Source organism: Actibacterium sp. D185-2 (assembly GCF_054954595.1).
Genome location: NZ_JBPWNX010000010.1, coordinates 1 through 108,790 on the forward strand (window position 1 = coordinate 1; position 108,790 = coordinate 108,790).

The 108,790-nt window shown below is 64.1% G+C and carries 103 protein-coding genes, 1 tRNA gene and 4 pseudogenes; 64 read left to right on the top strand and 44 right to left on the bottom strand.

Annotation, left to right across the window (positions count from 1 at the left end):
- Positions 1–364: 364 nt before the first annotated feature.
- Complete coding sequence (locus ACSR1C_RS14685; protein WP_460260131.1) at positions 365–2,134, bottom strand: sugar phosphorylase; 1,770 nt, start codon at positions 2,132–2,134, stop codon at positions 365–367.
- 327 nt (positions 2,135–2,461) lie between these two features.
- Here ACSR1C_RS14685 and xylB point away from each other — a divergent pair, with 327 nt between their 5' ends.
- The 4 genes from xylB to ACSR1C_RS14705 are packed head-to-tail and all read left to right on the top strand — an operon-like array spanning position 2,462 to position 7,538.
- Complete coding sequence (gene xylB, locus ACSR1C_RS14690; protein ID WP_460260132.1) at positions 2,462–3,913, top strand: xylulokinase; 1,452 nt, start codon at positions 2,462–2,464, stop codon at positions 3,911–3,913.
- A complete protein-coding gene (xylA, locus tag ACSR1C_RS14695) occupies positions 3,910–5,223 on the top strand; it encodes a xylose isomerase (RefSeq protein WP_460260133.1) in 1,314 nt (437 codons plus the stop codon). Before xylB ends, xylA begins: the two co-directional genes overlap by 4 nt.
- A 3-nt stretch (positions 5,224–5,226) precedes the next feature.
- Positions 5,227–6,222, top strand: a complete 996-nt coding sequence (locus ACSR1C_RS14700; protein WP_460260134.1) for an aldose epimerase family protein — start codon at positions 5,227–5,229, stop codon at positions 6,220–6,222.
- Complete coding sequence (locus ACSR1C_RS14705; RefSeq protein WP_460260135.1) at positions 6,219–7,538, top strand: cytochrome-c peroxidase; 1,320 nt, start codon at positions 6,219–6,221, stop codon at positions 7,536–7,538. The genes ACSR1C_RS14700 and ACSR1C_RS14705 overlap by 4 nt, the downstream gene beginning before the upstream one ends.
- Here ACSR1C_RS14705 and ACSR1C_RS14710 read toward each other — a convergent pair.
- Both ACSR1C_RS14710 and ACSR1C_RS14715 read right to left on the bottom strand, forming a co-directional pair.
- Positions 7,535–9,094, bottom strand: coding sequence for an ASPIC/UnbV domain-containing protein (locus ACSR1C_RS14710; RefSeq protein WP_460260136.1), 1,560 nt, complete (start codon positions 9,092–9,094; stop codon positions 7,535–7,537). The genes ACSR1C_RS14705 and ACSR1C_RS14710 overlap by 4 nt on opposite strands.
- Positions 9,084–10,286 (bottom strand): ROK family protein, encoded by a 1,203-nt coding sequence (locus tag ACSR1C_RS14715; protein WP_460260137.1) that lies wholly within the window; start codon positions 10,284–10,286, stop codon positions 9,084–9,086. The genes ACSR1C_RS14710 and ACSR1C_RS14715 overlap by 11 nt, the downstream gene beginning before the upstream one ends.
- A 228-nt stretch (positions 10,287–10,514) precedes the next feature.
- Between ACSR1C_RS14715 and xylF the strand changes: the two genes are divergently transcribed.
- From xylF to ACSR1C_RS14730, 3 genes are all read left to right on the top strand, one after another.
- On the top strand, positions 10,515–11,546 hold the full coding sequence (xylF, locus tag ACSR1C_RS14720) for a D-xylose ABC transporter substrate-binding protein (RefSeq protein ID WP_460260138.1): 1,032 nt from the start codon (positions 10,515–10,517) through the stop codon (positions 11,544–11,546).
- Between the two features lie 85 nt (positions 11,547–11,631).
- Positions 11,632–12,891, top strand: coding sequence for a sugar ABC transporter permease (locus ACSR1C_RS14725; RefSeq protein WP_460260139.1), 1,260 nt, complete (start codon positions 11,632–11,634; stop codon positions 12,889–12,891).
- 14 nt (positions 12,892–12,905) lie between these two features.
- Positions 12,906–13,673: an ATP-binding cassette domain-containing protein gene (locus tag ACSR1C_RS14730; protein WP_460260140.1), complete on the top strand. Its 768-nt coding sequence runs from the start codon at positions 12,906–12,908 to the stop codon at positions 13,671–13,673.
- On the opposite strand, the gene ACSR1C_RS14735 is transcribed toward ACSR1C_RS14730, so the two are convergent.
- The gene (locus tag ACSR1C_RS14735) at positions 13,670–14,974 is read right to left on the bottom strand and encodes a glycerate kinase type-2 family protein (protein WP_460260141.1); all 1,305 of its coding nucleotides are present in this window, start codon (positions 14,972–14,974) and stop codon (positions 13,670–13,672) included. The two genes, ACSR1C_RS14730 and ACSR1C_RS14735, sit on opposite strands and share 4 nt — an antisense overlap.
- Before the next feature lie 87 nt (positions 14,975–15,061).
- Positions 15,062–15,496 carry an RrF2 family transcriptional regulator gene (locus tag ACSR1C_RS14740; protein ID WP_460260142.1) on the bottom strand — a complete coding sequence of 145 codons (435 nt, stop codon included), beginning with the start codon at positions 15,494–15,496 and terminating at the stop codon, positions 15,062–15,064.
- Between the two features lie 145 nt (positions 15,497–15,641).
- Here ACSR1C_RS14740 and cydD point away from each other — a divergent pair, with 145 nt between their 5' ends.
- The 8 genes from cydD to ACSR1C_RS14780 all read left to right on the top strand — a co-directional run bounded on the left by cydD (position 15,642) and on the right by ACSR1C_RS14780 (position 24,854).
- A complete protein-coding gene (gene cydD / locus ACSR1C_RS14745) occupies positions 15,642–17,336 on the top strand; it encodes a thiol reductant ABC exporter subunit CydD (RefSeq protein ID WP_460260143.1) in 1,695 nt (564 codons plus the stop codon).
- On the top strand, positions 17,333–19,003 hold the full coding sequence (locus ACSR1C_RS14750) for an amino acid ABC transporter ATP-binding/permease protein (RefSeq protein ID WP_460260144.1): 1,671 nt from the start codon (positions 17,333–17,335) through the stop codon (positions 19,001–19,003). Before cydD ends, ACSR1C_RS14750 begins: the two co-directional genes overlap by 4 nt.
- 112 nt (positions 19,004–19,115) lie before the next feature.
- Positions 19,116–20,717 (top strand): cytochrome ubiquinol oxidase subunit I, encoded by a 1,602-nt coding sequence (locus ACSR1C_RS14755; RefSeq protein ID WP_460260145.1) that lies wholly within the window; start codon positions 19,116–19,118, stop codon positions 20,715–20,717.
- 5 nt (positions 20,718–20,722) lie between these two features.
- The gene (cydB, locus tag ACSR1C_RS14760) at positions 20,723–21,874 is read left to right on the top strand and encodes a cytochrome d ubiquinol oxidase subunit II (protein ID WP_460260146.1); all 1,152 of its coding nucleotides are present in this window, start codon (positions 20,723–20,725) and stop codon (positions 21,872–21,874) included.
- A gap of 13 nt (positions 21,875–21,887) precedes the next feature.
- On the top strand, positions 21,888–22,007 hold the full coding sequence (gene cydX / locus ACSR1C_RS14765) for a cytochrome bd-I oxidase subunit CydX (protein ID WP_460260147.1): 120 nt from the start codon (positions 21,888–21,890) through the stop codon (positions 22,005–22,007).
- Positions 22,008–22,166: 159 nt separating this feature from the next.
- Positions 22,167–23,483, top strand: coding sequence for an NAD(P)/FAD-dependent oxidoreductase (locus ACSR1C_RS14770; RefSeq protein WP_460260148.1), 1,317 nt, complete (start codon positions 22,167–22,169; stop codon positions 23,481–23,483).
- Between the two features lie 15 nt (positions 23,484–23,498).
- Entirely contained in the window at positions 23,499–23,864 is a 366-nt protein-coding gene (locus ACSR1C_RS14775; RefSeq protein WP_460260149.1) for a DUF5368 domain-containing protein, read from the top strand.
- 9 nt (positions 23,865–23,873) lie between these two features.
- Positions 23,874–24,854: an SLAC1 anion channel family protein gene (locus tag ACSR1C_RS14780; RefSeq protein WP_460260150.1), complete on the top strand. Its 981-nt coding sequence runs from the start codon at positions 23,874–23,876 to the stop codon at positions 24,852–24,854.
- Between the two features lie 10 nt (positions 24,855–24,864).
- Here ACSR1C_RS14780 and ACSR1C_RS14785 read toward each other — a convergent pair whose 3' ends face one another.
- From ACSR1C_RS14785 to ACSR1C_RS14795, 3 genes are read right to left on the bottom strand one after another with little or no spacing between them, the layout of a single operon-like run.
- On the bottom strand, positions 24,865–25,650 hold the full coding sequence (locus ACSR1C_RS14785; RefSeq protein WP_460260151.1) for an iron chelate uptake ABC transporter family permease subunit: 786 nt from the start codon (positions 25,648–25,650) through the stop codon (positions 24,865–24,867).
- Entirely contained in the window at positions 25,640–26,392 is a 753-nt protein-coding gene (locus ACSR1C_RS14790) for a metal ABC transporter ATP-binding protein (protein WP_460260152.1), read from the bottom strand. The genes ACSR1C_RS14785 and ACSR1C_RS14790 overlap by 11 nt, the downstream gene beginning before the upstream one ends.
- Entirely contained in the window at positions 26,389–26,877 is a 489-nt protein-coding gene (locus tag ACSR1C_RS14795) for a Fur family transcriptional regulator (protein ID WP_460260153.1), read from the bottom strand. Before ACSR1C_RS14795 ends, ACSR1C_RS14790 begins: the two co-directional genes overlap by 4 nt.
- Before the next feature lie 75 nt (positions 26,878–26,952).
- Between ACSR1C_RS14795 and ACSR1C_RS14800 the strand changes: the two genes are divergently transcribed.
- Positions 26,953–27,906, top strand: coding sequence for a zinc ABC transporter substrate-binding protein (locus tag ACSR1C_RS14800; protein WP_460260154.1), 954 nt, complete (start codon positions 26,953–26,955; stop codon positions 27,904–27,906).
- Between the two features lie 57 nt (positions 27,907–27,963).
- Complete coding sequence (locus ACSR1C_RS14805; protein WP_460260155.1) at positions 27,964–28,785, top strand: 2-dehydro-3-deoxygalactonokinase; 822 nt, start codon at positions 27,964–27,966, stop codon at positions 28,783–28,785.
- Here the strand turns inward: ACSR1C_RS14805 and ACSR1C_RS14810 are convergent.
- Positions 28,782–30,026, bottom strand: coding sequence for a urate hydroxylase PuuD (locus ACSR1C_RS14810; protein ID WP_460260156.1), 1,245 nt, complete (start codon positions 30,024–30,026; stop codon positions 28,782–28,784). The two genes, ACSR1C_RS14805 and ACSR1C_RS14810, sit on opposite strands and share 4 nt — an antisense overlap.
- Positions 30,027–30,128: 102 nt before the next feature.
- Here ACSR1C_RS14810 and ACSR1C_RS14815 point away from each other — a divergent pair, with 102 nt between their 5' ends.
- Entirely contained in the window at positions 30,129–31,055 is a 927-nt protein-coding gene (locus ACSR1C_RS14815) for a LysR family transcriptional regulator (protein WP_460260157.1), read from the top strand.
- Here the strand turns inward: ACSR1C_RS14815 and uraH are convergent.
- Positions 31,040–31,405: a hydroxyisourate hydrolase gene (uraH, locus tag ACSR1C_RS14820; RefSeq protein WP_460260158.1), complete on the bottom strand. Its 366-nt coding sequence runs from the start codon at positions 31,403–31,405 to the stop codon at positions 31,040–31,042. The two genes, ACSR1C_RS14815 and uraH, sit on opposite strands and share 16 nt — an antisense overlap.
- A gap of 160 nt (positions 31,406–31,565) precedes the next feature.
- Between uraH and puuE the strand changes: the two genes are divergently transcribed.
- The 4 genes from puuE (at position 31,566) to ACSR1C_RS14840 (ending at position 36,022) form a co-directional block, all read left to right on the top strand.
- A complete protein-coding gene (puuE, locus tag ACSR1C_RS14825; protein ID WP_460260159.1) occupies positions 31,566–32,984 on the top strand; it encodes an allantoinase PuuE in 1,419 nt (472 codons plus the stop codon).
- A gap of 14 nt (positions 32,985–32,998) precedes the next feature.
- Positions 32,999–34,012, top strand: coding sequence for an allantoicase (gene alc, locus ACSR1C_RS14830; protein ID WP_460260160.1), 1,014 nt, complete (start codon positions 32,999–33,001; stop codon positions 34,010–34,012).
- Positions 34,009–34,497 (top strand): ureidoglycolate lyase, encoded by a 489-nt coding sequence (locus tag ACSR1C_RS14835; protein WP_460260161.1) that lies wholly within the window; start codon positions 34,009–34,011, stop codon positions 34,495–34,497. The genes alc and ACSR1C_RS14835 overlap by 4 nt, the downstream gene beginning before the upstream one ends.
- Before the next feature lie 67 nt (positions 34,498–34,564).
- The gene (locus tag ACSR1C_RS14840; protein WP_460260162.1) at positions 34,565–36,022 is read left to right on the top strand and encodes a uracil-xanthine permease family protein; all 1,458 of its coding nucleotides are present in this window, start codon (positions 34,565–34,567) and stop codon (positions 36,020–36,022) included.
- Positions 36,023–36,209: 187 nt separating this feature from the next.
- Here the strand turns inward: ACSR1C_RS14840 and ACSR1C_RS14845 are convergent, their stop codons facing one another.
- The gene (locus ACSR1C_RS14845; RefSeq protein WP_460260163.1) at positions 36,210–39,806 is read right to left on the bottom strand and encodes a hydantoinase B/oxoprolinase family protein; all 3,597 of its coding nucleotides are present in this window, start codon (positions 39,804–39,806) and stop codon (positions 36,210–36,212) included.
- Between the two features lie 173 nt (positions 39,807–39,979).
- Between ACSR1C_RS14845 and ACSR1C_RS14850 the strand changes: the two genes are divergently transcribed.
- The 9 genes from ACSR1C_RS14850 (at position 39,980) to ACSR1C_RS14890 (ending at position 48,104) form a co-directional block, all read left to right on the top strand.
- Complete coding sequence (locus ACSR1C_RS14850; RefSeq protein ID WP_460260164.1) at positions 39,980–40,540, top strand: NifU family protein; 561 nt, start codon at positions 39,980–39,982, stop codon at positions 40,538–40,540.
- Positions 40,530–41,150 carry a tRNA (adenosine(37)-N6)-threonylcarbamoyltransferase complex dimerization subunit type 1 TsaB gene (gene tsaB / locus ACSR1C_RS14855; protein WP_460260165.1) on the top strand — a complete coding sequence of 207 codons (621 nt, stop codon included), beginning with the start codon at positions 40,530–40,532 and terminating at the stop codon, positions 41,148–41,150. Before ACSR1C_RS14850 ends, tsaB begins: the two co-directional genes overlap by 11 nt.
- Positions 41,147–41,566, top strand: a complete 420-nt coding sequence (locus tag ACSR1C_RS14860; RefSeq protein ID WP_460260166.1) for a GNAT family N-acetyltransferase — start codon at positions 41,147–41,149, stop codon at positions 41,564–41,566. Before tsaB ends, ACSR1C_RS14860 begins: the two co-directional genes overlap by 4 nt.
- Positions 41,567–41,725: 159 nt before the next feature.
- Positions 41,726–42,715, top strand: coding sequence for a BMP family lipoprotein (locus ACSR1C_RS14865; RefSeq protein ID WP_460260167.1), 990 nt, complete (start codon positions 41,726–41,728; stop codon positions 42,713–42,715).
- Positions 42,716–42,726: 11 nt separating this feature from the next.
- Positions 42,727–44,292, top strand: a complete 1,566-nt coding sequence (locus ACSR1C_RS14870) for an ABC transporter ATP-binding protein (protein ID WP_460260168.1) — start codon at positions 42,727–42,729, stop codon at positions 44,290–44,292.
- Positions 44,293–44,295: 3 nt separating this feature from the next.
- On the top strand, positions 44,296–45,390 hold the full coding sequence (locus tag ACSR1C_RS14875) for an ABC transporter permease (protein WP_460260169.1): 1,095 nt from the start codon (positions 44,296–44,298) through the stop codon (positions 45,388–45,390).
- Positions 45,390–46,355 (top strand): ABC transporter permease, encoded by a 966-nt coding sequence (locus ACSR1C_RS14880; RefSeq protein ID WP_460260170.1) that lies wholly within the window; start codon positions 45,390–45,392, stop codon positions 46,353–46,355. The genes ACSR1C_RS14875 and ACSR1C_RS14880 overlap by 1 nt, the downstream gene beginning before the upstream one ends.
- 64 nt (positions 46,356–46,419) lie before the next feature.
- The gene (locus ACSR1C_RS14885) at positions 46,420–47,331 is read left to right on the top strand and encodes a sulfite exporter TauE/SafE family protein (RefSeq protein ID WP_460260171.1); all 912 of its coding nucleotides are present in this window, start codon (positions 46,420–46,422) and stop codon (positions 47,329–47,331) included.
- The gene (locus tag ACSR1C_RS14890; RefSeq protein WP_460260172.1) at positions 47,331–48,104 is read left to right on the top strand and encodes a TIGR02186 family protein; all 774 of its coding nucleotides are present in this window, start codon (positions 47,331–47,333) and stop codon (positions 48,102–48,104) included. Before ACSR1C_RS14885 ends, ACSR1C_RS14890 begins: the two co-directional genes overlap by 1 nt.
- On the opposite strand, the gene ACSR1C_RS14895 is transcribed toward ACSR1C_RS14890, so the two are convergent.
- The 3 genes from ACSR1C_RS14895 to ccrA all read right to left on the bottom strand — a co-directional run bounded on the left by ACSR1C_RS14895 (position 48,101) and on the right by ccrA (position 51,334).
- Positions 48,101–49,648 carry an ATP-dependent DNA helicase gene (locus ACSR1C_RS14895; protein WP_460260173.1) on the bottom strand — a complete coding sequence of 516 codons (1,548 nt, stop codon included), beginning with the start codon at positions 49,646–49,648 and terminating at the stop codon, positions 48,101–48,103. The two genes, ACSR1C_RS14890 and ACSR1C_RS14895, sit on opposite strands and share 4 nt — an antisense overlap.
- 41 nt (positions 49,649–49,689) lie before the next feature.
- A complete protein-coding gene (locus tag ACSR1C_RS14900; protein ID WP_460260174.1) occupies positions 49,690–49,887 on the bottom strand; it encodes a hypothetical protein in 198 nt (65 codons plus the stop codon).
- Between the two features lie 157 nt (positions 49,888–50,044).
- Complete coding sequence (ccrA, locus tag ACSR1C_RS14905) at positions 50,045–51,334, bottom strand: crotonyl-CoA carboxylase/reductase (protein WP_460260175.1); 1,290 nt, start codon at positions 51,332–51,334, stop codon at positions 50,045–50,047.
- Between the two features lie 265 nt (positions 51,335–51,599).
- Between ccrA and ACSR1C_RS14910 the strand changes: the two genes are divergently transcribed.
- The 4 genes from ACSR1C_RS14910 to ACSR1C_RS14925 all read left to right on the top strand — a co-directional run bounded on the left by ACSR1C_RS14910 (position 51,600) and on the right by ACSR1C_RS14925 (position 56,533).
- Positions 51,600–53,597 carry a methylmalonyl-CoA mutase family protein gene (locus ACSR1C_RS14910; protein ID WP_460260176.1) on the top strand — a complete coding sequence of 666 codons (1,998 nt, stop codon included), beginning with the start codon at positions 51,600–51,602 and terminating at the stop codon, positions 53,595–53,597.
- Positions 53,598–53,675: 78 nt separating this feature from the next.
- Positions 53,676–53,999, top strand: a complete 324-nt coding sequence (locus tag ACSR1C_RS14915; protein WP_460260177.1) for an H-NS histone family protein — start codon at positions 53,676–53,678, stop codon at positions 53,997–53,999.
- A 9-nt stretch (positions 54,000–54,008) separates the two neighbouring features.
- Complete coding sequence (gene deoD / locus ACSR1C_RS14920; RefSeq protein ID WP_460260178.1) at positions 54,009–54,713, top strand: purine-nucleoside phosphorylase; 705 nt, start codon at positions 54,009–54,011, stop codon at positions 54,711–54,713.
- A gap of 596 nt (positions 54,714–55,309) precedes the next feature.
- A complete protein-coding gene (locus tag ACSR1C_RS14925) occupies positions 55,310–56,533 on the top strand; it encodes a hypothetical protein (protein ID WP_460260179.1) in 1,224 nt (407 codons plus the stop codon).
- 137 nt (positions 56,534–56,670) lie between these two features.
- Here the strand turns inward: ACSR1C_RS14925 and ACSR1C_RS14930 are convergent, their stop codons facing one another.
- From ACSR1C_RS14930 to ACSR1C_RS14970, 9 genes are all read right to left on the bottom strand, one after another.
- Positions 56,671–57,450, bottom strand: a complete 780-nt coding sequence (locus ACSR1C_RS14930) for a succinate dehydrogenase iron-sulfur subunit (protein WP_460260180.1) — start codon at positions 57,448–57,450, stop codon at positions 56,671–56,673.
- A gap of 9 nt (positions 57,451–57,459) precedes the next feature.
- The gene (locus ACSR1C_RS14935) at positions 57,460–57,780 is read right to left on the bottom strand and encodes a succinate dehydrogenase (protein WP_460260181.1); all 321 of its coding nucleotides are present in this window, start codon (positions 57,778–57,780) and stop codon (positions 57,460–57,462) included.
- 1 nt (position 57,781) lies between these two features.
- Complete coding sequence (sdhA, locus tag ACSR1C_RS14940) at positions 57,782–59,587, bottom strand: succinate dehydrogenase flavoprotein subunit (RefSeq protein ID WP_460260182.1); 1,806 nt, start codon at positions 59,585–59,587, stop codon at positions 57,782–57,784.
- 12 nt (positions 59,588–59,599) lie between these two features.
- Positions 59,600–59,971 carry a succinate dehydrogenase, hydrophobic membrane anchor protein gene (sdhD, locus tag ACSR1C_RS14945; protein ID WP_460260183.1) on the bottom strand — a complete coding sequence of 124 codons (372 nt, stop codon included), beginning with the start codon at positions 59,969–59,971 and terminating at the stop codon, positions 59,600–59,602.
- 12 nt (positions 59,972–59,983) lie between these two features.
- The gene (gene sdhC / locus ACSR1C_RS14950; protein ID WP_460260184.1) at positions 59,984–60,373 is read right to left on the bottom strand and encodes a succinate dehydrogenase, cytochrome b556 subunit; all 390 of its coding nucleotides are present in this window, start codon (positions 60,371–60,373) and stop codon (positions 59,984–59,986) included.
- Between the two features lie 173 nt (positions 60,374–60,546).
- Positions 60,547–61,578, bottom strand: coding sequence for a MaoC family dehydratase (locus ACSR1C_RS14955; RefSeq protein ID WP_460260185.1), 1,032 nt, complete (start codon positions 61,576–61,578; stop codon positions 60,547–60,549).
- A complete protein-coding gene (locus ACSR1C_RS14960) occupies positions 61,579–61,782 on the bottom strand; it encodes a DUF1737 domain-containing protein (RefSeq protein ID WP_460260186.1) in 204 nt (67 codons plus the stop codon).
- Positions 61,783–61,786: 4 nt separating this feature from the next.
- Positions 61,787–62,335 carry an NnrU family protein gene (locus ACSR1C_RS14965; protein ID WP_460260187.1) on the bottom strand — a complete coding sequence of 183 codons (549 nt, stop codon included), beginning with the start codon at positions 62,333–62,335 and terminating at the stop codon, positions 61,787–61,789.
- Positions 62,332–63,192, bottom strand: a complete 861-nt coding sequence (locus tag ACSR1C_RS14970) for an HpcH/HpaI aldolase/citrate lyase family protein (RefSeq protein WP_460260188.1) — start codon at positions 63,190–63,192, stop codon at positions 62,332–62,334. The genes ACSR1C_RS14965 and ACSR1C_RS14970 overlap by 4 nt, the downstream gene beginning before the upstream one ends.
- A gap of 188 nt (positions 63,193–63,380) precedes the next feature.
- On the opposite strand from ACSR1C_RS14970, the gene ACSR1C_RS14975 reads away from it, so the two are divergent.
- Positions 63,381–63,608, top strand: coding sequence for a hypothetical protein (locus ACSR1C_RS14975; RefSeq protein WP_460260189.1), 228 nt, complete (start codon positions 63,381–63,383; stop codon positions 63,606–63,608).
- Between the two features lie 77 nt (positions 63,609–63,685).
- On the opposite strand, the gene ACSR1C_RS14980 is transcribed toward ACSR1C_RS14975, so the two are convergent.
- Positions 63,686–64,441 (bottom strand): sulfite exporter TauE/SafE family protein, encoded by a 756-nt coding sequence (locus ACSR1C_RS14980; RefSeq protein ID WP_460260190.1) that lies wholly within the window; start codon positions 64,439–64,441, stop codon positions 63,686–63,688.
- A gap of 159 nt (positions 64,442–64,600) precedes the next feature.
- Between ACSR1C_RS14980 and mdh the strand changes: the two genes are divergently transcribed.
- The gene (mdh, locus tag ACSR1C_RS14985) at positions 64,601–65,563 is read left to right on the top strand and encodes a malate dehydrogenase (RefSeq protein WP_460260191.1); all 963 of its coding nucleotides are present in this window, start codon (positions 64,601–64,603) and stop codon (positions 65,561–65,563) included.
- A 146-nt stretch (positions 65,564–65,709) separates the two neighbouring features.
- Here mdh and ACSR1C_RS14990 read toward each other — a convergent pair whose 3' ends face one another.
- Entirely contained in the window at positions 65,710–66,312 is a 603-nt protein-coding gene (locus ACSR1C_RS14990) for a sulfotransferase family 2 domain-containing protein (RefSeq protein WP_460260192.1), read from the bottom strand.
- 282 nt (positions 66,313–66,594) lie between these two features.
- Between ACSR1C_RS14990 and sucC the strand changes: the two genes are divergently transcribed.
- From sucC to lpdA, 6 genes are all read left to right on the top strand, one after another.
- Positions 66,595–67,788 carry an ADP-forming succinate--CoA ligase subunit beta gene (gene sucC, locus ACSR1C_RS14995; protein WP_460260193.1) on the top strand — a complete coding sequence of 398 codons (1,194 nt, stop codon included), beginning with the start codon at positions 66,595–66,597 and terminating at the stop codon, positions 67,786–67,788.
- Between the two features lie 4 nt (positions 67,789–67,792).
- The gene (gene sucD, locus ACSR1C_RS15000) at positions 67,793–68,674 is read left to right on the top strand and encodes a succinate--CoA ligase subunit alpha (RefSeq protein ID WP_460260194.1); all 882 of its coding nucleotides are present in this window, start codon (positions 67,793–67,795) and stop codon (positions 68,672–68,674) included.
- 59 nt (positions 68,675–68,733) lie between these two features.
- Positions 68,734–71,694 carry a 2-oxoglutarate dehydrogenase E1 component gene (locus ACSR1C_RS15005; protein WP_460260195.1) on the top strand — a complete coding sequence of 987 codons (2,961 nt, stop codon included), beginning with the start codon at positions 68,734–68,736 and terminating at the stop codon, positions 71,692–71,694.
- A gap of 6 nt (positions 71,695–71,700) precedes the next feature.
- Positions 71,701–73,191, top strand: coding sequence for a 2-oxoglutarate dehydrogenase complex dihydrolipoyllysine-residue succinyltransferase (gene odhB, locus ACSR1C_RS15010; protein WP_460260196.1), 1,491 nt, complete (start codon positions 71,701–71,703; stop codon positions 73,189–73,191).
- Between the two features lie 71 nt (positions 73,192–73,262).
- Positions 73,263–73,652, top strand: coding sequence for an MAPEG family protein (locus ACSR1C_RS15015; protein WP_460260197.1), 390 nt, complete (start codon positions 73,263–73,265; stop codon positions 73,650–73,652).
- 100 nt (positions 73,653–73,752) lie between these two features.
- On the top strand, positions 73,753–75,141 hold the full coding sequence (gene lpdA, locus ACSR1C_RS15020; protein WP_460260198.1) for a dihydrolipoyl dehydrogenase: 1,389 nt from the start codon (positions 73,753–73,755) through the stop codon (positions 75,139–75,141).
- A 42-nt stretch (positions 75,142–75,183) separates the two neighbouring features.
- Here lpdA and ACSR1C_RS15025 read toward each other — a convergent pair whose 3' ends face one another.
- From ACSR1C_RS15025 to ACSR1C_RS15035, 3 genes are all read right to left on the bottom strand, one after another.
- On the bottom strand, positions 75,184–76,221 hold the full coding sequence (locus ACSR1C_RS15025) for a sterol desaturase family protein (protein WP_460260199.1): 1,038 nt from the start codon (positions 76,219–76,221) through the stop codon (positions 75,184–75,186).
- A 114-nt stretch (positions 76,222–76,335) separates the two neighbouring features.
- Positions 76,336–76,986 carry a GntR family transcriptional regulator gene (locus ACSR1C_RS15030; RefSeq protein WP_460260200.1) on the bottom strand — a complete coding sequence of 217 codons (651 nt, stop codon included), beginning with the start codon at positions 76,984–76,986 and terminating at the stop codon, positions 76,336–76,338.
- 31 nt (positions 76,987–77,017) lie between these two features.
- Positions 77,018–77,725, bottom strand: a complete 708-nt coding sequence (locus ACSR1C_RS15035) for a M48 family metallopeptidase (RefSeq protein ID WP_460260201.1) — start codon at positions 77,723–77,725, stop codon at positions 77,018–77,020.
- A 148-nt stretch (positions 77,726–77,873) separates the two neighbouring features.
- On the opposite strand from ACSR1C_RS15035, the gene ACSR1C_RS15040 reads away from it, so the two are divergent.
- Complete coding sequence (locus ACSR1C_RS15040; RefSeq protein ID WP_460260202.1) at positions 77,874–78,206, top strand: TIGR02300 family protein; 333 nt, start codon at positions 77,874–77,876, stop codon at positions 78,204–78,206.
- An 87-nt stretch (positions 78,207–78,293) separates the two neighbouring features.
- Positions 78,294–78,369, top strand: a tRNA-Ala gene (locus ACSR1C_RS15045).
- A gap of 384 nt (positions 78,370–78,753) precedes the next feature.
- Here the strand turns inward: ACSR1C_RS15045 and ACSR1C_RS15050 are convergent.
- From ACSR1C_RS15050 to ettA, 3 genes and pseudogenes are all read right to left on the bottom strand, one after another.
- Positions 78,754–79,491, bottom strand: coding sequence for a hypothetical protein (locus ACSR1C_RS15050; RefSeq protein ID WP_460260203.1), 738 nt, complete (start codon positions 79,489–79,491; stop codon positions 78,754–78,756).
- A 548-nt stretch (positions 79,492–80,039) separates the two neighbouring features.
- Positions 80,040–80,210, bottom strand: a pseudogene (locus ACSR1C_RS15055) (IS1595 family transposase); the annotation flags it as partial.
- 190 nt (positions 80,211–80,400) lie between these two features.
- Entirely contained in the window at positions 80,401–82,056 is a 1,656-nt protein-coding gene (gene ettA / locus ACSR1C_RS15060) for an energy-dependent translational throttle protein EttA (protein ID WP_460260204.1), read from the bottom strand.
- 177 nt (positions 82,057–82,233) lie between these two features.
- Between ettA and mgrA the strand changes: the two genes are divergently transcribed.
- From mgrA to dacB, 3 genes are all read left to right on the top strand, one after another.
- Positions 82,234–83,265 carry an L-glyceraldehyde 3-phosphate reductase gene (mgrA, locus tag ACSR1C_RS15065; protein ID WP_460260205.1) on the top strand — a complete coding sequence of 344 codons (1,032 nt, stop codon included), beginning with the start codon at positions 82,234–82,236 and terminating at the stop codon, positions 83,263–83,265.
- Between the two features lie 2 nt (positions 83,266–83,267).
- Positions 83,268–83,870, top strand: coding sequence for a nicotinate-nucleotide adenylyltransferase (locus ACSR1C_RS15070; protein WP_460260231.1), 603 nt, complete (start codon positions 83,268–83,270; stop codon positions 83,868–83,870).
- 69 nt (positions 83,871–83,939) lie between these two features.
- Complete coding sequence (gene dacB / locus ACSR1C_RS15075) at positions 83,940–85,439, top strand: D-alanyl-D-alanine carboxypeptidase/D-alanyl-D-alanine endopeptidase (RefSeq protein WP_460260206.1); 1,500 nt, start codon at positions 83,940–83,942, stop codon at positions 85,437–85,439.
- A gap of 99 nt (positions 85,440–85,538) precedes the next feature.
- On the opposite strand, the gene ACSR1C_RS15080 is transcribed toward dacB, so the two are convergent.
- On the bottom strand, positions 85,539–85,910 hold the full coding sequence (locus tag ACSR1C_RS15080; RefSeq protein ID WP_460260232.1) for a tellurite resistance TerB family protein: 372 nt from the start codon (positions 85,908–85,910) through the stop codon (positions 85,539–85,541).
- 171 nt (positions 85,911–86,081) lie between these two features.
- Between ACSR1C_RS15080 and ACSR1C_RS15085 the strand changes: the two genes are divergently transcribed.
- The gene (locus ACSR1C_RS15085) at positions 86,082–87,662 is read left to right on the top strand and encodes a lysine--tRNA ligase (protein ID WP_460260207.1); all 1,581 of its coding nucleotides are present in this window, start codon (positions 86,082–86,084) and stop codon (positions 87,660–87,662) included.
- On the opposite strand, the gene ACSR1C_RS15090 is transcribed toward ACSR1C_RS15085, so the two are convergent.
- A complete protein-coding gene (locus tag ACSR1C_RS15090) occupies positions 87,659–88,543 on the bottom strand; it encodes a CHAD domain-containing protein (protein WP_460260208.1) in 885 nt (294 codons plus the stop codon). The two genes, ACSR1C_RS15085 and ACSR1C_RS15090, sit on opposite strands and share 4 nt — an antisense overlap.
- A gap of 304 nt (positions 88,544–88,847) precedes the next feature.
- Here ACSR1C_RS15090 and ACSR1C_RS15095 point away from each other — a divergent pair, with 304 nt between their 5' ends.
- Complete coding sequence (locus ACSR1C_RS15095) at positions 88,848–91,136, top strand: glycosyl hydrolase family 28-related protein (RefSeq protein ID WP_460260209.1); 2,289 nt, start codon at positions 88,848–88,850, stop codon at positions 91,134–91,136.
- 44 nt (positions 91,137–91,180) lie between these two features.
- Here ACSR1C_RS15095 and ACSR1C_RS15100 read toward each other — a convergent pair whose 3' ends face one another.
- Positions 91,181–91,672, bottom strand: coding sequence for a HugZ family pyridoxamine 5'-phosphate oxidase (locus ACSR1C_RS15100; protein WP_460260210.1), 492 nt, complete (start codon positions 91,670–91,672; stop codon positions 91,181–91,183).
- A gap of 54 nt (positions 91,673–91,726) precedes the next feature.
- Between ACSR1C_RS15100 and ACSR1C_RS15105 the strand changes: the two genes are divergently transcribed.
- Together ACSR1C_RS15105 and ACSR1C_RS15110 are read left to right on the top strand one after the other, a co-directional pair.
- Complete coding sequence (locus ACSR1C_RS15105; RefSeq protein ID WP_460260211.1) at positions 91,727–92,323, top strand: rhodanese-like domain-containing protein; 597 nt, start codon at positions 91,727–91,729, stop codon at positions 92,321–92,323.
- 89 nt (positions 92,324–92,412) lie between these two features.
- Entirely contained in the window at positions 92,413–92,820 is a 408-nt protein-coding gene (locus tag ACSR1C_RS15110; protein WP_460260212.1) for a universal stress protein, read from the top strand.
- Positions 92,821–92,893: 73 nt separating this feature from the next.
- Here the strand turns inward: ACSR1C_RS15110 and ACSR1C_RS15115 are convergent, their stop codons facing one another.
- The 3 genes from ACSR1C_RS15115 to trpA all read right to left on the bottom strand — a co-directional run bounded on the left by ACSR1C_RS15115 (position 92,894) and on the right by trpA (position 96,389).
- Positions 92,894–93,217 (bottom strand): DnaJ family domain-containing protein, encoded by a 324-nt coding sequence (locus ACSR1C_RS15115; RefSeq protein WP_460260213.1) that lies wholly within the window; start codon positions 93,215–93,217, stop codon positions 92,894–92,896.
- 94 nt (positions 93,218–93,311) lie between these two features.
- Positions 93,312–95,507: an excinuclease ABC subunit UvrB gene (uvrB, locus tag ACSR1C_RS15120; RefSeq protein WP_460260214.1), complete on the bottom strand. Its 2,196-nt coding sequence runs from the start codon at positions 95,505–95,507 to the stop codon at positions 93,312–93,314.
- Positions 95,508–95,597: 90 nt separating this feature from the next.
- Positions 95,598–96,389, bottom strand: a complete 792-nt coding sequence (trpA, locus tag ACSR1C_RS15125; protein WP_460260215.1) for a tryptophan synthase subunit alpha — start codon at positions 96,387–96,389, stop codon at positions 95,598–95,600.
- Positions 96,390–96,510: 121 nt separating this feature from the next.
- On the opposite strand from trpA, the gene ychF reads away from it, so the two are divergent.
- Positions 96,511–97,608 carry a redox-regulated ATPase YchF gene (gene ychF / locus ACSR1C_RS15130; protein ID WP_460260216.1) on the top strand — a complete coding sequence of 366 codons (1,098 nt, stop codon included), beginning with the start codon at positions 96,511–96,513 and terminating at the stop codon, positions 97,606–97,608.
- A 94-nt stretch (positions 97,609–97,702) separates the two neighbouring features.
- On the opposite strand, the gene ACSR1C_RS15135 is transcribed toward ychF, so the two are convergent.
- The 4 genes and pseudogenes from ACSR1C_RS15135 to ACSR1C_RS15150 all read right to left on the bottom strand — a co-directional run.
- Positions 97,703–98,638, bottom strand: a complete 936-nt coding sequence (locus ACSR1C_RS15135; RefSeq protein WP_460260217.1) for an ABC transporter permease — start codon at positions 98,636–98,638, stop codon at positions 97,703–97,705.
- A gap of 190 nt (positions 98,639–98,828) precedes the next feature.
- Positions 98,829–99,095, bottom strand: a complete 267-nt coding sequence (locus tag ACSR1C_RS15140; RefSeq protein ID WP_460260218.1) for a hypothetical protein — start codon at positions 99,093–99,095, stop codon at positions 98,829–98,831.
- Positions 99,096–100,190: an ABC transporter permease gene (locus ACSR1C_RS15145; protein WP_460260233.1), complete on the bottom strand. Its 1,095-nt coding sequence runs from the start codon at positions 100,188–100,190 to the stop codon at positions 99,096–99,098. It abuts the gene before it with no gap.
- Between the two features lie 6 nt (positions 100,191–100,196).
- A pseudogene (locus ACSR1C_RS15150) lies at positions 100,197–100,424 on the bottom strand (acyl-CoA transferase); the annotation flags it as partial.
- A gap of 159 nt (positions 100,425–100,583) precedes the next feature.
- Here ACSR1C_RS15150 and ACSR1C_RS15155 point away from each other — a divergent pair.
- From ACSR1C_RS15155 to ACSR1C_RS15195, 9 genes are all read left to right on the top strand, one after another.
- The gene (locus ACSR1C_RS15155) at positions 100,584–101,471 is read left to right on the top strand and encodes a LysR family transcriptional regulator (RefSeq protein ID WP_460260219.1); all 888 of its coding nucleotides are present in this window, start codon (positions 100,584–100,586) and stop codon (positions 101,469–101,471) included.
- A 107-nt stretch (positions 101,472–101,578) separates the two neighbouring features.
- The gene (gene wrbA / locus ACSR1C_RS15160) at positions 101,579–102,202 is read left to right on the top strand and encodes an NAD(P)H:quinone oxidoreductase (protein WP_460260220.1); all 624 of its coding nucleotides are present in this window, start codon (positions 101,579–101,581) and stop codon (positions 102,200–102,202) included.
- Positions 102,202–102,840 (top strand): DsbA family oxidoreductase, encoded by a 639-nt coding sequence (locus tag ACSR1C_RS15165; RefSeq protein WP_460260221.1) that lies wholly within the window; start codon positions 102,202–102,204, stop codon positions 102,838–102,840. Before wrbA ends, ACSR1C_RS15165 begins: the two co-directional genes overlap by 1 nt.
- 11 nt (positions 102,841–102,851) lie before the next feature.
- Positions 102,852–103,001 (top strand): hypothetical protein, encoded by a 150-nt coding sequence (locus ACSR1C_RS15170; protein WP_460260222.1) that lies wholly within the window; start codon positions 102,852–102,854, stop codon positions 102,999–103,001.
- Positions 103,002–103,023: 22 nt separating this feature from the next.
- On the top strand, positions 103,024–103,521 hold the full coding sequence (locus ACSR1C_RS15175; RefSeq protein WP_460260223.1) for an AAA family ATPase: 498 nt from the start codon (positions 103,024–103,026) through the stop codon (positions 103,519–103,521).
- 74 nt (positions 103,522–103,595) lie between these two features.
- Positions 103,596–104,495, top strand: a complete 900-nt coding sequence (locus ACSR1C_RS15180) for an EamA family transporter (RefSeq protein WP_460260224.1) — start codon at positions 103,596–103,598, stop codon at positions 104,493–104,495.
- Positions 104,496–104,521: 26 nt separating this feature from the next.
- Positions 104,522–105,199 carry a DUF4386 domain-containing protein gene (locus tag ACSR1C_RS15185; RefSeq protein WP_460260225.1) on the top strand — a complete coding sequence of 226 codons (678 nt, stop codon included), beginning with the start codon at positions 104,522–104,524 and terminating at the stop codon, positions 105,197–105,199.
- Positions 105,200–105,293: 94 nt separating this feature from the next.
- Complete coding sequence (locus ACSR1C_RS15190; protein ID WP_460260226.1) at positions 105,294–105,488, top strand: hypothetical protein; 195 nt, start codon at positions 105,294–105,296, stop codon at positions 105,486–105,488.
- Positions 105,485–105,868 (top strand): hypothetical protein, encoded by a 384-nt coding sequence (locus ACSR1C_RS15195; protein ID WP_460260227.1) that lies wholly within the window; start codon positions 105,485–105,487, stop codon positions 105,866–105,868. The genes ACSR1C_RS15190 and ACSR1C_RS15195 overlap by 4 nt, the downstream gene beginning before the upstream one ends.
- A gap of 3 nt (positions 105,869–105,871) precedes the next feature.
- On the opposite strand, the gene ACSR1C_RS15200 is transcribed toward ACSR1C_RS15195, so the two are convergent.
- Positions 105,872–106,708 carry a protein NO VEIN domain-containing protein gene (locus ACSR1C_RS15200; protein ID WP_460260228.1) on the bottom strand — a complete coding sequence of 279 codons (837 nt, stop codon included), beginning with the start codon at positions 106,706–106,708 and terminating at the stop codon, positions 105,872–105,874.
- A 149-nt stretch (positions 106,709–106,857) separates the two neighbouring features.
- On the opposite strand from ACSR1C_RS15200, the pseudogene ACSR1C_RS15205 reads away from it, so the two are divergent.
- Positions 106,858–106,992, top strand: a pseudogene (locus ACSR1C_RS15205) (DUF6441 family protein); the annotation flags it as partial.
- Between the two features lie 13 nt (positions 106,993–107,005).
- On the opposite strand, the gene ACSR1C_RS15210 reads toward ACSR1C_RS15205, so the two are convergent.
- Both ACSR1C_RS15210 and ACSR1C_RS15215 read right to left on the bottom strand, forming a co-directional pair.
- The gene (locus ACSR1C_RS15210) at positions 107,006–107,311 is read right to left on the bottom strand and encodes a hypothetical protein (RefSeq protein WP_460260229.1); all 306 of its coding nucleotides are present in this window, start codon (positions 107,309–107,311) and stop codon (positions 107,006–107,008) included.
- 1 nt (position 107,312) lies between these two features.
- Positions 107,313–108,371 (bottom strand): RNase A-like domain-containing protein, encoded by a 1,059-nt coding sequence (locus tag ACSR1C_RS15215; protein WP_460260230.1) that lies wholly within the window; start codon positions 108,369–108,371, stop codon positions 107,313–107,315.
- Between the two features lie 118 nt (positions 108,372–108,489).
- On the opposite strand from ACSR1C_RS15215, the pseudogene ACSR1C_RS15220 reads away from it, so the two are divergent.
- Positions 108,490–108,669: pseudogene (locus ACSR1C_RS15220) on the top strand (acyl-CoA transferase); the annotation flags it as partial.
- Positions 108,670–108,790 lie beyond the last annotated feature (121 nt).

Here is a 108,790-nt window from a genome sequence, read left to right on the forward strand (position 1 = left end):
CGAGTGGAAGCGCGCCGTGCGCGAATGGCACGCTGTCAGAAGTCAACTTGCCATCATGTTCGAAGACCGCTTCCCCATGGCGTAAGAAAGCGCGTCAGGGCACAAAATTTCACACAGTCTCGAAAGACACGACCAGAACTCCCTACCGGAAATGTCGATTGGCCAATTCAACAATACCGATTTGCTCTTCGTAGCTTCAAGAATAGGTCAAGATTTCGCAGCTACATTTCAGAAGCATTCGAAAGCACAAGCGACATTCAGAAGTGGCGATGTCGCAGCCGACGAGACCGAGACGCCGTTTTCACTCAATGGGCAAAAAGCTCCGGCTGATATTCACTCGGGACTCAAACCGGCCCCCCTCCTCCTAAACCGCATCCCCCACCCCGCCCACGACGCGGTTGGTGATCCAGCGGCATTGATAGGGGCGCAGCGGGATATCCGTGCCCGAGGCCGAGATCGTCTCGCCGCTCAGCAGATCCACCCACTGTTCGCCGCCGATCAGGTTGATCGAGAATGGCGAGACCGACAATTCGTCCTTGCTGACATTATGCAGCGCAAAGATCGACTGGTCGCGGTCCAGGCTCTGACGCCAGGTGCCGAAGATGCGGTCATCCATATGCAGCGTGAACTGCGTGGCGTTGGGGTGAAAGCCCGGCTGCCGGCAGCGGATTTCCACCCGGCGCTTCAGCCCGCGCAGCACCCGCGAATGGATGCTGGTGTCATTGGCCAGCACTTCGCGCAGGCGCGGGTAATCCCAGCGGTGCCGGTTGATCGCGCGGGCGATGCCGGTCTTTTCGACGCCTTCGTGATCGTTCGGCGTGGCCAGAAGCGAATGGATATAGAAGGCCGGGATCCCTTCCAGCGCCATGGCGATGGTCTGGCTGCACAGGAACCGCTCGACCTGCCATTCATCCTCGCCCTCGAACGTGCCCTTCATCGCGTCGAAATAGGTGATGTTCAGCTCATAGGGCGACTCGCCCCCGCCCGACAACGCCCGCATCGAGACCCGCCCGCCGAAGGATTTGACCGCGTTGATCACTTTCGCGGTGTCCTCGGGCGGCAGGATTCCCTCGGCCGGGCGCATCCCGATCCCGTCATGGCTGGCGGTGAAGTTGAGATAGGCGCAGCCCAGCTGGGCCGGCGGCATCGACACCTGCCAGCGTTTCAGATGCTCGGCCGTGCCGCTCAGCAGCGCGTGCAGCAACAGGGGCGGCAGCGAGAAGTTGTAGATCGCGTGCGCCTCGTTACGGTTGCCGAGATAGGACAGGTTTTCCACGTTGGGCACGTTGGTTTCGGTCAACAGGATCAGCGGCTCGACCGCGAAATCGCACAGCACGCGCATCAGTTGGACGATGGCATGGGTTTGCGGCAGGTGGATGCAGGAGGTGCCGATTTCCTTCCAGATAAAGGCCACCGCATCCAGCCGGATGATCCGCACCCCGTGCTCGATATGCAGCCGCATGATGCGCAGGAATTCCAGCAGCACCTCGGGGTTGCGGAAATCGACATCCACCTGATCGTGGCTGAAGGTGCACCAGACATGCTTGGTGCCGTTGGCGGTTTCTACCTCGCGCAGCAAGGGGCTGGTGCGCGGGCGGACCACCGACGACAGATCGTCGTCGGGCGATGCCTCGAAAAAGAACTTGTCATAGGGCGCGTGGCCCTGGCGGTATTCGTTGAACCAGGTGCCCTGGCTGGACACATGGTTCAGCACCAGATCCGACATCAGCGTAAATTCGTCCGCGATCCGCCGGATATCGGCCCAGTCGCCCAGATGGCTGTTGACCGCCCGGTAATCGGTCACCGCGAACCCGTCATCCGACGTGAACGGAAAGAACGGCAGGATATGCACCGAGTTGACGCTGCCCTTCAGATAGCGGTTCAGGAAATCGTTCAGCAAATCAAGCGGCTTGTGCACGCCGTCGACCAGCGAGTTGCCATAGGTGATCACCATCGCGTCGCGCGACGACCACAGCCGGTTTCCCGGCATCCGGGCGCGTTTGCGGCGGCTGGCGCCTTCGGGCCAGAAGGCCTCTATCACCTGCGAGGTCAGGATATCGCGGTCGAATTCGGGATAGATGCGGCCGATCAGATCGGCCAGCTTGACGCTGAGGGTCGGTGGGGTGTGGGTCATGACTCGTTGCTTTGCAGAATTTAGCCCAGACTTTCGAAAAATCCTCGTGGAGACAAGCAATTAACGCCCGTTGTTTCACCGGCGGCCAGGGCGCCGGGCCGGGCCGGGCCGCGGTCACCCGGATAATGCACATATTATTTGCAGTTTAATAAAAGTTTTGGGCTTTGGCGATCCCAAGACCCCACGTTAATTTATTTTTTCGAAATTAAAGCCGGAATTGAGGCGTGAATGCGGGCGGAAATCTAGATCACCCACCAATACCGCGCCAATTTATTTTGACAAATAAATTTATAACTGGCAAGCTGCTTTCACTACAGGGGAGGTATCATGTTTCTCGGTCTTGATCTGGGAACGTCCGGTTTGCGCGCCAGCCTGATGGCCGCGAACGGCGCAATCGTCGCATCGGCCGAGGCGGCCTATCCCGTCGCCCACCCCCATCCGGGCTGGAGCGAGCAGGACCCGCAGGACTGGATCCGCGCCAGCGAAACCGCCCTGACAGCCCTGCGCCGCGACCACCCGGACGCCTTGGGCGCGCTGCGCGGGATCGGCCTGTCGGGCCAGATGCACGGCGCGACCCTGCTGGGTGCCGATGACCGCGTGCTGCGGCCCTGCATCCTGTGGAACGACACCCGCGCGCACGCCGAGGCCGCGCTGCTGGATGCCACCCCCGGCATCCGTGAAATTTCCGGCAATATCGTCTTTCCCGGTTTCACCGCGCCGAAGCTGCTGTGGGTGAAGGCGCATGAGCCCGCGATCTTCGCCGCCACCGCGAAAGTGCTGCTGCCGAAGGATTACCTGCGGCTCTGGCTGACCGGCACCCATGCCACCGACATGTCCGATGCCGCGGGCACCGCCTGGCTGGACGTGGGCGCGCGGGACTGGTCCGACGACCTGCTGGCGGCGGGCGGCATGACCCGGGCCCAGATGCCCGATCTGGTCGAAGGCTGCGCGCCCACGGGGCAGTTGCGCGCCGATCTGGCCACGGCCTGGGGCGTGCCGAAAGGCGTGATCGTGGTCGGCGGCGGTGGCGACAACGCGGCCGCGGCCTGCGGCGCGGGGACGCTGAATGAGGGTCAGGGGTTTGTCTCGCTCGGCACGTCGGGTGTGCTGCTGGCGGCGAAGAATCGCTTCGCCCCGGCCCCCGAAACCGCCGTGCACACGTTCTGCCACGCAATCCCGGACACCTGGTATCAGATGGGCGTGATGCTGGCCGCCACCGACAGCCTGAATTGGCTGTCGCGCCTGACCGGCCAGCCCGCCGCCGCCCTGTCGGCCGAGGTGGGCACGCGCATCGCCGGGCCGGGCACGGTGCGCTTTCTGCCCTATCTGTCGGGCGAACGGACACCGCATAATGACAGCACGATCCGTGGCGCCTTTGCCGGGCTGGACATCGCCAGCGATCGCGCCGCCCTGACCCGGGCGGTGATGGAGGGGGTGGCCTATGGGCTGCGCGACAGCCTTGAGGCGCTGAAATCCACCGGCACGCGGCTGAGCCGCCTGCTGGCCATCGGCGGCGGCGCGCGGTCCCCCTATTGGGTCGAGCTGCTGGCGACGCTGTTCGACATGCCCATCGACCTGCCCGAGCAGGGCGATTTCGGCGCGGCCCTTGGCGCGGCGCGGCTGGCCATGATCGGCGTCACCGGCGGCGCCCCGGCCGAGGTGATGACGCCGCCGCCGATCGCCCGCACGGTGCAGCCGCGCCACGATCTGACCCAACCCTACGCCGAAGGCTATGCCGCCTTCCGGCAATTCTATCCCGCAATGAAGGTAATCCAATGAGCACCGGCTTCTTCAACGACATCGCGCGCATCCCCTTCGAAGGGGCGGACAGCACCAATCCGCTGGCCTTTCGGCACTACAACCCCGACGAGGTGGTGCTGGGCAAGCGGCTGGAGGATCACCTGCGCTTTGCCGTCTGCTACTGGCACAATTTCGTCTGGCCGGGCAACGACCCGTTCGGTGGCCAGACGTTCGAGCGGCCCTGGTTCCCCGCCGACACGATGGCGCAGGCCAGACAGAAGGCCGACGTGGCGTTCGACATGTTCACCACGCTGGGGGTGCCCTATTTCTGTTTCCATGACGCGGATGCCCGCCCCGAGGGCGACAGCTTTGCCGAAAACACCCGCAATCTGGAAGAGATCACCGATTACTTCGCAGCCAAGATGGAGGCCACCGGCGTCAAGCTGCTGTGGGGCACCGCCAACCTGTTTTCGCACCGCCGCTATATGGCTGGCGCGGCCACCAACCCCGACCCGGACGTGTTCGCCTTTGCCGCCGCCACGGTCAAGACCTGCATGGATGCCACCAAACGGCTGAACGGCGAAAATTACGTGATGTGGGGCGGGCGCGAGGGCTATGAAACGCTGCTCAACACCGACCTGGGGCGCGAGGATGCCCAGCTGGGCCGGTTCCTGAACATGGTGGTGGAGTACAAGCACAAGATCGGTCTGGACGGCCCGATCCTGATCGAGCCCAAACCCCAGGAACCCACCAAGCATCAGTATGATTATGACGTGGCTACGGTTTACGGCTTTCTCAAACGCCACGGGCTGGAACAGGAGGTGAAAGTGAATATCGAGCAGGGCCACGCCATTCTGGCCGGTCACAGCTTCGAGCATGAAATCGCGCTGGCCCGGGCGCTGGGGATTTTCGGCTCGATCGACATGAACCGGAACGACTATCAGTCCGGCTGGGACACCGATCAGTTCCCCAATAACGTCCCCGAGGCCGCGCTGGCCTATTACCACATCCTGCAAGGCGGCGGGTTTGCCACCGGCGGCACCAATTTCGACGCCAAGCTGCGGCGCCAATCGCTGGACCCGCAGGATTTGCTGATCGCCCATATCGGCGGAATGGATGTCTGCGCGCGCGGGCTGAAGGCCGCCGCCGCGATGATCGGGGACGGCACCCTGCCGGCCTTCGTCGAGGACCGCTATGCCGGCTGGCAAGGGACCGAGCCACAGAAGATGCTGGCAGGCGAGTATGGGCTGGAGCATATCGCAGCCTATGTGGAAGCGGACGAAGTGAATCCTGAACCTCGTTCAGGGAAACAGGAATATCTTGAGAACCTCGTCAACCGCTTCGTCTGATCGATGATCCGCGCGCTGCCGCAACTGGGGCGGATCGACGGGCGCGCGGTGCATCAGGCGCGGCTTGTGGAGGGCGATGTCGCCGTCACGCTGCTCAGCCTTGGCTGCATCACCCAAGATTGGCGCGCCGGCAATGTGCCGGTGGTGCTGGGCTATGCCGACCCGGCGGCCTATCTGCACAACCCCACCTATTTCGGGGTGATCGCGGGGCGTGTGGCGAACCGCACGGCCCATGGTCGGTTCACCCTGAATGGTCGGCCCGTACGCTTGAGCAAGAATGAGGGCGCCAACCACCTGCATGGCGGCACGCGCGGCCTGGGCGCGCGCAACTGGGCGATGGAGGGCGACGGTGCGAACGCCGTGCGCCTGACCTACCGCGCCCCCGATGGCGAGGAAGGCTATCCCGGCGCGGTGGATTTCAGCGTCACCGTCCGCCTGTCGGGGCATCGCCTGAGCTATGCGATGGACGGGCGGCCTGACCGCCCCACCCCGATCAATCTGGCGCAGCACAGCTATTACAATCTGGCGGGCGGCGGGCCGGTCTGGGATCACCGGCTGCACCTGCCCGCCACCGGGTTTACACCAACCGATGCACAGGGCATCCCCACCGGCGCGGTCGCGCCTGTGACCGGCACACGCTATGGTTTCAACGCCCCCCGCCTGCTGGGGGACGCCGATCCGGGGCATCTGGGCAGCGATGTGAACCTTGTTCTGGCCGCCCCCGGCGGCCCCGCAGCCACACTCACTTGCGCAAACATGCGCCTGCGGCTATGGACCGATCAGCCGGGGATGCAGCTTTACAACGCCATGCACCTGACCCGCACACCGGGCGGCCATGACAGGCGGGTCTATGACCGGTTCCATGGCCTGTGTCTGGAGCCGCAGCATTTCCCCGACAGCTTGAACCAGCCGCGGTTTCCGCCGATCATCTGCACACCCGACCGCCCTTATCGCCAACGGCTGACGGTCGAAATCGCACCGGGAAAGGACACCGGATGAAACCCGCGCTGATCGGCGCAGTTCTGACCCTGCTGGCCGCAGCCCCCGCGCTGGCGGATGGCCCCGCCCTGCCGCGTGCCGAACCGGTCTTCCCCATGCCCGACATGGCGCAAGTCACGCTGGGGCGGCTGCTGTTCTATGATCCGATCCTGTCGGGCAACCGCAGCGTCGCCTGCGCCACCTGCCACCATCCGCGGTTCGGCACCTCGGACGGGCTGTCGCTGGGCATGGGCGATGGCGGCCACGGCCTTGGCCCAGACCGGCGGCCCGACCCCGCCAACCTGCCAGAACAGCGCATCCCCCGGAACGCCCCCGCACTGTTCAACCTCGGCGCCGCCGAATTCACCCGCTTTTTCCACGACGGACGACTGGAAGACGACCCCACCCGCGCCACAGGCATCCGCAGCCCGCTGGAGGATGACATGGTCGCCGGGTTCGACAACGCGCTGTCGGCCCAGGCGATGTTTCCGGTGCTGTCGCCCGATGAAATGGCCGGGCATTACGCCGAGAACGACATCTCGAAATCCGTGCGCCTTGGCCTGCTGGCGCAACCGGGCGGCGCGTGGGACAGGATCGCCGCGCGGGTGGCCGCGATCCCGGCCTATCGCCAGGGCTTCGACACCGTGCTGGGCACGGACCGACCGATCCTGTTCACCGACATCGCCAATGCCATCGCCGCGTTCATCGCGTTCGAGTGGCGCGCCGATGACAGCCCGTTCGACCGCCACCTGCGCGGCACCGCCACCTTGCCGCAAAACGCGCAGGCCGGAATGGCGCTGTTCTATGGCAAGGCGCGGTGTTCGGCCTGCCATTCGGGCCGATTTCAGACCGATCATGCCTTTCACGCCATTGCCATGCCGCAGATCGGCCCCGGCAAGGGCGAGCGGTTCGAGACAACCGTGCGCGATACCGGGCGGATGCGCGTGACCGGGCGGGACGCGGATGCCTATCGGTTCCGCACCCCCAGCCTGCGCAACGTGACCCTGACCGCGCCTTACGGTCATGACGGCGCCTATGCCACGCTTGGGGCTGTGCTGCGCCATCATCTGAACCCGGTGGCGGCGCTGATCGCCTATGACCCGGCGCAGGCAGTGCTTGTTGCGATCGAGGATGCGATGGATTTTCCGGTTCTGTCCGACGCGCGGGAACTGGACGCCATCGCCCGCGCCAATGAACTGCCGCCGCAAGAGCTGTCAGAGGCCGAGATCGCGCAGCTGCTGGCCTTTCTGGCGGCCCTGACCGACCCGATCAGCACAGAAGACGGGCGGCTGGGCGTGCCCGATACGGTGCCCAGCGGCCTGCCGGTGGATCGCTAGTGCCCTGCCACGATCAGCGCGGCCCCGTTGCGGGTGACGGTCGCGATCTGGTCCGCCACGATCTGCACCCAATCGCTGGCCACCCCGTCCGGCCAGATTACCCGCAGCCGGACCTGTCGCACCGCGCCCAACCCGAAATGCTGAAATCCGGCCGCGCCGCTGGCATGGCCGCCGCCCACGGTAACCTCGCGCGCCTGAACCGCGCCGCCGGTGTCGACCTCGATCCAGGCCCCGACCGCGTTCACATTCGGCGCGGGCTGGTGCAGCGCGATCTGCAGCCAATGGCCCGCGCCTTCGGTCACGTTCTGGTACACCTCCATCGGGGCGCGGCGGTTGACCACGGCCAGATCCAGCAACCCGTCAAGATTCATATCGACCAGCGCCGCGCCCCGGCTGCGCGCCATGCTGGCAATGCCCGCCTCCGCGCCCGCCTCGGCAAACCGGCCATCAGGCTGTTGCAGCAGCAGGTTGTTGGGATCCTTCATCGCGCTGCCGGGCATTTGTTCGACATTGCCCTTGGCGATGAAAATATCATCGCGCCCGTCATTGCCGGTATCGCCGAAGGCCACATGCCACCCGGTCGAGGGACGCCCGTCATCGCCGATATAGGGCCTGTGCGCGGTGGTGCCCCGCGCATAGGTTGCATCGCGATAATCCGGCCCGGTGGCGCCCGGCGCCAGCATCTGCAATTTCTGATCGCCCATCGAGCTGAGATAAACCTCGGGCAGCCCATCGCCGTTGATATCGCGGCTGGCGATGCCCATGCCCCACAGCATGTAGCGTTGCCAGCCATCGCCCGCATCATACAGGCGCGGGGCGGACGCCATCGCCCACATCTGTTCCTGCCCGCCGCGGATATAGTAATGCCGGTCGTTGCTGACACGCAGATCGGCGTGCCCGGTCCGGCCCCAATCGGAAAACAGCATCGACAGCGCGCAATAGCCCGGCGCCAGCGTCACAGGCGGGCCATAGCGTGCCCCGTCGGGACGGTAGAGCAGGTTTACATCGCAGGTGCCGAACGGTCCCTCGGGGTTGTCGCGGTCGACATAGTTGCCGATGGCCAGCGTCGGCAGGGTCTGCCCCGCCTCCCATGTGGCGGAAAAGGCCGTGCTCCAACGATTTTCCGTGGTGAACCCCAGATCGTCGGGGAACGGGGCAAAGGCACAGTCCGGCCCGCCCTTCAGCAGCCGGCTTTCCCCGACCCGCAGCACGAACAGATCTAGCCGGCCGTCGCTGTCGACATCCAGCGGATAGGCCCCGATCACCCCGGTCAGGGCCAGCGCATCGGGGGTGTCGGCGGTGAAATCCAGCGTGGCCCCGCGCGGCGCCGTCCGGTTGCGCAACAGGGCGGCGGGGGCGCTGCCGCCCGCGGCGTAAAGCTCGGGCAGCAGATCGCCGTCGCAGTCGAACGCGGCGACACCGCCGCCCACGAAATGCTCCCACCCGCCGGTATAGCGATGATCCAGCCCCAGCGCGGCGGCCCGATCCAGAAACGCCGGATCGGCATGGGCCGCGCCCGCCAGGGCCAGGACCAGAAGCGCCAGTTCAGGCCGCATTGCCCGCAATGCCCTGCAACGCGATCTCGGCCACGCCGTCGATGGCATAGGCCGCGGCCCCCTTGGCCCACATCAGATCGCCCCATTTGTGGATCCGCACCTCGGGCGCGGGCATGTCGATCTGCACAATGGATTTGCGGATACTTTCCAGCACCTGCTCGGCATAGAGATAGTCGAACTGCATCCGCTCACCCGACAGGATGATCAGCTGCGGGTCGAAAATATTGACGATATTGGCCAGCCCCATCGCGAACATCCGCCCGGCCCGCTCAAAGATCGATTGCGCGGTCTCGTCCCCCGCCCGCGCGGCGTCGACCAATGCCTGAAGCTGCTGCTGCGACGTCCGCAGATCGGCAAAACTGGTTGTCGTGGCAGCCTCGCGCAGCAGGGCGTAATCGGCGACATAGGCCTCCAGGCAGCCACGCTGGCCACAGCGGCACAGCGCCCCGTCGAGTTGCACCTTGGTATGGCCGAACTCGGCCCCGCAGCCGCGCGCGCCGCGGTAGATGTCATTGTTGATGACGATCCCCATGCCCACACCGCTTTCGATGGTCAGCACGATGAAATCGCTTACCCCGCGCCCGTAGCCGAAATAAAGCTCGGCCATCGCCACCAGATTGGCGTCATTGTCGACAAAGACCGGCAGGCCCAGATCAGCGGTCATCATGTCGCGCAGGGGGACGTTGCGGTCCGACATCGCGGGCGACCAATAGATCACCCCCTGTTCCGCATCCACCGTGCCCGCAACGCCGATGCCGACCCCGGACAGATCGTTCAGCGCCAGCTGCGCGCCCTCTACCGCCATTTCCAGCGCGCGGCGGAACAACGGGACCAGCGCGGCCGCGCTGTGGCGGCTGCGGTCGAGCGCCAGCTTGCTTTCGCCGATCTGGCCGCCCTCGAAATCGATCAGCGCCACCGTGATCGCGCTGTGCGACAATTTCATGCCGGCCACGATCCGCGCGGCGCCGCGCACCTTGAGATCGACGCGTGGCCGCCCCCGGCGCAGATCGACATCCAGGCTGGGGCCGGTTTCCTCGATCAAGCCTTGCCGGATCAGTTCCGCGGTGATCGAGGTCACGGTGGCAGGGCTGATCCCGGTCCCGCGCGCCAGATCGACCCGGGCAATACGCCCGGCCTTGCGAATGGCCGAAAATACCAGCCTGCGCCCCGCATCCCTTTGATCCGTTACCATGTAACCCTCCCGTCGATCCGGCGTTTATACGCAAGAAACAATATTTCATCAAAAAAATCAAATTGGCAAAATAATCGTGAAATATGGCAGTATCATTTACACAATGCCAAATATTCTGGCATAACCGCCTTAATAAATTAGACCTTAAAATTATTACATGTTATCGTCACCATTAATCTTCCCGAATCCGCTCTGCAGTCCGGGGAGTGACGATAAAGGGAGGAAATCATGAAGAAAATCACCGCCGCAGCTGCGGTTGCGTTGAGTTTTGCCACATCCACGGCCGCCGTTGCGGCTGATCTGATCGTTGGCGTCAGTTGGTCCAATTTCCAGGAAGAACGCTGGAAAACCGACGAAGCCGCGATCAAGGCCGCCCTTGATGCCGCCGGCGCCGAATACATCTCGGCCGATGCGCAAAGCTCTTCGGCCAAGCAGCTTTCCGATATCGAAAGCCTGATCGCGCGCGGCGCCGATGCGCTGATCATCCTGGCGCAGGACGCCTCGGCCGTGGGTCCGGCGATGGACGCCGCCACCGACGAAGGTATCCCTGTCGTCGCCTATGACCGCCTGATCGAGGATTCCCGCGCCTATTACCTGACCTTCGACAATGTCGAAGTGGGCCGGATGCAGGCCCGCGCGGTGCTGGCCGCGCAGCCCAAGGGCAATTACGTGATGATCAAGGGGTCGCCCACCGATCCGAACGCGGATTTCCTGCGCGGGGGCCAACAGGAAGTGCTCCAAGCCGCGATCGACGCGGGCGACATTACCATCGTCGGCGAGGCCTATACCGACGCCTGGCTGCCCGCCAACGCCCAACGCAACATGGAACAGATCCTGACCAGCAACGACAACAACGTCGATGCGGTCGTGGCCTCCAATGACGGCACCGCCGGGGGCGCCGTGGCCGCGCTGACGGCGCAGGGCATGGAAGGGATCCCGGTTTCCGGTCAGGACGGCGACCATGCCGCGCTGAACCGCATCGCGCAGGGCACGCAAACCGTGTCGGTCTGGAAGGACAGCCGCGAACTGGGCCGGAACGCCGCCGAAATCGCCGTGGCGATGGCCGCGGGCACCGCAATGGGCGATGTGGACGGGACCGTATCCTGGACCTCGCCCGCGGGCACCGCGATGAACGCCAGGTTTCTGGCGCCGGTGCCGGTTTCGCGCGACAATCTGAACCTTGTGGTCGATGCCGGCTGGATCGGCAAGGACGTGCTGTGCCAGGGCGTGCCTTCGGGTGCCGTGGCGGTCTGCGACTAAGGCCGGTCGCCGCCGCCCAGGTCATCCCGGGGCGGCGGCACATCTTTCCCATGACCCAACAAACAAAAAAACGAGAGGCGTGGCGATGCGTCAGCTGAAATCCATCCTGTCGACACTGGAAATCGACCTCAGGCTGATCGGCATGATCGCGGCGCTGGCGGTGATCTGGGCGGTGTTCGACGTGGTCACGGGCGGGCTTTATGTCACCCCGCGCAATATCTTCAACCTGACGGTACAGACCGCCTCGGTCGCGGTGATGGCGACCGGCATGGTGTTTGTCATCGTTACCCGCCACATCGATCTGTCGGTCGGCGCCCTGCTGGGCTTCATCGGTATGGCGATGGGCGTGATCCAGGCCAAGATTCTGCCGGAACTCCTGGGCTTCGGTCATCCGATGATCTGGGCCATCACCGTGTTCGCGGGCCTTGTGATGGGCGCGGCGATCGGTGCGTTTCAGGGTTGGCTGGTGGGCTATCTGACGATCCCCGCCTTCATCGTGACGCTGGGCGGGCTGATGGCCTGGCGCGGCGCCGCGTGGTGGGTGACCCAGGGCCAGACCGTCGCCCCGCTGGACGAGACATTCAAGATACTGGGCGGTGCCGGCGGCACGCTGGGCATCACCTGGAGCTGGGTCGTGGCCGTGCTGACCAGCCTTGCCGCGGTGTTTCTGGTGTTCCAGTCGCGCCAGCGCAAGCTGGCACACGGCTTCCATGCCAAACCGCTTTGGGCCGAAATCGTTCTGGCGCTGATCTATGTCGGCGTGATCTGCACCTTCGTCGCGGTTCTGAATGCCTATGAGGTGCCCACCCGCCGGGTCGAGCGCCTGTTCGAAGCGCGGGGCGAGGTGATGCCCGAAGGGCTGGTGCTGGGCTATGGGCTGCCGATCTCGGTGCTGATGGTGCTGGCGGTGACGCTGGCCATGACCGTTGTCGCCAAACGCACCCGTCTGGGGCGCTATATCTTCGCCACCGGCGGCAACCCGGATGCGGCCGAGCTGTCGGGGATCGACACCAAATTCCTGACCGTCAAGGTCTTTGCCATCATGGGCGCGCTGGTCGCGCTGGGGGCGGTGATCGCCTCGGCCCGGCTGGGATCGGCGGCCAATGACCTGGGCACGCTGGACGAGCTGCGGGTGATCGCCGCCGCCGTGATCGGGGGCACCGCGCTGTCGGGCGGGGTCGGCACGATCTATGGCGCGGTACTGGGCGCGCTGATCATGCAGTCGCTGCAATCGGGCATGGCCATGGTCGGGGTCGACGCGCCGCTGCAATCCATCGTCGTCGGCGTGGTTCTGGTCTTCGCCGTCTGGATCGACATCATCTATCGCCGCCGGACCGGCAACTGAGCAGGAGCAAGGACATGACACAGCAGCCCCCCCTTGTTGAAATGCGCAACATGCACATCGCCTTCGGCGGCAACCACGCGGTGAACGACGTCACCCTGGATCTGCAACCGGGCGAGGTCGTGGGCCTGCTGGGCCATAACGGCGCCGGCAAGTCCACCCTGATCAAGATGCTGTCGGGCGCCTATCAGGCCGATAGCGGCGACATCCTGATCAACGGCGAAAGGGCGGTCATCAAGACCCCGCGCGACGCACGGCGCTATAACATCGAGACGATCTATCAGACGCTGGCGCTGGCCGATAACCTGGACGCCGCCGCGAACCTGTTTCTGGGCCGCGAACTGGTCACCGGCGCGGGCTTTCTGGATGACGACGCAATGGAGGCCGAGACGCGCAGGATCATGGCGCGGCTGAACCCCAATTTCAAAAACTTCTCGGCGCCGGTGTCGTCGCTTTCGGGCGGTCAGCGGCAATCGGTGGCGATCGCGCGGGCGGTGTATTTCAACGCGAAAATTCTGATCATGGACGAGCCCACCGCCGCCCTTGGCCCGCATGAAACACAGATGGTCGCCGATCTGATCCATCAGCTGAAGGCCGAAGGGCTGGGAATTTTCCTGATCGACCATGACGTGCATCAGGTGATGAACCTGTGCGACCGCGCCGCCGTCATGAAGAACGGCAAGCTGGTCGGCATCGTCAACATCAAGGACGTCACCGATGACGACCTGCTGGGCATGATCATCCTGGGGAAACATCCGCATACCGGACAGGTAATGACGGATTAAGAGCCGCCACTCGCGGGGGCGATCAGGATGGCCCGGAAATCGTTGACATTGGTCAGCGTCGGACCGGGGACCACCTGATCGCCCAATTTTTCGAAAAAACCGTGGCTGTGGTTGCGCGCCAGTTCGGCCCGCGCATCCAGCCCCAGCGCCGCCGCCCGCGCCAGCGTGTCGGGGGTGACCACCGCGCCCGCCACTTCGGCCCCGCCATCGACGCCGTCAGTGTCGCAGGCAATCGCGTGAATGCCCGGTGCGCCGTTCAGCGCCACCGCCAGCGACAGGCAGAATTCGGCATTCGGGCCGCCGATCCCGTCGCCCCGCCGCGTCACCGTGCATTCGCCCCCCGACAGCAGCAGCACCGGCGCATCGCCCGGTTTCATGCCGTCGGCGATCCGTAACGCCTGTTCGGCCTGGCTGGCACCCAGCGCGCGCGCCTCACCTTCCAGCGCGTCGCCCAGCAGCACGACCCGACAGCCTGCGGCCTCGGCCATCTGTTGCGCAGCCGCCAGGGACTGCGCCGGGGCGGCAATAATGCGGTTTTCGACCTTCAACAGCTCGGGCGCACCGGGCGGCAGAACGCCGGTCGGTCCGGTCAGCACGTCGCGCACCGATTGCGGCACCTCGATCCGCCAGTGATCCAGGATCGCCGTCGCATCGGCGGGCATGGTCGCGTCGCCCACGGTGGGGCCAGAGGCGATGAAGGCCGGATCGTCGCCCGGCACATCGGAAATCATCAGCGCCAGCATCCGCGCGGGCCAGGCTGCCGCCGCCAGTTGCCCGCCCTTGACCCGGCTCAGATGCTTGCGCACCGTGTTCATCGCCGAAATCGGCGCGCCCGAGGCCAGCAGCGCCGCATTCACCTGCTGCTTTTCTTCCAGCGTGATCGCGCCCGCAGGCTGCACCAGCAGCGCAGAGCCGCCGCCCGAAATCAGCGCCAGAACGAAATCCTCCGGCCCCAGTCCGCGCAGCATTTCCAGCATCCGCGCGGTGGCGTCGCGCCCGGCCGCGTCGGGCACCGGATGCGCGGCCTCTATGATTTCGATGGATTGCGTGGGCCGGGCATAGCCGTAGCGGGTGATGATCAGCCCCGCGACCGGGCCCCAGGCGCTTTCGACCGCTTCGGCCATCCGCGCCGACGCCTTGCCCGCACCGATCACCAGAACCCGGCCTTCGGGGCGGGGCGGCAGGGCGGCGGGCACACACAGCATCGGATCGGCGGCGGCCACCGCGCGCCCGTAAAGCGCACGCAAAAACGCATCGGGCCGATCCGGCCCGGACGCACCGGTATTTTGCGTAAGTTCCATGCCGCTCACCCCCGCCTCGTCACCGTATGGTTCTGTCTTACTGCGGCATCGGCGCGATGAGAAGGCCAAGCGCGCGCCGGCATAGGATCAGCGCAGGATCAGCGCCTCTTCAAGCGGCACGTTATCCTTGACCAGATCGGCCAGGGTAACCTTGTCGAGCGCCTTGTAGAACTCGGCCAACGCCCCCGACAACGCGCCGCGCAGCTTGCAGCAATCGGCGATCGGGCAGGTGTTCGCCTCCTCCGCAAAGCATTCGGCGAAAGGCACGCCCGATTCCAGCATCCGGAACACGATGCCAACCGAGATCTGCGCCGGGTCCTTATCAAGCATCACACCGCCATGGCGCCCGCGTGTCGTTTTCACCAGCCCGTAATGGCTGAGCGTGTTGATCACCTGCGCCATATGGTTTTCAGAGGTGTTGCAGGCCCCCGCGATATCGGACTTGCGGACGATCCGCCCGGCATTCACGGCACAATACATCAACGCGCGCATGGCGATGTTGGTGCGTGTCGTCAGTCGCATGATAATGTCCCCAGCCTGCGGTACGGCCCGAATTGGCCCATCTGTAATATAGCAATACAATACGCTGTAACTTGATCGAGATCAGACAAGATGGAAACGTGATGCTTTAAACGCATATCTGATCCACAGGTTTTGGAACGCAGGCTTGAACACCACCCCCACCCCACCGAATCCGGGCGCTGTACGCCTGCGGGCGATGGTCGCCCCCGCCCGCCCGGCCATGGCGCGGGCCGGGTTGGCGGGCACGGCGTCGGGCCTGTTGTGGCTGGTACAGGCGGCGGCGGTGGCGCTGGTGATCGCCGGGCTGCTGGAACCCGACAAGACGCGCGGGCCGGTGGCCCTGTTCGCGCTGGGGTTCATCGCTGTCGGCGCCCTGCGGGCCGCCCTCGACAGTCTGGCCGGGCATCTGGCGTTTGATGCCGCCGATACCGTGCTGCGGGCCGAGCGCGCCCGGCTGATCGCCCGCGAAAGCCGCCGCAGCGCTCAGGATCCGGCGCGCGCGCCGGCGGCGCAGATCGCCACGCTGGCGGCCGAAAAGCTGTCGGCGATGACACCTTACCTGACCCGCTACGCCCCGGCGCGGATCAAGGTGATGGTGCTGCCGCTGATCATTCTGGCGGTATCGGCCTGGCTGTCCTGGGCGGTGGCGCTGGTTCTGTTGGTCGCCGGGCCGCTGATCCCGCTGTTCATGGCGCTGGTCGGCATGGCCGCGCAGGACGCCAGCGAGCGGCAGATGGACGAGCTGTCGGATATGAACGTTCTGCTGCTGGAACGGCTGTCGGCGCTGGTGGATATCCGGCTGCTGGATGCGGGCGCCCGCACCACCGCGCAGTTCCATAGCGCCGCCGACCGGCTGCGCGCCCGCACAATGGAGGTGCTGCGCATCGCCTTTCTGTCCTCGACGGTGCTGGAGCTGTTCGCGGCGATCGGCGTGGCGATGGTGGCGGTCTATGTCGGCCTGTCGCTGCTGGGCGAACTGGGTTTCGGCGCCTATGCCACGCCGCTGACCCCGGCCGAAGGCATCTTTCTGCTGTTGCTGGCGCCCGATTATTTCCAGCCGCTGCGCGATCTGGCCGCCGCCTGGCATGACAAGGCCGACGCCACCGCCGTGGCCCGCGACCTCGCGACACTGGAAGAGGCCGCCGAGACCACCTTTCCCGGCCACGGCGCCCCGGCCCGGCCCGCGCTGCGCGGCACCTTGCGCACCGAAGGGCTGGGCCTGCGCCTGCCCGATGGCCGCCTGATCCGGTTTCCCGATATTGCGCTGGCGCCGGGTCAGACTCTTGCCGTCACCGGCCCCAGCGGCGTGGGCAAGACCAGCCTGCTGCGACTGCTGGCCGGGCTGGGCCTGGCCGATACCGGCCGTATCCTGATCGGGGATGCGGAACTGAGCGCCGACACTGCCGATGCCTGGCGTGCCGGGCTGGGCTGGATGCCGCAGACCCCGCATTTCATCGCCGGCAGCCTGCGCCGCAACCTGATGCTGGCGGGCGGCGACGATCCGCGCCCGCTGACCGCCGCGCTGGATCTGGCGGCGGCGGCGGATGTGGTGGCAACCCTGCCGCGCGGGCTGAACACACGGCTGGGCGAAAGCGGCACCGGCGTATCGGGCGGCGAGGCGCGGCGGCTGATCCTGGCCCGCGCGGCACGGGCACGCCCCGGCCTGCTGCTGGCCGATGAACCCACCGCCGATCTGGACGCCGAAACCGCCGCCCAGGTCACCGCCGGGCTGATGGCATTGGCGCATGACGGCTGCGCGCTGATCGTTGCCACCCATGACCCGGTTCTGGCCGGTCGCATGGACCACCAGATCGTTCTGGCACCGGGGGCGGGCGCATGAAACCGCTGCTGCATATTCTGCGGCTGATCTGGGCCGGGCAGCGCTGGTCGCTGGCGCGCGGCACGGCGCTGGCCGTCGTGGTGCTGGCGGCGGGGGTCGCGCTGCTGGGCCTGTCGGGCTGGTTCATCACCGCCGCGGGCGCCGCGGGGCTGGCCGGCATCGGCATCGCGTTCAACCTGTTTCAGCCCAGCGCCTCGGTTCGCGGGCTGGCGCTGGGCCGCACCGCCGCGCGCTACGGCGAACGGGTGCTGACCCATGACGCCACGTTGCGCAGCCTGGCGGCGATCCGGGTGCGTCTGTTGACCGGTGTGCTGGCCCTGCCCTATCCGCGCCTGTCGCGGCTGCGCGGGGCGGAAACGCTGAACCGGCTGGTGGCCGATGTGAATGCGCTGGACGGGGTCGCGCTGCGGCTGTTCATCCCGGCCCTGTCGGCGCTTCTGGTGCTGGGCGGCAGCCTGCTGATACTGGCCTGGCTGACCGACCCCAAGCTGGCGCTGTGGATTACCGGCAGCTTTACGCTGGGCAGTTCGGTGGCGCTGATCGGGGTGGCGCGCGCGGCCAGGGCGCCCTCGCGCCGGGCCGAGACCGCGCTGCAGGCTTTTCGTATCCGGCTGATCGACCTGCTGCGCGCCCGCGACGATCTGGTGGTCTATGGGCGGCTGGCCGATCAGACCGATGCGGTGCGGGCCGCCGAAGACCGGATGCGCGACAATCTGCGCCGCACCGACCGAATCGAGCGACGCGCCGGCGTGATCCTGTCGCTGACTGCCAGTGTGGCCGCAGGCGGGGCGCTGTGGCTGGGCGCGGCGCTGGTCCAGTCGGGGGCGATCGCGCCTGCGATGGCGGCGCTGGGGTTCTTCGCGGCGCTGGCGCTGGCGGAAACCACCGGGCCGCTGCGGCGCGGGCTGGCCGATCTGGGCCGGATGCAGGTTGCGGCGCGCAACGTGGTCCGGCTGCTGCCCGCCACCGCCGTGCCGTCCCCGCCCCTGCCGCATCCCGCCGCCCTGATCGGCACGGCCCCGGCGCTGGCGCTGGATCGCGTGACATATCGCCATCCCGGCGCGGCGCAGCCGGTGCTGGAGCGGTTCAGCCTGAGCGTGGCCGCCGGGGAAACCGTGGCGCTGACCGGTCCCAGCGGCGGCGGCAAGAGCACTATTCTGGCGCTGACCGCCGGGCTGATCGCGCCGGACGCGGGCGAGATCAGCCTGTTCGGCCAACCGATCGCCACCCTGCCCGAACCCGCCTTGCGCCGCGAAGTGGCATTTCTGCCCCAGCGCAGCGCCATCCTGGGCACCAGTTTCATGGATGTGCTGGCGCTGGCCGACCCGGATCTGACCGAAACCGACGCCCAATCCGTGCTTCAGGCCGTCGCGCTGTGGGGCACCGTCCAACAGCGCGGCGGGCTGCACGCCCCGCTGCGCGAAAACGGCACCGGACTGTCCGGGGGCGAGCAACGCCGCCTGACCCTGGCCCGCACCCTGCTGCGCCGCCCCCGCCTGTTGCTGCTGGACGAACCGACCGAGGGGCTGGACCATGCCACCGCCGCGACCGTGCTGCGCGGCATTCGCCGGATGCTGCCCGAGACCGCGATCCTGACCGCCTCGCACCGGCGGGTCGAACAGGATTGGGCGGACCGCCTGGCGCCTCTTGGTGGAAACCACGCCTGAAATTCATGATTTTGACATAGGTCAAGGCAACTATCCTACCCGAGCAGCTATCCACACCCATAATATGCATCTTCCATGCATGTTTGAGGGAATCGCAATCGGAGATCCGACCATGGAACTCGGCATCGTAGAGTTGTCGCGGCTACAGTTCGCCACGACAGCCATGTATCACTTCCTCTTTGTTCCGCTCACCCTGGGTCTGTCGATCCTCGTGGCGATCATGGAGACCGTCTATGTCATGACCGGCCGCCCGATCTGGCGGCAGATGACCAAATTCTGGGGCACGCTGTTCGGCATCAACTTCGTGCTGGGCGTGGCCACCGGCATCACGATGGAATTCCAGTTCGGGATGAACTGGAGCTATTACAGCCATTACGTGGGCGACATCTTCGGCGCGCCGCTGGCGATCGAGGGGCTGATGGCCTTTTTCCTGGAGGCCACGTTCGTCGGGCTGTTCTTCTTCGGCTGGGACAAGCTGAGCAAGCGGGGACACCTGATGGTCACATGGCTGGTCGCCATTGGCTCCAACTTTTCGGCGCTGTGGATCCTGATCGCCAATGGCTGGATGCAGAACCCGGTCGGCGCCGAATTCAATCCGATGTCGATGCGCATGGAGATGACCAGCTTCTTCGAGGTCATGTTCAACGAGGTGGCGCAGGCCAAGTTCGTGCATACCGTGTCCGCCGGCTATGTGACGGCTGCGGTGTTCGTGCTGGGCGTGTCGGCCTGGTATCTGCTGAAGGGGCGGCATGTGGAGCTTGCCCGCCGCTCGATCGCGGTGGCGGCCAGTTTCGGCCTTGCCTCGGCCCTGTCGGTCGTCGTGCTGGGCGACGAGTCGGGCTATTCCGCGACCCATACGCAAAAGATGAAACTCGCCTCGATCGAGGCGATGTGGCACACCGAACCGGCCCCGGCCTCGTTCACGCTGGTGGGCATTCCCGACCGCGAAGCGCGCGAAACCCACTATGCCATCCACATTCCCTATGTGATGGGGCTGATCGGTACCCGCTCGCTGAACACGGTCATGCCCGGCATCAACGATCTGGTGGCCGAGGCACAGGACCGTATCCGCAACGGTATCATCGCCTATGACGCGCTGATGGACATTCGCGCCGCCGGGCCCGATATGACGCCAGAAATGTCCGCCCGGTTCGAAGCGCATTCCGAAGATCTGGGCTTTGCGATGCTGCTGAAACGCTATGTGGACGATCCGCGCATGGCCACCGACGCGCAGATCGCCATGGCCGCCGACGATACCGTGCCGGGCGTGTTCCCGCTGTTCTGGGCGTTCCGCATCATGGTCGCGCTTGGCTTCAGCTTTATCGCGGTGATGGCCTATTTCTTCTTCATGGCCTCGTTCCGGGGCATGCGGTTCCCGCGCTGGGCACTGCGGCTGGGGGTTGTGATCATCCCGACGCCGTGGATCGCGGCCGAGCTGGGCTGGTTCGTGGCCGAATTCGGCCGCCAGCCCTGGACGGTGGACGGCGTTTTGCCCACCGCATTGTCGGTCAGCCATCTGTCCGCCGGGCAGCTGGCCTTCACCCTGGCCGGGTTCGCGCTGTTCTATTCGGTGCTGTTCGTCATCGAGATGGGGCTGATGCTGAAATACATCCGCAAGGGCCCCTATATGGACGTCGCTGAAACCGACGCCTGGATGGCGCGGCATGAAACCCAGTTGAAAAGCGGCAGCACCGCTGCCCAACCTGCGGAGTAAAAGCAATGATCCTGCATGAATTCATGAGTTTCGAGGTCCTGCGCGTGATCTGGTGGCTGCTGCTTGGCGTCCTGCTGATCGGCTTTGCCGTAACCGACGGGTTCGATCTGGGCGTGGGGACGCTGCTGCCGTTCGTCGCGAAAACCGATACCGAACGGCGGATCGTGATCAACACGATCGGGCCGATCTGGGAAGGCAACCAGGTGTGGTTCATCCTGGGCGGCGGCGCGATCTTTGCCGCCTGGCCGCCGCTGTACGCGGTCAGCTTTTCAGGTTTCTACATCGCGATGTTCCTGATCCTGGCGGCGCTGATCCTGCGCCCGGTGGGCTTCAAATACCGTTCCAAGCGTGAAAGCCCGGTCTGGCGCGCGACCTGGGACTGGGCGCTGTTCGTCGGCGGCTTCGTTCCGGCGCTGGTGTTCGGCGTGGCGATGGGCAATGTGCTGCAAGGCGTGCCCTTCCGCCTGTCCGACGATCTGATGACCACCTACGAGGGCGGCTTTTTCGGCCTGCTCAACCCGTTCGCGCTGTTGGCCGGGCTGGTGTCGGTGGCGATGCTGATCATGCATGGCGGCGCTTGGCTGACACTGAAGACCGAAGGCCCGGTACAGGCCCGCGCCCGGCGCTTCGGCTCGGTCGCCGCGCTGGCAACCGCCGCGCTTTATGTCCTGGCCGGGCTGTGGCTGGCGGTGGGGGTGGATGCCTATGCCTTCACCGACGCCGTGGTCCATGACGGCCCGTCGAACCCGTTGATGAGCGAGGTTGCAAAGGGCGGATCGTGGCTGGCGGCCTATGGGACGCGGCCCTGGATCGTGATCGCGCCGGCCCTGGGCATCGGCGGCGCGCTGTTGGCCTATTGGCAGATCGCCAAGAGCCGCGAGGTCGGCACACTGCTGGCGTCGGGTCTGTCGATCGTCGGTATCATCGCCAGCGTCGGCCTGACCATGTTCCCGTTCATCCTGCCCTCCAGCATCGCGCCGGCCGCGTCGCTGACGGTGTGGGACAGCTCGTCCTCGCATCTGACGCTGTTCGTGATGCTGGTGTCGGCGGCGATCTTCGTGCCGCTGATCCTGGTCTACACCGCCTGGGTCTACAAAGTGCTGTGGGGCAAGGTGACCGAGGACGATGTCACCGCCAACAGCGATTCCGTTTACTGAGAGGAGCGAGCAGATGTGGTATTTCGCCTGGATTCTCGGCCTTCCGCTGGCCGCAATTCTGGCCGTCGTGAACGCGATGTGGCTGGAACTGAACGAAGACAACAAGGCGCTGGAAAGCACCGATACAGACTAAGGCGGCACGCCGCCGTGGGGATGGCCGGGGCGTCACGACGCGCCCCGGCTGCATCCATCCCGATCGCGCCCCCCGTCACGCAAGGCGGGTTTTGACCTGGGTCAAAGCTGACGGCGCGAAAAACATGCACACGATGGAATACTTTTCAGGAGGAGTCGCATGACCCATCTCACGGACATTCCCACGTCCCGCCGCGCCTTCATGGGGCTGGCCGCGGGCGGCCTGGCCCTTGCCGCATCCGGAACCGCAGCGCACGCCGCCAAGGTCAAGACCTCGGCGAAGATCGTGATCCTGGGGGCCGGGGCGGCAGGTACCGCGCTGGCCAACCGCCTGGTGACCCGGCTGGACGGTGCCGCGATCACCATCATCGACGGACGCAAGCAGCACCTCTATCAGCCCGGCTTTACCCTGATCGCCGCTGGCCTGAAACCGGCCGATTATTCGGTGTCGGGCACCGGCGGCTGGTTGCCCCGCGGCGTGACCTGGGTCGAAGAGGCCGCCGCCGAGATCGACCCCGACGCCAAGGTGGTGACCACCGCCTCGGGGACGAAGGTGGCCTATGACTACCTCGTCGTCGCGACCGGGCTGAAGCTCGATTACGACCAGATCGAGGGCATGTCGCTGGATCTGGTCGGCCGCGAAGGGATCGGCTCGGTCTATGCCGGGCCCGACTATGCCGCCAAGACCTGGGCCTTGATGGACAGGTTCACCGACGAGGGCGGTATCGGCCTGTTCACCCGCCCGGCGACGGAAATGAAATGCGCCGGCGCGCCGCTGAAATACACCTTCCTGACCGATGATTACGCCCGCAGAAAGGGCACCCGCGGCAAGGTGGAAATCAACTATGCCGCGCATGGCGGCAGCCTGTTCTCGGTTCCGATCGTGAATGAAAAGGTGCGGATGCTGTACGAGGATCGCGGCTTCAACACGATCTACAACCATGTGATGAAGGCAATCGATCCGGGCAAGAAGATCGCCACCTTCGCCACCCCCGAGGGCGATGTCGAAATGCCCTATGATTTCACCAACGTCATCCCGCCGATGCGCGCGCCCGATGTGGTGCTGAATTCGCCGCTGCCCTGGGCCGACAAATGGGTGGGTCAGGGCTGGGTCGAGGTCGATCCGTATAACCTGCGCCACAACCGTTATCCGAATATCTTCGCCGTGGGCGACGTGGCCGGTGTGCCGAAGGGCAAGACGGCGGCGTCGGTCAAGTGGCAGGTGCCGGTGGTCGAGGATCATCTTGTGGCACAGATCGAGGGCAAGGACGGGACCGAGCTGTATAACGGCTATACCTCCTGCCCGCTGATCACCCGCATCGGCCGGGCGATGCTGGTCGAATTCGACTATAACAACAACCTGACCCCCTCGTTCCCCGGCATCATCGCGCCGCTGGAAGAGCTGTGGATTTCCTGGCTGATGAAGGAGGTGGCGCTGAAGGCCACCTATAACGCCATGCTGCGCGGCAAGGCCTGAGAGGAGAGCGGGACAATGAAAGACCTGACGTTTCAAACCCTGATTGCGGTGTTCGAAGAGATCTTCGGCTTCTGGCTGTTCTGGGGCATGGTCGCCGCCGCCGTGATCATCACGCTGGCCTATTTCTATGTGCTGATCCGCGACCGGTCGATGTCGATGCGCAAATTTTTCCTTGCGCAACTGTCGATGCCCATCGGCGCGGTGGCGGCGGTCTGGTTCGTGATGGTCATGACCCATTCCCATATCAGCGACATCGGTGGACCGATCGATGTGATCGTCTTCCTTGGCGTTGCCGTTCTGGGCGCGATCGGCTGCGCGATTCTGGTCTATACCCTGCAATCGCTGATGCGCGGCAAAGGTGATACAAGCTCTGATCTCTAGGAGACTCTCATGAGCAGTTCAGACATTCCCGGCAGCACGGCGCATAACCGGCTGGCGCATTTCCCGATCTCCTTCTTCGCCACCGTCATGGGGATGATGGGTCTGACCCTGGCCCTGCACGCGGCCGAGCAGGCCTTCGGTCGGGGCGGCGCGCTGTCGCATGGCGTGCTGGCCGTTTCGGCGCTGCTGTTCGCGGTACTGCTGGCGCTTTACGGCCTGAAGCTGCTGCGCCATCCGGACCATGTGATCGCCGAATGGCACCATCCCATCCGGCTGGCATTCTTTCCCACGGTATCGATCTCGCTGCTGCTGCTGTCGGTCGCCACGCTGGGCGACTGGCCCATGCTGGCGCGGGGGCTGTGGGTCACGGGTGCCGCATTGCAGGGGGTGCTGACCCTGTCGGTCATGTCCGGCTGGATCGGGCATCGCAGCTTTCAGCATGTGCATCTGTCGCCCGCCTGGTTCATCCCGGCGGTCGGCAATGTGATCGTGCCGGTGGCCGGGGTGCAGCTTGGCTATACCGAGTTGAGCTGGCTGTTCTTTTCCGGCGGGATCGTGTTCTGGATCGTGCTGCTGACGCTGGTGTTCAACCGGCTGACCTTTCACGATCCGCTGCCGGGGCGACTGCAACCGACGCTGGTGATCCTGATCGCGCCGCCCGCCGTGGCCTTCATCGCCTGGGTGCGAATGACCGGCGGCGTGGACGCCTTTGCGCATATCCTGCTGAACACCGGCTATGTCTTCGCGCTGATCGTGGCCACGCAGGCGCCGCGCATCCTGCGGCTGCCCTTCGCGCTGCCGTTCTGGGCGTTGTCGTTCCCGCTGGCGGCGCTGAGCATCGCCAGCTTCCTTTATGCCGACAAGGCCGGATCTGCAGCGCATAAGGCGGTCGGCACCGGGGTGCTGGCGCTGCTGGTGGTGGTGATCGCCGCGCTGCTGTACCGCACCGCCGTGGCGATCCGCCGGGGCGAGATTTGCCAGCCGGAATAGGCGGCGCCCGTCAGGCCCGGCGCGGCAGCGCCAGCATCGCGGCAAAGATCAGCGCCGCCACCGCCACGATGCTGGGCCCCGCGGGGGTATCCAGCCGCAGCGACGCCCAAAGCCCGCCCAGTGCTGCCGCTGCACCGACCAGCACCGCGAACACCGCCATCGCCTCGGGCGTGCGGGCCGGGCCACGGGCGGCCGCCGCCGGGATGATCAGCATCGCCACGATCAGCAGCGCCCCCACCACCTTGATCGCCACCGCCACCACCAGCGCCAGTGCCACCACCAGCACCATCCGTTCGCGCCCCGGATCAATGCCCGACGCCTGGGCCAGTTCTTCGTTCAGGGTGGCGGTCAGCAGCGCCGGCCAGCGCCATATCAACAGCGCCAGAACCGCCGCCGCCCCGCCCCAGATAAAGCCCAGATCGGCCCGGCTGACCGCCAGGATATCGCCGAACAGATAGGCAGTCAGATCGACCCGCACCCCTTGCAGGAACGACACGCCGACCAGCCCGAAGGCCAGCGCCGCATGGGCCAGTACCCCCAGCGTGGTGTCCATCGCCAGCCCCCGCCCCGCCAGCGCGCTGACCGCCAGCGCCATGGCCAGCGCCACCGCCAGGGTACCGACAAAGATGTTGACCGAAAACGCCAACGCCAGCGCCACGCCCAAGATCGCCGCATGCGATGTGGCCTCGCCGAAATAGGCCATCCGGCGCCAGACCACGAAACAGCCCAAGGGCCCTGCCGCCAGCGCCACGCCCAGACCGGCCAGCGCCGCGCGGATCAGGAAATCATCCAGCATGGCTGTGCTCCGTGTGCGGATCGTGGTCGCAATTGTCGTGATCGTGATCATGTTCATGCTGATAAAGCGCCAGCGCGCCGCCGGTGCCCTGGCCGAACAGCGCCCGGTATTCCGGCGCGTTCGACACCACATGCGGCGTGCCCTGGCAACAGACGTGATGGTTCAGGCACAGAACCCTGTCGGACGCGCTCATGACCACATGCAGATCATGGCTGACCATCAGGATGGCGCAGCCGGTCGCCTGCCGGACCTCTTCGATCAGTTGATAGAAGGCGGCGGTGCCGGGCTGATCCAGCCCTTGGGTGGGTTCGTCCATGATCAGGATCTGCGGCTGGCTCAGCAAGGCGCGGGCCAGCAGAACCCGCTGGAACTGACCGCCCGACAGCGTGTCCATCTGCTGATCTTCGACCCCCGGCACCCCCACCCGCGCCAGCGCATCGGCGCAGGCGGCGGGGCTGTGCCGCTTGGGCAGCGACAGGAACCGGCGCACCGTCATCGGCATTCGCCCGTCAAGCGCCAGCCGCTGCGGCATATAGCCGATCACCAGCCCCTTTTGCCGCATCACCCGCCCGCCCGACGGGGCGATCACGCCCAAAAGCGCGCGCATCAGCGTGGACTTGCCGGACCCGTTGGGCCCCACCACCGTGACGATCTCGCCCGGTTCAATGGCGAAATCCACATGCGACAACGCCGCTGCCCCGCCATAGTGAACAGACAGATCTTTGGCGGTGATCAGGCTCATGCGGCCTCCTGGCAGACGGGGCACAGGCCGACCGCCTCGATGCTCAGCCGCTCGACCCGGAAGCCTACCGTCCGGGCGGCCTCGGCCATGGCCTGGGCCACGCCGGTGCCGGGGGCCTCTGCCACCTGATGGCAGCCGGTGCAGATGAAAAATGCTGGGCGGTGCGGCTCACCCGGATGCATGCAGGCGGCGAAGGCGTTCAGGCGGCGGATGCGGTGTGCCAGCCCGTTCTCGACCAGAAATTCCAGCGCGCGGTACGCCACCGGGGGCTGCTTGCCAAAGCCGTCCTCGGCCAGCCGCTCCAGCACGTCATAGGCACCCAGCGCCTGATGGCTTTCCAGCAAAATCTCCAGCGTGCGGCGCCGCACGGGGGTCAACCGCAACCCGTTGGCGCGGGCCAGCGCGTCGGCCCGGGCCAGCACATCACCGCAGCACGCGGCGTGGTCATGCTCGGCAAAGGCGAGCGGTCTGTCCGGCGGCGTCATGATTTCCCCCTTGACTCGTTATGGTATAACATAACAATAAGTGTTTCCTGAATGCAACCACCCATGAGGCATCCGATGCGCCTACCCCTTACCCTGTCTGCCGCCCTGATGACGAGCCCCCTTTGGGCCGATGTGCCGGCAGTTGTTACCGACATTCCCGCCATCCATTCGCTTGCCGCGCAGGTGATGGGTGATCTGGGCCAGCCTGCGGTCCTGCTGGATAAGGGGGCGGATCCGCATCACTTTCAGCTCCGGCCCTCGCAGGCCCGGGCACTGTCGCAAGCCGACCTGCTGTTCTGGATCGGCCCCGAACTGACCCCGTGGCTGGACCGCGCGATCGGCGGGGTCGGCCTGCGCGGCGACGCGGTGGAGCTGCTGGAGGCCGAAGGTACCGTGATCCGCGCCTTCGGCGAAGATCACGAAGACCACGAAGTTCACGAAGATGAGCATGAAGAAGACCATGACACGGACCATGCCGACGCGGACGGGCATGACCACGCCCATGACGGGCTGGACCCCCACGCCTGGCTCGACCCGCAAAACGCCCGTGTCTGGATCGGGGTAATGGCCCGGCATCTGGCGCAGGCCGATCCCGAACATACCGACCGCTATGCCGCGAATGCCACCCAGGCCGTCGCGACAGTCGATGCGGCCGAGGCCCGCGCCCGCGCCATTCTGGCCCCGGTCGGGGCCACGCCGGTCATGGTGTTCCACGATGCCTATGGCTATTTCGCCGCCGCGCTGGGGGTGAACGTGGCGGGCAGCATCGCGTTGGGCGATGCGGCCAGCCCCGGGGCCGGGCGGCTGGCCGCGATCCGCGCCGAGCTGGCGCATGAAGGCGCGGTCTGCATCTTCCCCGAGGCGCAGCATGACCCGGCCTATATCGAGGCTGTGGTCACCGGCACCGGCGTACGTGTCGGCGCGCCGCTGGATCCGTCGGGCACCGCGCTGGCCTATGGTCCCGCACTTTACGGCGATCTTCTGACCGGACTGGCGCAAACCATCGCCGATTGCGTCACCGCGCCCTAGGCCGGTTCCTTTGCGCCGCCGGATCGCCTATCTGGGACGCAAGGAAAGGGGGCTGCCATGCCGGACGACATCACCGCAGACTGGATCGCCGCCGCACAGGATGGGGCAGACCTGCGCCTGTGGGCGATGCACGGCGCGCGCGCCGTGGCGCAGACGCGCTGCAGCCCCGACGATCTGCGCCGGGCTGTCGCCGCGCTGACCGGCGCCCTGCCCCCGGTCACCGTCTGCGGCCTGCCACAGGCCAGGCTGCGCAAGGTGCCCTGCGCCGCGCTGCCCGACACCTTGCCCACACTTGCCGTGGGCGGCCTGACCGTCCGGGCGGTGCCCGGGCTACGGCAGGACAGCCCAGCCCATGTAATGCAAGGCGCCGAAACCGCGATTGCCGGATTTCTGGCGCTGAATCCGACATTCGACGGGGTGCTGTGCCTACCCGGCGAGGTGACCGCCTGGGCCCATATCAGCGCCGAAGAGGTGGTCAGCTTTCAAACCTTCCTGACCGTCGGCATGGCCCGCCTGTTGGAGGATCGACTTGGCCTGTCCGGTACCGGCTGGGCCGATGACGGCTTTGCCGATGCGCTGTCCGAGATGATGGCCCGGCCCGAACGGCTGGCCGGGCGGCTGGCCTCGTTGCACGCGCAGGGGCGGCTTGGCACCCCGCCTGCCGATGCGGCACGGGCGCGGCTTTGGGGCGCGCTGATCGGGACGGAACTGGCCGCCGCGCGGCCCTATTGGCTGGGCCAGCAGGTGGCGGTGATCGGCGGCGGCGAAATCGCCCGCGCCTATGCCACGGCCATCACCGCCCAGGGCCTGCCGCCGGTCGAGGCCGGGGACGAGGCGATGCTGCTGAACGGGCTGGCGGCGGCCAAAGCGCGGACTTAGCCCTCGCCACCCTCGACCGCGGCGCGATACCAGGCGACGATCGCGGCGCGCTCGACCGGGTCCATGTAGGACACGTTCGCCGGCGGCATCGCGTGGCTGGCCCCGGCCTGAAGGAAAATCTGTTTGGCGTGGCGGGCGACCTCTGCCTCGGTTTCCAGCACCACGCCCTTGGGCGCATGACGGATCCCGTCCCAGCCGGGCTGTTGCGCGTGGCACATCGAGCAGCGCCCCAGCACGGTGTAATAGACATCCTCGAACCCGTCGGCGCTGGCGAATTTCTGCTCGAACGCGGTCAGGGCGGCCTCTTCCTCCTCCGCCGCCGCGCCGCCATACATCGGCGCCAGCGACAGCGCCATCACCGCCAGGAACAGCGCGACCGTCGCCGCCCACGTCCAGCGCGGGTTGCCTTTGCGGGCATGAACCGTGTTGAAATAATGCCGGATCGTGACCCCCATCAGGAACACAAGGCTGGCGATGATCCAGTTGTACTGCGTCGCGAAGGCCAGCGGATAGTGGTTCGACAGCATCAAGAACAGCACCGGCAGGGTCAGATAGTTGTTATGGGTCGACCGCTGCTTGGCAATCTTGCCATATTTCGCATCGGGCGTGCGCCCGGCCTTCAGGTCGGCCACGACGATTTTCTGGTTCGGGATGATCACGAAGAACACGTTGGCCGACATGATCGTGCCCGTAAGCGCGCCCAGATGCAGCAGCGCCGCCCGCCCCGAAAAGATATGCGTGAACGCATAGGCCAGCACCACCAACACCACATAAAGAAACAGCATCAGCCGGGTATTATCGTCGCCGAATTTCGATTTGCACAGGGAATCATAGGCGATCCAGCCAACGCTGAGCGACAGAAGCGAAATCACGATCCCGGCCCAGACCGGAATATCCAGCACCGTCGGATCGACCAGATACAGATCCGCGCCCAGATAATAGACCAGGATCAGCATCCCGAACCCCGACAGCCAGGTAACGTAGCTGTCCCATTTGAACCAGACCAGATGCTCGGGCATCTGCGCGGGGGCGACCAGATATTTCTGGACATGGTAGAAGCCGCCGCCATGCACCTGCCATTCCTCGCCATCGGCGCCGCTGGCCAGGTTGCGGTCGCGGTAAAGCCCCAGATCGAGCGCGATGAAATAGAAGGACGACCCGATCCAGCCGATCCCGGCGATCAGATGCAGCCAGCGCACGGCGAATTGCGCCCATTCCTCGATAAAGGTCAGTTCCAGCATCCCGCGTCCCCTTTGTTGCGTCCTGCAACGCTATACCGCGCGCCAGCTTTTTGTTAATTCAGCAAATACTACAGCAGTTTCAAACAAAGCCGAAAAATCCCCATGGCCTATGTGAACAACATCAAAATGTTCCTGCGTGTCTATGAATTAGGCAGCATGAGCGCCGCCGCGCGTGATCAGCGCGCCTCGCCCGCCGTGGCCTCGTCGCGCATCGCCGAGCTGGAAAAGCATCTGGGCGTGCGGCTGTTCAACCGCACCACGCGGGCCCTGAACCCGACCGAAAACGGGCGGCTGTTCTATGACGGCGCACGCCGGATACTGGAAACGATCGACGAGGCCGAGGCCCAGGTGGCGGATACGACCCAAGGCGCGCGCGGCACGGTCTTTGTTGCCGCGCCCCTGGGCATCGGGCGGCGGTTCATCGCGCCGCATGTGCCCGCGTTCAAGGACGCCTATCCGCAGATCGACGTGCGGCTGCGGGTTTCGGACCGCGCGATCGACGTGACTGGCGAAGGGCTGGATGTGGCGTTTCATCTGGGCCCGTTGGGGGACAGCGACCTGAAGGTGCGCGCCATCGCCGAATGCCCGCGCGTCCTGTGCGCCGCGCCCGCCTATATCGCGCGGCGTGGGCATCCCAGGAATGGGGCCGATCTGGTGGATCAGGGGCATGATTGCCTGAACCTGCGCTTTCCCGGCGCGCGCGAATTCCGCTGGCCGCTGATAACCCCCGAAGGCCCGCAGCATTTCGCCATTTCCGGGCCGCTGGAATCCGACGACGGCGATGTGCTGACCGCGTGGGCGCTGGCCGGGCGCGGCGTGATCCTGAAGCCCCTGTTCGAGGTGGCGCCGCATCTGGCCTCGGGCGCGCTGGTGCCGGTGGCCACACAAACCCCGCCGGTGCCGACCCAGCTGGCCTGCCTTTACCCCACGCGCCGCTTCAAGGATGCCAAGGTCCGGCTGTTCGTCGATTTCATGGTGGCGCGCTGCAAGGAAGAGCTGGCCGCGCGGATGGCTCAGCTGCCGCGATAGGTGGAATAGCCAAATGGCGACAGCAGCAGCGGCACATGGTAATGTGCGCCCGCGTCGCTGATGCCGAACCGCAGCGGGATCGCATCCAGAAAACGCGGGCTTTCCGGCGGGGTGCCGCTGGCATCCAGATAGGCCCCGGCGTGGAAGATCAGCTCGTACACACCGGGCGCGAATTCGTCCGCCGGCAGGATCGGCGCGTCGGTGCGCCCGTCCGAATTCGTCACCATATGCCGCAGATGGGCGCGCGTATCACCTTCGATCCGGTACAGATCAACCGTAAGCCCCGCCGCGGGCACACCCCTGCCCGTGTCCAGAACATGTGTCGTCAGATAACCGCCCGTTTCAGCCATGCCTATTTCCTTTGCCCTTTGCCCGTTTCATACTCTTCGTGCCACGGCATGACCGCTCAGAGGGCGCGTCCGGGGCTTCTGAAAGTCTTTCAAAATTTTCTTGAAAAACCGCTTTCCGTAACTGTCATAGACATGCGGAATTCGTACAGGAGAGACAAGCGTGACGCGATACCTTCGTGACATGCACGGCTACGGCGCCGTGCCGCCCGATCCGAAATGGCCCGGCGGGGCCCGCATCGCGGTGCAATTCGTCATCAACTACGAAGAGGGCGGCGAAAACTGCATCCTGCACGGCGATGCCGCGTCCGAGGCGTTCCTGTCGGAAATCGTCGGCGCTGCGCAATGGCCGGGGCAACGCCACTGGAACATGGAATCGATCTATGAATATGGCGCGCGTGCCGGGTTCTGGCGGCTGCACCGGCTGTTCACCGATGAACATGTGCCGGTCACCGTTTACGGCGTGGCCACCGCGCTGGCGCGGTCCCCCGCGCAAGTCGAGGCGATGCAGGATGCAGGCTGGGAGATCGCCAGCCACGGGCTGAAATGGGTCGAATACAAGGATGCCGCGCCCGAAGACGAACGCACCGATATGGCCGAAGCCATCCGCCTGCATACCGAGGTCACCGGCGAGCGGCCGCGCGGCTGGTATACCGGGCGCTGTTCGGTCAACACCGTCGATCTGGCAAGCGAAGAGGGCGGGTTCGATTACGTCGCCGACATCTATTCCGACGATCTGCCCTATTGGCGCCGCCACAAGGGGCGCGATCAGCTTTTGGTGCCCTATACGCTGGACGCCAACGACATGCGCTTTGCCACACCGCAGGGGTTCAATTCCGGCGATCAGTTCTATGCCTACCTCAAGGACAGCTTCGACGCGCTGTATGCCGAGGGCAGCCAGGGCCAGGCCAAGATGCTGTCGATCGGGCTGCACTGCCGCCTTGTCGGCCGGCCCGGCCGGGTGCAGGCGCTGAAACGCTTCATCGAATATGCCAAGCGCCACGCCGGCGTCTGGTTCGCCCGGCGCATCGACATTGCCGAGCATTGGGCCACCCACTTTCCGCCGCCCGAGTTCGACCGCCCCTCTGAAATGACGCGCGAGGCGTTCATCGCGGCGTTTGGCGGGGTGTTCGAACATTCGCCCTGGATCGCCGACCGCGCCTTCGATCTGGAACTGGGTCCGGCCCACGATACCGCCGTGGGTGTGCATTCGGCGCTTTGCCGCATCTTCCGCGCGGCCAGCGCGGCGGAACGGCTAGCGGTTCTGACCGCCCACCCGGACCTGGCCGGCAAACTGGCGACCGCCAGACGCCTGACCGCCGACAGCGCCACCGAGCAGGCCGCCGCCGGGCTGGACGCGCTGACCGATGCGGAACGCGCCGAATTTACCCGCCTGAACGGCGCCTATACCGCAAAATTCGGCTTTCCCTTCATCATCGCCGCGCGCGATCATGACAAAGCCGGTATTCTGGCGGCGTTCGGCACCCGCCTGAACAATGACCGCGACGCCGAATTCGCCACCGCCTGCAAACAGGTCGAGCGGATCGCGCGGCTGCGGCTGAACGACATGCTTTCACATTAACAAGAAGAAGCAACATGCCCTCGATCGAGTCTTTGAACCCCGATGTTCCCCTTTACGCCCGCACCGGCATCAACCTGGCCTCGGCCGGGCTGGGCGCGAAGGCAATCGCCGCCACCAACGAATTCTTCGCCCCGCTGGAGCGGATGCTCGATGACAGCGAACCCGTTTTCGTCGAGGGCAAGTTCGACGATCACGGCAAATGGATGGACGGCTGGGAAACCCAGCGCCGACGCGGTGGCGGGCACGACCACGCCACGATCAAGCTGGCAGCCCCCGGCCGCATTCTGGGCTTCGACGTGGATACCGCGCATTTCACCGGAAACTATGCCCCCGCCTGCCGGATCGAGGCCTGCAGCACCACCGACGACAAGCTGGAGGATGCGAACTGGGTGCAGATCCTGCCCAACCGCCCGCTGGGCGCCAGCGCGCATCACTTCTTCAAATGCGACAGCTATGAAAGCTGGACCCATCTGCGGCTGCATATCTATCCCGATGGCGGCGTAGCCCGGCTGCGCGTCTTCGGGGTGCCGGAACTTGACCCGATCAGCGACGGGCAGGAAATCGACCTTGTCGCCGCGCTGAACGGCGGCCGCATCCTGGCCTTTTCGGATGCCCATTACGGCAGCTACAACCGGCTGCTGGCACCGGGGCGCGGAATCAACATGGGCGACGGCTGGGAAACCCGGCGCCGGCGCGAGCCCGGCTATGACTGGATGGTGCTGGCCCTGGGCGCACGCGGACGGATCGAACGGGTGCTGGTGGACACCGCCCATTTCAAGGGCAACTTCCCCGACCGTTGCTCGATCCAGGCGGCCGATCTACAGCATTTCGGCGACGGGTTGACCGATGCGCTGGTCACGGATTCGATGTTCTGGCGCACCCTGCTGCCCGAACAGAAACTGAGCGCGGATTCGATCCATGAATACCGTGATGCGCTGGCGGAACTGGGGCCGGTCACCCATGTGCGCTTCAACATCCATCCCGATGGCGGGATCAGCCGGCTGCGGCTGTTCGGGCGGCCCGAGTGAGCGATGTCATCCCGATCCGCCCCCTGACGGCAGAGGCGTTCGCCCCCTTCGGCGACCTCCTCGACACGGCCGGAGCGCCGGACAGGATCATCAATCAGGGATTGTGTGGGCGCTATCATGACCGGGCGCGGCTGGATTTCGGGCCGGACGGGCGCGCGGGCATCAGCCTGTTCAACGCCCAGCCGCGCGCCCTGCCCCTGACCCTGGACATGGTCGAGCGTCACCCCGAGGGCAGTCAGGCCTTCATCCCGATGACCCATCAGCCGTTTCTGATGATCATCGCCCCCGACGACGGCGGCACGCCGGGGCGCCCGCTGGCCTTCGTCACGCAGCCGGGTCAGGGCGTCAATTACCACCGCGGCACATGGCACGGGGTGCTGACCCCGCTGCACGCGCCGGGCCTGTTTGCCGTGGTCGACCGCATCGGAAACACCGAAAATCTAGAGGAACATTGGTTCAAAACCCATTTTGTGGTTCAATTTTAAAGGTTTTGTAACGCCGCGAACAACAAGCGGCGACAAGCCGAAACATAATCCCGACAGGAGACGGTAGATGACGGATAATTCACTGGGTACGCCAGACCAGCTGCGCGACCCGAATTACACCCCCCCGCTGGCCAAGGCGATCCCGCTGGGCATTCAGCACGTTCTGGCGATGTTCGTGTCGAACGTGACACCGGCGATCATCGTCGCCGGGGCGGCCGGGTTCGGCTTCGGCTCCAACTCGCCCGATTTTCCCGAGCTGCTGTACATGATCCAGATGTCGATGCTGTTCGCCGGGATCGCCACGCTGTTTCAGACCATCGGCTTCGGCCCGGTCGGCGCGCGGCTGCCGATCGTGCAGGGCACCAGCTTTGCCTTCATCCCGATCGCCATTCCGCTGGTCGCGGGCAAGGGTGTGGACGCGCTGGCGGCGCTGTTCACCGGGGTGCTGATCGGCGGGCTGTTCCATGCCTTCATCGGCACATTCATCAAGAAGATCCGCTTTGCCCTGCCGCCGCTTGTGACCGGGCTGGTGATCACCATGATCGGCCTGGCGCTGGTCAAGGTCGGCATCGAATACGCTGCGGGCGGTGTGCCCGCCAAGGCCAGCGGGGCCGCCAGCTATGGCGGGTTGCTTAGCTGGTCGGCGGCGCTGATCGTGGTGTTCGTCACCCTGGGGGTCAAATTCTATACCCGTGGCATGACATCGGTCTCGGCGGTGCTGATCGGCATTCTGGTAGGCTATGCTTATGCCGTGGCGGTTGGCATGCTGCCGGTGGCCAGGATCACCGGAAGCTGGTCGGGGGCCGCCGCCTTCGCCCTGCCGCAGCCGTTCAAATACGGGTTCGAACTGTCGGCCGCCGCGATCATCGGTTTTTGCCTGATGGCCTTCGTGTCGGCGGTGGAAACCGTGGGCGACGTGTCGGGCATCACCAAAGGCGGCGCCGGACGCGAGGCGACGGATAGCGAAATCCAGGGCGCGACCTATGCCGACGGCCTGGGCACCGCCATCGCCGGCGTGTTCGGCGCACTGCCCAATACCTCGTTCAGCCAGAATGTGGGCCTGATCGCCATGACCGGCATCATGAGCCGCCAGGTGGTGACCTTCGGCGCGATTTTTCTGATCCTGTGCGGTCTGGTGCCCAAGGTCGGCGGCGTGATCCGCACCATCCCGATCGAGGTGCTGGGCGGCGGGGTGATCGTGATGTTCGGTATGGTCGTGGCCTCGGGCATCTCGATGCTGTCCGATGTGAAATGGGACCGGCGTAACATGGTGATCTTCGCGGTGGCGCTGTCGGTCGGGCTGGGCCTGCAGCTGGAGGTAATGAACGTACCGCCGGGGGCGCCGAACGCGCTGCAACACCTGCCCGACGCGTTGCGCATTCTGGGCGCCTCGGGGATCCTGCCGGCCGCGCTGATCGCGATCGTGCTGAACCTGATCCTGCCCGAAACGCTGTCGGGCGACTCGACCGAGGAAGTCTCGGGCGGTTTATCCGGCCTCGGACAGGGCTCCCTTCCTGGCGAATAATTCAGCCACAACGCCATCGCCCCCCCGCCACCAGCGGGGGGTTTTCTTTGGAAAGGGTCGCAAACCGCGTTGGTCCGTGCTGCGGGCGAAGCGGAGAGGTGACTGCCGCGCACCGCGCTCTCACCTGGTCACGGGCCCGCCCTTCCACCAAACCACCACAGTCTGCCGGCGCGCCCTTTTCCGTCCCTCAGCCAGCCCGACCCCAGCCGCCGCCGCCGGGTGTCAGTATCTCGAACAGCCCGCCTGCGGGCAGGTCGATCTCGTCATTGCCGCCCAGCGCAATCCGGCGCCCGTCGGGCAGTTCAGCGGCATTCCCCCCTACCGCCCCCGGCGCACCGCCATCCACGCCGAACGGCGGCACAAGGCGATGCGAACACAGCGTCGTCACCGTCACCGACACCAGAAACCGCAACCGCCGGATCGCGCCATCCCCGCCATGCCAGCGCCCCGCCCCGCCCGAGCCATGGCGGATCGCAAAGACCTCCAACCGCACGGGAAAGCGTTTTTCCAGCACCTCGGGGTCGGTCATGCGGGTGTTGGTCATATGGCTTTGCACCGCATCACAGCCATCAAAGCCCGGCCCGGCACCGGTGCCGCCGGCGATGGTTTCATAATTCTGGAAATCGTCATTGCCCCAGATGAAATTGTTCATCGTGGCCTGGCTGCCCGCGATCACCCCCAACGCACCATAAAGCGCGTTGCAGGCGGCCTGGCTGACCTCGGTATTTCCGGCGATCACCGCCGCCGGATAGCGCGGGTTCAGCATCGTGCCTTCGGGGGCGATGATGCGCAGCGGCTTCAGGCAGCCCTCGTTCAGCGGAATATCGGCCCCCACCAACGTGCGGAATACATAAAGCACCACCGCCCGGCAGATCGAAAACGGCGCATTATAGTTGCCGCTGTGCTGCGCGCTGCTGCCGGTGAAGTCGATCACCGCCTCGCGCGCGGCGCGGTCCACCCGCACGGCCACCTCGATCCGCGCGCCATGATCCATCGGATAGCTGAACGCGCCATCCGACAGGTGGTCAACCACCCGGCGCACGCTTTCCTCGGCATTGTCCTGAACGTGGCCCATATAGGCGGTGACGCCCTGCGGCCCATAGGCGGCCACGACCTTCAGCAACTCGCGCCGTCCGGTTTCATTGGCGGCAACCTGCGCCTTCAGGTCGGCCATGTTCTGGGCGATGTTGCGGCACGGATAGGGCCCCGCGCCCAGCAACGCCGCGGCCTCGCCCTCCCGGAACCGACCCTGATCGACCAGCCGGAAATTGTCGATCAGCACGCCCTCTTGCGCGATATGGGTGCTGTCGGGCGGGCCCGATCCCGGCGTGCGCCCGCCGATATCAGCATGATGCCCGCGCGAGCCGAGCCAGAACAGAACCGCGTCGCCCACAAAAACCGGCGTGACCACCGTAACATCGGGCAGATGGGTGCCGCCGTTATAGGGCGAATTCAACATGAACGCATCACCGGGCCGGATCGCCCCCGCATTCTGGCGCATCACCGTCTTGATGCTGTCGGACATCGACCCCAAATGCACCGGCACATGCGGCGCATTGGCCACCAGATCGCCCTGCGCGTCGAAGATCGCGCAGGAGAAATCCAGCCGTTCCTTGATGTTCACCGACCACGAGGTGTTGGCCAGCGTCGCCCCCATCTGATCGGCCACCGACATGAACAGGTTGTTGAACACCTCCAGCAGGACCGGATCGGCCCGCGTGCCCGCCGCATGGGCGCGGGGCTTGGTGGCCACGCGGTCAAGGATCAGGTTACCCGCCGCGTCCACCCGCGCGGCCCAGCCCGGTTCGACCACGTTGGTGCCGGTGGGTTCGGTGATGATCGCGGGCCCCTCGATCGCCGCGCCCGCGCCCAGCCGCCCGCGGTCGTAAAGCGGCACCTCGCGGCGCGCGCCGTCCAGATGCAGCGGCACATGCGCCAGCGGCGCGCCGTCCCCTTGCGGGACCTGCCCGGCGGGGGCTTCGCCGGTTTCGCCGATCGCCTCGACGCTGAGCATATCGAAGAACAGCGCCCGCTCGGGCGAGGTAAAGCCGAACCGCGCCTGATGCGCGGCCTCGAACGCGGCCTGCATGTCCGATACCGGGCCGAACGGCACCTCCAGCATCTGGTGCGAGCCGTCATAGCGCAAATGCGCGCGCATCTCGTGGCGGATGGCGTCGGGGGCCACGCCCTGCCCGGCCACCTCGGTCCCGGCCTGTTCGCGCAGTGCATCCAGCGCCGCGCGGGCCTGTGCGATATCCGTCAGCGGCGCGTCGAACTGGCGCTCGTGCATCGCGCGGATTTCTGCCAGGCCCATGCCATAGGCCGACAGAACCCCCGCGAAAGGGTGCAAAAACACCCGTTTCATACCCAGCGCATCGGCCACCAGGCAGGCGTGCTGTCCGCCCGCGCCGCCGAAACATTGCAGCGTGTATTGGGTCACGTCATGACCGCGCTGCACGCTGATCTTCTTGATCGCGTTGGCCATGTTGTCGACCGCGATGCGCAGGAATCCTTCGGCCACGGCTTCGGGCGGGGCGGGCGGTTGGCCGGTCGCGGCGGCGATCTGTTGCGCCAGCGCGATGAATCTGGCGCGCACCACATCGGCGTCCAGCGGCTGATCGCCATCGGGGCCGAAGACGGGCGGAAAATGCGCCGGGGTCAGCTTGCCCAGCATGACGTTGCAATCGGTCACGGTCAGCGGCCCGCCCCGCCGATAGCAGGCGGGCCCCGGATCGGCGCCCGCGCTTTCGGGGCCGACCTGATAGCGCCCGTCGCGGAAGCTGCAGACCGACCCGCCCCCGGCGGCCACCGTGTGGATATCCATCATCGGCGCGCGCATCCGCACACCGGCCACTTCGGTCTCGAACGACCGCTCGTAATCGCCCGCGTAATGGCTGACATCGGTCGAGGTGCCGCCCATGTCGAAGCCGATCAGCCGATCCAGCCCCGCCGCCTGCGCCGTCCGAACCATGCCGACGATGCCGCCTGCCGGCCCCGACAGGATCGCATCCTTGCCCTGAAACAGCGCCGCATCGGTCAACCCGCCATTGGATTGCATGAAAAGCAGCCGCTCGCAGGCGCGGCCCATGTCCAGCGCGCCCGCCACCTGATCGACATAGCGCCGCAGGATCGGCGACAGATACGCATCCACAACCGTGGTATCGCCGCGCCCGACCAGTTTCATCAGGCGCGAAACGCGGTGGCTGGGCGAGATTTGGGTGAACCCGATTTCGGCGGCAATCCCGGCCACGCGGGCCTCGTGTACCGGGTTGAGATAGGCATGCAGGCAGGCAATCGCCACCGCACGGATGCCCATGTCATAGGCGGCCTGCAGCGCGGCGCGGGCGGCGCCTTCGTCCAGCGGGCGCAACACCTGTCCGTCGGCATCCAGCCGCTCGGGCAGTTCGGCCACCTGTTCATACAGCAGATCGGGGCGCCTGATTTCCAGATCGAACAGATGCGGCCGGGTCTGATAGCCGATCCGCAGCAGATCGCCGAAGCCTTCGGTGATCAGCAGCAGCGTGCGCTCGCCCTTGCGTTCCAGCAGCGCGTTGGTGGCCACGGTCGTGCCCATCTTCACCGCGCGGATGGTGCCGGGGGGGATCGGATCGCCCGGCGCCAGCCCCAGCGCGTCACGGATGCCCTGAACGGCGGCGTCGCGGTAGCGTTCGGGATTTTCGGATAACAGTTTGCGGGTGCTCAGCCGCCCGTCGGGGTGCCGGGCCACGACATCGGTAAAGGTGCCCCCGCGATCAATCCAGAATTCCCAGGCCCCACGCTGCATCCGCTTCCCCTTTTTCAGCCCCTTGTCCGGCTTCCTGGACGGGGGGCTGAATGTCAATCGTCTTTGCCGTACAGGACATATCTGCGCCGGGCGCGAATAGTTTAGAATAACTCTAAACCTTGACTTGAGCCGGGCGAGGACGCATATCCCCGGGAACAGACGGAGACACGCGCATGTTCATCCAGACAGAATCCACACCGAACCCCGCAACGCTGAAATTCCTGCCCGGCCGGTCCGTGCTTGAGGCGGGAACCGCCGATTTTCCCAGCTCGGAAACCGCCGGCCAGTCGCCCCTGGCCGAGCGGATCTTTGCCGCAGACGGCGTATCGGCCGTGTTCTTCGGCACCGATTTCGTGACCGTGACCAAGGACGACGCCGTGGCGTGGGACCATATCAAGCCCGCGATCCTGGGCGCGATCATGGAATTCTATCAATCCGGCCAACCCGTCATGGTCGGCGAGAACGAGGCCGCCGGCCATGCCACGCATGACGGTCCGGATTCCGAGATCGTCGAGCAGATCAAGCAACTGCTGGATACCCGCGTGCGCCCGGCCGTGGCGCAGGATGGTGGCGATATCACCTTTCACGGGTTCGAGCGCGGCGTGGTTTACCTGCATATGCAGGGTGCCTGCGCCGGCTGCCCCTCGTCCACGCTGACGCTGAAGATGGGGATCGAGAACCTGTTGCGCCACTATATCCCCGAAGTGATCGAGGTGCGCCCCGTTGCCGCCTGACCCCCTGATCCTGGGCTTCGACACATCGGCCGCGCATTGCGCGGCCGCTTTGCTGTCTGGTGATCGGGTTCTGGCCTGCCGCGCCGAAGAGATGGGCAAGGGTCAGGCCGAACGCCTGATGCCGCTGCTGCAAGACCTGCTGGCCGAAGGCGGCGCAACCTGGCGCGATCTGGCCGTCCTCGGCGTGGGCGTCGGCCCCGGCAATTTCACCGGCATCCGCATCGCCGTATCCGCCGCGCGCGGGCTGGCGCTGTCGCTTGGGGTGCCCGCCGTGGGGGTCAGCACGTTCGAGGCACAGGCCTTTGGCCTGCCGCGCCCGGTAACCGCCCTTGTCGATGCGCGCCGCGGGATGGTCTATGTGCAGCATTTCGATGAAACCGGCGGCACCGCCCCGCAACTGTTGCCCTGTGATCAGGCCATGGGCGACAGCCGTGCGGCGGGTATCCCGGTGGCCGGTGCCCTGTTGCCCGGCGCGCTTGCCGTCAATATCGCCCATCTGGCGGCACGGCGGCTGGCGGCGGGCACGGATATTCCCCGCCCTGCGCCGCTGTATATCCGCGCCGCCGATGCCGCCCCAGCCTCGGACCCGCCGCCGGTGATCCTGCCGTGACGCCCGACGCACTGGCCGATCTGCACGCTGCCTGCTTCACCACACCCCGGCCCTGGGGTGCGGACGAATTCCGCGCCTTGCTGGACAGCCCCGGCGCCTTTCTGGTGGGCGATGCGCAGGGCTTTGCCCTTGGCCGGGTGCTGGCCGGCGAGGCCGAGCTGCTGACCCTGGCCGTACATCCGCGGGCCCGGCGCCAGGGGCTGGGGCGGCACTGGCTGTACGCGTTCGAGTCCGAAGCCCGCGCACGCGATGCCGACACCGCCTTTCTGGAGGTCGCCGCAGACAATACCGCAGCGCGCGCGCTGTACCGCCTTGCCGGCTATGCCGAGGCCGGGCGCAGGCCGGGCTATTACCGCCCGCCCGAAGGACCGCGCATCGACGCCCTTGTGCTGCGCAAGGTCCTGATCACGCACTGACCCAACGTCACGCAATTCCCTGAGCGTAAAGTCAAAAAGCTGTTGACCCTCTTTCATCGCTGCGGCCTTAATTGCGGATGATAGATTTACAGGGGGCGTTCAAGGCATGGCACCAATGTCAGGCCAGCCGCCCCCGGGTACCCAACTCGGAGTGACTTGATGACGACGATGCAAAAAATTCTTGGCGCTGCCGCCACGCTGGCCCTGAGTGCCGGTGCCGCGCTGGCGGACCCCGCCCTGATCTTCGATCTGGGCGGCAAGTTCGACAAATCCTTCAACGAGGCTGCCTTTGCCGGTGCCGAAAAGTGGAAGGCCGAAACCGGCGGCAACTTCAATGAGATCGAACTGCAATCCGAAGCCCAGCGCGAACAGGCGCTGCGCCGCTTCGCCGAGGCAGGCAACAACCCGATCGTCATGACCGGCTTTGCCTTCGGGTCCGTTCTGGGCGAGGTTGCGCCGGATTACCCGGACACCAAATTCGCGATCATCGACATGGTGGTGGACGCGCCGAACGTGCGCTCGGTCGTGTTCAATGAACATGAAGGCTCGTATCTGGTCGGCATGATGGCGGCGATGGCATCGAAGACCGGCACCGTGGGCTTCATCGGCGGCATGGACATTCCGCTGATCCGCAAATTCGCCTGCGGCTATGTCCAGGGCGTCAAGGCGGCCAATCCCGATGCGACCGTGATCCAGAACATGACCGGCACCACGCCGGCGGCCTGGAACGATCCGGTCAAGGGCGGCGAGTTGACCAAGGCGCAGATCAGCCAGGGCGCGGATGTGGTCTATGCCGCCGCCGGGGGCACCGGCGTGGGTGTGCTGCAGGCCGCCGCGGATGAGGGCATCCTGTCGGTCGGTGTGGACAGCAACCAGAACTACCTGCACCCGGGTCAAATCCTGACCTCGATGATGAAACGGGTGGATGTCGCCGTCTATGACGCCTTCATGGGCGGCATGGATCTGGAACCCGGCATCAACGTTCTGGGCCTTGCCGACAATGGCGTGGGCTATGCGATGGACGAGTTCAACGCCGATCTGGTGACCGAAGACATGATCGCCGCCGTGGAAGCCGCGAAAGCCAAGATCGTGGCGGGCGAGATCACCGTGCACGACTATATGTCCGACAACACCTGCCCGGTGAAATAAGGACCGCGCCGGTGAGCAGCGATACACAGAAGGGACGGCGGGAAACTGCCGTCCCGGCCATTGAACTCAGAGGCATTTCCAAGGCGTTCGGGCCGGTTCAGGCGAACAAGGATATTTCGATCCGCGTCATGCCGGGCACGATCCACGGCATCATCGGCGAAAACGGCGCCGGGAAATCCACGCTGATGTCGATCCTCTATGGCTTTTACAAGGCCGATGCGGGCGAGATTTTCATGAATGGCGCAAAAACCACCATTCCCGACAGCCAGGCCGCGATCCGCGCCGGGATCGGGATGGTGTTCCAGCATTTCAAGCTGGTGCAGAATTTCACGGTTCTGGAAAACGTGATCCTCGGGGCCGAGGATGGCGCGTTTCTGAAACCGTCCCTGTCCAAGGCGCGCGGCATCCTCAGGGGGCTGGCCGAGGATTATGAACTGAGCGTGGACCCCGAAGCCCTGATCGAGGATCTGTCGGTGGGCCACAAGCAGCGGGTCGAGATCCTGAAGGCGCTGTATCGCCAGGCCGATATCCTGATCCTGGACGAGCCCACCGGGGTTTTGACCCCGGCCGAGGCCGACCACCTGTTCCGCATCCTCGAAAACCTGCGCGCCGAGGGCAAGACAATCATCCTGATCACCCACAAGCTGCGCGAGATCATGCACATCACCGATACGGTCAGCGTGATGCGGCGCGGCCAGATGACGGCGACGGTCAACACCGCCGACACCAGCCCCGAACAGCTGGCCGAGCTGATGGTGGGCCGCAAGGTCCTGTTGCAGGTCGACAAAGCACCCGCAACCCCCGGCGCCAGCGTGCTGGAGGTCGAGGATCTGAACGTCGTCGACGAAGACGGCGTTCAGCGCCTGAAAAATGTGTCCCTGACCGTGCGCGCGGGCGAGATTCTGGGCATTGCCGGGGTCGCGGGCAACGGCCAGTCGCACTTGCTCGAAGTGTTGGGCGGCATTTGCACGGCCACCGGCGCGGTGCGGATCAACGGCCAGCCGATCGACCTGACCGGCAGGCATTCCGATGCCCAGTCGCGCCGGGCGCGCGGCATCGCCCATGTGCCCGAAGACCGCCAGAGCGAAGGCCTGATCATGGATTTCATGGCCTGGGAAAACATGGTTTTCGGCTATCACAACGATCCGGCCTATCAGAAGAACGGGATGCTGATGGACAATTCCGGCATCCGCACCGAAACCGAAGCCAAGATGGGCCGGTTCGACGTGCGCCCGCCGAACCCCGACCTGCCCGCCAAAAGCTTTTCCGGCGGCAACCAGCAGAAAATCGTGCTGGCGCGCGAGATCGAGCGCAACCCCGACCTGCTGCTGATCGGCCAGCCCACCCGCGGCGTGGATATCGGCGCGATCGAATTCATCCACCAGCGCATCATCGAGCTGCGCGACGCGGGCAAGGCCATTCTGCTGGTCAGTGTCGAGCTGGAGGAGATCCTGTCGATGTCCGACCGGATCGCGGTGATGTTCGACGGCCGGATCATGGGCGAGCGCCTGCCGCATGAAACCGACGAGACGGAACTGGGCCTGCTGATGGCCGGCGTGAACGGGAAGGCCGCGTAAGCCATGGAAAAGATGCCCAAATGGGCCGATGTGGTCCTTGTTCCGCTGATCAGCCTGTTGCTGGCCTTCATCCTGTCGGCGCTGGTGATCGTGGCAATCGGCGAAGACCCGGTGGCCGCCGTCAAGATGATGGTCAAAGGCGCGGTCGGGTCGACCTATGGCTGGGGCTATACGCTGTATTACGCCACCAATTTCATCTTCACCGGCCTGTGCGTGGCGGTCGCCTTTCACGCCTCGATGTTCAATATCGGCGGCGAAGGGCAGGCCACCCTGGGCGGCCTTGGCGTGGCGCTGGTCTGTCTGGCCTTTCCGTGGCCGCATTGGGCGCTGGCCCTGCCGGTGGCGGTGCTGGGGGCGGCGCTGTTTGGCGCGGCCTGGGCGGCGATCCCGGCATATCTGGCGGCCAGACGCGGCAGCCATATCGTGATCACCACGATCATGTTCAACTTTATCGGTGCGGCGGTGCTGAACTATCTTCTGGTCAATGTGATGCGGCCCGTGGGGTCGATGGACCCCGCCACCGCGAAATTCCCGCCCGGCACCCACCTGCCCACGCTGCATGACATTCTGGCGGTGGTCGGCATCCCGTTTTCCAAGGCGGCACCGGCGAATATCAGCTTTCTTATCGCGATTGCGGCCTGTGTTCTGGTCTGGGTTCTGATCTGGCGCACCCGGCTGGGCTATGCGATCCGCGCCTACGGAAAATCCGAATCCGCCGCCGTCTATGCGGGCATTTCGCCCACGCGGATCATCATGATCTCGATGCTGATCTCGGGCGCATTGGCGGGCATGATGGCGATCAACAACGTGATGGGCGAGGCCGAGCGGCTGGTGCTGAACTCGGTCGAGGGGGCGGGCTTTATCGGTATCGCCGTGGCCCTGATGGGCCGCAGCCACCCGTTCGGGGTGTTTCTGGCGGCACTGCTGTTCGGGTTTCTGTATCAGGGCGGGGCCGAGCTGGCGCTGTGGACCAAGATTCCGCGCGAGTTGATCGTGGTCATTCAGGCGCTGGTGATCCTGTTCACCGGCGCGCTGGACAACATGGTGCGGATGCCGATCGAGAAACTGTTCATGTCCCTGCAAAAGGACAAAGCGTGATGGATTTCGCAACCGTCCTTCAGGTCTCCGACTCGACCATCCGGCTGGCGACACCGCTGCTGCTGGCCTGTCTGGCGGGGTTGTTTTCGGAACGCGCGGGCATTTTCGACATCGGGCTGGAAGGCAAGATGCTGGCCGCGGCCTTCTTTTCCGGCGCCATCGCCGCGGTTACCGGCAATGTCTGGCTGGGGCTTCTGGCGGGGATCGGCGCGTCGATGGTGCTGTCGGCGATCCACGGGCTGGCCGCGATCACCTTTCGGGGCAATCAGCTGATTTCCGGCGTGGCGATCAACTTTCTAGCGGCCGGGCTGACCGTGGTGATCGCGCAGGACTGGTTCCATCAGGGCGGGCGCACGCCGTCGCTGATCGGCGGGGCGCGGTTTGCCCCGGTCAAGCTGCCCTTCGCCGATGCGCTGCGCGAGGTGCCGGGGCTGGGCCCGGTCTATTACGAACTGCTGTCGGGCCACATGATCCTTGTCTATGCCGCCTTCGCCTGTGTGCCGCTGACCTGGTGGCTGCTGTTTCGCACCCGGTTCGGCCTGCGCCTGCGGGCGGTGGGGGAAAACCCCGCGGCGGTGGATACGGCGGGCGTGTCCGTGATCGGCATCCGCTTTGCCGCCGTGGCGATCTGCGGCATCCTGTGTGGCATCGCCGGAACCTATCTGGCCACTGCGTTGCAGGCCGGATTCGTCAAGGACATGACCGCCGGACGCGGCTATATCGCGCTGGCGGCGCTGATCTTTGCCAAGTGGCGGCCCTGGTACGCGCTGAGCGCCACGCTTTTGTTCGGGTTCCTGCAGGCGATTGCGCTGCGCTATCAGAATATCGACCTGGGCGGAATCGTGGTGCCGGTGCAGGTGATGGATGCGCTGCCCTATATCCTGACCGTCATCATCCTGGCCGGTTTCGTGGGCAAGGCGATCCCGCCGCGGGCGGGCGGCGAACCTTATGTGAAAGAACGCTGACAATACGCCCCCGCCGATACGCGGAGGCTTGCCGCAGGCGGCCCCGCCGGATTAGGGATGGGACATGCAGATATACCTTCCCATCGCCGAGGTTTCGGTCAACCTGTTCCTGCTTTTGGGGTTGGGCGGCATGGTGGGTATCCTGTCGGGGATGTTCGGGGTTGGTGGCGGGTTTCTGATCACGCCGCTCTTGTTCTTCATCGGGGTGCCGCCGGCGGTTGCGGTGGCCACCGGGGCCAATCAGATCGTGGCCTCGTCGGTGTCGGGTGTATTGGCGCATCTGCAGCGCAAGACGGTGGATCTGCGGATGGGCAGTGTGCTGTTGGCCGGGGGGCTGATGGGATCGGGCCTGGGGATCTGGATCTTCAATCAACTGGCCAAGCTGGGACAGGTCGATCTGCTGGTAACGCTGTGTTATGTCGTATTTTTGGGCGTGGTCGGCACGCTGATGCTGTTTGAAAGCCTGCGCGCCCTGCGCCGCAGCAAGACCGGCCCCAAACCCAAGCGCCGCCACCGGGGCTGGGTCGACACCCTGCCGCTGAAGGTCAAATTCCGCACATCGGGGCTTTATATCTCGGTCCTGCCGCCGCTGGCGGTCGGGGGCTTCGTCGGCGTGCTGGCCGCGATCATGGGCGTGGGCGGCGGGTTCATCATGGTGCCCGCGATGATCTATATCCTGAACATGCCGACCAAGGTCGTGGTCGGCACATCGCTGTTCCAGATCATTTTCGTCACCGCCTTCACCACCTTGATGCATGCTGTCACCAACCACACGGTGGATATGTTTCTGGCGGTTCTGCTGCTGATCGGCGGCGTGTTCGGCGCGCAGTTCGGCACCCAGCTGGGGCTGAAACTGAAGGCCGAGCAGTTGCGCATCCTGCTGGCCCTGCTGGTCATGGCGGTCTGCGGCAAGCTGGCGCTGGATCTGCTGATCGAGCCCTCCGAGCTCTATTCGATCGCCAGGGGGTCCAGGTGATGCGCGCGCGCCTTGTCGCCCTGTTTCTGGTCCTGCTGCTGCCCCTGCCCGCGCTGGCCCAGCCCGAAGAGGTCGTGGCCGGGCTGTCCCAGGCGCGGGTCGCCATCACCGCCGATTTCGCGGGCTCGGAAATCCTGATCTTCGGTGCGGTCAAGCGCAGCGCGCCGGCGCCGCTGGACCCGCCGCTGGAGGTTGTCGTCACCGTGGCCGGCCCGCTGGAACCCGTGACCGTGCGCCGCAAAAGCCGCCGCTTCGGCATCTGGATCAACACCGATGCCGTCGCGGTGAATGCGGCGCCCAGCTTTTACGCCATCGCCGCCACCGCGCCCCTGACCGAGGCGCTGTCGAACACCGAGGATCTGCGCCACAAGGTGTCGATCCCGCGGATGATCCGCTCTGTCGGGATCCGCGAGATCGTGCCCGATGCCGAACAGTTCATCGACGCCCTGATCCGCATCCGACAGGACGAGGGGCGCTACAGCACCGACGAAAACGGGGTGACCCTATCAGAAGAGACGCTATTCCGCAGCGCCGTCGCCCTGCCCGCCAACCTGACCGAGGGCGTCTATACCACCCGCATCTTCCTGACCCGCGGCGGCATGGTGATCGACAGCTACGAGACCGCGATCAATGTCACCATGGTGGGGATCGAGCGGCTGACCTTCAATCTGGCGACTACGCAGCCGCTGATCTATGGCCTTCTGTCGATCGCGATCGCGATCGCGGCGGGTTGGGGCGCGTCGGCGCTGTTTCGCTATATCCGGGGCGGCTAAAGCAGCCCACCCTCGCCGGTTTCCATCTTCAGTTCCAGCGGCGCTGCGGGGGCGGCGCGCAGATCGTCGACCGTCAGCGGGCCACTGGGCCGGGCCAGCCGGTTGCGCACGACCCAGAACAGCCGCTTTTCGGCCCGGGTGATCGCGACATAGGCCAGCCGTTTCCAAAGCGGCTGCCCCGCCTCGACCCGACCCATCCGCGCGGCGGCGTAAAGATCGGGGGCAAAGACCTGTACGTTTTCCCACTGGCTGCCCTGCGCCTTGTGGATCGTTACCGCCGCCCCGTGCAGGAACGCCGCCCCCATCGTCGCGGCGAAAGGGATGAAGGGCTCTTCCTCGTCCGGCAATTCGATCTTGATGATCGACGCCGCCGACACCTGCGGATCCTCGGCCCCCATCACATGCAGCCGCGAAAATCCCGGCTTGCGGCCCGGCCCCAGATAGATCACCTGCGCGCCCTTGATCAGGCCGCGCGCCTCAAGGTCGAGCCGTTTCTTACGGTGTTTCAGGGGCAGTTCGATCCCGTCACAAATCAGCGGCTCACCCGGCAGCAGCGCGTCGGCAGGCGCGCCGAACGCGGCGCGGAAGGCGTGGATCAGCCGGATCCGGGTGGCATTGCGCCAGACCAGAACCGGCGAGCGCGCCATCAGGTCGGCCTCGACCCGGCCGGCCATCACCACGCGCTCGTCGCGGGCGGCGATTTCCTCTACCCGGCGCTCGAACTCTTCGAAGTTTACCTCCGGGTCGCCCAGCGCATGGGCCAGATCGAGGATCGGGTTGTCCTGCGTCTGCCGGTGGATGCGGTGCAGGATCAGCTTTCCGGTCTCGGGCAGCGTATCGAACACCATCTGGCCGGACTGGTTGACCGGGGCCAACTGGGCCGGGTCGCCGAACAAAACCAGTGTGGGAAAGATTTCCTGCAAATCCTCCATCTGGCGGGCGTCGAGCATCGACGCCTCGTCGACAAAGCCGATATCAAGCGGATCCTCGCGCCGTTTCCAGCCCAGAATGAAATCGCTGCCGCGCAGCCCCGCCGCCGCCAGCGCGCCGGGGATCGACTTGTTCGACTGATAGAATGCAAAGGCCCGGTCCAGCGCGGTATCGGTCAGCCCCTCGACCTCTGGCCGGTCGCCGTTTCCGGCCAGCCATTCGGCGATCTTTTCATATTCGGGATCATAGACCGGGGTATACAGGATGCGGTGGATCGTGGTCGCCGGCACGCCCCGCCCGCGCAGCACGCTGGCCGCCTTGTTGGTGGGGGCCAGAATGGCCAGGGTGCGGCGATCCTTGCGGCGGCGGCCTTCGTAATCGCCCGAGACGATATCGACCCCCGCTTCCTCCAGCGCCTCATAGAGCTTGGCCAGCAGCATCGTCTTGCCCGACCCCGCCTTGCCGATCACGGCCAGAACGCGGCCGTCCTGCCCTTCGCCGTGCGGCGTCAGGTGGCCTTCGTCGATATCCACGCCGACGCCGCGCAGCACGTCGGTGACGCGGTCGAAGGCTTCGGCCTGATCTTCGGAAAATGTCAGTGCGGGCATGGGCATGGCGCGACCCTATCTGCCCGCCCAACCGTGCGCCAGCCCGATCAGAGCCGTTTGGCCCCTTTCGATTTCGGCGCCTCGGCATCCGCAATCCCGCGCTTGGCCTGTGCCACCCGATGCCCCAGTTCGTGGAACGCCACGGCGATCGTCTGATCCAGCTCGCAGGCCAGTGCCGGCAGCCCGTTCATCCGCGCAAAGCTGCGCAGGTCGTCCAGAACTTCAATTATCCACTCATCTGCCATGGCCGCCCATCTGTTAGCTGATTGTTTCGCCCCCAAATACAACCATAGCGCGAAACTTCGATCTGCCTAGTCCCTTTGGCCGTTTCACCCAAAGTGAAATGCAAACGCCCCGCCCTGCATCGCAGCGGCGGGGCGTTCAAATCAGGACGGGCAAAGATCAGGCCTTGCTGACCTCAAGCGCGTCTTCCAGGGTGCGCAGCCCGGTGCGCGGCGCCTGCACCAGCACCGCCATATTGCCCGGCTTGTGCTCGTTGCGCAGCATCTTCAGATGCGCCATCGGGATTTCGTCCCACGGGAACACCTCTGACATCGACGGATCGATCCGGCGCTCGACCATCAGGCGGTTGGCGGCGGCGGCCTGTTTGAGATGCGCGAAATGGCTGCCCTGCACCCGCTTCTGGTGCATCCACAGATAGCGCGCGTCCAGCGTCAGGTTGAACCCCGTGGTGCCGGCGCAGATCACCACCATACCGCCCTTTTTCACCACGAAGACAGAGACCGGGAATGTCGCCTCGCCGGGGTGTTCGAACACCATGTCGACGTTCACGCCCTTGCCGGTGATGTCCCAGATCGCCTTGCCGAACTTGCGGACCTCGGCGAACCAGGCCTTGTATTCGGCGCTGTTGACCTTGGGCATCTGGCCCCAGCAGTTGAAATCCTTGCGGTTGATCACGCCCTTGGCGCCCAGCCCCATGACAAACTCGCGCTTGTCCTCGTCCGAGATCACGCCGATCGCGTTGGCGCCCGCCGTGTTGATCAGTTGAATGGCGAACGAGCCCAAACCGCCCGACGCACCCCAGACCAGCACGTTCTGACCCGGCTTCAGCTCATGCGGGTGATGGCCGAACAGCATCCGGTACGCGGTGGCCAGCGTCAGCGTGTAGCAGGCGCTTTCTTCCCATGTCAGGTGCTTGGGCCGCGGCAGAAGCTGCTGCGCCTGCACATTGGTGAACTGGGCGAACGACCCATCGGGTGTCTCATAGCCCCAGATCCGCTGACTGGGCGAGAACATCGGATCGCCGCCGTTGCACTCCTCGTCGTCGCCATCGTCCTGGTTGCAGTGGATCACGACCTCGTCGCCCACTTTCCAGGCTTTCACCTTGTCGCCCACGGCCCAGACGATGCCCGAAGCATCCGAACCGGCGATGTGATAGGGCTGTTTATGCACATCGAAGGGGCTGATCGGCACGCCCAGCCCGGCCCAGATGCCGTTATAGTTGACGCCCGCCGCCATCACCAGAACCAGCACCTCGTGGCTGTCCAGGACAGGCACGTCCACGACCTCTACCTGAAAGGATTTGTCGGGCTCGCCGTGACGTTCGCGGCGAATGGCCCAAGCATACATCTGCTTGGGGACATAGCCCATCGGGGGCATTTCACCCACCTCGTACAGATCCTTTTCGGGCGCTTCATACGACAGAATGCCGGTGTCGGTGTCGAGTGCCATCAAAGCCTCCTTGCAGTCCTAAACATGTGCCGCATCGCAGAATCGATGCAACATTCGAATGGGGGATTAAAGATCGCACAGCAACAATGCAACCTATTTGTGCCAAATTTTGTAATTTTATGTCCCTCTCGATTTCAGGACATACAAACCGCCCTGACGAAAAGACCCGTCCATGGACTGAATTATAGCATCATCCCCGGCGCCGCGTCGCAGCGAATTGACACCAGCATAATATTCCAAGTAATACCGCCATGGCGAAACAAAATTGCCGACACGCCGATTCACGAGGCCCACGATGACCGAGACGCAAAAAGACCGCCCCTGGCTGTTCCGCACCTATGCGGGTCATTCCACGGCCAAAGCCTCGAACGAACTTTATCGTGGCAATCTGGCCAAGGGTCAGACCGGCCTTTCGGTGGCCTTCGACCTGCCCACCCAAACCGGGTATGACAGCGATCATGAACTCGCGCGTGGCGAGGTTGGCAAGGTCGGCGTTCCGGTCAGCCATCTGGGCGACATGCGCGCGCTGTTCGCCGATATCCCGCTGGAACAGATGAACACCTCAATGACGATCAACGCGACCGCGCCCTGGCTGCTGTCGCTTTACATCGCCGTGGCCGAGGAACAGGGCGCCGATGTCTCCAGGCTTCAGGGCACCGTGCAGAACGACATCATCAAGGAATACCTGTCGCGCGGCACCTATATCTGCCCGCCCAGGCCCAGTCTGCGGATGATCACCGACGTGGCCGCCTATACCCGCGAACACCTGCCGAAATGGAACCCGATGAACGTGTGTTCCTATCATCTGCAGGAGGCCGGCGCCACGCCCGAGCAGGAACTGGCCTTTGCCCTGGCCACCGCCACCGCCGTGCTGGACGACCTGAAAGGCAAGGTCGCACCCGAGGCGTTTCCGGAAATGGTGGGCCGCATTTCGTTTTTCGTGAACGCGGGCATCCGCTTTGTCACTGAGATGTGCAAGATGCGCGCCTTTGTCGAGCTGTGGGATGAAATCACCGCCACGCGCTATGGCGTCGACGACCCGAAATTCCGCCGTTTCCGATATGGGGTGCAGGTCAACAGCCTGGGCCTGACCGAGCAGCAGCCGGAAAATAACGTCTACCGCATCCTGATCGAAATGCTGGCCGTTACCCTGTCGAAAAACGCCCGCGCCCGCGCCGTGCAACTGCCCGCCTGGAACGAGGCGCTTGGCCTGCCGCGCCCCTGGGATCAGCAATGGTCACTGCGGATGCAACAGATTCTTGCTTATGAATCGGATTTGCTGGAATATGAGGATCTGTTCGACGGCAACCCCGCTGTCACCCGGAAAGTCGAGGCGCTGAAGGACGGCGCGCGGGCCGAACTGGCCCAGATCGACAGTATGGGCGGCGCGGTGGCCGCGATCGACTATATGAAGTCGCGGCTTGTCGACAGCAATGCCGAACGGATCGCCCGGATCGAGGGGGGCGAGACCACCGTGGTCGGCGTGAATCGCTGGACGGAAGGGGAACCCTCGCCGCTGACCGCGGGCGAGGAGGCGATCATGGTCGCCGACCCGCAGGCCGAGGCCGATCAACTGGCCCGCCTGATCGCCTGGCGCGAGAGCCGCGACGAAGGGGAGGTCGTCGCGGCTCTCGACAATCTGCGGGCGGCGGCGGCCAGCGGTGCGAATATCATGCCCGCCTCGATTGCCGCCGCAAAGGCGGGGGCGACCACCGGCGAATGGGGCGACATGGTGCGCGCGGCGTTCGGCCAGTATCGCGGCCCCACCGGCGTCTCGAAAAACCCGTCGAACCGTACCGAGGGGCTGGAGGAGATTCGCGAACAGGTCAGCGCTGTTTCCGACAGGCTGGGCCGGCGGCTGAAGTTTCTGGTCGGCAAGCCGGGGCTCGATGGCCATTCCAACGGCGCCGAACAGATCGCCGCCCGCGCGCGCGATTGCGGCATGGATATTTCCTATGAAGGCATCCGCCTGACGCCCGAGGAAATCGTGGCCGCCGCGCTGGCCGAAGACGCGCATGTGGTCGGCCTGTCGATCCTGTCGGGCAGCCACATCCCGCTGATCGGGGATCTGATGACCCGGATGCAGGCGGCGGGTCTGTCGCATATCCCGGTGGTGGTTGGCGGGATCATCCCCGACGACGACGCCGCGCGCCTGGCGGCGATGGGCGTGGCCAAGATCTATACGCCCAAGGATTTCGAGCTGAACCGGATCATGTTCGATATCGTCGGCTTGGTCGACCCGGGTGCCGTCGCGGCCGAGTAAGTATCAGCCCAGCCACGGATTTTCGTTGCGAAGCCGCCATATTTCCTGTCTCTTGTGGAACAAACTGGAGGGATCGCAATGGACACCGACCTGAACACGATGACACGCGAAGAACTTCTGACGCTACGCGCCCGGATTGACACGGCACTGGAGCGGCTGGCCAAAGAAGAAAAGAAGAAGGCGCTTGAGGCCGTCAAACAAGCCGCCAAGACGCATGGCTTCACGCTGGCCGAGCTGATACCGCTTGTGGACGGCGACAAACCCGCCAGGAAGGCCAAGCAGCCGGCAAAGTACCGCAATCCCGACAACCCCAACCAGACCTGGAGCGGCCATGGGCGCCCGCCCGGCTGGATGAAGGCCGCGCTTGAGACCGGAATATCGCTGAGCGATCTGGCAATCTGAGGTTCCGCGATGACCATCCACATTGGCGCGAAACCGGGCGAGATTGCCGAAACCGTCCTGCTGCCCGGCGATCCCTATCGTGCCAAATGGGCGGCCGAGACGTTTCTGGACAGCCCGCGACTGATCAACGAAGTGCGCGGGATGCTGGGTTATACCGGCACGTGGAAGGGCAACCGCGTCACCATCCACGGCACCGGCATGGGAATGCCCTCGCTTTCGATCTATGTGAACGAGATGATCCGCGATTACGGCGCGCAGACCTTGATCCGCATCGGATCGTGCGGCGCGATGCAGAACGATGTGGCCCTGCGCGATGTGGTTCTGGCGATGAGCGCCTCCAGCCTTTCGACCCCGTCACGCGGGATTTTCAAGGAACTGAACTTTGCCCCCTGCGCCGACTGGTCGCTGCTGCGCGCCGCGGCGGGGGCGGCTGAGGCAAAGGGCGTGACGACCCATGTCGGCGGGATCTATTCGGCGGATGTGTTCTATGACGAACGCCCCGACCTGAATGAGCAGATGACCCGCCACGGCATTCTGGCGGTCGAAATGGAGGCCGCCGAGCTGTATAATCTCGCCGCCCGGCACGGGCGCCGCGCGCTGGCGGTGCTGACCGTATCCGACCACCTGCTGCGCCACGAGGCGATGGAATCCGGGCACCGCGAAAAAAGCTTTGGCGACATGGTCGAGATCGCGCTGGAGGCGGCGTTCGCCTGACACCCCCCCCCGGGGTGTGCAGAAGAAGAGTTTTCTTGCCTCCGGCGGGGATATTTACGCGAAAAAGAAGCCTGCGGATCCGAGCCTGTGGCGGTGTGGATCGACATTGCTTGCACGGCGGTACAGAGCGTCCCGCGCCCCCGCCGCAGATGTATAGCCCGGCGCAGGGCGCCGGTGCACAAGAGGATGGAGTTCCGATCAGACCGGCAAGATGCTTCAGGCGGGCAAGGGGCGGAATCGATTCCCGATCGGACCACCCCGGGTCACAGCGTAATGTTGAGCAGTGTTCATGCGCAACTTTTGCCATGATTCTCCCTCTCGTATTGAAATATTTACTTTATTTAAAATTAATCTGACTATTCTCAGAGTGAGATTCCGGGTGTAATCCATTCATATCTAAGTATGTTTCCTGCGTCCTGGGCACCCCGGATTTGGGCGTGCCGCGCATCACACGCCCGCGTTGATGCAAATCATGTCACTGTAAACTGACATTTCCTATTGTGCATTCGGGTCGGGCTTCGAGGCTTTGATCTGCGTGATGCAGCCTGCATGCCTCGATGCTTCCCGCCCATGAGATAATGTGTGGAGGAACGATCATGGCTTATTCGAAATCACGTCTTGTTTTGCTCGGAACCGTTGCCGTGATGTTGGCAGCCGCGCCGGTTACTTTCGATGGCTTCGACATGTCGGGTGCCGTTGCGCAAGCTGCCGGCAGTGGTAATTCCGGCGGGGGCGGTGGAAACTCCGGCGGCGGGGGCGGCAACTCCGACGGCGGCAGCGGTGGCGGCGGCAATGACAACGCCGGCAGCGGATCGGGGGCAGGCAAGGGTGCTGCCAGCAGTGGCGGGTCCGGGGCTGCGGCCAGCGGTGGCGGATCGGAACAAAGCGGCGGATCGCAAGGCGGGTCTGCCGGTGAGGGCGGCCAGAAGGGTGAGAGCGCCGGTGGCCAGGGGGCCAAGGGCAAGCCCGTCGAGCAAGCCGTCAAGGGCGGCGGCAAAGGCGACGTTTACGGTGACCTGTATGTCGTCCTGCGCGATGAAAACGGTGTGCCGATCCTGACGCCCGAGGGCTTTGTTCAGCCCCTTGATGCCTATGGCAATCTGATCCCGCTGGATGAAGAAGGCCACCCGATCGATGAATCGCTTGTTGTCGAAGTGGAACTGGGGCGCCTGAATGTGGGCCGTGCGCCGAGGAGCGTGCTGATCAACCGTGGCGAAGAGGTCATTTCGCTGCTTGAAAGTGCGACGGCGTTGAGCACGGACGCCGCAGGGCGTCTGGTGCTGACCGTCGACGGCGTAGAACAGACCATCGACTCGCCGCTGGAAAACCTGGCGATCTATGTCGCGCTGATGCAGGTGGGCACGATCCCGGGGATCAGCGATCTGCCCGGCACCGAGTTCGACTTCATGGTGGACGGGGTCTATACGGTCGAAGATCTGATCGCCTCGGCCTCGTTCCTTGCGGCGGCGACCGACAAGACTGGTGAATTCTCGACCGACGAGATCGCCTATATCAACGCCTTCCTTGGCGTGAATACCGTGACGGTCGGAACTGTGACCTATTCCGAGGTGGACTTCGCCGATTTCAGCTATGATCGGTCCGATGTCTATGAAGGGGTCACCGCCGAAGTTCTGGTTCAGCAGCCGGACGGCACGTGGATCTCAACCGAGGTGGACGTGTATGATGCGGTGTTTGGCGGGGTCGATGCCGCCGATGCGGGGTCGCTTGAGGCCTATACCCTGGCGGCGGATGATGCCCGGCAGGTTGTGGATTTCCTGCATGAATATGAAATCCCGGCCACCGATAGCGGCAACCTCTGAACCGACGCACCTTTGAAGCAGGAAAGCGGGCCCATGTGGCCCGCTTTTCACGTCTTGGGCACAGGCCACCCGCCGCAAAAACGGAAACGGGCACCCGACCGCGCCGGATGCCCGTCTAAAACTGGGGTCGTGATCGTTCAGACAGTCCGTTCGATCATCATCTTCTTGATCTCTGCAATGGCTTTCGCCGGGTTCAGACCTTTCGGGCAGGTCTTGGTGCAGTTCATGATCGTGTGGCAGCGATAGAGTTTGAACGGATCTTCCAGCTCGTCCAGACGCTCGCCCGTGGCCTCGTCACGGCTGTCGATGATCCAGCGATAGGCGTGCAGCAGCGCGGCCGGGCCAAGATAGCGGTCACCGTTCCACCAATAGCTGGGGCAGGAGGTCGAGCAGGAGGCGCACATCACGCATTCATAAAGACCGTCCAGTTTCTTGCGGTCCTCGATCGTCTGGCGCCACTCTTTTTGCGGGCGGTTGGTCTTGGTTTCCAGCCAGGGCATGATGCTGGCGTGCTGGGCATAGAAATGCGTCAGATCCGGGATCAGGTCCTTGACCACCGGCATATGCGGCAGCGGATAGATCTTCACGTCGCCCTTGATCTCGTCCATCCCATAGATGCAGGCCAGCGTGTTGATCCCGTCGATATTCATCGCGCAGGACCCACAGATACCTTCGCGGCACGAGCGGCGGAAGGTCAGGGTCGGGTCGATCTCGTTCTTGATCTTGATCAGCGCGTCCAGAACCATCGGACCGCAGGCATCCATATCCAGGAAATAGGTATCGACCTGCGGGTTCTTGCCGTCATCGGGGTTCCAGCGATAGATCTGAAACTTGCGGACATTGGTCGCGCCCTCGGGCTTGGGCCAGGTCTTTCCGGTCTTGATCTTGGAGTTTTTGGGGAGCGTGAATTGAACCATGGTTCCCTCCTATCCGAGAAGCGGGGCAAGCCCGTCTTCCGCAATGCATTTAATCGTGCCAGGCTTGGCGGCGATGTCCAGCACGACATCAACCGTTGCTTCGTCCACCCCGGTCACCGCTGCACCGGCCAGATCGAGGATCTGGCTGGTCGAGGCGTGGTCCAGAATGCAGTCGGTATAGGCCTCGACATTCGCGCCGGGGATAGTGTCGGCCACGACGGTATTGACCACGGCCTTGGCCGCAGACCTGCTGCCGGCCTGGGCGACGTCCCCGGTTGTCAGGCACCCGGGCAGGGCGACCGCCGCCGCCAAGGCAAATGCGGCGCGCACCTCAGTACACCCGCGCCTTGGGCGCGATTTTCTTCAGATCAATGCCACCCTCTTCGGCCGTGGACAGCGGATCAAGATGCACCGGGCGATAGTCAAGCGTCACCTGCGTGCCGTCGACATGGGCCAGCGTGTGCTTGCGCCAGTTCACATCGTCGCGATCCGGGTAATCCTCGTGGGCGTGGGCGCCGCGGCTTTCCTTGCGCGCCTCGGCGCCGGTGATCGTGGCCAGCGCGTTGGGCATCAGGTTGGTCAGCTCCAACCCTTCCATCAGATCGCTGTTCCAGACCATGCTGCGGTCGGTGATCTGGATATCGGCCATCTTGGCGGCGACCGCGCCCATTTTCTCGACCCCTTCGGCCAGGGTCTTGTCGGTGCGGAACACGGCGGCGTCGGCCTGCATCGTCTTTTGCATCTCAAGCCGCAACTCGGCGGTCGGGATGGTGCCATTGGCGTTGCGCAGGGTGTCGAAGCGGTCCAGCGCCTTGTCGATCGAGGCCTGGTTCAGTTCGGGGTTCTCTGCCTCGGGGTCGACGACCTTGGCGGCGCGGATCGCGGCGGCACGACCGAACACCACAAGGTCGATCAGCGAGTTCGAGCCAAGACGGTTGGCCCCGTGCACCGAAGCGCAGCCCGCCTCGCCCACGGCCATCAGGCCCGGCGCGATCGCATCGGGGTTGTCGGCGGTCGGGTTCAGCACCTCGCCCCAATAGTTGGTGGGGATGCCGCCCATGTTGTAATGCACGGTCGGCAGGATCGGGATCGGTTCCTTGGTCACATCCACACCGGCGAAAATCCTGGCGCTTTCCGAAATGCCCGGCAGGCGTTCGGCCAGCGCTGCGGGCGGCAGGTGGTCAAGGTGCAGGAACATGTGGTCCTTTTCGGGCCCCACACCGCGGCCTTCGCGGATTTCGATGGTGATGCAGCGACTGACCACATCGCGCGACGCCAGATCCTTGTAGGTCGGCGCATAGCGTTCCATGAACCGCTCGCCTTCGGAGTTGGTCAGATAACCGCCTTCGCCCCGCGCGCCTTCGGTGATCAGACACCCCGAACCGTAGATGCCGGTCGGGTGGAACTGCACGAATTCCATGTCCTGCAGCGGCAGACCGGCCCGCGCGGCCATCCCGCCGCCGTCGCCGGTGCAGGTATGGGCCGAGGTGGCGCTGAAATAGGCGCGGCCATAGCCGCCGGTGGCCAGCACGACCATCTTGGCGTTGAACACATGGATCGTGCCGTCGTCCAGCTTCCAGCACACGACGCCCTGACACACGCCATCGTCGGACATGATCAGGTCGATGGCGAAATATTCGATATAGAACTCGGCGTTGTTCTTCAGCGACTGGCCGTAAAGCGTGTGCAGAATGGCGTGGCCGGTGCGATCGGCCGCCGCACAGGTGCGTTGCACCGGGGGGCCTTCGCCGAATTCGGTGGTGTGACCACCGAACGGGCGCTGATAGATCTTGCCCTCTTCGGTGCGCGAAAACGGCACGCCGTAATGTTCCAGCTCATAGACCGCCTTGGGCGCCTCGCGCGCCAGGTATTCCATCGCGTCGGTATCGCCCAGCCAGTCCGATCCCTTGACGGTGTCGTACATGTGCCACTGCCAGCTGTCCGGGCCCATATTGCCCAGGCTGGCGGCAATGCCGCCCTGCGCCGCAACCGTATGCGACCGGGTCGGGAAAACCTTGGTGACGCAGGCGGTGCGCAGGCCCTGTTCGGCCATACCCAGCGTTGCGCGCAGGCCAGAGCCACCGGCACCCACCACAACCACATCATAGTTGTGGGTCTCGTATTCGTAAGCTGCCATCTGGGTTGCTCCTTAAAGCGCGATCTTCGCGATGGCGAACACGCCGATCGCCATCAGCGCATAGCTGACGCATGTCATTACCATGATCAGGGTCTTGCGGGCCGCGCCGCCGACGTAATCCTCGATCACGACCTGAATACCGTTGCGGAAGTGGTAAAAGCCCACGACCATCGTCAGTATCGCCACGATCGCCGGGAACGGCTGACCGAAATAGGCCACGACCTCGTCATGGGATTTTCCCAGCATCGGGCCGAAGGTGAACACGAACAGCGGGACCAGAACCGCCATCGCCATCGCGGTGATCTGCATCGTCCACATGTGATGCGGGCCCTGCTTGGCCGCCCCCATCCCCACCGCGCGTTTGCGATCCGTCAGAAATGCCATATGCCCGATCCCTCAGATTATAATTGCGGCGATGACCGACAGGATCACCGATCCGACGATCACGCCCTTGCCAAGCATCTCTGCGGTCTTCATCTCAAGCCCGCGACCGCTGTCCCAGTAAAGGTGCTTCAGACCGCCCAGCAGGTGATAGCAAACCGCCCAGAGCGACGCGAACATCACCACATCCCCGACCCAGGAGGTGATCAGCCAATTGACCGTGTCGAAATACTCCGCCGAGGTCGCCGCGGCCAGGAACCACCACACGATCAGGAACGCGGACCCAAGCATCGCGATGCCGGTCAGACGGTGGACGATCGAGGTCATGGAAGTCAGCTGTGCCCGGTAATATTGTCCGAGCATGAAAGGAGAGAGTGGCCGTTCGCCGCGGTTTGCATCGGGCATGTTCGGATCCTTTTCGCTGGCGCAGAGGGCGCGTTGCTTTAGGGCGTTGATAACAATTTTTCGACCCGAGTCACTATTTGCGAACGCTAACAGCCGGGATTTTTTCCTCGCAGATGCAGAAAAAAGCGCAATGTGATCACACAATCACCGCGCGTGATCACATAATTCGCCACTTATTGCGGCATCAACGCCCAGAAATCGAGGTCCAGCAACACATCGGGCAAATACTTGCCATCCTCGCCTTTCAGCGCGAACGGGTCGCCGCCCTTGACCGCCACCAGCCGCAGCCGGATCGCGCCGACACCCGGCGCAGGCGTGTCGGCCTTGTCCAGCACCTCGGACCAGGCCTTGACGGTGTCGCCGCTGAAACAGGGGTTCGCGTGGGCGCCGCCGTTCAGGCCCACGATCATCTGCGCATTGGCCAGCCCGTTGAACGACAACGCCCGCGCCATGGAAATCACATGCCCGCCATAGATCAGCCGCTGCCCGTCCGGGCGGTTGGTGGCGTCGAAATGCACCTTGGCGGTGTTCTGCCACAGGCGGGTGGCGATCATGTGCTCGGCCTCTTCGATGGTCACGCCATCGACGTGGTCGATCACCTCGCCCACCGCATAATCGCCCCAGCGGTGCGGCTCGCCCGCCAGGGTGAGGTCGTAATTGGTGAAATCCAGCCCTTCGGGGATCGTCAGATCGGCAGGCTCCACCACCGATGACAGTGTGGGGATCACGGTTTCGGGCGCGGGCGCGTCCAGATCATTTTTGCGCACCATGACCCAGCGCACATAGTTCAGCACGACCTCGCCCCGCTGGTTCAACCCGCGTGTGCGAACATAGACCACGCCGGATTTGCCGTTGGAGTTCTGCTTGAGCCCGATCACCTCGCTCTCGGACCGCAGCGTGTCGCCGGGCCAGACGGGTTTCAGGAACCGGCCCTCGGCATAGCCCAGATTGGCCACCGCGTTCAGCGACACGTCCGGCACGGTCTTGCCGAACACGGTGTGAAAGGCGATCAGATCGTCCATCGGCGCCGCCGGCAAACCGCAAGCCCGCGCGAATTCGTCGGAGGAGTAAAGCGCATGGCGCGCCGGGTAAAGCGCGTGGTACAGCGCCCGCTCGCCCCCCGACACGGTGCGCGGCACGGCATGCCGGATGACCTGCCCCACACTGTAATCCTCGAAAAAACGGCCCGGATTGGTCTTTGCCATTTAAAGCGCCCCCAGTTTCATGTCGGGCGCATATGTGCCCTCGACCTCTTTCACCACCGCCTGCGCACAGCGCATCTTGCCGGTAGCCGCGTCAAAGGCATAGGCCGGGTCGCCATACAGCGTCCAGCCTTTTGCCAGCGCCTCCGTCACCTTGTGACAAAAGGCGGATGTGTCTTCCTCGGTCAGCAAACGATATGCTTTCATCGCGTCAGCCGAACGGGTTGTAGCCAAGCCACGCATGGATCAGCGCGACCGCCGCAAACACCACCACCGCGCCGACGATCGCCATGATCTCTTTCGACAGCGGGACAGGCGCGGGCCGCACCCATTCGGGTTGGGCCCGGTTGATCACGATCACTTCGACCACGCCCCAGGCCAGCAGGCCGCCGAACAGGATGAAGGACGGCACATCGCCGTTCACCAGCAAATGCGCCAACGCCCAGGTCTTGACCGCCGTCAGCTGCGGGTGGCGGATCTTGCGGGTGATCCCCGTTTTCATGCCGCTTGCAGCAAACAGATAGAAGGCCAGAAGGACCAGCAGGTTGTTGATCCCCGTCAGCGCCGGGCTGGGCCCCCAGAACACCGCGCCATCCGCCATCCGGTAACCGATGACCATCAGCACCACGCTGACCAGAAGGGCCAGTGCTACGGCCCCCTTGCCCTTTTCGGCGCCAAGCTGCGCGCGCGCGCCGGGGGCTATGCGCTTGAACAAATGCGCGGCCCACCACAGGGCCACCCCGAGAATTAGCCAGATCATGATATGCTCTCCAACTCTGCGATTGCGGCCGCCTTGGCCAGCGTTTCCTTCGCGGTCATAATATGCAGGTTTTCAACGATCCGGCCATCCACGACGGCCACGCCCTCGCCCTCTTTCGCGGCGGCCGCGAACGCCGCGATCTGACGGCGGGCCAGGTCGATCTCTTCTGCGGTGGGGGCGAACGCGGTGTTGGCGATGGCCACCTGCGCCGGGTGGATCAGCGTCTTGCCGTCAAAGCCCATGTCGCGGCCCTGTTCGCATTCGGCGGTCAGCCCCGCGTCGTCCTTGAACGCATTATAGACGCCGTCAACCGCCACGATCCCTTCGGCCCGCGCCGCCAGCAGGCACAGTTGCAGGCTGGCCAGCATCGGCATCCGGTCGGCCCGGAACCGGCATTTCAGCTCTTTCGCCAGATCGTTTGTGCCCATCACGAACCCCGCCATGCGCGGATGCGCGGCGATCTCGGCGGCGTTCAGCATACCTTGCGGGGTTTCCATCATTGCCCACAGGGCCACATCGGGGATCAGATCGGCCACCGCCTGCACATCCGCCGCCGAACCCACCTTGGGGATCAGGATCGCGTCGATATCGGCCCCCACGAAAGCCGCGATATCGGCGCGGCCCCAGTCGCTGTCCAGCCCGTTGATCCGCACGATCCTGGCGCGCGGGCCATAGCCGCCAGCCTTCAGCGTTTCGGCCAGCAGGGCGCGGGCATTGGGCTTTTCCTCGGCCGCGACCGCGTCTTCCAGATCGAAAATGATCGCGTCCACCGCCATACCGCGGGCCTTGTCCAGTGCCCGCTCTTTCGAGCCGGGAATGTACAGGACCGACCGATAGGGGCGCGCTTGGATTTCCATGATTCTCTTCTCCCGAAATTTTGTTGCGGAAATCACCACATTACAGCAGCATCGGGCAACCCCTGATCTGCCGCATCGCAGAATGATGCCTTTGCCCGGCCGTTAACCGGATATTGTCACCCTGCCCGCACCCTTGACGTATCAGGGCGCGACGGGGGCCGCGCACCGCAGGCGAAAGGATGCGCGATATGAAAGAGTTTCTGGCCCTCACCGGCTTTTTCCTTCTGATGATCTGCAACAGTGCCCAGGCGCAGTACGCCGCCAACTGCGCGCCGCGCGACCGGGGGCTGGCCCACCTGACGAACGGCTATGACACGACAGGTTGGCCCGTGGGGCCAAGCCGCGGCATCGCGGCGGGCGGGTTCGTCGCCGGCACCGGCACCCCGACGGTCACGATCCCCTGCCCGGCGGCATGACCCACCGTGCGTCCGACAGGGATACATGCATGCAACGATACATGCATGCAACGGATTGCGGCCCAGCCCAGCCCGGTCTAACTCAGCGCGTCCCAGATCAGCTTGCTGCCGGTCAGCGTCAGCATCACATAGGTGATCGCAAAGAACAGGCGTTCGGGCACCACGCGGTGCGCCTTCACCCCCAGCCAGGCCCCCAGAAACGCGAAGGGCGCCAGCAACAGATCGGCCTTCAACGTCGCGGGCGTGAAGATGCCCAAGCTCGCATAGGGTATGAATTTCAGCAGGTTAATCGCCCAGAACACCAGAACCGTGGTCGCCTGAAAGGTGGTTTTCCCCAAACCTTCGGCCAGCAGGTACACCGCCACCGGCGGGCCGCCCGCATGGCTGATGAAACTGGTGAACCCGGCCACCACGCCGGCCACCACGCCGCCCGCCGGCGGAAACGGCCGCCCGCGATGGCGAAACAGCCGCAACCGCACCGCCAGCCGGAACCCCACGAACGCCAGCGCCACTGCCCCGATCAGCAGCCGGAACAGATCCGGATCCGCGGCCCGGAACAGCAGCGCGCCCAGCGCCACGCCGGGAACCGCGCCCAGCAAAAGACGCTTCGCGCCCGGCCAGTGCCATTTGCGCCAATAGGGCCGCAGCGTCGAGATATCCATCAACATCAGCAGCGGCAGCATCAGGCCCACGGCGGCCGCTGGCGGCAGGATCAGCGCCAGAATCGGCGTCGCGGCAAAGGCCGCGCCCGAGCCGAACCCGCCCTTGGACACCCCTGCAAAAAGCACCGCCGGGATCGCCAGCGCAAAAAACGTCAGATCGAGGGGTGGCATGGCTTCTCCCGTAAAATCTGGTCGTTTTTCCCACTTTAACCTGCGGCAGTACACCGGAAAAAGCAGCCTTCAGGGGATGCCGCAACGCGGCGGCCTTGCGCGAAGCGCCACGAAGGACTAGGCATTCGCCCAATTTCAACCAGATCAGGGACAATATCCATGGCCAGACCCAAGATCGCCCTTATCGGCTCCGGACAAATCGGCGGTACGCTCGCCCATCTCGCAGCCATCAAAGAACTCGGCGATGTCGTTCTCTTCGATATCGCGGACGGTGTTCCGCAGGGTAAAGCACTCGACATCGCCGAATCCGGCCCCTCCGAAGGGTTCGACGCCGCGATGAAGGGCACCACCGATTATGCCGATATCGCGGGTGCCGATGTTGTCATCGTGACCGCCGGTGTTCCGCGCAAGCCGGGCATGAGCCGCGACGATCTGCTGGGCATCAACCTGAAGGTCATGAAATCCGTGGGCGAAGGCATCGCCGCGAACGCCCCCGACGCCTTCGTGATCTGCATCACCAACCCGCTGGACGCCATGGTCTGGGCGCTGCGCGAATTCTCGGGCCTGCCCCACGCCAAGGTCGTCGGCATGGCCGGTGTGCTGGACAGCGCCCGCTTCCGTCACTTCCTGTCGGTTGAATTCGATGTCTCGATGAAAGATGTCACCGCCTTCGTTCTGGGCGGCCACGGCGACACGATGGTGCCGCTGGCGCGCTATTCCACCGTTGGCGGCATCCCGCTGCCCGATCTGGTCGAAATGGGCTGGACCACGCAGGACAAGCTGGACGCGATCATCCAGCGCACCCGTGATGGCGGCGCCGAGATCGTCGGCCTGCTGAAAACCGGCTCCGCCTTCTATGCGCCGGCCACCTCGGCGATCGAGATGGCCGAGGCCTATCTGAAAGACCAGAAGCGCCTGCTGCCCTGCGCCGCCTATTGCGACGGCGAGTTCGGCCTGAAAGGCATGTATGTGGGTGTGCCCACCGTCATCGGCGCCAACGGGATCGAAAAGATCGTGGATATCAAGCTGAGCAAGGACGAACAGGCGATGTTCGACAAATCGGTCGAGGCCGTGAAAGGCCTTGTCACCGCGTGCAAGGGCATCGACGGCTCGCTGGCCTGAGCCAGCCCGCCCCCGTCAATCGCAAAGGGCCCGTCACGCGGGCCCTTTGTCGTTTTGCGGGATCGGCCCGGCCCGGAGCGTCGCCAGAAGCGCGTAATCGTCGCTGTAGAATTCCCGCACCAAGTCGCGCGTTCTGTCGCTGACCGTCACCGGCATATCGCGGCTGGCATTTTCATGCGCGGGTGCCGGAACGGGATCGGTGCCGGTGACCTGATCGATCCAGCGGTAAACCGGCCCAAGCCCGTCTTCGAGCACGAACAGCCGGTGCGACGGGGAGACGGGGCGACGAATTCCACCTGCGGCCGGATGTGATTGTCAAGCAGATAGGGATCTTTCGCATAGGCCCTGAAAATGCGTGGCACCCAGCGGTCGAAATCCGCCACGATCTTGCCGCGCCCGACGGTGATGCGCGTGGCTTCGGCCCGCTTCACACCGGCAGGGGCAATCAGGCGATGCAGCGACTGCTTGAACGGTTTGTAGGTCTTGCTGCGGTACCGATACTCGCTGATCAGCCGCGCCAGCGGGTCACGCAGCGTGGCAAAGCCGTGGTCGTAGAATTCCCGCGGCACCAGACGCTGATACACCGCGCGGTGCAGGTGCTGCGGGGTCGATCTGTTCCAGTCGCTCAGCCCCTCGTCCAGCAGGGCCAACCGGCCCTTGGCCTGCAGATAGGCTTCCACGCTGGATCCGCCCGTTTTCGGGACATGCGCATAGAACAGCAGCAAGGACCCAACCCGGGCAAGTGGCATCGGAACAGTCTCCTTATCGGTGTCGGCCGGACACAGGTTAGCGCCGCCGCGGGAACATATGAAGGGGCGCGCCATGCCACGGATCACTGCAACTGGCAACCACATGGCCGAAAACCGCACAACGATTCGTCAGGCCGCAACCTTTGTGATCACACCCGCAATTAGCGTGATCACATAATTCCAAAATCCCGCTTAAATCCCCGCAACCAGCGAAAAACCGTTTATTTGTATGTTGCAGCGTGCCATTAGGCCAATGAAACGCACTAGTACGGGACTCACTTCATGAACATTCATGAATATCAGGCGAAGGCTCTTCTTCGTGACTACGGCGCACCGGTTTCTGATGGCCGCGTCGTTCTGAAAGCCGACGAAGCAAAAACCGCCGCGGGCGAAATGGATGGCCCGCTTTGGGTGGTCAAGGCCCAGATTCACGCGGGCGGCCGCGGCAAGGGCCACTTCAAAGAGGCCGACGCCGGTGAGAAGGGCGGCGTGCGTCTGGCCAAATCGGTGGAAGAAGCCGAAACCATGGCCAAGCAGATGCTGGGCCGCACCCTGGTGACACATCAGACCGGCCCGGCCGGCAAGCAGGTCAACCGTATCTATATCGAGGATGGCTCGGGCATCGAGACCGAACTCTACCTCGCCCTGCTGGTCGATCGTCAGACCAGCCGCATCTCTTTCGTCTGCTCGACCGAAGGCGGCATGGACATCGAAGAGGTCGCCGCGGCGACCCCCGAAAAGATCCTGAGCTTCTCGGTCGATCCCGCGACCGGCTATCAGCCGTTCCACGGCCGCCGCATCGCGTTCTCGCTGGGCCTTGAGGGCAAGCAGGTCAAGCAATGCGTCGCCCTGATGGGCGCTCTCTATAAAGCCTTCACCGAGAAGGACATGGAGATGCTGGAGATCAACCCGCTGATCGTTACCGACAGCGGTGACATGAAAGTGCTCGACGCGAAGGTCAGCTTCGACGGCAACGCGCTGTACCGCCACCCCGACATCACGGCCCTGCGGGATGAGACGGAAGAGGACCCCAAGGAACTCGCCGCGTCCAAGCACGACCTGAACTATATCGCCCTGGACGGCGAAATCGGCTGCATGGTCAACGGTGCCGGTCTGGCGATGGCCACGATGGACATCATCAAGCTTTATGGCGCGGAACCCGCCAACTTTCTTGACGTGGGCGGCGGCGCGACCAAGGAAAAAGTCACCGAGGCGTTCAAGATCATCACCTCGGACCCGAACGTCAAAGGCATTCTGGTCAACATCTTCGGCGGCATCATGCGCTGCGACGTCATCGCCGAAGGCGTGATCGCCGCGGTGAAAGAGGTCGGCCTGCAGGTTCCGCTGGTTGTGCGCCTTGAAGGCACCAATGTCGAGCTGGGCAAGGACATCATCAAGAACTCGGGCCTGAACGTGATCGCGGCGGACGACCTGAAGGACGGCGCCGAGAAGATCGTGAAAGCGGTGAAGGGATAAGAACATGGCAGTTCTCGTAGACGAAAACACCAAAGTCATCTGTCAGGGCTTCACCGGCTCGCAGGGCACCTTCCATTCGGAACAGGCCATCGCTTACGGCACCAAGATGGTTGGCGGCGTGACGCCGGGCAAGGGTGGCATGACCCATCTGGATCTGCCGGTGTTCAACTCCTGCCACGAAGCGGTGGCGCTGACCGGCGCGAATGCGTCCGTCATCTATGTGCCGCCCCCCTTCGCGGCGGATTCGATCCTGGAAGCGATCGACGCCGAGCTTCCGCTGATCATCTGCATCACCGAAGGTATCCCGGTGCTGGACATGATGAAGGTCAAGCGCGCGCTGGAAGGGTCTTCCTCGATCCTGATCGGCCCGAACTGCCCCGGCGTCATCACCCCCGACGCCTGCAAGATCGGCATCATGCCCGGCCATATCCACAAGCGTGGCTCGGTCGGCGTCGTATCGCGTTCGGGCACCCTGACCTATGAGGCGGTGAAACAGACCTCCGATTCCGGTCTGGGCCAGTCCACTGCGGTGGGCATCGGCGGCGACCCGATCAAAGGGACCGAGCATATCGACGTGCTGGAAATGTTCCTGGCCGACCCGGAAACCCAGTCGATCATCATGATCGGTGAAATCGGCGGCTCTGCGGAAGAAGAAGCCGCGCAGTTCCTGGCCGATGAAAAGAAAAAAGGCCGCTGGAAACCGACCGCGGGCTTCATCGCCGGGCGCACCGCGCCTCCGGGCCGCCGCATGGGCCATGCCGGTGCGATCGTCGCCGGTGGCAAGGGCGGTGCCGAGGACAAGATCGAAGCGATGAAATCGGCCGGTATCGTGGTCGCCGACAGCCCCGCCCATCTGGGCGAGGCCGTGCTGAAAGCGATCGGGTAAAACAAACAGAGCAACCGCGCCCCCAGGGTGGGGCGCGGTTTTAACAGTCAGGTGCAGCCATGACCGACCAGTCCCCCAACGACGTCTTCCACGCCTCCTCGTTCCTGCAGGGGCATAACGCGGAATATATCGAACAGCTTTACGCCCGTTATGCCAACGACCCCAACGCGGTCGACGCATCGTGGCAGCAGTTCTTTCGCACGCTCGGCGACGAAGAGATGGACGTCAAGAAAGAGGCCGCCGGCCCGTCCTGGGCACGGCTGGACTGGCCCCCGGTTCCCAATGACGAATTGACCGCCGCGCTGGACGGCCAGTGGCCCGCCGCACCGGCCGAAGCCCGCGACGCCGGCAAGAAGATCAAGGCCAAGGCCGCCGAAAAAGGCATCGAGGTATCGGACGAGCAGATCAAGCGCGCCGTGCTGGACAGCATCCGCGCCCTGATGATCATCCGCGCCTACCGCATCCGGGGCCATCTGGTCGCCGATCTGGATCCGCTGGGGATGCACGAACAGACCCCCCACCCCGAGCTGGATCCGAAATCCTATGGCTTCACCGATGCCGATATGGATCGCCCGATCTTCATCGACAACGTGCTGGGGCTTCAGCATGCCTCGATGCGGCAGATCATCGAGATTGTGAAGCGCACCTATTGTGGCACTTTCGCGCTGCAATACATGCATATCTCGGACCCCGAGCAGGCCGGTTGGCTGAAAGAGCGGATCGAGGGTTTCGGCAAGGAAATCCAGTTCACCCGCGAAGGCCGCCGCGCCATCCTGAACAAGCTGGTCGAGGCCGAAGGCTTCGAGAAATTCCTGCACGTCAAATACATGGGCACCAAGCGCTTCGGCCTTGATGGCGGCGAAAGCCTGATCCCCGCGATGGAGCAGATCATCAAGCGCGGCGGCGCGCTGGGGGCCAAAGAGATCGTCATCGGCATGCCGCACCGCGGCCGCCTGTCGGTGCTGGCCAACGTGATGGCCAAGCCCTATCGCGCGATCTTCAACGAATTCCAGGGCGGCAGCTTCAAGCCCGAAGATGTCGATGGTTCGGGCGATGTGAAGTATCACCTTGGCGCGTCAAGCGACCGCGAATTCGACAGCAACAAGGTGCACCTGTCGCTGACCGCGAACCCCAGCCACCTTGAGGCCGTGAACCCGGTGGTGCTGGGCAAGGCCCGCGCCAAGCAGTTCCAGTTCAACGACCCCAAGCGCGAAACGGTGATCCCGGTCCTGCTGCATGGCGACGCAGCTTTTGCCGGTCAGGGCGTCGTGGCCGAATGTTTCGGCCTGTCGGGCCTTGTCGGGCACCGTACCGGGGGCACCATCCATATCGTGGTGAACAACCAGATCGGGTTCACCACCGCGCCGCATTTCAGCCGCTCGTCGCCCTATCCCACCGACAATGCGCTGGTGGTCGAGGCGCCGATCTTCCACGTCAATGGTGATGACCCCGAGGCCGTGGTCCACGCCGCCAAGGTGGCAACCGAGTTCCGCCAGAAATTCCACAAGGACGTGGTTATCGACATCTTCTGCTATCGCCGCTTCGGTCACAACGAAGGCGACGAGCCGATGTTCACCAACCCGGTGATGTACAAGAAGATCAAGAAGCAGAAGACCACGCTGCAGCTGTATACCGACCGGCTGGTCAAGGACGGCCTGATCCCCGAGGGCGAGATTGAGGATATGAAGGCTGCGTTCCAGGCCCATCTGAATGAAGAGTTCGAGGCCGGCAAGGACTACAAGCCGAACAAGGCCGACTGGCTGGATGGCCGCTGGTCGCACCTCAACCGCGAGGGCGAGGAATATCAGCGCGGCGAAACCGCGATTCCCGAAGAGACCCTGCAAGAGGTCGGCGCCGCCCTGACCCGCGTGCCCGACGGCTTTGCCCTGCACAAGACCGTCGGCCGGCTGCTGGACACCAAGAAAGAGATGTTCGCCACCGGCAAGGGCGTCGACTGGGCCACGGCCGAGGCGCTGGCCTTCGGCTCGTTGCTGACCGAAGGTTATCAGGTGCGTCTGTCCGGGCAGGACAGTTCGCGCGGAACCTTTTCGCAGCGCCACTCGGCCTTCATCAATCAGGATACCGAGGAACGCTATTACCCGCTGAACCAGATCCGCGACGGACAGGCGCATTACGAGGTCATCGACTCGATGCTGTCGGAATACGCCGTACTGGGGTTCGAGTATGGCTATTCGCTGGCCGAACCGAACGCGCTGGTGATGTGGGAAGCCCAGTTCGGCGATTTCGCCAATGGCGCGCAGATCATGTTCGACCAGTTCATCAGTTCGGGCGAGCGTAAATGGCTGCGGATGTCGGGTTTGGTGATGCTGCTGCCGCACGGGTTCGAGGGCCAGGGACCTGAACATAGTTCAGCGCGCCTGGAACGGTTCTTGCAGAACTCGGCCGAAGACAACTGGATCGTCGCCAACTGCTCGACCCCGGCCAACTATTTCCACATCCTGCGCCGCCAGTTGCACCGCAGCTTCCGCAAGCCGCTGGTGCTGATGACGCCGAAATCGCTGTTGCGCCACAAGCTGGCCGTGTCGGAAGTGGCCGAATTCACCTCGGGGTCGTCGTTCCACCGGGTACTGTGGGATGATGCCGAGATGGGCAAATCCGATACCAGGCTGGTGGCCGACGACAAGATCAAGCGCGTCGTGATCTCGTCCGGCAAGGTCTATTACGACCTGCTGGAAGAACGCGACGCCCGCGGCATCGACGATGTCTATCTGCTGCGGCTGGAACAGTTCTATCCGTTCCCGGCGATCAGTCTGGCCAAAGAGCTGGGCCGCTTCCCGCAGGCGCAAATGGTCTGGTGTCAGGAAGAACCCAAGAACCAGGGCGGCTGGAGCTTCGTCGAACCCAATCTGGAATGGGTACTCACACGGATCAAGGCCACGCATTCGCGCCCGCGCTATGTGGGCCGCAACGCATCCGCCTCGCCCGCGACGGGCCTCGCCAGCCAGCACAAAGCACAGCAAGAGGCGCTCGTGAACGAAGCGCTGACCATCGAAGGGTAATTCAAGATGTCCACAGAAGTCCGCGTGCCCACCCTGGGCGAAAGCGTTACCGAAGCCACCGTCGCCACCTGGTTCAAGAAACCGGGCGATGCCGTCGCCGTCGATGAAATGCTCTGCGAGCTGGAAACCGACAAGGTGACGGTCGAGGTTCCCTCGCCCGTTGCCGGCACATTGGGCGAAATCATCGCCGCCGAGGGCGAAACCGTCGGCGTGGACGCGCTGCTGGCCACCATCGCCGAAGGCGCTGCCGCCGCCGCGACAACCGCCCCGGCCGCCCCGGCGCAAACGCCTGCCGAAACCGGCGGCGAAACCATCGACGTCATGGTGCCCACCCTGGGCGAAAGCGTGACCGAGGCCACGGTTTCCACCTGGTTCAAAAAGGCCGGCGATACCGTCGCGCAGGACGAGATGCTGTGCGAGCTGGAAACCGACAAAGTGTCGGTCGAGGTACCCTCGCCCGCCGCCGGCACGATCACCGAGATTCTGGCCCCCGAGGGCACCACGGTCGAGGCGTCGGGCAAACTGGCCGTGCTGACCACCGGCGCCAGCGCCGCACCCGCCCCGGCCAAAACCGAAGCCCCGGCAGCCGCCCCAGCCCCGGCCAGCGGCAAGGATGTCGAAGACGCCCCCGCCGCCAAGAAACTGATGGCCGAAAAGGGCCTGAGCGCCGATCAGGTCACCGGCTCGGGCCGCGACGGACGGATCATGAAAGAGGACGTGCTGAAGGCCGCAATCGCGCCCGTTGCAGCCCCGGCCCCGGCCACAACGCCGCGCGCGCCAGCCCCCGCCGAGGACGTGGCGCGCGAGGAACGGGTAAAGATGACCCGCCTGCGCCAGACCATCGCCAAGCGCCTGAAGGACAGTCAGAACACCGCCGCCATGCTGACCACCTTCAACGAGGTGGACATGTCGGCAACCATGGCGCTGCGCAAGGAATACAAGGACCTGTTCGAGAAGAAGCACGGCGTGCGCCTGGGCTTCATGTCCTTCTTCACCAAGGCCTGCTGCCACGCGCTGAAAGAGGTGCCCGAGGTCAACGCCGAAATCGACGGCACCGATATCGTCTACAAGAACTTCGTTCACATGGGCATCGCCGCAGGCACGCCCACCGGCCTTGTGGTGCCGGTGATCCGCGACGTCGATGCGATGTCCTTTGCCGAAATCGAAAAGGCAATCGCCGAAAAGGGCGCGCGCGCCCGCGACGGCAAGCTGTCGATGGCCGAAATGCAGGGTGGCACCTTCACCATCTCGAACGGCGGCGTCTATGGCTCGTTGATGTCCGCGCCGATCCTGAACCCGCCGCAGTCCGGTATCCTGGGAATGCACAAGATTCAGGACCGCCCGGTGGTGGTGAACGGCGAGATCGTGATCCGCCCGATGATGTATCTGGCGCTGTCCTATGACCACCGGATCGTCGACGGCAAGGGCGCCGTGACCTTCCTGGTGCGGGTGAAAGAAGCGCTGGAGGATCCGCGCCGCCTGTTGATGGACCTGTAGTCTGCTGGCCCGCACCGCCACAGACGCGGGCCAAAACCCTATGTTCACGCCGTAACTGAAAGCCAAGTCCCATGACCACAGAACTTACTGTCCTTGCTCTCGCCGGCCTGCTTCAGGTACTGCAAATTTTCATTTATTCGGGCTCCGGCCGCAGTCAGGTTGACCCCAAGCTTGCCTTCGGGCCGCGCGACACGCCGATCGAACTGACGGGCGTTCCCGGCCGTCTGAAACGCGCGATGGACAATCACTTCGAAGGTCTGATCCTGTTCACGCTCGCAGTGGTCGTGGTCACCCTGGGGGGCCAGGCCACCCCGTTTACGGCCGGCTGTGCCTGGGTCTATCTGGGTGCGCGCGTTCTGTACGTTCCCGCCTATGCACTGGGCTTGGCGCCCTGGCGCTCGATGATCTGGTCCATCGGCCTCATCGCCACGATTGCGATGATCGTGTCGGCATTGTTCTGATCCACCAGCCCGGACGAAAAACTCTTCGGGGTGAGATGGCGATACACCGGCAAAAGCTGGCAACTCCATCCCCCCAGGCACACGACCACAGGAGACACCCATGGCAAACTATGATGTAATCGTGATCGGCGGTGGCCCCGGTGGCTATGTCTGCGCCATCCGCTGCGCCCAGCTGGGGCTGAAAACCGCCTGTGTCGAAGGGCGCGAAACCCTGGGCGGTACCTGCCTGAATGTCGGCTGCATTCCCTCAAAAGCGCTGCTGCATGCATCCCATATGCTGCATGAGGCCGAGCATAATTTCGCCGCGATGGGGCTGAAGGGAAAATCCCCGTCGGTCGATTGGCCCGCGATGCTGGCCTACAAGGACGATGTCATCGGGCAGAACACCAAGGGCATCGAGTTCCTGTTCAAAAAGAACAAGGTGGACTGGCTGAAGGGCTGGGGCGCGATCCCCGCCGCCGGTCAGGTCAAGGTCGGCGACGAGGTTCACACCGCCAAGAACATCGTCATCGCCACCGGGTCCGCGTCCTCCTCGCTGCCCGGGGTCGAGATCGACGAGAAGGTTGTCGTGACCTCGACCGGCGCGCTGGCCTTGCCCAAGGTGCCGAAAAAGCTGGTGGTGATCGGTGCCGGCGTGATCGGGCTGGAAATGGGGTCGGTCTATGCCCGTCTGGGCGCCGAGGTGACTGTGGTCGAATATCTGGACGCAATCACCCCAGGCATGGATGCCGAAGTCGCCCGGGCCTTTCAGAAACTGCTGAAGAAGCAGGGGCTTGAATTCATTCTGGGCGCCGCCGTCCAGGGCGTCGAGGCGATGAAAACCAAGGCCAAGGTCAACTACAAGCTGCGCAAGGACAACAGCGAGCATCAGCTTGATGCCGACGTGGTTCTGGTGGCCACCGGGCGCAAACCCTTTACCGACGGGCTGGGGCTGGAACCGCTGGGGGTCGAGATGCTGCCGCGCGGTCAGATCAAGACCGATGGCCACTGGGCGACCAGCGTTGAAGGCGTCTATGCCATCGGTGACGCCATCGAGGGTCCGATGCTGGCCCACAAGGCCGAGGATGAAGGCATGGCCGTGGCCGAGGTGATCGCCGGCAAGGCAGGGCATGTGAATTACGGCGTGATCCCCGGCGTGATCTACACCTCGCCCGAGGTGGCCAGCGTCGGCAAGACCGAGGAACAGCTCAAGGACGAAGGCCGCGCCTATAAGGTCGGCAAGTTTTCCTTCATGGGCAACGGCCGCGCCAAGGCGGTGTTCCAGGGCGACGGTTTCGTGAAACTGCTGGCCGACAAGGACACCGACCGCATTCTGGGCTGCCACATCATCGGCCCGTCGGCGGGCGATCTGATCCACGAGGTCTGTGTCGCGATGGAATTCGGCGCCTCGGCCCAGGATCTGGCGCTGACCTGCCACGCCCACCCGACCTTTTCAGAAGCGGTGCGCGAAGCGGCGCTGGCCTGCGGCGACGGCGCGATCCACGCCTGATATCCTCTGCGGGCGCGCCGCCATCGCGGCGCCCCGCCGATCCTAGCTGTTTTTCGTCCGAAGCTTTCGCTTCAGCCGCCTGGAAGCCAGCGCATAGGCATTTCTGACCGGAACGACGTAAAGCCCCACACAGCTTTCGAATTCAGTTACATAGTCTTTCGAAATCCCGAACCGGACATCCTTGTTGGTGTCGGGCAGATGATAGGTTCGGAACAGAACATCCCAGATTGGGAACATGAAAGCAAAATTCTTGTCGATATGATCGGGATGACAGCTGTGGTGGATATGGTGATGCGCAGGGGATGGAACGACCATCGACCAGCGCCCCGGCCAGCGGAACCACACATGCGAATGCCGCAGATTATACCCAAGCATGTTGAATGCGAACATCAGCAGCGGCACCCCCAGAAGCGCGGGCATATCGGGGACATAACCGAACAGAACACTGGCCACCCCCATGAACAGCCCATACGCCGATCCGGTCCCCAGGGCATAGAAAATGTTGTCGACCGGATGTTCGCGGTAATTGGACAAGGGGTGCATCACCTCGGAACTGTGGTGAACTTTGTGAAACTCCCACAAGAACGGTAGCTTATGCTGCAGATAGTGGATGCCATAGGCGACAAGATCCACACTGGCGATTACAACGACCATATACCCCGCGGATATGAGGCTATGCGCAATCCCCGCGCCTTGTACCTGGGTGCTTGCGTCGATCAGATTGGGCCCGCCGGTGACATGCCGAAAGACGAAGTTCATCGCCCCGACGAGGAGCGCCACGTAAACAATCTTTCCAAACACCTGATGGAAAAAGAAATATCTCACATCCAGCCAGGCGGACGGGTGGCTCCAGACATGTTTTGGAAACAGGAACCGCAGGAACCCCCCGGCGGACGTTTTCGGCGTGGGATCGCGCCGGGCCGTCACCCGATAGACAAAGAACGCCAAAAGGATCGAAGCGACCATATACAGCCAGAAGATACGTTGGCCGGGCAAAAACGGATAGGCCAATACAAAGAAGAACTGCGCTTTGAGGGTCGCAAAAGACAGCGACAGGAATTCCGCAATAGGATCAAGCATTCGACGTGGCCTTGTCTGTTAACGAACGATAAGGCAGGTATCCCTGTTTCTTTGGCTATTTTTCAGCAGAAATAAGGCAATGCGTGGCACTGGGCGCGGGCTGCGGGCACAGGGCTAGGCCGCCAGCATCCGCAACCCCTGCGTCACGTCGGTGCGTACCGACAGGCGCAGGGCGGGCTCGTCGCCCGCGCGCAACGCCGCCAGGATCATCCGGTGGTGTTGGGGCGGCTCGGTGCGGCCCAGGCGGCCATAGAGCGACCGCATGGTCGGTCCAAGCTGCAGCCAGACGGTTTCCGTCATCGCCAGCATCGCCGGCGCCTGTGCGCGCAGATAGAGGGTGCGGTGAAATTCCAGGTTGGCGCGGATATAGCCGACCGCATCCTTGCGGCTGACCACCTCGGCGATCGTGCCGTTGATCGCCTGCAACCGCTCGATCAGCGCCATATGGGCGCGCGGCAGGGCCCGGGCCGCCAGTTCGGGTTCCAGCAGGGCGCGCAGCGCGGCCAGCTCCTCGATCCGTTCGTTCGACAACTCGGGGGTGGACACCCGCCCGGACGACGACAGCGTCAGCGCGCCCTCGGCCACCAATCGGCGCACGGCCTCGCGCACCGGGGTCATCGACACGCCGAACTGCCTGCCGACCCCACGCAGGGTCAGCGCAGCCCCCGGCGTCAGTTCGCCATGCATGATGCGGGTGCGCAATGTCCGGTAGACATGCTCGTGGGCGGCGGTGCCCGCCTCGGCCGGTTTGTTCTGAAGCAACATGCGGTGAATGTGATCACAAATGGGGGCGCCGTCAATCGCCGAAGCGCACCCGATGCAGCATAGCGCCGTTTTGATGCAGCCAGGTGCGGTGGGCGGTATAGTCCGGGCATATCCCCGCCACGACATCCCAGAAGGCCTGTGAATGGTTCATCTCGCGCAGATGCGCGACCTCATGCGCGGCGACATAATCCAGAACCTCTGGCGGGGCCATGATCAGCCGCCAGGAAAACATCAGATCCCCGTTCGATGAACACGACCCCCAGCGCGAGCGGGTGTCGCGCAGGGTCAACCGGCCATAGCCCAGCCCCAGCCGCGCGGCATAGCCGTCGGCGGCCGCGGCCAGCCGGTCGCGCGCAGCCTGTTTCAAGAATGCCTCGACCCGTTTTCCGACCCTGTCGGGGATGTCGGGCACCAGCAACGCGCCATCCTGCAGGCGCGGACCGCGCACCGCCGCAGCGCGGATCGGCAGCGCCCCGCCTTCGAATGGCAAGGTGCCACCGATCTGCACCCGGGCCGGGTCGGGCCGCCCGGTCAGATGGCCCCGAATCCAGGCCGCCCGGTCATGTAGAAAGGCCAGCCCCTCGTTCAGCGGGGCGCGGTGCGGCAGGGTCAGCGTCACCCGCCCGTCAAGCTGCGACACCCGCAGGGAATAACGCCGCGCCCTGGCCGAACGGCGCAATACCACCTCGACCGGCGGCTCGCCGGGCAGGGTCGCTGAATTTGGCTCGCGCTTTTTCATGGGAATCAGCCTAGCAACGGGCGGAACCCTGTGCAGCCGCAAAAGCACGGGTTTGACACACTGCGTGGAAAAGGGCTTTGACACCCTCGGGGACTTGTGGCAGTTGGCTGCGACTCTGATATGACAACGCCGAATGAAGGGGAAATCCATGCCCAAAGAAGAATGGGGCGTCAAGCGCGTTTGCCCGAACTGTTCGACCCGCTTCTATGACCTGCGGCGCGATCCGATGACGTGCCCGTCCTGCGGCCACAGCATTTCGCTGAGCAGCCTGACCTCGGGCAAAGGTCGTACTCTGGTCGCTGACAAGTCGGACGCAACGAACAAGACGTCGGACGAAGCCGAACTGGAAACCGGCGACGAAGTGCTGGACGATGACGACACCGAGGTCGATCTGGGCGACGATGTTCTGGAAGACGACGATGACGACGAAGTGTCGCTTGACGATATCGCGGATGTCGCGGCGGACGACGACGACAGCTAAGCGGATTGCGGGGGATTTTTTCTCTTGATCTCCCCCGCACGCTGCCATAGAGACACGCGGGCAGGCGGAACCGCCTGCCGCACGGTCGGGGCCATAGCTCAGTTGGGAGAGCGCTTGCATGGCATGCAAGAGGTCAGGGGTTCGACTCCCCTTGGCTCCACCAAATCCAAGAACCTAAGACGCTGAAAGGCAAGCGAATTCCGCTTTCCGTTTTCTGCGTTCCACCACTTCCCCCACCACCCGGATCAGAATCACTTTGCGGCAGGCTCCATCCCATTGGCGCAACCGTGGCGCTGAATTCGTGACTGCCTGTGCGGTCTCGATGCTTGCTCGTGCCCACGGTCGCGGGCTTTTTCAATGGCGATTGTATATTTGACAAATCAACAGCCTGCAATCGACTGCAAGACGATCTGACTGAGCAGTTCAGTCGTCCTTCTTGTCGTCAGGCTTCTGCTTCACCAGCTTCTTGAGCCGTTCCTCAAATCGGGCTTCGTCGTCATCCGTCTCTAGCTGGTGAGCGGCTTCTTTGAACTTGTCGAGTTGGGCTTTATTGGAGGAGGAATTTACCATCTGTCCCTGAAATTGCGTTGAAGTTGATAAGGTCAGCCACGTTCGAGATCAGCGCCTTGTCCTCTTGCGTCAAGTCGTTTTCGTAAAGGGCATATTTGTAAAGCCCGGGGCGCGTTTCCGTGTCAGAAAAGGCAAGGTATTTTGCAGCAATCGAATTGGGGTGAGATACAACGGCATCTATTAACGCGGTCTTGTTGTTCGATTCCACAGCCAAATCAAAGGTATGAGTTTTCCCGCTTTTGCCTGGATACTGCGCTTCAAGTTTAGTTTCTGGCTTCCATTTTGCACGATCAAGAATGGCCTTCGTCTTTTGTATCAGCCCGTACTCGCGTGTTTTTCGTGCGCGGTATATGACGGCTCTGGAAGCGTCCGCAGACGCGTTGGCAACCGACACAACAGCTGACCAAAGCCACGCCTCAGAAGAAGCACTCGCGCGAATTTGCTGCCTGACCTTTACGAACTCACAGCCGAACGCCGTAGCAATTTGAGCGACACTACGATTGAACGCAGGGGCGTCGATGCCGTGCATCCACGCAATGCGACCAGCCCCCCCGCCATCATGGACAATGAAGCCATCGCCAACACCAACGACAAAGACCTCAACTTGGTCAAAAGATGGATACATGCAGTGCGTTGCTACCTTGATGCCATCCTCTGTTCGCTCACACGTAGCGAATTGATCTAGCTTCGAATTTACAAAACTACAGTCTAACATGGTCGGCTCCAAAGCCCCTCGTCCGGCAGGACAATGGGCGTGTTATGTGGCTGGATTCTAACGTTTATATGGTCGCAAAACCAGAAAAACATGTCACTGATGCCACCTATGTGATCGTCAATGGGTCGCCTCAGCGGCAGCGCCCAAACGCCTGTTCTGCTGACATATGATCTGTTGTCAGACCAAGCGTGGACATGTGTCCCGCATACAAGTGGCGGGAGGCCAACTTCCTGAGCGAACGGTGGGTTTGCCTTACATGTTTCCTCTGCATCCCGGTCAATGCGCGAGACATTGTTTCCACGAAAAATCAAACTTATCGACGGAAAGTGTGAGTGCCTCTCAGGGACGCGAAAGCGCAGGCTGCCCCTAGTGCGGCCAGTGTCTTCCTCAAGAATTGTCCACGTGATCTGATAATCTCTGTAGCCTGGATTAAAAGTCCAATGCGGCTGGTAGTCCTCCAGCACCTTGGCTGGGTTGGAGAGAAATTCGTCTACGGCAGAAAGCTGGTTTTCATCTACTGACAATAGATCGCCTCAAAAAGAATCGCCTTAAGCTATTACTTCGTCAGGCCTCCGATACGTCAACCGCTTACCTTTTCCGCTCACCAGCGCCAGAACCGCACGCGACCGATCATCAACACCGTTCGCAATCCGGTTGTTGTAACGAAACTCGAACTCAGCTGCGTAGCGGTGAAGGTGCTTCTTGGCGCAGTGCTGGTACGCTCGCGATCACCAGAGGATCCTCACGCCGCACATGTCAGACCATTTGGCGCGCGCCGGAATACGGCGTCTCCCAAAACTGTTTGCCGATCTGACGCATCCGCCCAGTTTACCTGTGAAGCGGCCCGCGCCCGCCCTGTAGGGCATGCGCGGGCCTTTGAACGAAAAGGACCTGTGTGTGAGAAGCCCCTTAGCGGGTAAATTTCTTGTATTTCACCCGCTTCGGCTCCACGCTATCCGGCCCCAGACGGCGGATTTTGTCTTCCTCGTAAGCCTCGAAGTTGCCTTCGAACCATTCCACATGGGCCTCGCCCTCGAACGCCAGGATGTGGGTACACAGCCGGTCAAGAAAGAAGCGGTCGTGCGAGATGATGACCGCACAGCCGGCGAAATCTTCGATCGCAGCCTCAAGCGCCTGCAGGGTTTCGACATCCAGATCGTTGGTCGGTTCGTCAAGAAGCAGCACGTTGCCGCCCGATTTCAGAAGGCGCGCCATGTGCACCCGGTTGCGCTCGCCGCCCGACAGAAGGCCGACCTTTTTCTGCTGGTCCGACCCCTTGAAGTTGAAGGCCGAGCAATACGCGCGCGAGTTCACCTCTGCATCGCCGAGAACGACGATATCGAGACTGTCGGAGATCGCCTCCCAGACGTTCTGATCCGGGTCGAGATCGTCGCGGGACTGGTCGACATAGGAAAGTTTGACCGTCTCGCCGATGCTGATCGTGCCCTCGTCGGGCTGCTCGTCGCCGGTGATCATCTTGAAAAGCGTCGATTTACCGGCGCCGTTCGGGCCGATCACGCCGACGATGCCGCCCGGCGGGATCGAGAAGGAAAGATCCTCGATCAGAAGCTTGTCGCCCATGTGTTTCTTGAGGTTCTCGACCTCGATCACCTTACCGCCAAGGCGGGGGCCGTTCGGGATGATGATCTGGGCGGTACCGATCCGCTCGCGCTCGCTCTCGCTGGCAAGCTTGTCATAGGCGTTGATACGGGCCTTTTGCTTGGCCTGACGGGCCTTGGCACCGGCGCGGATCCATTCGAGTTCCTTTTGCAGGACCTTCTGCTTGGACTTGTCTTCGCGCGCTTCCTGCTCAAGCCGCTTGGCCTTTTGATCGAGCCAGGCGGAATAGTTCCCCTCATACGGAATACCGCGGCCGCGTTCGAGTTCGAGGATCCACGAGGTGATGTCGTCGAGGAAATAGCGATCGTGGGTGACGCAGAGGATGGTGCCCTTGTATTCGATCAGGTGCTTTTGCAGCCAGGCGATGGTTTCGGCGTCCAGGTGGTTGGTCGGTTCGTCAAGCAGCAGCATATCGGGCGCTTCGAGCAGCAGTTTGCACAGCGCGACGCGGCGACGCTCGCCGCCCGAGAGGGTCGCGACATTGGCATCGTCCGGCGGACAGCGCAGCGCCTCGAGCGCGACATCGAGCTGGCTGTCGAGATCCCAGAGGTTCTGGGCGTCGATCACGTCCTGAAGCTCGGCCATCTCGTCGGCGGTCTCGTCGGAGTAGTTCATCGCCAATTCGTTGTAGCGGTCGAGGATTGCCTGTTTTTCCGCAACGCCCTGCATCACGTTCTCGCGCACTGTCAGCGCATCGTCGAGCTGGGGTTCCTGCGCCAGATAGCCGACCTTGGCGCCCTTGGCGGCCCAGGCCTCGCCCTGAAAATCCTTATCGATGCCGGCCATGATGCGCAGCAGGGTGGATTTACCCGAGCCGTTGACGCCGACGACGCCGATCTTCACGCCGGGCAGGAAGTTCAATTTGATATTCTCAAAGCATTTCTTGCCACCGGGATAGGTCTTGGAAACGCCATCCATGTGATAGACGTATTGGTAGGATGCCATTGCGGTGCTGCCCTTCAGGTCATGTGCGGATTGAGGGGACAGATAGCGATTCCATCGGGCAAGGGCAATGTGGGCAGCGCACGATCCCGGCCGGTGATTTCACCCCCCCGGCGCAGGGCATTTGACAATTCCGCGTGACGGGGGCCATTTGGGGCTGTTCATGAGGGGAGGCTTGGCATGGCATATCATCCGGCGGAAAACCGATATGACCGGATGGTCTATCGCAAATGCGGGCGGTCGGGGCTGAAACTGCCCGCCGTATCACTGGGGCTGTGGCACAATTTCGGCGGCGACACGCCGCATGACACCAAACGGGCGATCTGCCAGACGGCGTTCGACCATGGCATCACCCATTTCGATCTGGCCAACAATTACGGCCCGCCGCCGGGCAGCGCCGAAGAGGCGTTCGGTGATATTCTGAAGACCGATTTCGCGGGCTATCGCGATGAGCTGATCATCTCGTCCAAGGCGGGCTATGGCATGTGGCCGGGTCCCTATGGCGAATGGGGCAGCCGGAAATACCTGATCGCGTCGTGCGACCAGTCGCTGAAGCGTATGGGCCTTGATTACGTCGATATCTTCTATTCGCACCGGTTCGACCCCGACACCCCGCTGGAGGAAACCATGGGCGCGCTGGATCAGATCGTGCGATCGGGGCGGGCACTGTATGCCGGGATCAGTTCGTATAACTCCGAACGCACCCGGCAGGCGGTGGCGATCCTGAACGATCTGGGCACGCCCTGCCTGATCCACCAGCCAAGCTACAACATGCTGAACCGCTGGGTCGAGCGTGACGGGCTGAAGGACACGCTGACCGAGCTTGGGATCGGGTCGATCGCGTTCACCCCGCTGGCGCAGGGGTTGCTGACGAAAAAATACCTGGGCGGCATTCCCCAAGGCAGCCGCGCGGCGCAGCACAAATCGCTGGACCCCGCGGTGATCACCGACCACGCGCTGGCCAGCATTCGCGCACTGGACGCGATCGCCGCACGGCGTGGCCAGACCCTGGCGCAGATGGCAATCGCCTGGGTGCTGCGCGGTGGCGGGATCACCACCGCGCTGATCGGGGCGTCGAAACCCGAACAGGTCAGCGATTGCGCCGGCGCAGTGGCCAATCTGGACTTCACGCCCGAAGAACTGGCCGAGATCGACGTCCACGCCACGGAAGAGCACATAAACCTGTGGGCGCAATCCTCGGAGGATGTGTGATCCTGCGCGCAGGTCTGCCGATTGCGAAACCGGGTCAGGTCGTGGGCCTGCTGGGGGGGTCGTTCGACCCGCCCCATGCCGGGCATGCGCATATCACGCGCGAGGCGCTGAAACGCTTCGGGCTGGATCGGGTCTGGTGGCTGGTGTCGCCCGGCAATCCGCTGAAGGCCGAAGGCCCCGCACCGCTGGACAAGCGGCTGGCGGCGGCGCGGGCGTTGATGAACCACCCGCGCGTCAGCGTCACCGATATCGAGGCGCGGATCGGCACCCGCTATACCGCCGAGACCCTGGAAGGGTTGCAGCGGCTCTATCCCGGTGTGCGGTTCATGTGGCTGATGGGGGCCGACAATCTGGCCAGCTTCCATCGCTGGGACCGCTGGGACTGGATCATGGAAAACGTACCCATCGGCGTGATCGCCCGGCCCGGAATGCGGCTGAGCGCGCGGATGTCGAAAGCGGCCGAACGCTATGCCTTCTACCGGATCCCGGCGCGCGCGGCGGTCACCCTGGGGCGGCACCGGGCCCCGGCCTGGTGCTTTGTGAACATTCCGATGATCGACATTTCATCGACCGAGATCCGGGCGCGCGGCGACTGGCGCAGATAGCAGGGCAATACCCCCTGCCGGGGATGAACAGGCTTGTTTGACCGGCGCCGATTTGCTTCACTCCGCCCCATGAGCAATGGGTCTTTCAGGGTATCGCGCCGCTTCGTGATGGCGGGTCTTCTGGCCGGGGTGGCCGAGGGCGCGTTTGCCGAACCGCTGGCCCATTCGCTGCGCCCCCGCCCACGCCCCACGATCGGCCAGACACCCGCCGCCCCGTCCGCGGACAGCCTGATCGCACAGGCGCAACTGAGCGGCAGGATCGGCTTCGTGGTGGCCGATGCACACACCGGTCAGGTGCTCGAGGCGCTGAACCCGCTGCTGCCGCTGCCCCCGGCCAGCACTGCCAAGGCGATCACCACGCTTTACGCATTGCAGCATCTGGGACCGGGCTTCCGGTTCCGCACCCAGGCGGTCGCGACCGGGCCGGTGACGGGCGGGCGCGTGCAGGGCGATCTGGTGCTGGTCGGCGGCGGCGATCCGGTTCTCACCACTGACGATCTGGGCGATCTGGCCGCCAGCCTGAAGGCCGCCGGTGTGCGCGAGGTCGCCGGCCGGTTCCGCTATTACGACGGCGCCTTGCCGGCACTGCGCGCGATCGACCCCGCGCAGCCCGAGCATGTGGGCTATAACCCGGCCATTTCCGGGCTGAATCTGAATTTCAACCGGGTGCATTTCGAATGGCGGCGCGGCACGGCCGGCTGGGACGTGACGATGGACGCGCGGGCCCAGCGTTACCGGCCGCGGGTCAACGTGGCACGAATGCGCGTGGTGAACCGCCAGATCCCGGTTTATACCTATTCCGAGACCAAGGGCGTGGACAACTGGACCGTGGCCAGCGGCGCGTTGGGCAAGGATGGCAGCCGCTGGCTGCCGGTGCGCAACCCCGGCGCCTATACGGCCGAGGTATTCCAGACCCTGGCCCGATCACACGGCATCGCCCTGCCCCGCGCCGAACCGGCCAGCACCGCGCCGCAGGGCACCGCCCTGGCCACGCATGACAGCCCGGAACTGCAGACGATCCTGCAAGGCATGCTGAAATATTCCACCAACCTGACGGCCGAGGCCGTGGGCATGACCGCAACCCGGGCGCGCGGGCTGCACCCGGCGTCGCTGTCCGCCTCGGCCGGTGCGATGGAAACCTGGCTCGCCACGGTACTGAACGGGGGCACGGCGGATTTCCGGGATCACTCGGGGCTGGGCCCGCGCTCACGCATCTCGGCCAGCGAAATGACCCGCGCGCTGGTCCGGTTCGGGCCGGGCGGACCGCTGAAGGGGCTGATGAAGGATGTCCCGATGCGCGATGCGCAGGGCAAAGCGGTCAAGGGCCATCCGGCAAAAATCCGGGCCAAGACCGGAACCCTGAATTTCGTCAGCGCCCTGACCGGCTATGTGACGGCGGCGGACGGCACCGAACTGGCCTTTACCATCTTCATGGCCGACGAGGAACGGCGCGCCGCGCTCTCGCGCGACCAGTTCGAACGCCCCGAAGGCGGCCGTACCTGGATCCGCCGCGCCCATCTTCTGCAGGGCCGGCTGATCGACCGCTGGGCCACGCTTTACGGCGCGTGACCCCCTGCCCCTTCTTCTTGGCGAAAATACTCCCGCCGGAGGCGCCTGAGCATCCGCAGGATGCGAGGCAAGGGAAATGGCCCGGAACGGGCCGCAATCCTACAGCGTCATATGCCGCGCGCGGGCGCCGCGTTCGATGGCCGCGCCGGCCAGACGGTCGATATCCAGCTCATAGCGGATTTCCTCCAGCAGACGCAGCTCGCTTTCCATCAACTTTCCGTCGGCGGCGGCCACGTCGCAGGCCATGGCATAGGCGGTTTCATACAGTTTTTCGGGCAGCGCCTCGCGCACCAGACCGAACAGCGCGTCCAACCCGTCCTCCTCCTCGAACAGATCGAAAACGGTGCTGGCGATCACGCTGGTGCGGTCATTGTCGTAATCGGCGAAGACCGGAAAATGGTTCACGATCCGCTGAATCGTGACCAGTTCCGAGGTCGGCAGCTTTTCGTCCGAGGCGGAAACCGCGATCATGATCGCAACCAGGCTGTCCTGGGCGGTCAGCGGTATCGGGGATTGGGTCAATTTGGCCTCCTTCGGGTGCCTTATGTTTGGGGTGCAGAATATTGACGTGGGTGCCGTGGCACAATAGGTAGCGGTGCCGGTCACGCATGGGGCGGGGCCGCGATGAAAGTAGTGTGACCCATGTCCGAACAGCGTGACGCCGCGATGTCCTCCAAAGCCTGGCCCTTTGAAGAGGCACGCCGGCTGCTCAAACGCTATGAAAAGGCGCCCCCCGAAAAGGGGTATGTGCTGTTCGAGACCGGCTATGGCCCGTCCGGCCTGCCGCATATCGGCACCTTCGGCGAAGTCGCGCGTACCACGATGATCCGCCGCGCGTTCGAAGCGATCAGCGACATGCCGACGCGGCTGATCTGTTTTTCGGACGATATGGACGGCATGCGCAAGGTGCCCGACAACGTGCCGCAGCAGGACATGCTGCGCGAGAACCTGCAGCGCCCGCTGACCTCGGTCCCCGATCCGTTCGGCGAGTTCGAAAGCTTCGGCCACCACAACAACGCCATGCTGCGCCGGTTCCTGGATACGTTCGGCTTTGAGTATGAATTCATTTCGGCCACCGATTTCTACAAGGATGGCCTGTTCGACGAGGTACTGCTGCGCGCCGCGGAACGCTATGATGCGTTGATGGAGGTGATGCTGAAATCCCTGCGCGAAGAGCGCCAGCAAACCTATTCCATCTTCCTGCCGATCCATCCCGAAACCGGGCGGGTGATGTATGTCCCGATGAAAGAGGTCAATGCCAAGGATGGCACGATCACCTTCGACGACGAGGACGGGCGCGAGTGGACCCTGCCGGTGACCGGCGGTCAGGTGAAATTGCAGTGGAAGCCCGATTTCGGCGCACGCTGGGCGGCGCTGGATGTCGATTTCGAGATGTACGGCAAGGACCATTCCACCAACACGCCGATCTATGACCGGATCTGTGAAATCCTGGGCGGCCGCAAGCCCGAGCATTTCACCTATGAACTGTTCCTGGACGAGAATGGCGAGAAGATTTCGAAATCCAAGGGCAATGGCCTGACGATCGACGAATGGCTTACCTATGCCTCGCCGGAATCGCTGAGCTATTTCATGTATCTCAAGCCGAAAACCGCCAAGCGGATGTATTTCGATGTCATCCCGAAAGCGGTGGACGAATATCACCAGCAGTTGCGCGCCTATCCCGATCAGGACGCCAAGGCGCAGATCAACAACCCGGTATGGCACATCCACGGCGGCACCCCGCCGCAAAGCCACATGGTGGTGCCGTTCGCGATGCTGCTGAACTTGGCCTCGGTCGCGGGGGCCACCGACAAGGATGGGCTGTGGGGCTTTATCAAGCGCTATGCCCCCGAGGCCAGCGCCGAAACCCACCCCGATCTGGATCAGGCGGCGGAATTCGCGGTGCGCTATTTCCGCGATTTCGTGGCGCCGACCCGCGCCTTCCGCCTGCCGAGTGAACAGGAGCGCACGGCGCTGGAGGATCTGGTGACCCGGCTGAAAGCGTGGGACAGGGGCCTGGACGGCGAAGAGCTGCAAAGCCTTGTCTTCGCCGTGGGCAAGGAACACGGGTTCGAGAATCTGCGCGACTGGTTCAAGGCGCTGTACGAGGTGCTTCTGGGCGCCAGTCAGGGGCCGCGCTTTGGCGGGTTCATCGCGCTTTACGGCGTCGCGGAAACCGTCGCCCTGATCGAAAAGGGGCTGGCGGGGGAACTGGCAGCCTAGTCCGCCTTTCCGCCCTTCCATTTCGCCCACCAATGGCCCAGGCGCTTGACCTGGGTCTTGGCCTTGCCGGAATACAGGTCTTGGCCAAGTGCGAGGGCCTGATCCTGAAGCAGCTTTTGCCGCTCGGCGATCAGTGCGTCGAAGTCATTCCACATCGCCGGATCGCCGGGCAGCGCGTCCTGACCTTGCAGGAAATCCCGCAACACCGACAGATCGTGGTGATCGCCCAGCAACTCGCTCAGATCGCGGGCGGCGCGGGCGCGGTCCCGCAGCGTACCAGGCCGGGTGGGGGCCAGAAGGCGGGTGTGATACCAGTTATATTTCACCCGCTTGCGCCATTCATGCACGTTGGTGTCACTGGAATCTTGCGCAAAATCCGCCATCGCCCGCGCCGCGCGCTTGCGGGTCAGGGTCAGCCCGTCCTTCATCGCGCCAAAGCCCTTGGCCTCAAGCGTCCAACCTTCGGCCCGGTCGCGGACGCGGATCAGCTCGGCCCGGACGGGCTGTAGATCCTGTGCGCTGACCTGATCCTTGGCAGAACTAAGAAACGCGCGCACCGGGGCAAAGCGATCCGCGCCCGCCCGGCCCGCCATCAACTTGCCAAAGGTTTCAAGCCGGCCCTCCAGATCGCGCTGGCCCGAAAGCTGACGCGCGGCATCGCGGATGGCGGCGTTTTCAACCGCATAGCCGGGAAAGACCGGCCGCACGAGGCGCACAAGGCCGCGCAGCTTCTTGGCATGTTTGCGCAGCTGATGAATCTTTTCGTCCGGGTCCATCTGCGGATCGTCGATCTCGGCCAGGGCGCTGTCGATCTGCTCCAGCGCGATGCGGCGCACACCGTGTTGAACGCTTTTGTCCTTGCGTCGGAATTCATAGGCCATTGCCTGCCCTCTCATCCGGGGTTGCGGGGTCGCGTCGCGACCCACCACAGGGATATTTAGGGATGAATGCCATGAATTGCAGCGCAAGGCGCCCGATATTCCACCGAAAATCCGCGTCCGATGGCCGCGCTTAAGCGGGCCTTAACCCTTTGCTGTTAGGGCTTGCATCTGACCCGGGCCGGATCGGCCCCCGGGCACTTCTTCTCACGACAGTGACTGACAATTGAGCGGAGCTTCGGCAGCCGGCGATCTGTGCTGCCCGATGCGCCGGGCGCAATGCGTGCGCATATGGAAAGGGGTTTGGATGAACAAGGCAATTACCGATGGGCTGCTCGTGATGCCGCCGGAATTCGCGGCCGGGCTGGAGGTCTGGTCGAGCGAGGACGGCACCCCGGGATCGGCCACCTATGACGGCGCCTCGAACGCGGCCCTGGTGTCGGCGGATCAGGATTTCGGCAGCTGTCTGGAACTGGCCAAGACCGACAGCATCCAGAAACTGCGCTATATGGGCCAGACGCCGATCCTGCCGGGGTGCTATCTGCGGGTGACGGCGCGGGTCAAGGCGATCAGCGGCAACCTGCCCGATCTGCGCATCGCCGCCTGGGCCGGCGACGGCAGCGAAACCCATGTGACCGGCCTGACCGAAACCGGCCCGGCGACCACCCTGACCGCCTATGGCCAGGTCGTGACGATCAGCGCCATCATCGGCAGCGGCCAGCGTGGCGGCGTGGACATGGCTTGGGGGACGACCCCGATCTATGCCCATGTCGGCCTGGACATGACCGGCGCCAATGGCGGGGTGGTGCGGATCGACGATCTGGTGGTCGAGGATGTCACCAGCGTTTTCCTGCGCGAGATGATGGATTGGGTCGATGTGCGCGATTACGGCGCGGTGGGCGACGGGGTGACCGATGACCGCGCCGCGTTCGAGGCCGCCGACGCCGCCGCCGCCGGGCGCGGGGTTCTGGTGCCGGGCGGCACCTATTACTTGGGCGGACACATGACATTCGAAAGCGAAGTCAGGTTCGAGGGCACGGTAACCATGCCCGACGACCGCCGCCTGACCCTGACCAAGAATTTCGACCTGCCCGCCTATATCGACGCCTTCGGTGACGAGCGCGAGGGATTCAAGCGCGCGGTCGCGGTTCTGTTCAACTATTCCGACCACGAAAGCCTGGACATGAAAGGCCGCCGGGTCGAGGTCGATGCGCCGATCGACATGCAGGCGCTGGCCGGCAAGGACAGTTATTCCACCCGCCGGGTGATCCGAAACGGCCAGATCACCGCGTTGCCCTCGGCCAATTGGGACACCGATGTGGTCACGTCGCAGGCCAGCTATGCCACCTCGGACAAGCTGAAGCTGACCGGCGTGACGAATGTGGCCAATATCGCCATCGGCGCGCTGATCGAGGGGCTGGGCGTGGGCCGCGAGGTTTATGTCCGCGATACCAATGTGGGTGCCGGAACGATCACGCTGAGCCAACCCCTGTTCGATGCGGCGGGCACCCAGACCTATACGTTCACGCGGTTCAAGTACCTGCTGGATTTCAGCGGCTTCGCCTCGCTCAGCCGGTTCGTGCTGGCCGATGTGGATGTGCAGTGCCAGGGCGAGGCCAGCGGCATCATGCTGGCGCCCGACGGGCTGATCTTTCATGTGCGCGACTGTTTCTTCACCGCGCCCAGGGATCGCGGGATGACCTCGATCGGCGGCGGCTGTCAGGGCCTGCTGGTGGACCGCTGTCAGTTCCTGTCGAACGAGCAACCGCTGCGCGCGCAGGACCGGGTGACGATCGGCATGAACGTCAATTCAAACGACAGCAAGATCCGCGACAACCGGATCGTGCGCTTCGCCCATTTCGGGGTCTGGGCCGGCACCGGCCATATCTTTCTGGGCAACCACTGCTTCCAGGGCGACAGTGAAACCACCGGCATCCGTCAGGCCGGAATCATCCTGACCACCACCAACGCGAAGACCACGATCACCGCCAACTATATCGACAATTGCTTTGTCGAATGGACCAACGAGCATGACGACGATCCACCCCATAACAACGAGCTGTCCTTCGGCGGGCTGACGGTCAGCGGCAATATCTTCATGTGCGGCGATGTGGGATCGTGGTTCCGGTTTTTCGTGATCAAGCCGGTGGGGCCGGGTCACTTCATCCACGGGTTCAACCTGTCGGGCAATGTGTTCAAGTCGATCAACGGCAATATCGACCGGGTGGATTACGTCGACACCACCTATGCCGATCTCGACCATGGGCGGGCGCGCAACATCACCGTGCAGGGCAACACGTTCAACGGGATCGATCAGTTCATCGCGAATCCGGTGATGCTGCAATTCGACGAAAACAGCGCCACCAAGACCTGGGTCTGCCCGTTTGGCGCCCCCCTGCCCTTTGGCGGTCGGGCGCGCAACCTTGTGGCGATGACCACCGAGGGCAAGATCGAGGATGGCAGCGGTGCGGTCGTGTCGGCCTTCCCCTATGCCAAGGTCGAACAAGGCACCGACAAGAACGAGGTGCATCTGGTCTGGCCCGATCCGGTGAAGGGCCGTGTGCAGGTGACCGCGCGGATGGACAATCCGACCTGATTGAACCGCGCCACACCTTCCCGCGCCCACGCGCGGGAAGGGTTTCATGTGTCGAAAAGATCGGCCGGGATCAGGTGAAACGCCTTGCCGAACCCGCCGTTCAGATGCGCCCCGGTCACATCGAACAGAACGAACCCGAAATCCGCGAAGCCGATATAGAGTTTCGCCTTGGGATGGCTTTGCAGGTAATGCGCGGCCAGGACGGAATGCGCGTCACTGTCGCGCGGGACAAATCGGGCCCGTGCCATCAGGGTCAGGCGCGGATGGATCAGCGGATCGCCCTTCGGGCCCGGTTCGCCCAGCAGCAGCGCGCAGGCCGGATTGGCACGCAGCGCGCGCGTGTGGTGCGCCAGGTCCGATATCAGGCTGAGCGGGCGGCCCTGCGGCGACAGGCCCAGCGCGATGCGCGAGGCATAGGGCGCCCCGGTATCGGGATCGGTGACCGCCAGCGCGCCATGGGTCGCCCCGCGCAGCAGGTCGCGGGCCAAGGTGCGTGCCTCGTCATCGGTGGGACGGATCGGGCGTTGCGTTTGCATGGGTGACCCCGGGCGGTTTTGCCCTATCATGTCAGGCATGACAGGGAGGACAAGATGAGACATCTGTTGCGTATCGCGGCGCTGATGCTGCTGGCCATGCCGGTACAGGCCGACGAACTGAAGGTGATGATCGCCCGCGACCGGCCCACGGTCGAGGTACAGACACCCGAAGGGCCGGTGACGATCCAGCGCGCGCAGGATACCGCGCATGAGGTCAGCGGCGAATGGGCCCGCACCTCGCGCCCCTGCCCGCCCTTCTGCATTCAGCCGATGAGTCCGGCCGAGGGCGTCACCACCATCGGCGAGCTGGAACTGCTGGACATGCTGGAGGACCCCGAGATTCTGGTGCTGGACAGCCGCACCGCCGATTGGCACGCCCGGGGCACCATCCCCGGCGCCCTGCACATGCCCTATACTCAGGTGGTGGACCGGCTGACCGAACTTGGCTGCGAGCCGGATTTCGACGGCTGGGACTGTAGCGATGCGCGGCGTGTGGCGCTGTTTTGCAACGGGCCGTGGTGTGGGCAGTCGCCCTCGGCGGTCCGCAGCATGATCGCGGCGGGCTATCCGCCCGAGCGGATCTTCTATTACCGCGGCGGCATGCAAAGCTGGCAGATGCTGGGGCTGACGGTGGTCACGCCCGGCGGCTGACCGGACGCAAGGCGCGATGTTTTTCTGATTTGCATCATGGTGGCCACGGGTTTCCCATGCCAGCCTGCGCGGGCAAGAGGAGGACATCCATGTACAAGCACATCCTGGTTCCCATCGCGCTGGATCACAGCCCGAACACCGCCGCCGCGCTGAACATCGCCCACGCATTGTTGGCCGAGGGTGGGCGGATCACCGCCCTGACTGTGGTCGAAGCGATCCCGGCCTATGTGTCGCAATACCTGCCCGAAGGCCAGGCCGAGGAGACCCGCGCCATGGTCCGGGCCGAACTGCTGGCCGAGGTCGGCGCGCCGGGCATCGTGGCGGCAGATGTGGTGACGGGCCACGCGGGCCGCACCATCGTGGAATATGCACAGGAACATGAGGCCGATTGCATCGTCATCGCCTCGCACCGGCCCGGTCTGCAGGATTATTTCCTGGGTTCGACCGCCGCGCGGGTGGTGCGCCATGCGCCTTGTGCCGTGCATGTGGTGCGGTAGGTCGGGGGGGGGGGCTGAAAGGATACAGCGAAGACCGTGATAGGGTGGCACCCACCTTAGGCAAGGGGCGGCCCTAGCGGGTGCTGTAGAACTTGCGCCGCGCCTCTTCCTGAATGGCGAGTTTTTGCTGGATCTCGGCAAAAACCGCCATTTCGCGTTTGCGGTCTTCTGGATCGGTGGTTTGCGCCAGTTTCTGCGCCTGCGCCTTGAGCGCCTTGCGCAGCTCCACGTCCTGGGACAGCGCGCCGGCCTCGGCCATGATGCGAAAGCTGGCCTCTTCAGCGAAATCGCCATGACCGGGCGGCGGCAGGGGCTTGCCCGCCCCCTTGAGGTTGTCGAGCTGTCCTTCGGCCTGGGCCTTGCGGATCTGGTGTTCGGAAAGCTGGCTGAGTTTCATGGGAGGAAGGATAGCATGGATTGGCGAAAGTGGAGGGGCGTAAGTGTGATGGCTCGGCACCCCGCCTACGAGGAGGGTCACGACCTTGCTTCCCTTAAGATTTCCGCTTCTTCACGCCCCCCCGCTGCCCCGGACGCCCCGCCGTAGACCGGCCGCGCGCGCCGACCGCAGCCGCGCTGGCGGCCTCGACCGCCGATTGTCGCGCCAGCGGATCGTCGGAGATGGCCAGATCGACCGCCTCCAGCCGCTTGACCTCGTCGCGCAGCCTTGCGGCCTCTTCGAATTCCAGGTTCTCGGCCGCCTTGCGCATCTGGGCGCGCAGCCCGTCCAGGTGGGCCTCCAGGTTGGCGCCGTGCAGCGGCTTGTCGATGATCGCCGTCACCCGGTTCATATCCACGTCGCCCTTGTAGAGACCTTGCAGAATATCCTCGACGTTCTTCTTGACCGTCGCCGGGGTGATTCCGTGTTCGAGGTTATAGGCGATCTGCTTTTCGCGGCGGCGGTCGGTTTCGTCCATCGCGCGTTGCATGCTGCCGGTGATCCGGTCGGCATACATGATCACCCGGCCTTCGGCGTTGCGCGCCGCCCGCCCGATCGTCTGGATCAACGAAGTTTCAGAGCGCAGGAAGCCTTCCTTGTCCGCGTCCAGAATGGCCACCAATCCGCATTCGGGGATATCCAGGCCCTCGCGCAGCAGGTTGATGCCGATCAGCACATCGAACGCGCCCAGCCGCAGGTCGCGCAGAATCTCGATCCGTTCGATCGTGTCGATGTCCGAATGCATGTAGCGCACCTTGATGCCCTGTTCGTGCAGGTATTCGGTCAGATCCTCGGCCATGCGTTTGGTCAGCGTGGTGACCAGCGTGCGGAACCCCTGCGCCGTCACCTTGCGAATCTCGTCCATCACGTCATCGACCTGGGTCTCGACCGGGCGGATTTCAATTATCGGGTCCAACAGGCCGGTGGGGCGGATCACCTGTTCGGTGAAGACGCCGCCGGTCTGCTCCAACTCCCACGCCGCCGGCGTGGCCGAGACGAACACAGATTGCGGGCGCATGGCGTCCCATTCCTCGAACTTCAGCGGGCGGTTGTCCATGCAGGACGGCAGGCGGAACCCGTGTTCGGCCAACGTCATCTTGCGCCGGAAGTCGCCCTTGTACATGCCCCCGATCTGCGGGACCGAGACATGGCTTTCATCGGCAAAGACGATGGCGTTGTCGGGGATGAATTCGAACAGCGTGGGGGGCGGCTCGCCGGGGGCGCGGCCGGTCAGATAGCGCGAATAGTTTTCAATCCCCGAGCAGACGCCGGTGGCCTCCAGCATCTCCAGATCGAAATTGCAGCGCTGTTCCAGCCGCTGCGCCTCCAGCAACTTGCCCTCGGCCATCAGTTGATCCAGCCGCTGGCGCAGCTCTTTCTTGATGCCGATGATCGCCTGTTTCATCGTCGGCTTGGGGGTGACGTAATGCGAATTGGCATAGACCCGGATGCGGTCGAACGTATCGGTCTTTTCGCCGGTCAGCGGGTCGAATTCGGTGATGCCTTCCAGCTCTTCGCCGAAGAAGGACAGCCTCCAGGCGCGATCCTCCAGGTGAGCGGGCCAGATTTCGAGGCTGTCGCCGCGCACCCGGAAACTGCCGCGCTGAAACGCGGTGTCGTTGCGGCGATAGGCCTGGGCGATCAGATCCGCCATCACCTTGCGTTGGTCGTATTCGTTGCCGACGATCAGATCCTGGGTCATCGCGCCATAGGTTTCGACCGAGCCGATACCATAGATGCACGACACCGAGGCCACGATGATCACATCGTCGCGTTCCAGCAGCGCACGGGTGGCCGAGTGGCGCATCCGGTCGATCTGTTCGTTGATCTGGCTTTCCTTCTCGATGAAGGTATCCGAGCGCGCGACATAGGCTTCGGGCTGATAATAATCGTAGTAGGAGACGAAATATTCCACCGCGTTGTCGGGAAAGAAACTTTTGAATTCGCCGTAAAGCTGGGCCGCCAGCGTCTTGTTGGGGGCCAGGATGATGGCCGGGCGCTGGGTTTGTTCGATCACCTTGGCCATGGTGAAGGTCTTGCCGGTGCCGGTGGCGCCCAGCAACACCTGATCATGCTCGCCCGTATCTATGCCTTCCGACAGCTCGGCAATCGCCGTGGGCTGGTCGCCCGCCGGTTCGAATTCCGTCTGCAACACGAAGCGCTTGCCGCCTTCCAGCTTGGGGCGGGTCTTCACATCCGGGGCGGGCGCGTGCAACAGCGGTTCGGACTTGTCGGAATGGGCATAGGGCATGGGGCGATTCCTTTGGCGGCCCCTCAGATTTGATCTGTTTTTGTTCCGGTTCAAGGGGCACGGTGGCCCCTTGCCCGTTTCTGCCGGTGCTCAGGCCCGGTGCGCGCCGTCGGCCAGCCCCTTCACATAGGCCAGAATCTCGGCCACCGGGCGTGCCTCTTCGACCAGTTTGACGATGGCCGAACCGACCACCGCACCATCGGCGATCGAGGCGATGCTTTCGGCGGTCTCGGGCGTCTTGATGCCGAAGCCCACGATCACCGGCAGATCGGTCTGCGACTTGATCCGGGCAACCTCGGGGGCGACGTCGGCGGCCTGGGGGACGGCGGTGCCGGTGATCCCGGTGATCGAGACGTAATAGACAAAGCCGCTGGTATTCTGCAGCACCTTGGGCAGACGCTTGTCATCGGTGGTGGGCGTGGCCAGGCGGATGAAATTCATCCCCGCCGCATTGGCCGGGATGCACAGCTCGACATCCTCTTCGGGGGGCAGATCGACCACGATCAGCCCGTCGATCCCGGCCGCCTTGGCGTCTTCCAGAAATTTCGCCACGCCACGATTATAGATCGGGTTGTAATAGCCCATCATCACGATCGGCGTCTCGTCGTCGGTCTTGCGGAACTCGCGCGCCATCGCCAGCGTCTTTTCCAGTGTCTGACCGCCGGCCAGCGCGCGCTGGCCGGCCAACTGGATCGTCGGGCCGTCGGCCATCGGATCGGTAAAGGGCATCCCCATCTCGATCACGTCCACCCCGGCGCCCGGCAGGCCCTTGATGATTTCAAGCGAAGTCTCGTAATCCGGGTCGCCCGCCATCACATAGGCGACGAACGCCTTCTTCCCTTCGGCCTTCAGGGCGGCGAATTTGCGGTCGATGCGGGTCATGAGCGTCCTCTCTGTGCAACACAGGCGGTTTGCGGCATCGGGGGCGGAAAATCAATGCCCCGCTTGACCTCGGGGCCCGCGCGCCCCTACATGCGCGCGATCATACGCCAAGGAGAGGGCCATGGGCTTCAAGACCGGGATCGTGGGATTGCCCAATGTGGGCAAGTCGACGCTGTTCAACGCGCTGACGCGGACCGCTGCCGCGCAGGCCGCCAATTTCCCGTTTTGCACCATCGAGCCTAATGTGGGCGAGGTGGCCGTGCCGGACGCGAGGCTGGACAAGCTGGCCAAGATTGCCGGTTCAAAACAGATCATCCCGACGCGGATGACCTTCGTCGATATCGCCGGGCTGGTCAAAGGTGCCAGCAAGGGCGAAGGGCTGGGCAACCAGTTTCTGGCCAATATCCGCGAATGCGACGCCATCGCCCATGTGCTGCGCTGTTTCGAAGACGGCGACGTGACCCATGTCGAAGGTCGGGTCGATCCGGTCGAGGACGCCCAGACCATCGAGACCGAACTGATGCTGGCCGATATGGAGTCGATCGAAAAGCGGCTTCAGGGCCTCGTGCGCAAGGTGCGCGGCGGTGACAAGGACGCAGCACAGCAGGAGCGCCTGTTGAAGGCCGCGCTGGCCGTGCTGGAAGACGGCAAGCCCGCCCGCACCGTCGACGTGGCCGAAGATGACCGCAAGGCCTGGGACATGCTGCAACTGCTGACCACCAAGCCGATCCTGTATGTCTGCAACGTGGCCGAGGACGAGGCCGCCACCGGCAACGTCCATTCCGCGGCCGTGGCCGCGATGGCCGCCGAACAGGGCGCCGCCTGCGTGGTGATTTCCGCCCGGATCGAGGAAGAGATCAGCCAGCTCGACCCCGAAGAGGCCGAGGTGTTTCTGGAAGAGCTGGGCCTGAGCGAGGCCGGGCTGGACCGGCTGATCCGCGCCGGACACGAATTGCTGGAGCTGCAGACCTATTTCACCGTCGGCCCGAAAGAGGCCCGCGCCTGGACCATCCCCAAGGGCACCCATGCGCCGCAGGCCGCCGGCGTCATCCACGGGGATTTCGAGCGCGGTTTCATCCGGGCCGAAACCATCGCCTATGACGATTTCATCACCCATGGCGGCGAACAGGGCGCCAAGGACGCAGGCAAGATGCGGGCCGAGGGCAAGGGCTATGTCGTCAAGGACGGCGACGTGCTGCACTTCCTGTTCAACACCTGACCGAAAGCGGACGTCCGACGGGCACGAAAAGGCCTGAAAACCCCTGCATCGAAGGGGGCAGGTCAGAACATGTCCACTTGACCTTCTTTCCCTGCTATTTCGACACCGATGTCGACCGCCGGAACATCACCAGGCTCGACGCAAAGAACACCGAGCCCAGCCCCAGCATGGTCAGGAACTCGGGCCAGACGATTTGCATGCCTGCTCCGCGAAAGACAACCGCCTGAGCAAAGGCCATATAGTGCCGGGACGGCAGAAGCCATGTCAGCGGCTGGATGATTTCGGGCTGGCTCTCGATCGGGCTCATGCCGCCGGACAGCATCATCATCGGCATGATGGTCATCATCATTAGTAGCGCGAACTGCGCCATGGTCTGCGCGATGATCCCCAGAAAAAACCCGATGGCAGCCGCCGCAGCCAGATAGATTGTGGTGCCCAGCAACAAAAGTCCGACGGACCCCGTGATCGGTATGTCCAGGGCCCCCTGAACCACAAACACCAGTGAAAAGGCGAATGCGACCAGGATCACCAGACAGTTGGCCAGCGCCTTGGCAACAATGATCTGCAAAGAAGTCAGCGGCATCACCAGCAGATGCTCGATCGTGCCATGTTCGCGCTCGCGCAAGAGCGCGGCACCCGTCAGAATGATCGTCAGCATCGAAAGCTGATTGAGAATGCCGTTGATCGCCTGAAACCAGCTTTGGGTGCCGCTTGGATTGAAATCGCGCCGTAGCGCCAGCGTTACCGGGCTTGCAGCGGCGGGATCCGAACGCTGGGCGAAGCGATTGACCTCTGTCAGCACGATATTGCTGATGTAGCCGGCGCTCAGCCCTGCCTGGTTGACGGCGGTCGCATCCACATTGAGCTGCAGGCTGGGCTGGCGCCGGTTCCGGACGTCGGTTTCGAAATCAGGGGGGACAACCACGACGAACATATAGCGATCCTCGTCCATCGCATCGTCCATCTCCGAGGCGGGCAGCAATTCGGGCGTTTTGAAATAGGGGGGTAAAGCGCGTTGCGCATGGAACACGACAGTGCCGAGTTATCCTCATCCACAAAGGCGATCAAGGCGTTGTTGACGGTCTCGCTGGTGCCGACGGCCTGCGTGTAGATAGAGAAGGTGAAGGAATAGACGATAAAAGCGACCATGATCCAATCGCTGAACGCGCTGCGCAATTCCTTGCCGCAAAGCCAGAAGATATTCGCCAGCATACGCATCATCACTTTTCCTGTTTCTTGAGAAACATCACGGCGAAACCCAGAAAGACCGGGGGGAAGATCGTCGGCATCAGCACGTCGGGTAAAAGGTTGCGCAGCGACAGTCCCTTGGTGATCGCCCCGACACTGAGATGCATGTAATAAGTCGTGGACCACATCGATCCGATAAGGCGGGCACCTTCGCCAAGGGTCGATACGGGCTGACTGATGCCGGAAAACTGCATCGTTGGCAGCATGGACAAAATCGCTGCGGCGAAGACGGCGGCCACCTAGCTTTTCGTCATCGAGGAAATCAAAAGCCCATAGGACGTCGCCGCCACGACATAGAGAAATGCCCCCAAAGTCAGCGCCAGAACACTGCCCTTGAATGGCACCTGAAGGACGACCACCACCAGCAGGGTCGGAATGACATAGTTGGCCATGCCGATGGCGATATAGGGCAACTGCTTACCCACGAGAAATTCGATCCGACTGGCGGGCGTCACGTAGAAATTGGAGATCGTCCCGATCTCTTTTTCACGCGCCACGCTCACGGCCATAAGGATCGCGGGAAACAGCAGCAAAAGCATCGCCGGAACAGATGGACCCATGCTGTAAATGCTTTCGGATGTCGGGTTGTACAGGTTGCGGGTTTTGATCGACGCGGCTGACCCGCCGCCGGCCACTGCGGCAGATCCGCGGGCCAATTCGGTCAGGAACGCGTTGTGACCACCACCGACATAGGCCTCGATTGTTCCGGCCCGCATCGTGTTGGCGCCGTCGATCCAGGCGGATATCTCTGGCTGGCTGCCTTTTGTGACATCCCGCCCAAACCCCGGCGGGATTTCGATCGCCAATGTAATCTCGCCTGCCTTCAGTTGCCAGGCCAGATCCTCCAGGTCTTTGATGTCCGGTTTTTCGATGAAGTAGCGCGAGCCTGAAAAATTACGCAAATAGGCGCGGCTTTCGGAGGTCTGATCCAGATCCAGCGCGGCAAAGGACAGATCGGTCACGTCCTGTGTGATGCCGAAGGCCATGATCAGCAGCAACAACATGCTGCCGACAAAGGCAAAGGTCAGCCACACCGGGTCGCGCAGCACGCTCATGCTTTCGCTATAGCTATAGGCCAGCAGTCGGGTCGGGCTGAACCGTGGGGCACGCTTGGCGGGGGGCTGTGCCGCGGCGCCTTCGCGGCTGGCGGTTTGCGTTCCAAGTGTGCCTGTAACAGGTGGCGCGCCTTCCTCGGATATGCCGACGGCATCTTCGATATAGCTAATGAACGCCTCTTCCAGATCCGCCGCGCCCTTGGTGTCGATAAGATGCTGCGGCGTGTCATAGACAAGCACCTTACCCGCGTGCATCAGCGATATGCGGTCACAGCGCATAGCCTCGGCGCCTTGCACGACCGCCTCAATCTCGGCCCGGTGCTGGTAGTGGTAGCGTAGCGGCGACAGGGTCACTTCCGGCTCCCCCGACTCGCCGTCGCGCATGATCAGCAGGCCTTCCGCCGGCACGCGCTCGGGCAGCACGTCGCCCCGCAGCGCGGTGGCGGGAAGCGCCGAGAGCCGCGTGTGCAGGGCGGCGAGGATGGTTTCGCGGGGGGGGGGTGCATGATCCATTATCGTCAGAGTTCTCTTATCGTCAGAGTTCTCTGCTTGCCTCAGCAAGTGAAGTAGGCTGTCGCCCAAGTCATTCGCAACGATCGTCAATTTGTGCTATTGGCGGCAAGTGGCACTCAGTTTCTGATCGCCGTCCAACCCTTCAGAGTTGAGCCCGAGATGGACAAGCTTTCCGTCATGCAAGCCTTCCGCCGCATCGTCGAACGCGGCAGCTTCGCGCGTGCGGCGGAGGATCTCGGTGTGTCGCCCGCGCTTCTGAGCCGCGAGATCAAGCTGCTCGAGGAAAGCCTCGGGGCCACGCTTCTCACACGCACGACGCGCTCCATGTCGCTGACCGATGCCGGGCAGCTCTACTATGACGAGACGACAGGCATTCTCGACGCGGTGAACCAGGTGGAGGCCCGTATCCGTGACGGGGCCGGTTCGGTGCGTGGTCATCTGAAAGTGAACGCCTCCAGTTCCTTCGGGCAAACGGTCATCGCGCCGCTCCTGCCCGCGTTCCTTGATGCCTATCCGGACCTGCATCTGACGCTGTCCATGGACGATCGCGTCGTGGACATGGTCGAGGGTGGGTTCGACGTCTCGATCCGCATCCGGCCCGCCATGCCGGACTCGGCGCTGGTGGCGCGCAGGATTGGAACGATGCGGCAGCGGATCTTCGCGGCACCCGCCTATCTGGAAAGGGCGGGCGTTCCGGTTGTCCCGCAGGACATCGCCAGGCACCGGGTCATCGGATTCCTGCTCGCGGACCATCTTTCCTCGTGGACCCTGAACGGCCCTTCCGGTTCCACCGTTGTCGACCTTGACCCGCCGGTTCGCGTCGGCAACAGCCTCGTCCTGCGCGATCTCCTGATCGCGGGTCAGGGCATCGGCACCTTGCCGGACTTCGTCTCGAACGAGGCCGAGGCGCGGGGCCTATTGGTCCGAGTCCTGCCAGACTGGGAGCTTCCCGCGCCGGAGATCTTCGCCGTGACGGCCTCGCGGCTGGGGATGGACGCGAAGGTCACGGCCTTCCTTGACCACCTGCGTACCGCGCTGCGGCCCTGACATTCTTCAACCGGCGTAAAGAATGAAGTGACATCCGGCCGGTTATTCCGGCCCGGCCAATCCCCGATCCTCTCAGGCATCAAAACACGAAGCCCCGAGAGGATCCCATGACCCGCGTTCTCGTTCTTTATTATTCCAGCTATGGCCATGTCCGCGCCCTTGCGCAGGCCGAGGCCGAGGGCGCCCGTAGCGTCCCCGGCACCCATGTCGACCTGCGTCGCGTGCCCGAAACCGTCCCCGAGGAGATCCGGCACAAGGCCGGCTTCGTGGCGGATGACACGCCCGTCGCGGCACCGGCCGATCTGGAAGCCTACGACGCCATCATCTTCGGCACGCCGACGCTGTTCGGCATGATGGCCGGGCAGATGAAATCCTTCCTCGATCAGGCCGGTGGCCTCTGGGCGCGGAACGCGCTGGTGGGCAAGGTCGCCGCCGTCTTCGCCTCCACCGGCTCGCAGCATGGCGGGCACGAGGCGACGCTGCTGTCGACCCAGATCCCGCTCCAGCATTTCGGCATGCTGATCGCGGGCATGCCCTACACCTTCGCCGGTCAGACGACGGGCGAAGGCATCGTCGGCGGCGCGCCCTATGGCGCGGGCACCATCGCCGGGGCCGATGGCTCACGCGCGCCCACCGAGACCGACCTCGCCGGCGCGCAGTTTCAGGGCGCATATGTAGCGCGGATCGCCGCGCGGCTGGCCCGCGCCGAGATGGCCGAGGAGGCCGCGTGATGACCTCCCTCACGATCGATTTCTTCCACGATGTCGTCTGCTGTTGGTGCTTCAACATCTCGTCGCGGATGCGGGCGCTTGCCGCCGAGTTCGACCTCGACATCCGACACCGCACCTTCGTCCTGCAGGCCAGCCCAGCCGAGATGGCCGCGCGCTGGGGCACGCCCGAGGACGCCCGCGAGACCATCCTCGGGCACTGGGCCGTCTGCCGCCAGGTCAGCGACCGGCCGGAGCGCGTCGACATCGACGCCATGCGGGCCGCGCCCTTCGACTATCCCCACGGGCTGACCGCCGCGCTGGGATGCAAGGCGGCGGAACGGCTTGGCGGACAGGCCGCCCATTGGGACATGTTCGATCGCCTGCAGCGCGCGCATCTGACGGAGGCGCGGAACATCGCGGATTACGAGGTCGTGCTTCACGCCGCGCGGGAACTGGGCTTCGAAGCTGCAGCCTTCGCCGATGTTCTCGAAGACCCGGAAACCCTTCGTGCCGTCGAGACCGACCGGCAACACGCCCGTGCCCTCCAGGTCCGGTCCATCCCGACCCTCATCGTCCGCGACACCGGTGCCCGGCTCGTCCACGGACCGCGCGAGGATCTGGCCGCGCAACTGCGCGCCGCCCTCCGCCTTGTCGCCTGAAAGGAAATGCCATGACCCTCTCGTTCCTCCGCACTGCAGCCCGGCATCGCCACCGCATCCCGCGCGGCGTTCTGCGCGATCTGCCGCCTCACCTGATGCGCGACATCGGCCTCGATCCCTGGCCGGACCGCCCGCGCTTGCCCTTCCACCCGCTCTGGTAAGCCGAAGCATCCGAGGTCCATCATGCCAGACCATTCGCCAACCCTGCACATGCTGTGCGGAAAGATCGCCACCGGAAAATCCACCCTGGCGGCCAGCCTCGCCAGCGCGCCCGGGACCATCCTGATCGCCGAGGACGACTGGCTGAACGCGCTTTTCGCCGACGAGTTCGTTTCCTTGCCCGACTATGTCCGGTGTTCCTCGAAGCTGCGGCAGATCATGGCGCTCCATGTCGCCGCCGTTCTGAACGCGGGCGTTTCGGTCGTCCTCGATTTTCCGGCAAACACCGTCGCGCAGCGCGGCTGGATGCGCGGCATCCTCGAGACGACGACTGCCGCGCATCAGCTTCACCTGCTGGACGTTCCCGACGAGGTTTGCCTGACAAGGCTGCGCGACCGCAACAGCCAGGGCGACCACCCGTTCGCGGTGACAGAGGCGCAGTTTCATCAGTTTTCCAGTCATTTCGTAGCACCAACACGGGACGAGGGCTTCAACGTCGTCAGGCATGACGACTGCGGCTGACGCGGCCTGACCCGCCAATGCCGGGCCCGCAATGCGCGCCCTCCTTCTCCCATCCTCCCAAAACAGGACACGCCATGTCACGCACCACCGATATCCTTCTCACCGCGCTCGCCCCGGCGGTCTGGGGCAGCACCTACCTCGTCACGACAGAGGCGCTGCCCGCGGGCTATCCGATCACGATGGCGGCGCTGCGCGCCTTGCCGGCCGGGCTGCTGCTGCTCGCCCTCACGCGCTGCCTGCCGCCCCGTGCCTGGCTCGGGCGCGTCTTCCTGCTCGGTAGTTTCAACTTCGCGCTGTTCTGGGCGCTGCTGTTCGTGGCCGCCTACAGGCTTCCCGGCGGAGTGGCGGCCACGCTGGGATCGGTGCAGGCAATGATGGTGATCCTGATGGCGCGTGGCTGGCTTGGCACGCCGATCCGGGCGGGCGCGGTCGCCGCAGCAGTCACGGGCGTTCTGGGCGTGGCCCTGCTGCTGATCGGTCCCGACGCCGCACTGGACCCCGTGGGCATCGCCGCAGGGCTTGGTGGCGCGGCATCCATGGCGGCGGGCACGGTCCTCAGCCGGAAATGGCAGCCGCCGGTGTCGGCCCTCAGCTTCACCGCGTGGCAGCTGACTGCCGGCGGGCTGATCCTGCTGCCGCTGGCTTTGATCATGGAACCCGCGCTGCCGCCCCTGACGGCGACGAACCTCGCCGGGCTGATCTGGCTCGGCCTCATCGGAGCTGCGGCCAGCTATGTGCTCTGGTTCCGGGGTGTCGCCCGCCTCGAACCCGGCGCGGTCTCGATGCTCGGCATGATGAGTCCCATGACGGCCGTGATCCTCGGCTGGGTCGTGCTGGGCCAGTCCCTGTCGCCGCTGCAGGGGCTCGGTGCCGTCATCGTCCTCGGTTCGGTCTGGGCGGGACAGCGGGCGAACCGCCCCTCCGCCGGCACTACCACTCTGCCCACGTTCCCGAGCCCGGCAAGGGCTGCCTGATCGCCATTCTAGAAAGGACTTTCCGAATGACTCCGCTGACCTTGACCCAGGATCTCGCGCGCAAGGCGCGCCTCGCCGGGCTGCTCTACCTCGCCATCATCTTGACCGGTCTCGGCGCCGAGCTTGGCCTGCGGGCGCCGCTGATCGACCTTGCCGATGCCGACGCCACTGCCGCCGCGATCCTCGCGGCCCCCGGCCAGTTCCGCCTGGCCATCGCCGCCGACCTCCTGATGGCGCTCTGCGATGCTGGCCTCGCGATCCTGCTCTACCTGATCTTCAGCACCATGGCGCCGGGCCTCGCGCTGTCGGCGATGGTGTTCCGCCTGATCCAGACGGTGCTGATCGCAGCCAGCCTCTTAGCCTTGCTGACCGCATGGCTGGTGCTGACCCGCACCGACGGCATTGCTGACGCCCCGGCACTCGCGCTGGTGTTCCTCGACCTGCACTCCCACGGCTACGACCTCGGGCTCGTGTTCTTCGGCGTGAACAGCCTGATCATGGGCCTGCTCGTCTGGCGCTCGGGCGGCTTTGCGAAGGCGTTCGGCGCCGGGCTTGCAATCGCCGGGCTGGTCTATCTTATCGGGAGCGGCCTGCGGTTCTTCGCGCCTGACTTCTCTGCGCCATTCGCCCCCGCCTATGTGTTTGTGATTATTGCCGAGACGGCATTCTGTCTGCGGCTGCTTCTGCAGCGTTTTCGGGCCTGACGGTTTCTGGTCAAGTGTAGAGTTCAGATAACCCGCTCCTCCACAGGTCATCGCCCACTTGGCGCGCGAGGGCCACGCCTTCGACGAGGCCGACGTGATCTCCGCGCTGCGGACGTTCGAGGATGTCTGGGGCCAACTGTTCCCTGCGGAGCAGACCCGGATCGTGCAGTTGCTGGTGCGCCGGGTGACCGTGACGTCCGAGGGGCTGGTCATCGATGTCCGGACTGACGGCGTCTCGGGCGTCATGCGCGACATGATGGCGCCACGAAAGAAGGTGGCGGCGGAATGATGAAACCCGACAAGTCCATCCAGATCTTCGTGCCGCTCAAGGTCCGCAAGCAGAACGGGCGGCCGAAGATCATGCCGCCCGCCACCTATCTGCCCAGCGAAGACCGGACGCAGGATCCGCATATCCTGCGCGCCATCGGCCGGGCTTGGGGCTGGCGGCGGCGCATGGAAGCTGGCGAATTCAACACGGTCACCGATCTGGCGAAAGCCGTGGGGCTGGCCGAACGCCATGTCAGCCGACAGCTGCGGCTCGCCTATCTCGCGCCGGGTGTCTTCAAGCGACTGGTCTACAAGCGCGAGGTGCCCGCCGTGACCCTGTTGAAACTGACCGATGTCGCGGCCCTGCCATGGCACGAACAGCCGGAGCGGGTATTCGACTGAACCTCAGTGAAAGCTCGCCTGAAACGTCGTCGCGGTCAGCGAGACATGCGCGTCCAGTGGCGGGTGCAGTTGGAACGCCTTCGGCTCGCGGGAGAAATTCCAGAGCCGGAACAGGTGCCATTCCGACCGGCGCTCCTCGGCCACGGCCAGCTCGTTGCGGGTGATGTGGAACGGGGTGCGCTCCCATCCGTTCGTCGTCTTAACCTCGATCAGCCGGGGTAGCCCGTCCGGGGCGAAACTCGCGATGTCGTAGCCCGCCCCGTCGCCATCCTCCTCCGACACCCAGCGCACCTTGCGCGCCAGATCGTCCCGTCCTGCCGTCCGCAAGGCCGCGCGCTCATGCGCCAGCACGCGCTCTTCTCCCGCGCGGCCAAGGGCGCGGTTGCGCTCGTCCCGGCCCGCCACGTCGAACTTGCGGGCGATGTGCAACATCTGCTCCAGCTCCTGCGGAGGCGGCTGGTTCGACAGGGTCGGCGGTGGCCCGATCCAGATCGGCGTCGCCTCGCGTAGGCCAGAGGGGGGGTGCAGACCCGGCTGGCGCCCGAGCCAGGCGGGGTTCAACGCCAGCCACCGCGCCACGGCATCTACCAAGGTCATCTGGAAGTTGAACGCGGGCTTGTAGCCAGGGATCCAGTCCTCGCCGAGCCCCTTCAGCACCGCGCTGATGTTCTGGTGCTTGAACTCGACGGCCCCCTCGGACCGGTCGTTCAGCAGCGGCAGCAACGCGCGGCGATGCTCGGCCCTGCTGTAGCGGCGCGCGGAGATGTCGTCGGCCAGCATCGCGAAGTAATCCGCGACGATCAGATCGTTCTCCTCATCTGTCCAGGGTCCATTCGACATTGCGCCAGGCTATGGGCGCGAAGTCTGTTTGTCATCAGAGACTTCCGGCAGGGTTTTCGGTGGTGACGCGGATCTCCCGCACTGCCGCGCTGACCTGGTGATCGGCCGCCACGAAGCCGTCCTCCCGACCGTCCTGCGCCTTCGTGTCGGTCACCGCGCCGATCTTCCTGCTGGTGCCACAGGTGAAGCTGCCGAAGCGGCTCGATCTCGACCGCGACGCCGAGCGGGCGCTCGACAGCGTGCCGGGGTTGATCGTTTCAAATTGGGTGGAGGGGAGATTGTGATTTGCCGCCGCGTCTATCTCAAAGAAGACGCCCATGCCTGAAAATCCTCAAATAGCCGCCGAATACCTTCGCCGGAAATGATCCAGTCAGCCTTGGACTCCTTGAACCAAATGGATTCGAGGTCGGCATTTTTGTCGTTGAGCAAGCGCCTGAAATAGGCAGCAAGCTCCTCCACGGCTCGATCTCCAAATCCCTGCCGGAAGTCTTCGTAAAGTCCCCAGCGTGCATTGGGATCTTCCGATGCCCAGCCTGGATAGACAAGGTCCAAATCCTGGTGGAACTGCAGCGTGAAATCGTAGAAGGCTTGAGGAGGTTTCACGTCAGTCGTTCCTTGGATAAGAGGTGATGATTATGAAACCGTTCGGCATGTCGGGTGCGTATTCGATCACCGTGCCGACACCAAACGTTGGCCTAACAATCACCGGTGCGGACGCACTGGGGCCTGTACGATAGGCCTCGATTCCCGTTGCTGACGAGAAGGCGCTAGTGATGAATGCTCGTCTTCTTTGCCCCGTGGCTACTGCGTTCACGATTAGCGCATTCTGCGAAAGATTGGAATTCGTGAGCCTCTGAGCAGCTTGAACAGAGGGAAAAGACCCGTGACGCCTGCGGAATTGGCTTACGAAGAGCCCTGGGGCCTGATCGGTCCTGACGACCCTCAGCAAGAACTCTTCGCTCTTTCCGACGTGGAGGGCAATCGTATGCCCACCTTCGGTTTCGTGCTCCGAGAGATCCTGAAGCGGGTACCCGCCGTCGGTTGGAACGTAGTCGATGAGCGTGACGTTGCTTTCGGGCTCGAAACCGACTGGCTCGGCGTAGCAGCGGCAGTTGTGCGCCTGTCCGGGGTGTCCGCCCTCAGGAGGAGTATCCCATCGGAACACGCGATCATCGTATTCGGCGTGGCTCGCGCGAACCTTGGCATCGTCCTGGGATCGCCAGATGTAACGCTCGATGCCGAGGTCTTGCTGCCGAAGCTCGTTGATCAGCCCCGCAAACGCCCGAAGCAGGCGCTCTTCCATGCCTGTCCTTAACGGAAGAAGGCGCTGCGGGTGGGTCTGATATTCTTCGAAGATGGCCGTCAGACGCGTATCCCACTGGCGCAGAGCCTCTTCCTTCGCGTCGGATACATCTCGCAGGTCGGCTTCCGTCACCCAAGGGACGGTGTCTGGTGGCGTCAGCGCACTCTGCAACATCCGGGTGTTGTCGGCGACGACCTTGTCCAGTTGGTCCGAGAAATTGGCCCGGAGATCGGCATAACCGGGAAATAGCGACTTGATCGAAATGGACGCGCGATAGCTGTACGCCGTCCCTTTGTGCGTAGTCACGACGAACTGACCGCTTCCGCCGTGGCGGAGGAATTCCCGAAGATTGTGCTGCATGGAACCTCCCGACGAACCGCGAGATTCAAGTTACCAGCAATTGGTTAATGAGCATTCACCCGACCGTTCGCTGCTTCCGATGCCGCATTGACCCGGAAAAGCTCCAAGGATAGCCAAAATGCCCACCCCTCGCGAAGCCATCCTCACTGCGCTGCAAGCGCGGCTGTCGGTGCTGCCTGCCACCGCACTGCGCGGCGACGTGCTGCCCGAGCGCGTGCCAAGCGATGGCCTGCTGATCTTGCGCGACGGCGAACCGGGGGAGCCCGAGGTCACGCTGTCGCCCCTGCGCTACCACTACGGTAATCCCCCCATTTTTAACGGGGTTCAGCCGTAGAATTCACGCGGCCATTTTCAGTTTCTGTGCGGGTGTGATGCCGCCGATGCCCATATTCGGGCGGTCGTTATTGTAAGTCCATAGC

Coding starts and splice junctions, on each gene's coding strand:
- sdhA (WP_460260182.1), bottom strand. CDS start 59,587: ATGGCAGCTTACGAATACGAGACCCACAACTATGATGTGGTTGTGGTG.
- ACSR1C_RS14865 (WP_460260167.1), top strand. CDS start 41,726: ATGACGACGATGCAAAAAATTCTTGGCGCTGCCGCCACGCTGGCCCTG.
- ACSR1C_RS14725 (WP_460260139.1), top strand. CDS start 11,632: ATGCGTCAGCTGAAATCCATCCTGTCGACACTGGAAATCGACCTCAGG.
- ACSR1C_RS15215 (WP_460260230.1), bottom strand. CDS start 108,371: ATGCAGCACAATCTTCGGGAATTCCTCCGCCACGGCGGAAGCGGTCAG.
- ACSR1C_RS15015 (WP_460260197.1), top strand. CDS start 73,263: ATGACCACAGAACTTACTGTCCTTGCTCTCGCCGGCCTGCTTCAGGTA.
- ACSR1C_RS14735 (WP_460260141.1), bottom strand. CDS start 14,974: ATGGAACTTACGCAAAATACCGGTGCGTCCGGGCCGGATCGGCCCGAT.
- ACSR1C_RS15005 (WP_460260195.1), top strand. CDS start 68,734: ATGACCGACCAGTCCCCCAACGACGTCTTCCACGCCTCCTCGTTCCTG.
- ACSR1C_RS14890 (WP_460260172.1), top strand. CDS start 47,331: ATGCGCGCGCGCCTTGTCGCCCTGTTTCTGGTCCTGCTGCTGCCCCTG.
- cydX (WP_460260147.1), top strand. CDS start 21,888: ATGTGGTATTTCGCCTGGATTCTCGGCCTTCCGCTGGCCGCAATTCTG.
- ACSR1C_RS14815 (WP_460260157.1), top strand. CDS start 30,129: ATGGCCTATGTGAACAACATCAAAATGTTCCTGCGTGTCTATGAATTA.
- mgrA (WP_460260205.1), top strand. CDS start 82,234: ATGGCATATCATCCGGCGGAAAACCGATATGACCGGATGGTCTATCGC.
- ACSR1C_RS14790 (WP_460260152.1), bottom strand. CDS start 26,392: ATGAGCCTGATCACCGCCAAAGATCTGTCTGTTCACTATGGCGGGGCA.
- xylF (WP_460260138.1), top strand. CDS start 10,515: ATGAAGAAAATCACCGCCGCAGCTGCGGTTGCGTTGAGTTTTGCCACA.
- ACSR1C_RS14900 (WP_460260174.1), bottom strand. CDS start 49,887: ATGGCAGATGAGTGGATAATTGAAGTTCTGGACGACCTGCGCAGCTTT.
- ACSR1C_RS14880 (WP_460260170.1), top strand. CDS start 45,390: ATGGATTTCGCAACCGTCCTTCAGGTCTCCGACTCGACCATCCGGCTG.
- ACSR1C_RS14895 (WP_460260173.1), bottom strand. CDS start 49,648: ATGCCCATGCCCGCACTGACATTTTCCGAAGATCAGGCCGAAGCCTTC.
- ACSR1C_RS15185 (WP_460260225.1), top strand. CDS start 104,522: ATGACTCCGCTGACCTTGACCCAGGATCTCGCGCGCAAGGCGCGCCTC.
- trpA (WP_460260215.1), bottom strand. CDS start 96,389: ATGACCCGCATCGACCGCAAATTCGCCGCCCTGAAGGCCGAAGGGAAG.
- sucC (WP_460260193.1), top strand. CDS start 66,595: ATGAACATTCATGAATATCAGGCGAAGGCTCTTCTTCGTGACTACGGC.
- ACSR1C_RS14775 (WP_460260149.1), top strand. CDS start 23,499: ATGAAAGACCTGACGTTTCAAACCCTGATTGCGGTGTTCGAAGAGATC.
- wrbA (WP_460260220.1), top strand. CDS start 101,579: ATGACCCGCGTTCTCGTTCTTTATTATTCCAGCTATGGCCATGTCCGC.
- ychF (WP_460260216.1), top strand. CDS start 96,511: ATGGGCTTCAAGACCGGGATCGTGGGATTGCCCAATGTGGGCAAGTCG.
- ACSR1C_RS15100 (WP_460260210.1), bottom strand. CDS start 91,672: ATGCAAACGCAACGCCCGATCCGTCCCACCGATGACGAGGCACGCACC.
- ACSR1C_RS15165 (WP_460260221.1), top strand. CDS start 102,202: ATGACCTCCCTCACGATCGATTTCTTCCACGATGTCGTCTGCTGTTGG.
- mdh (WP_460260191.1), top strand. CDS start 64,601: ATGGCCAGACCCAAGATCGCCCTTATCGGCTCCGGACAAATCGGCGGT.
- ACSR1C_RS15115 (WP_460260213.1), bottom strand. CDS start 93,217: ATGAAACTCAGCCAGCTTTCCGAACACCAGATCCGCAAGGCCCAGGCC.
- ACSR1C_RS14740 (WP_460260142.1), bottom strand. CDS start 15,496: ATGCGACTGACGACACGCACCAACATCGCCATGCGCGCGTTGATGTAT.
- ACSR1C_RS14710 (WP_460260136.1), bottom strand. CDS start 9,094: ATGCGGCCTGAACTGGCGCTTCTGGTCCTGGCCCTGGCGGGCGCGGCC.
- ACSR1C_RS14970 (WP_460260188.1), bottom strand. CDS start 63,192: ATGGAAATCCAAGCGCGCCCCTATCGGTCGGTCCTGTACATTCCCGGC.
- ACSR1C_RS14770 (WP_460260148.1), top strand. CDS start 22,167: ATGACCCATCTCACGGACATTCCCACGTCCCGCCGCGCCTTCATGGGG.
- ACSR1C_RS15030 (WP_460260200.1), bottom strand. CDS start 76,986: ATGTTGCTTCAGAACAAACCGGCCGAGGCGGGCACCGCCGCCCACGAG.
- ACSR1C_RS14700 (WP_460260134.1), top strand. CDS start 5,227: ATGATCCGCGCGCTGCCGCAACTGGGGCGGATCGACGGGCGCGCGGTG.
- ACSR1C_RS15090 (WP_460260208.1), bottom strand. CDS start 88,543: ATGGCCTATGAATTCCGACGCAAGGACAAAAGCGTTCAACACGGTGTG.
- ACSR1C_RS15110 (WP_460260212.1), top strand. CDS start 92,413: ATGTACAAGCACATCCTGGTTCCCATCGCGCTGGATCACAGCCCGAAC.
- ACSR1C_RS14975 (WP_460260189.1), top strand. CDS start 63,381: ATGAAAGAGTTTCTGGCCCTCACCGGCTTTTTCCTTCTGATGATCTGC.
- ACSR1C_RS15080 (WP_460260232.1), bottom strand. CDS start 85,910: ATGATCGCGGTTTCCGCCTCGGACGAAAAGCTGCCGACCTCGGAACTG.
- ACSR1C_RS14990 (WP_460260192.1), bottom strand. CDS start 66,312: ATGCCACTTGCCCGGGTTGGGTCCTTGCTGCTGTTCTATGCGCATGTC.
- ACSR1C_RS14845 (WP_460260163.1), bottom strand. CDS start 39,806: ATGCAGCGTGGGGCCTGGGAATTCTGGATTGATCGCGGGGGCACCTTT.
- ACSR1C_RS14785 (WP_460260151.1), bottom strand. CDS start 25,650: ATGCTGGATGATTTCCTGATCCGCGCGGCGCTGGCCGGTCTGGGCGTG.
- sdhD (WP_460260183.1), bottom strand. CDS start 59,971: ATGGCATTTCTGACGGATCGCAAACGCGCGGTGGGGATGGGGGCGGCC.
- ACSR1C_RS14805 (WP_460260155.1), top strand. CDS start 27,964: ATGCCGGACGACATCACCGCAGACTGGATCGCCGCCGCACAGGATGGG.
- ACSR1C_RS14960 (WP_460260186.1), bottom strand. CDS start 61,782: ATGAAAGCATATCGTTTGCTGACCGAGGAAGACACATCCGCCTTTTGT.
- ccrA (WP_460260175.1), bottom strand. CDS start 51,334: ATGGCACTCGACACCGACACCGGCATTCTGTCGTATGAAGCGCCCGAA.
- ACSR1C_RS14685 (WP_460260131.1), bottom strand. CDS start 2,134: ATGACCCACACCCCACCGACCCTCAGCGTCAAGCTGGCCGATCTGATC.
- ACSR1C_RS15180 (WP_460260224.1), top strand. CDS start 103,596: ATGTCACGCACCACCGATATCCTTCTCACCGCGCTCGCCCCGGCGGTC.
- ACSR1C_RS15040 (WP_460260202.1), top strand. CDS start 77,874: ATGCCCAAAGAAGAATGGGGCGTCAAGCGCGTTTGCCCGAACTGTTCG.
- ACSR1C_RS14840 (WP_460260162.1), top strand. CDS start 34,565: ATGACGGATAATTCACTGGGTACGCCAGACCAGCTGCGCGACCCGAAT.
- deoD (WP_460260178.1), top strand. CDS start 54,009: ATGACCATCCACATTGGCGCGAAACCGGGCGAGATTGCCGAAACCGTC.
- cydB (WP_460260146.1), top strand. CDS start 20,723: ATGATCCTGCATGAATTCATGAGTTTCGAGGTCCTGCGCGTGATCTGG.
- ACSR1C_RS15050 (WP_460260203.1), bottom strand. CDS start 79,491: ATGTTAGACTGTAGTTTTGTAAATTCGAAGCTAGATCAATTCGCTACG.
- ACSR1C_RS14875 (WP_460260169.1), top strand. CDS start 44,296: ATGGAAAAGATGCCCAAATGGGCCGATGTGGTCCTTGTTCCGCTGATC.
- ACSR1C_RS14955 (WP_460260185.1), bottom strand. CDS start 61,578: ATGGCAAAGACCAATCCGGGCCGTTTTTTCGAGGATTACAGTGTGGGG.
- alc (WP_460260160.1), top strand. CDS start 32,999: ATGCCCTCGATCGAGTCTTTGAACCCCGATGTTCCCCTTTACGCCCGC.
- ACSR1C_RS14885 (WP_460260171.1), top strand. CDS start 46,420: ATGCAGATATACCTTCCCATCGCCGAGGTTTCGGTCAACCTGTTCCTG.
- ACSR1C_RS14930 (WP_460260180.1), bottom strand. CDS start 57,450: ATGGTTCAATTCACGCTCCCCAAAAACTCCAAGATCAAGACCGGAAAG.
- ACSR1C_RS14715 (WP_460260137.1), bottom strand. CDS start 10,286: ATGGTAACGGATCAAAGGGATGCGGGGCGCAGGCTGGTATTTTCGGCC.
- ACSR1C_RS14730 (WP_460260140.1), top strand. CDS start 12,906: ATGACACAGCAGCCCCCCCTTGTTGAAATGCGCAACATGCACATCGCC.
- ACSR1C_RS14925 (WP_460260179.1), top strand. CDS start 55,310: ATGGCTTATTCGAAATCACGTCTTGTTTTGCTCGGAACCGTTGCCGTG.
- ACSR1C_RS14810 (WP_460260156.1), bottom strand. CDS start 30,026: ATGCTGGAACTGACCTTTATCGAGGAATGGGCGCAATTCGCCGTGCGC.
- ACSR1C_RS15200 (WP_460260228.1), bottom strand. CDS start 106,708: ATGTCGAATGGACCCTGGACAGATGAGGAGAACGATCTGATCGTCGCG.
- ACSR1C_RS14850 (WP_460260164.1), top strand. CDS start 39,980: ATGTTCATCCAGACAGAATCCACACCGAACCCCGCAACGCTGAAATTC.
- ACSR1C_RS15025 (WP_460260199.1), bottom strand. CDS start 76,221: ATGCTTGATCCTATTGCGGAATTCCTGTCGCTGTCTTTTGCGACCCTC.
- ACSR1C_RS14800 (WP_460260154.1), top strand. CDS start 26,953: ATGCGCCTACCCCTTACCCTGTCTGCCGCCCTGATGACGAGCCCCCTT.
- ACSR1C_RS14795 (WP_460260153.1), bottom strand. CDS start 26,877: ATGACGCCGCCGGACAGACCGCTCGCCTTTGCCGAGCATGACCACGCC.
- ACSR1C_RS14965 (WP_460260187.1), bottom strand. CDS start 62,335: ATGATCTGGCTAATTCTCGGGGTGGCCCTGTGGTGGGCCGCGCATTTG.
- ACSR1C_RS15155 (WP_460260219.1), top strand. CDS start 100,584: ATGGACAAGCTTTCCGTCATGCAAGCCTTCCGCCGCATCGTCGAACGC.
- ACSR1C_RS14705 (WP_460260135.1), top strand. CDS start 6,219: ATGAAACCCGCGCTGATCGGCGCAGTTCTGACCCTGCTGGCCGCAGCC.
- ACSR1C_RS14980 (WP_460260190.1), bottom strand. CDS start 64,441: ATGCCACCCCTCGATCTGACGTTTTTTGCGCTGGCGATCCCGGCGGTG.
- ACSR1C_RS15170 (WP_460260222.1), top strand. CDS start 102,852: ATGACCCTCTCGTTCCTCCGCACTGCAGCCCGGCATCGCCACCGCATC.
- xylA (WP_460260133.1), top strand. CDS start 3,910: ATGAGCACCGGCTTCTTCAACGACATCGCGCGCATCCCCTTCGAAGGG.
- ACSR1C_RS14750 (WP_460260144.1), top strand. CDS start 17,333: ATGAAACCGCTGCTGCATATTCTGCGGCTGATCTGGGCCGGGCAGCGC.
- ACSR1C_RS15035 (WP_460260201.1), bottom strand. CDS start 77,725: ATGAAAAAGCGCGAGCCAAATTCAGCGACCCTGCCCGGCGAGCCGCCG.
- ACSR1C_RS15145 (WP_460260233.1), bottom strand. CDS start 100,190: ATGCGCTGTGACCGCATATCGCTGATGCACGCGGGTAAGGTGCTTGTC.
- lpdA (WP_460260198.1), top strand. CDS start 73,753: ATGGCAAACTATGATGTAATCGTGATCGGCGGTGGCCCCGGTGGCTAT.
- xylB (WP_460260132.1), top strand. CDS start 2,462: ATGTTTCTCGGTCTTGATCTGGGAACGTCCGGTTTGCGCGCCAGCCTG.
- ACSR1C_RS15105 (WP_460260211.1), top strand. CDS start 91,727: ATGAGACATCTGTTGCGTATCGCGGCGCTGATGCTGCTGGCCATGCCG.
- ACSR1C_RS15085 (WP_460260207.1), top strand. CDS start 86,082: ATGTCCGAACAGCGTGACGCCGCGATGTCCTCCAAAGCCTGGCCCTTT.
- ACSR1C_RS14915 (WP_460260177.1), top strand. CDS start 53,676: ATGGACACCGACCTGAACACGATGACACGCGAAGAACTTCTGACGCTA.
- sdhC (WP_460260184.1), bottom strand. CDS start 60,373: ATGCCCGATGCAAACCGCGGCGAACGGCCACTCTCTCCTTTCATGCTC.
- ACSR1C_RS14780 (WP_460260150.1), top strand. CDS start 23,874: ATGAGCAGTTCAGACATTCCCGGCAGCACGGCGCATAACCGGCTGGCG.
- ACSR1C_RS14755 (WP_460260145.1), top strand. CDS start 19,116: ATGGAACTCGGCATCGTAGAGTTGTCGCGGCTACAGTTCGCCACGACA.
- dacB (WP_460260206.1), top strand. CDS start 83,940: ATGAGCAATGGGTCTTTCAGGGTATCGCGCCGCTTCGTGATGGCGGGT.
- ACSR1C_RS15195 (WP_460260227.1), top strand. CDS start 105,485: ATGATGAAACCCGACAAGTCCATCCAGATCTTCGTGCCGCTCAAGGTC.
- uvrB (WP_460260214.1), bottom strand. CDS start 95,507: ATGCCCTATGCCCATTCCGACAAGTCCGAACCGCTGTTGCACGCGCCC.
- odhB (WP_460260196.1), top strand. CDS start 71,701: ATGTCCACAGAAGTCCGCGTGCCCACCCTGGGCGAAAGCGTTACCGAA.
- ACSR1C_RS15095 (WP_460260209.1), top strand. CDS start 88,848: ATGAACAAGGCAATTACCGATGGGCTGCTCGTGATGCCGCCGGAATTC.
- ettA (WP_460260204.1), bottom strand. CDS start 82,056: ATGGCATCCTACCAATACGTCTATCACATGGATGGCGTTTCCAAGACC.
- ACSR1C_RS15175 (WP_460260223.1), top strand. CDS start 103,024: ATGCCAGACCATTCGCCAACCCTGCACATGCTGTGCGGAAAGATCGCC.
- uraH (WP_460260158.1), bottom strand. CDS start 31,405: ATGGCTGAAACGGGCGGTTATCTGACGACACATGTTCTGGACACGGGC.
- sucD (WP_460260194.1), top strand. CDS start 67,793: ATGGCAGTTCTCGTAGACGAAAACACCAAAGTCATCTGTCAGGGCTTC.